The sequence below is a fragment of the Nostoc sp. genome, from assembly GCF_036919815.1.
GTDB lineage: Bacteria > Cyanobacteriota > Cyanobacteriia > Cyanobacteriales > Nostocaceae > Nostoc.
The window spans coordinates 1-115,343 of sequence record NZ_JBALCE010000030.1 but is presented as its reverse complement, the minus strand read 5'-3'; the positions used below and the strand labels follow the sequence as shown (position 1 = coordinate 115,343).

97 protein-coding genes, 8 tRNA genes and 5 pseudogenes (1 of these 110 running past the window's edge) are annotated in these 115,343 nt (G+C 42.5%); 51 read left to right on the top strand and 59 right to left on the bottom strand.

All coding sequences use genetic code 11. The features are described 5' to 3' along the window. Window positions 1-345, bottom strand: the 5' portion of a protein-coding gene (locus V7K15_RS08645; protein WP_334904808.1) for an MBL fold metallo-hydrolase. Its footprint begins 435 nt before the window's first position; the window shows 345 of its 780 coding nt (coding positions 1-345); it begins with the start codon at window positions 343-345; its stop codon lies off the left edge, out of view. A 416-nt stretch (window positions 346-761) separates the two neighbouring features. Then, window positions 762-2,381, bottom strand: coding sequence for a Na+/H+ antiporter (locus V7K15_RS08640; protein ID WP_334904806.1), 1,620 nt, complete (start codon window positions 2,379-2,381; stop codon window positions 762-764). A 211-nt stretch (window positions 2,382-2,592) separates the two neighbouring features. Between V7K15_RS08640 and V7K15_RS08635 the strand changes: the two genes are divergently transcribed. Continuing rightward, complete coding sequence (locus tag V7K15_RS08635) at window positions 2,593-2,817, top strand: hypothetical protein (RefSeq protein ID WP_334904804.1); 225 nt, start codon at window positions 2,593-2,595, stop codon at window positions 2,815-2,817. A gap of 37 nt (window positions 2,818-2,854) precedes the next feature. Here V7K15_RS08635 and V7K15_RS08630 read toward each other — a convergent pair whose 3' ends face one another. The 3 genes from V7K15_RS08630 to V7K15_RS08620 form a co-directional block, all read right to left on the bottom strand. Continuing rightward, a complete protein-coding gene (locus tag V7K15_RS08630) occupies window positions 2,855-3,181 on the bottom strand; it encodes a type II toxin-antitoxin system HicB family antitoxin (RefSeq protein WP_334904802.1) in 327 nt (108 codons plus the stop codon). Further along, window positions 3,174-3,446, bottom strand: a complete 273-nt coding sequence (locus V7K15_RS08625; RefSeq protein WP_334904800.1) for a toxin HicA — start codon at window positions 3,444-3,446, stop codon at window positions 3,174-3,176. Before V7K15_RS08625 ends, V7K15_RS08630 begins: the two co-directional genes overlap by 8 nt. Before the next feature lie 767 nt (window positions 3,447-4,213). Then, window positions 4,214-5,149 carry a serine hydrolase gene (locus tag V7K15_RS08620; RefSeq protein WP_334904798.1) on the bottom strand — a complete coding sequence of 312 codons (936 nt, stop codon included), beginning with the start codon at window positions 5,147-5,149 and terminating at the stop codon, window positions 4,214-4,216. Window positions 5,150-5,158: 9 nt separating this feature from the next. Between V7K15_RS08620 and V7K15_RS08615 the strand changes: the two genes are divergently transcribed. Beyond that, a complete protein-coding gene (locus V7K15_RS08615; RefSeq protein WP_334904796.1) occupies window positions 5,159-5,863 on the top strand; it encodes a C40 family peptidase in 705 nt (234 codons plus the stop codon). A 14-nt stretch (window positions 5,864-5,877) separates the two neighbouring features. Further along, window positions 5,878-6,891 carry a glycosyltransferase family 2 protein gene (locus V7K15_RS08610; RefSeq protein ID WP_334904794.1) on the top strand — a complete coding sequence of 338 codons (1,014 nt, stop codon included), beginning with the start codon at window positions 5,878-5,880 and terminating at the stop codon, window positions 6,889-6,891. A gap of 295 nt (window positions 6,892-7,186) precedes the next feature. Here V7K15_RS08610 and V7K15_RS08605 read toward each other — a convergent pair. Further along, window positions 7,187-7,260, bottom strand: a tRNA-Arg gene (locus V7K15_RS08605). Between the two features lie 37 nt (window positions 7,261-7,297). Here V7K15_RS08605 and moaC point away from each other — a divergent pair. Together moaC and V7K15_RS08595 are read left to right on the top strand one after the other, a co-directional pair. Then, window positions 7,298-7,804 (top strand): cyclic pyranopterin monophosphate synthase MoaC, encoded by a 507-nt coding sequence (moaC, locus tag V7K15_RS08600; protein WP_334904876.1) that lies wholly within the window; start codon window positions 7,298-7,300, stop codon window positions 7,802-7,804. Window positions 7,805-7,943: 139 nt separating this feature from the next. After that, window positions 7,944-9,281, top strand: a complete 1,338-nt coding sequence (locus V7K15_RS08595; protein ID WP_334904792.1) for an ABC transporter ATP-binding protein — start codon at window positions 7,944-7,946, stop codon at window positions 9,279-9,281. 33 nt (window positions 9,282-9,314) lie between these two features. Here V7K15_RS08595 and V7K15_RS08590 read toward each other — a convergent pair. After that, window positions 9,315-9,544 (bottom strand): annotated as a pseudogene (locus V7K15_RS08590) (DUF433 domain-containing protein). A 197-nt stretch (window positions 9,545-9,741) separates the two neighbouring features. On the opposite strand from V7K15_RS08590, the gene V7K15_RS08585 reads away from it, so the two are divergent. From V7K15_RS08585 to V7K15_RS08575, 3 genes and pseudogenes are all read left to right on the top strand, one after another. Further along, a complete protein-coding gene (locus tag V7K15_RS08585; protein ID WP_334904790.1) occupies window positions 9,742-10,083 on the top strand; it encodes a hypothetical protein in 342 nt (113 codons plus the stop codon). 407 nt (window positions 10,084-10,490) lie between these two features. Next, a pseudogene (locus V7K15_RS08580) lies at window positions 10,491-10,688 on the top strand (hypothetical protein); the annotation flags it as partial. Then, on the top strand, window positions 10,674-10,895 hold the full coding sequence (locus V7K15_RS08575) for a Txe/YoeB family addiction module toxin (RefSeq protein ID WP_334904874.1): 222 nt from the start codon (window positions 10,674-10,676) through the stop codon (window positions 10,893-10,895). The pseudogene V7K15_RS08580 and the gene V7K15_RS08575, both read left to right, overlap by 15 nt. Before the next feature lie 205 nt (window positions 10,896-11,100). Here V7K15_RS08575 and V7K15_RS08570 read toward each other — a convergent pair whose 3' ends face one another. Beyond that, the gene (locus V7K15_RS08570) at window positions 11,101-13,629 is read right to left on the bottom strand and encodes a mannose-1-phosphate guanyltransferase (protein WP_334904788.1); all 2,529 of its coding nucleotides are present in this window, start codon (window positions 13,627-13,629) and stop codon (window positions 11,101-11,103) included. Between the two features lie 555 nt (window positions 13,630-14,184). On the opposite strand from V7K15_RS08570, the gene V7K15_RS08565 reads away from it, so the two are divergent. After that, on the top strand, window positions 14,185-14,805 hold the full coding sequence (locus V7K15_RS08565) for a Uma2 family endonuclease (RefSeq protein WP_334904786.1): 621 nt from the start codon (window positions 14,185-14,187) through the stop codon (window positions 14,803-14,805). Between the two features lie 14 nt (window positions 14,806-14,819). Here V7K15_RS08565 and V7K15_RS08560 read toward each other — a convergent pair whose 3' ends face one another. Next, window positions 14,820-16,508, bottom strand: coding sequence for a glycosyltransferase family 39 protein (locus V7K15_RS08560; RefSeq protein WP_334904872.1), 1,689 nt, complete (start codon window positions 16,506-16,508; stop codon window positions 14,820-14,822). Between the two features lie 133 nt (window positions 16,509-16,641). Continuing rightward, a complete protein-coding gene (locus V7K15_RS08555; protein ID WP_334904784.1) occupies window positions 16,642-17,880 on the bottom strand; it encodes a glycosyltransferase in 1,239 nt (412 codons plus the stop codon). Window positions 17,881-18,383: 503 nt separating this feature from the next. Here V7K15_RS08555 and V7K15_RS08550 point away from each other — a divergent pair. Together V7K15_RS08550 and V7K15_RS08545 are read left to right on the top strand one after the other, a co-directional pair. Next, entirely contained in the window at window positions 18,384-18,860 is a 477-nt protein-coding gene (locus tag V7K15_RS08550; protein WP_334904870.1) for a hypothetical protein, read from the top strand. A gap of 514 nt (window positions 18,861-19,374) precedes the next feature. Then, the gene (locus tag V7K15_RS08545; protein ID WP_334904782.1) at window positions 19,375-20,007 is read left to right on the top strand and encodes a DUF1361 domain-containing protein; all 633 of its coding nucleotides are present in this window, start codon (window positions 19,375-19,377) and stop codon (window positions 20,005-20,007) included. Between the two features lie 169 nt (window positions 20,008-20,176). On the opposite strand, the gene V7K15_RS08540 is transcribed toward V7K15_RS08545, so the two are convergent. Next, window positions 20,177-22,531: a putative PEP-binding protein gene (locus V7K15_RS08540; RefSeq protein ID WP_334904780.1), complete on the bottom strand. Its 2,355-nt coding sequence runs from the start codon at window positions 22,529-22,531 to the stop codon at window positions 20,177-20,179. Between the two features lie 280 nt (window positions 22,532-22,811). Here V7K15_RS08540 and V7K15_RS08535 point away from each other — a divergent pair, with 280 nt between their 5' ends. Further along, the gene (locus V7K15_RS08535; RefSeq protein WP_334904778.1) at window positions 22,812-23,270 is read left to right on the top strand and encodes an MgtC/SapB family protein; all 459 of its coding nucleotides are present in this window, start codon (window positions 22,812-22,814) and stop codon (window positions 23,268-23,270) included. A 57-nt stretch (window positions 23,271-23,327) separates the two neighbouring features. On the opposite strand, the gene V7K15_RS08530 is transcribed toward V7K15_RS08535, so the two are convergent. The 4 genes from V7K15_RS08530 to V7K15_RS08515 all read right to left on the bottom strand — a co-directional run bounded on the left by V7K15_RS08530 (window position 23,328) and on the right by V7K15_RS08515 (window position 28,950). Next, window positions 23,328-24,263, bottom strand: a complete 936-nt coding sequence (locus V7K15_RS08530; protein WP_334904777.1) for an RNA-guided endonuclease TnpB family protein — start codon at window positions 24,261-24,263, stop codon at window positions 23,328-23,330. Next, the gene (locus V7K15_RS08525; protein ID WP_334904775.1) at window positions 24,220-24,603 is read right to left on the bottom strand and encodes an RNA-guided endonuclease InsQ/TnpB family protein; all 384 of its coding nucleotides are present in this window, start codon (window positions 24,601-24,603) and stop codon (window positions 24,220-24,222) included. Before V7K15_RS08525 ends, V7K15_RS08530 begins: the two co-directional genes overlap by 44 nt. A 241-nt stretch (window positions 24,604-24,844) precedes the next feature. After that, window positions 24,845-25,990 (bottom strand): DNA replication/repair protein RecF, encoded by a 1,146-nt coding sequence (recF, locus tag V7K15_RS08520; RefSeq protein ID WP_334904773.1) that lies wholly within the window; start codon window positions 25,988-25,990, stop codon window positions 24,845-24,847. Window positions 25,991-26,091: 101 nt separating this feature from the next. Continuing rightward, on the bottom strand, window positions 26,092-28,950 hold the full coding sequence (locus V7K15_RS08515; protein WP_334904771.1) for a cation-translocating P-type ATPase: 2,859 nt from the start codon (window positions 28,948-28,950) through the stop codon (window positions 26,092-26,094). A 256-nt stretch (window positions 28,951-29,206) separates the two neighbouring features. On the opposite strand from V7K15_RS08515, the gene V7K15_RS08510 reads away from it, so the two are divergent. After that, window positions 29,207-30,877, top strand: coding sequence for a transglutaminase family protein (locus tag V7K15_RS08510; RefSeq protein ID WP_334904769.1), 1,671 nt, complete (start codon window positions 29,207-29,209; stop codon window positions 30,875-30,877). A 540-nt stretch (window positions 30,878-31,417) separates the two neighbouring features. Here V7K15_RS08510 and V7K15_RS08505 read toward each other — a convergent pair. The 3 genes from V7K15_RS08505 to V7K15_RS08495 form a co-directional block, all read right to left on the bottom strand. After that, on the bottom strand, window positions 31,418-32,047 hold the full coding sequence (locus tag V7K15_RS08505; protein ID WP_334904767.1) for a DUF4126 domain-containing protein: 630 nt from the start codon (window positions 32,045-32,047) through the stop codon (window positions 31,418-31,420). A 313-nt stretch (window positions 32,048-32,360) separates the two neighbouring features. Continuing rightward, the gene (locus tag V7K15_RS08500) at window positions 32,361-32,783 is read right to left on the bottom strand and encodes a DUF488 domain-containing protein (protein WP_334904765.1); all 423 of its coding nucleotides are present in this window, start codon (window positions 32,781-32,783) and stop codon (window positions 32,361-32,363) included. 32 nt (window positions 32,784-32,815) lie between these two features. After that, window positions 32,816-33,595: a hypothetical protein gene (locus V7K15_RS08495; protein ID WP_334904763.1), complete on the bottom strand. Its 780-nt coding sequence runs from the start codon at window positions 33,593-33,595 to the stop codon at window positions 32,816-32,818. Between the two features lie 169 nt (window positions 33,596-33,764). Here V7K15_RS08495 and metH point away from each other — a divergent pair, with 169 nt between their 5' ends. The 18 genes from metH (at window position 33,765) to V7K15_RS08405 (ending at window position 60,351) form a co-directional block, all read left to right on the top strand. Continuing rightward, window positions 33,765-37,295, top strand: coding sequence for a methionine synthase (metH, locus tag V7K15_RS08490; RefSeq protein WP_334904761.1), 3,531 nt, complete (start codon window positions 33,765-33,767; stop codon window positions 37,293-37,295). 318 nt (window positions 37,296-37,613) lie between these two features. Next, entirely contained in the window at window positions 37,614-37,868 is a 255-nt protein-coding gene (locus V7K15_RS08485; protein WP_334904759.1) for an endonuclease domain-containing protein, read from the top strand. 898 nt (window positions 37,869-38,766) lie between these two features. Further along, the gene (gene hpsA / locus V7K15_RS08480; RefSeq protein ID WP_334904757.1) at window positions 38,767-43,371 is read left to right on the top strand and encodes a hormogonium polysaccharide biosynthesis protein HpsA; all 4,605 of its coding nucleotides are present in this window, start codon (window positions 38,767-38,769) and stop codon (window positions 43,369-43,371) included. A 30-nt stretch (window positions 43,372-43,401) separates the two neighbouring features. Continuing rightward, a complete protein-coding gene (gene hpsB / locus V7K15_RS08475; RefSeq protein ID WP_334904755.1) occupies window positions 43,402-44,145 on the top strand; it encodes a hormogonium polysaccharide secretion pseudopilin HpsB in 744 nt (247 codons plus the stop codon). 627 nt (window positions 44,146-44,772) lie between these two features. Continuing rightward, window positions 44,773-45,771, top strand: coding sequence for a hormogonium polysaccharide secretion pseudopilin HpsC (gene hpsC / locus V7K15_RS08470; protein WP_334904753.1), 999 nt, complete (start codon window positions 44,773-44,775; stop codon window positions 45,769-45,771). Window positions 45,772-45,807: 36 nt separating this feature from the next. Next, window positions 45,808-46,485, top strand: a complete 678-nt coding sequence (locus tag V7K15_RS08465) for a pilus assembly FimT family protein (protein WP_334904751.1) — start codon at window positions 45,808-45,810, stop codon at window positions 46,483-46,485. A 195-nt stretch (window positions 46,486-46,680) separates the two neighbouring features. Beyond that, window positions 46,681-47,649 (top strand): hormogonium polysaccharide biosynthesis glycosyltransferase HpsE, encoded by a 969-nt coding sequence (gene hpsE / locus V7K15_RS08460; RefSeq protein ID WP_334904749.1) that lies wholly within the window; start codon window positions 46,681-46,683, stop codon window positions 47,647-47,649. 16 nt (window positions 47,650-47,665) lie between these two features. Further along, window positions 47,666-48,664, top strand: a complete 999-nt coding sequence (gene hpsE, locus V7K15_RS08455) for a hormogonium polysaccharide biosynthesis glycosyltransferase HpsE (protein ID WP_334904747.1) — start codon at window positions 47,666-47,668, stop codon at window positions 48,662-48,664. Next, entirely contained in the window at window positions 48,657-49,736 is a 1,080-nt protein-coding gene (locus V7K15_RS08450; protein WP_334904745.1) for a glycosyltransferase, read from the top strand. Before hpsE (V7K15_RS08455) ends, V7K15_RS08450 begins: the two co-directional genes overlap by 8 nt. Continuing rightward, window positions 49,702-50,268 carry a GspH/FimT family pseudopilin gene (locus tag V7K15_RS08445; protein WP_334904743.1) on the top strand — a complete coding sequence of 189 codons (567 nt, stop codon included), beginning with the start codon at window positions 49,702-49,704 and terminating at the stop codon, window positions 50,266-50,268. Before V7K15_RS08450 ends, V7K15_RS08445 begins: the two co-directional genes overlap by 35 nt. A 32-nt stretch (window positions 50,269-50,300) precedes the next feature. After that, window positions 50,301-50,948, top strand: a complete 648-nt coding sequence (locus V7K15_RS08440; protein ID WP_334904868.1) for a TIGR04282 family arsenosugar biosynthesis glycosyltransferase — start codon at window positions 50,301-50,303, stop codon at window positions 50,946-50,948. Between the two features lie 534 nt (window positions 50,949-51,482). Next, window positions 51,483-52,325 (top strand): hormogonium polysaccharide biosynthesis protein HpsJ, encoded by an 843-nt coding sequence (gene hpsJ-B, locus V7K15_RS08435; RefSeq protein ID WP_334904741.1) that lies wholly within the window; start codon window positions 51,483-51,485, stop codon window positions 52,323-52,325. A 119-nt stretch (window positions 52,326-52,444) separates the two neighbouring features. Next, window positions 52,445-53,353 carry a glycosyltransferase family 2 protein gene (locus tag V7K15_RS08430; RefSeq protein ID WP_334904739.1) on the top strand — a complete coding sequence of 303 codons (909 nt, stop codon included), beginning with the start codon at window positions 52,445-52,447 and terminating at the stop codon, window positions 53,351-53,353. 249 nt (window positions 53,354-53,602) lie between these two features. Then, window positions 53,603-54,367, top strand: coding sequence for a DUF502 domain-containing protein (locus V7K15_RS08425; RefSeq protein ID WP_334904866.1), 765 nt, complete (start codon window positions 53,603-53,605; stop codon window positions 54,365-54,367). 405 nt (window positions 54,368-54,772) lie between these two features. After that, window positions 54,773-55,255, top strand: coding sequence for a cupin domain-containing protein (locus tag V7K15_RS08420; RefSeq protein WP_334904737.1), 483 nt, complete (start codon window positions 54,773-54,775; stop codon window positions 55,253-55,255). 555 nt (window positions 55,256-55,810) lie between these two features. After that, window positions 55,811-56,452 (top strand): transcription antitermination factor NusB, encoded by a 642-nt coding sequence (nusB, locus tag V7K15_RS08415; RefSeq protein ID WP_334904735.1) that lies wholly within the window; start codon window positions 55,811-55,813, stop codon window positions 56,450-56,452. A gap of 155 nt (window positions 56,453-56,607) precedes the next feature. Then, window positions 56,608-58,260: a signal recognition particle-docking protein FtsY gene (gene ftsY, locus V7K15_RS08410; RefSeq protein WP_334904733.1), complete on the top strand. Its 1,653-nt coding sequence runs from the start codon at window positions 56,608-56,610 to the stop codon at window positions 58,258-58,260. 699 nt (window positions 58,261-58,959) lie between these two features. Then, the gene (locus V7K15_RS08405) at window positions 58,960-60,351 is read left to right on the top strand and encodes a PP2C family protein-serine/threonine phosphatase (protein ID WP_334904731.1); all 1,392 of its coding nucleotides are present in this window, start codon (window positions 58,960-58,962) and stop codon (window positions 60,349-60,351) included. 190 nt (window positions 60,352-60,541) lie between these two features. Here V7K15_RS08405 and V7K15_RS08400 read toward each other — a convergent pair whose 3' ends face one another. From V7K15_RS08400 to V7K15_RS08390, 3 genes are all read right to left on the bottom strand, one after another. Next, entirely contained in the window at window positions 60,542-61,828 is a 1,287-nt protein-coding gene (locus V7K15_RS08400) for a homoserine dehydrogenase (protein WP_334904864.1), read from the bottom strand. Window positions 61,829-62,009: 181 nt separating this feature from the next. Then, window positions 62,010-63,344 (bottom strand): ferredoxin--NADP reductase, encoded by a 1,335-nt coding sequence (gene petH / locus V7K15_RS08395; RefSeq protein WP_334904729.1) that lies wholly within the window; start codon window positions 63,342-63,344, stop codon window positions 62,010-62,012. A gap of 308 nt (window positions 63,345-63,652) precedes the next feature. Continuing rightward, window positions 63,653-64,012 (bottom strand): hypothetical protein, encoded by a 360-nt coding sequence (locus tag V7K15_RS08390; protein ID WP_334904727.1) that lies wholly within the window; start codon window positions 64,010-64,012, stop codon window positions 63,653-63,655. A gap of 209 nt (window positions 64,013-64,221) precedes the next feature. On the opposite strand from V7K15_RS08390, the gene V7K15_RS08385 reads away from it, so the two are divergent. Both V7K15_RS08385 and metK read left to right on the top strand, forming a co-directional pair. After that, on the top strand, window positions 64,222-65,226 hold the full coding sequence (locus V7K15_RS08385) for a phosphoribulokinase (RefSeq protein WP_292790158.1): 1,005 nt from the start codon (window positions 64,222-64,224) through the stop codon (window positions 65,224-65,226). Between the two features lie 244 nt (window positions 65,227-65,470). Next, window positions 65,471-66,745 carry a methionine adenosyltransferase gene (metK, locus tag V7K15_RS08380; RefSeq protein ID WP_334904725.1) on the top strand — a complete coding sequence of 425 codons (1,275 nt, stop codon included), beginning with the start codon at window positions 65,471-65,473 and terminating at the stop codon, window positions 66,743-66,745. Window positions 66,746-66,924: 179 nt separating this feature from the next. On the opposite strand, the gene V7K15_RS08375 is transcribed toward metK, so the two are convergent. The 8 genes from V7K15_RS08375 to V7K15_RS08340 form a co-directional block, all read right to left on the bottom strand. Next, on the bottom strand, window positions 66,925-67,116 hold the full coding sequence (locus tag V7K15_RS08375; protein WP_334904724.1) for a hypothetical protein: 192 nt from the start codon (window positions 67,114-67,116) through the stop codon (window positions 66,925-66,927). A gap of 357 nt (window positions 67,117-67,473) precedes the next feature. Then, a complete protein-coding gene (locus V7K15_RS08370) occupies window positions 67,474-68,370 on the bottom strand; it encodes an SDR family oxidoreductase (RefSeq protein WP_334904722.1) in 897 nt (298 codons plus the stop codon). Between the two features lie 307 nt (window positions 68,371-68,677). Further along, the gene (locus V7K15_RS08365; RefSeq protein WP_334904720.1) at window positions 68,678-70,039 is read right to left on the bottom strand and encodes an NAD(P)/FAD-dependent oxidoreductase; all 1,362 of its coding nucleotides are present in this window, start codon (window positions 70,037-70,039) and stop codon (window positions 68,678-68,680) included. A 168-nt stretch (window positions 70,040-70,207) separates the two neighbouring features. After that, window positions 70,208-71,227 (bottom strand): tRNA-dihydrouridine synthase family protein, encoded by a 1,020-nt coding sequence (locus tag V7K15_RS08360; protein ID WP_334904719.1) that lies wholly within the window; start codon window positions 71,225-71,227, stop codon window positions 70,208-70,210. Between the two features lie 598 nt (window positions 71,228-71,825). Beyond that, complete coding sequence (locus V7K15_RS08355; protein ID WP_334904717.1) at window positions 71,826-73,010, bottom strand: anion transporter; 1,185 nt, start codon at window positions 73,008-73,010, stop codon at window positions 71,826-71,828. Between the two features lie 17 nt (window positions 73,011-73,027). Continuing rightward, on the bottom strand, window positions 73,028-73,552 hold the full coding sequence (locus V7K15_RS08350; protein ID WP_334904715.1) for an MFS transporter: 525 nt from the start codon (window positions 73,550-73,552) through the stop codon (window positions 73,028-73,030). An 86-nt stretch (window positions 73,553-73,638) separates the two neighbouring features. After that, window positions 73,639-73,764, bottom strand: coding sequence for a hypothetical protein (locus V7K15_RS08345; protein ID WP_334904712.1), 126 nt, complete (start codon window positions 73,762-73,764; stop codon window positions 73,639-73,641). Next, a complete protein-coding gene (locus V7K15_RS08340; protein WP_334904710.1) occupies window positions 73,755-73,889 on the bottom strand; it encodes a hypothetical protein in 135 nt (44 codons plus the stop codon). Before V7K15_RS08340 ends, V7K15_RS08345 begins: the two co-directional genes overlap by 10 nt. A 368-nt stretch (window positions 73,890-74,257) precedes the next feature. Between V7K15_RS08340 and V7K15_RS08335 the strand changes: the two genes are divergently transcribed. Next, complete coding sequence (locus V7K15_RS08335) at window positions 74,258-75,427, top strand: homocysteine biosynthesis protein (RefSeq protein ID WP_334904708.1); 1,170 nt, start codon at window positions 74,258-74,260, stop codon at window positions 75,425-75,427. Window positions 75,428-75,539: 112 nt separating this feature from the next. Here the strand turns inward: V7K15_RS08335 and V7K15_RS08330 are convergent, their stop codons facing one another. Next, a complete protein-coding gene (locus V7K15_RS08330; protein ID WP_334904706.1) occupies window positions 75,540-76,568 on the bottom strand; it encodes a hypothetical protein in 1,029 nt (342 codons plus the stop codon). A gap of 378 nt (window positions 76,569-76,946) precedes the next feature. Between V7K15_RS08330 and V7K15_RS08325 the strand changes: the two genes are divergently transcribed. After that, window positions 76,947-77,840 carry a tetratricopeptide repeat protein gene (locus V7K15_RS08325; protein WP_334904704.1) on the top strand — a complete coding sequence of 298 codons (894 nt, stop codon included), beginning with the start codon at window positions 76,947-76,949 and terminating at the stop codon, window positions 77,838-77,840. Between the two features lie 105 nt (window positions 77,841-77,945). Here the strand turns inward: V7K15_RS08325 and V7K15_RS08320 are convergent, their stop codons facing one another. The 4 genes from V7K15_RS08320 to V7K15_RS08305 form a co-directional block, all read right to left on the bottom strand. After that, window positions 77,946-78,566: a TMEM165/GDT1 family protein gene (locus tag V7K15_RS08320; RefSeq protein WP_334904702.1), complete on the bottom strand. Its 621-nt coding sequence runs from the start codon at window positions 78,564-78,566 to the stop codon at window positions 77,946-77,948. A 290-nt stretch (window positions 78,567-78,856) separates the two neighbouring features. Continuing rightward, on the bottom strand, window positions 78,857-79,309 hold the full coding sequence (locus V7K15_RS08315; protein ID WP_334904700.1) for a DUF29 domain-containing protein: 453 nt from the start codon (window positions 79,307-79,309) through the stop codon (window positions 78,857-78,859). A gap of 92 nt (window positions 79,310-79,401) precedes the next feature. Further along, window positions 79,402-80,046 (bottom strand): hypothetical protein, encoded by a 645-nt coding sequence (locus V7K15_RS08310; RefSeq protein WP_334904698.1) that lies wholly within the window; start codon window positions 80,044-80,046, stop codon window positions 79,402-79,404. Window positions 80,047-80,108: 62 nt separating this feature from the next. Next, on the bottom strand, window positions 80,109-81,068 hold the full coding sequence (locus V7K15_RS08305; protein WP_334904696.1) for a protochlorophyllide reductase: 960 nt from the start codon (window positions 81,066-81,068) through the stop codon (window positions 80,109-80,111). A gap of 198 nt (window positions 81,069-81,266) precedes the next feature. Between V7K15_RS08305 and V7K15_RS08300 the strand changes: the two genes are divergently transcribed. The 4 genes from V7K15_RS08300 (at window position 81,267) to V7K15_RS08285 (ending at window position 84,128) form a co-directional block, all read left to right on the top strand. Then, window positions 81,267-81,566, top strand: coding sequence for a type II toxin-antitoxin system HigB family toxin (locus V7K15_RS08300; protein ID WP_334904694.1), 300 nt, complete (start codon window positions 81,267-81,269; stop codon window positions 81,564-81,566). Beyond that, window positions 81,550-81,948: a helix-turn-helix domain-containing protein gene (locus tag V7K15_RS08295; protein WP_334904692.1), complete on the top strand. Its 399-nt coding sequence runs from the start codon at window positions 81,550-81,552 to the stop codon at window positions 81,946-81,948. Before V7K15_RS08300 ends, V7K15_RS08295 begins: the two co-directional genes overlap by 17 nt. A 294-nt stretch (window positions 81,949-82,242) precedes the next feature. Further along, window positions 82,243-83,430, top strand: a complete 1,188-nt coding sequence (locus V7K15_RS08290) for an ATP-binding protein (protein WP_334904690.1) — start codon at window positions 82,243-82,245, stop codon at window positions 83,428-83,430. After that, a complete protein-coding gene (locus tag V7K15_RS08285; RefSeq protein WP_334904688.1) occupies window positions 83,427-84,128 on the top strand; it encodes a DUF4276 family protein in 702 nt (233 codons plus the stop codon). The genes V7K15_RS08290 and V7K15_RS08285 overlap by 4 nt, the downstream gene beginning before the upstream one ends. Before the next feature lie 100 nt (window positions 84,129-84,228). Here V7K15_RS08285 and V7K15_RS08280 read toward each other — a convergent pair whose 3' ends face one another. Together V7K15_RS08280 and V7K15_RS08275 are read right to left on the bottom strand one after the other, a co-directional pair. Further along, entirely contained in the window at window positions 84,229-85,956 is a 1,728-nt protein-coding gene (locus V7K15_RS08280; protein WP_334904686.1) for a succinate dehydrogenase/fumarate reductase flavoprotein subunit, read from the bottom strand. Between the two features lie 247 nt (window positions 85,957-86,203). Further along, window positions 86,204-86,521 carry a hypothetical protein gene (locus tag V7K15_RS08275; RefSeq protein ID WP_292822970.1) on the bottom strand — a complete coding sequence of 106 codons (318 nt, stop codon included), beginning with the start codon at window positions 86,519-86,521 and terminating at the stop codon, window positions 86,204-86,206. A 749-nt stretch (window positions 86,522-87,270) separates the two neighbouring features. Here V7K15_RS08275 and V7K15_RS08270 point away from each other — a divergent pair. Further along, on the top strand, window positions 87,271-88,125 hold the full coding sequence (locus V7K15_RS08270) for a hypothetical protein (RefSeq protein ID WP_334904684.1): 855 nt from the start codon (window positions 87,271-87,273) through the stop codon (window positions 88,123-88,125). Window positions 88,126-88,392: 267 nt separating this feature from the next. Here V7K15_RS08270 and V7K15_RS08265 read toward each other — a convergent pair whose 3' ends face one another. The 4 genes from V7K15_RS08265 to pds all read right to left on the bottom strand — a co-directional run bounded on the left by V7K15_RS08265 (window position 88,393) and on the right by pds (window position 92,474). Further along, the gene (locus V7K15_RS08265; RefSeq protein ID WP_334904682.1) at window positions 88,393-89,715 is read right to left on the bottom strand and encodes an ABC transporter substrate-binding protein; all 1,323 of its coding nucleotides are present in this window, start codon (window positions 89,713-89,715) and stop codon (window positions 88,393-88,395) included. 192 nt (window positions 89,716-89,907) lie between these two features. Beyond that, window positions 89,908-89,999 (bottom strand) — tRNA-Ser (locus tag V7K15_RS08260). Between the two features lie 119 nt (window positions 90,000-90,118). Then, window positions 90,119-91,051: a 15-cis-phytoene synthase CrtB gene (gene crtB / locus V7K15_RS08255; RefSeq protein WP_334904680.1), complete on the bottom strand. Its 933-nt coding sequence runs from the start codon at window positions 91,049-91,051 to the stop codon at window positions 90,119-90,121. Further along, window positions 91,035-92,474: a 15-cis-phytoene desaturase gene (pds, locus tag V7K15_RS08250; protein ID WP_334904678.1), complete on the bottom strand. Its 1,440-nt coding sequence runs from the start codon at window positions 92,472-92,474 to the stop codon at window positions 91,035-91,037. The genes crtB and pds overlap by 17 nt, the downstream gene beginning before the upstream one ends. 384 nt (window positions 92,475-92,858) lie before the next feature. Between pds and nagZ the strand changes: the two genes are divergently transcribed. Next, the gene (gene nagZ, locus V7K15_RS08245) at window positions 92,859-93,947 is read left to right on the top strand and encodes a beta-N-acetylhexosaminidase (protein ID WP_334904676.1); all 1,089 of its coding nucleotides are present in this window, start codon (window positions 92,859-92,861) and stop codon (window positions 93,945-93,947) included. A gap of 335 nt (window positions 93,948-94,282) precedes the next feature. Here nagZ and V7K15_RS08240 read toward each other — a convergent pair. The 5 genes from V7K15_RS08240 to V7K15_RS08220 form a co-directional block, all read right to left on the bottom strand. Further along, window positions 94,283-94,356, bottom strand: a tRNA-His gene (locus tag V7K15_RS08240). 6 nt (window positions 94,357-94,362) lie between these two features. Beyond that, a tRNA-Ala gene (locus V7K15_RS08235) sits at window positions 94,363-94,436 on the bottom strand. 161 nt (window positions 94,437-94,597) lie between these two features. Continuing rightward, window positions 94,598-94,670 (bottom strand) — tRNA-Gln (locus V7K15_RS08230). A gap of 5 nt (window positions 94,671-94,675) precedes the next feature. After that, window positions 94,676-94,750, bottom strand: a tRNA-Asn gene (locus tag V7K15_RS08225). A gap of 6 nt (window positions 94,751-94,756) precedes the next feature. Continuing rightward, window positions 94,757-94,853: transfer RNA gene (locus tag V7K15_RS08220), tRNA-OTHER, on the bottom strand. A 349-nt stretch (window positions 94,854-95,202) separates the two neighbouring features. Here V7K15_RS08220 and V7K15_RS08215 point away from each other — a divergent pair. Then, complete coding sequence (locus V7K15_RS08215) at window positions 95,203-96,054, top strand: polysaccharide deacetylase family protein (RefSeq protein WP_334904674.1); 852 nt, start codon at window positions 95,203-95,205, stop codon at window positions 96,052-96,054. Window positions 96,055-96,080: 26 nt separating this feature from the next. Here the strand turns inward: V7K15_RS08215 and V7K15_RS08210 are convergent, their stop codons facing one another. The 3 genes and pseudogenes from V7K15_RS08210 to V7K15_RS08200 all read right to left on the bottom strand — a co-directional run bounded on the left by V7K15_RS08210 (window position 96,081) and on the right by V7K15_RS08200 (window position 97,378). Beyond that, the gene (locus V7K15_RS08210) at window positions 96,081-96,473 is read right to left on the bottom strand and encodes an alr0857 family protein (RefSeq protein ID WP_334904672.1); all 393 of its coding nucleotides are present in this window, start codon (window positions 96,471-96,473) and stop codon (window positions 96,081-96,083) included. Between the two features lie 16 nt (window positions 96,474-96,489). Then, window positions 96,490-96,997 (bottom strand): annotated as a pseudogene (locus V7K15_RS08205) (HNH endonuclease). A 132-nt stretch (window positions 96,998-97,129) separates the two neighbouring features. Further along, the gene (locus V7K15_RS08200) at window positions 97,130-97,378 is read right to left on the bottom strand and encodes a hypothetical protein (RefSeq protein ID WP_334904670.1); all 249 of its coding nucleotides are present in this window, start codon (window positions 97,376-97,378) and stop codon (window positions 97,130-97,132) included. Window positions 97,379-97,449: 71 nt separating this feature from the next. Between V7K15_RS08200 and V7K15_RS08195 the strand changes: the two genes are divergently transcribed. The 3 genes from V7K15_RS08195 (at window position 97,450) to V7K15_RS08185 (ending at window position 100,944) form a co-directional block, all read left to right on the top strand. Then, window positions 97,450-97,785, top strand: coding sequence for a hypothetical protein (locus V7K15_RS08195; protein WP_069070862.1), 336 nt, complete (start codon window positions 97,450-97,452; stop codon window positions 97,783-97,785). A 532-nt stretch (window positions 97,786-98,317) separates the two neighbouring features. After that, on the top strand, window positions 98,318-100,333 hold the full coding sequence (locus tag V7K15_RS08190) for a GAF domain-containing protein (protein WP_442949656.1): 2,016 nt from the start codon (window positions 98,318-98,320) through the stop codon (window positions 100,331-100,333). 8 nt (window positions 100,334-100,341) lie between these two features. Then, window positions 100,342-100,944, top strand: a complete 603-nt coding sequence (locus tag V7K15_RS08185) for an SRPBCC family protein (protein ID WP_334904668.1) — start codon at window positions 100,342-100,344, stop codon at window positions 100,942-100,944. A gap of 94 nt (window positions 100,945-101,038) precedes the next feature. Here the strand turns inward: V7K15_RS08185 and V7K15_RS08180 are convergent. Next, window positions 101,039-101,111: transfer RNA gene (locus V7K15_RS08180), tRNA-Glu, on the bottom strand. A 323-nt stretch (window positions 101,112-101,434) separates the two neighbouring features. On the opposite strand from V7K15_RS08180, the gene V7K15_RS08175 reads away from it, so the two are divergent. Next, complete coding sequence (locus V7K15_RS08175; protein WP_334904666.1) at window positions 101,435-103,321, top strand: cation:proton antiporter; 1,887 nt, start codon at window positions 101,435-101,437, stop codon at window positions 103,319-103,321. Window positions 103,322-103,574: 253 nt separating this feature from the next. On the opposite strand, the gene V7K15_RS08170 is transcribed toward V7K15_RS08175, so the two are convergent. Then, window positions 103,575-104,186, bottom strand: a complete 612-nt coding sequence (locus V7K15_RS08170) for a cytochrome b N-terminal domain-containing protein (RefSeq protein ID WP_334904664.1) — start codon at window positions 104,184-104,186, stop codon at window positions 103,575-103,577. Window positions 104,187-104,286: 100 nt separating this feature from the next. Beyond that, on the bottom strand, window positions 104,287-104,982 hold the full coding sequence (locus V7K15_RS08165) for an esterase/lipase family protein (RefSeq protein WP_334904662.1): 696 nt from the start codon (window positions 104,980-104,982) through the stop codon (window positions 104,287-104,289). 594 nt (window positions 104,983-105,576) lie between these two features. Between V7K15_RS08165 and V7K15_RS08160 the strand changes: the two genes are divergently transcribed. Then, entirely contained in the window at window positions 105,577-107,013 is a 1,437-nt protein-coding gene (locus tag V7K15_RS08160; protein WP_334904660.1) for a hypothetical protein, read from the top strand. 45 nt (window positions 107,014-107,058) lie between these two features. Then, window positions 107,059-107,202, top strand: a complete 144-nt coding sequence (locus V7K15_RS08155) for a hypothetical protein (protein WP_334904658.1) — start codon at window positions 107,059-107,061, stop codon at window positions 107,200-107,202. A 172-nt stretch (window positions 107,203-107,374) separates the two neighbouring features. On the opposite strand, the gene petJ is transcribed toward V7K15_RS08155, so the two are convergent. From petJ to V7K15_RS08120, 7 genes and pseudogenes are all read right to left on the bottom strand, one after another. Then, window positions 107,375-107,725 carry a cytochrome c6 PetJ gene (petJ, locus tag V7K15_RS08150; RefSeq protein WP_334904656.1) on the bottom strand — a complete coding sequence of 117 codons (351 nt, stop codon included), beginning with the start codon at window positions 107,723-107,725 and terminating at the stop codon, window positions 107,375-107,377. 239 nt (window positions 107,726-107,964) lie between these two features. Beyond that, window positions 107,965-108,384, bottom strand: coding sequence for a plastocyanin (petE, locus tag V7K15_RS08145; RefSeq protein ID WP_292801122.1), 420 nt, complete (start codon window positions 108,382-108,384; stop codon window positions 107,965-107,967). A gap of 416 nt (window positions 108,385-108,800) precedes the next feature. Then, window positions 108,801-109,292, bottom strand: coding sequence for a photosystem II cytochrome c-550 (psbV, locus tag V7K15_RS08140; RefSeq protein ID WP_334904654.1), 492 nt, complete (start codon window positions 109,290-109,292; stop codon window positions 108,801-108,803). Between the two features lie 132 nt (window positions 109,293-109,424). Continuing rightward, window positions 109,425-109,640, bottom strand: a complete 216-nt coding sequence (locus V7K15_RS08135) for a hypothetical protein (RefSeq protein ID WP_334904653.1) — start codon at window positions 109,638-109,640, stop codon at window positions 109,425-109,427. A gap of 177 nt (window positions 109,641-109,817) precedes the next feature. Beyond that, window positions 109,818-109,913: pseudogene (locus V7K15_RS08130) on the bottom strand (carbohydrate ABC transporter permease); the annotation flags it as partial. Window positions 109,914-110,026: 113 nt separating this feature from the next. Next, on the bottom strand, window positions 110,027-110,935 hold the full coding sequence (locus tag V7K15_RS08125; RefSeq protein ID WP_334904651.1) for a carbohydrate ABC transporter permease: 909 nt from the start codon (window positions 110,933-110,935) through the stop codon (window positions 110,027-110,029). Between the two features lie 879 nt (window positions 110,936-111,814). After that, window positions 111,815-112,684, bottom strand: coding sequence for a proline iminopeptidase-family hydrolase (locus V7K15_RS08120; RefSeq protein WP_334904650.1), 870 nt, complete (start codon window positions 112,682-112,684; stop codon window positions 111,815-111,817). Between the two features lie 56 nt (window positions 112,685-112,740). Here V7K15_RS08120 and V7K15_RS08115 point away from each other — a divergent pair, with 56 nt between their 5' ends. The 3 genes from V7K15_RS08115 to V7K15_RS08105 all read left to right on the top strand — a co-directional run bounded on the left by V7K15_RS08115 (window position 112,741) and on the right by V7K15_RS08105 (window position 114,899). After that, window positions 112,741-114,117, top strand: coding sequence for a hypothetical protein (locus V7K15_RS08115; protein ID WP_334904648.1), 1,377 nt, complete (start codon window positions 112,741-112,743; stop codon window positions 114,115-114,117). A gap of 87 nt (window positions 114,118-114,204) precedes the next feature. Then, window positions 114,205-114,534, top strand: coding sequence for a hypothetical protein (locus V7K15_RS08110; protein WP_334904647.1), 330 nt, complete (start codon window positions 114,205-114,207; stop codon window positions 114,532-114,534). An 11-nt stretch (window positions 114,535-114,545) separates the two neighbouring features. Further along, entirely contained in the window at window positions 114,546-114,899 is a 354-nt protein-coding gene (locus V7K15_RS08105; RefSeq protein ID WP_334904646.1) for a hypothetical protein, read from the top strand. Between the two features lie 60 nt (window positions 114,900-114,959). Here V7K15_RS08105 and V7K15_RS08100 read toward each other — a convergent pair. Further along, window positions 114,960-115,256, bottom strand: a pseudogene (locus V7K15_RS08100) (ABC transporter substrate-binding protein); the annotation flags it as partial. Window positions 115,257-115,343 lie beyond the last annotated feature (87 nt).

Sequence of the window (115,343 nt, the reverse complement as noted above, 5' to 3'; positions counted from 1 at the left end):
GATTTCAACTTGATTATTTAAAGTGAAAGTTTCACCATGAGCCAGAGTAGTTACTTGGGTGTAACCTAACTGCTGTACTACTTTGGCTGCATTGGGAGAAGCTACAACCTTGATGCTGTGATCAAGTAATTTAAGTGTTGGTGGGTGAGCGTGGTCTTCTAAACCTTGAGACAGCAGGATCAAATCAATATTATCTGGTATTGGACGATTTTGCGATCGCGAACCTTTAAAGAACCAATCCAAATTGCTGAAAATTAACGAACCAATCAGCCAAGGGTCAATTAATATTCGTTTTCCGCCGATTTCCAGTAACCAACTATTGCTGTCTAACCAAGTTAAGAACATAAACTTATGTGAAGATAACGCCTATCTTCATTATCAAGCGTATACAGCTAGAGTAGCCACAGCTTTGCAACAGGTTGTATTAAATATGCCTCGCATCTTATACCATTAATGAGTAGTCGATCCTCATTACTCCCGGTTCGCTCTACAACACCAGGGAAATCCAAAACTTTCTCGGACACTGCGATATCAAACACACTGAAAAATATACCAAGCTGGATGCTCGACGCTTCCTGAATTTTGATTGGGGTGATTTGTGATATTTAAATAGATTATTCTTTTGGTTTTTTCTCCGAATTTAGCTGGCATCATTTTATGAAAAGTTCTTAGAAAAATACCTGAATAAAGCGTTGTCTCGCCATCACGTTACTCGCGCCCGTGATGGCGACTTTTCCTCTGGTGTTGTTGCTTATCTCTCCTTACTCGGTGCCGGATTCCTGTGAACCTATCTCCCGGATTTTGAATTCTTCCACGTCGATCAATAAAAAATACTTCCTGATCAACTCTTCATCAAACTCGGCACGGCGATTCATTTTGTTCAGTAACTCTCGTCGTTGCTCTAGCACTTCCAGGTAAATGGATTGATATGCCTTTAATGAGTTTTGCCAAGCGAGATTTGATTCAGAGAGTTCGCGCTCAAAAAACTTCAGATCAATTTCGAGCTTCGAGAACAGATTATCCAAGTGTTCGTTTCGCGCACGCTCTCCACCATATTTTTCTTCCAGAAATCTCAGCGAAGCCAGTGCTAATTTATTTTGAATGATGATCTCCTGCTGCTGTTGAGGGATGAGCGTGAACCTATCTTTGAGGTTCACTTTGCGGATCAGCCAGGGAAGCGTTAATCCTTGAAAAACCAGGGTGATTAGAATGACGATAAACGTGATAAAAAGAATAAGGTCGCGGTAGGGAAACGGCTGTCCTGCTTGAGTGAGGAACGGGATGGAAAGTGCGGATGCCAGCGATACCACACCGCGCATTCCTGCCCAGCCGAAAATCAGCGGCCCTCTCCATCCTGGATTCGGGTCTGACACCGGGATAAAACGGCTCATGACTCTCATCAAAACAGAAGTTCCTAAGGTGCAAAGTAGCCTGGTGACAATCAGCACGAAAGCGATGATCAATCCATACCAAACGGCACTGCCTAAACTAATGTTACCAAGGTGCCGAGTGATAAACGGTAATTCGAGTCCGATGAGCAAAAAAATCAACCCGTTCAAGATAAAAACCAGATTATTCCATACATTTAAACCCTCAACCCGGCTCCGATAAGTCAGCAAACTATTGCGCTTGCTGGATAAGAGCAGTCCACCACTGACGACCGCTAGCACGCCCGAAACATGGAAGTGTTCGGCAACATAATACATACAGTAGGGCGTGACCAGTGTTAAAACGATTTCGATGCTGGAGGTTGTGGGTAATAAACGATGAATGCCGTAGAAAATCAATCCGACAACGAGTCCGATCAGAATTCCGATTAAAATAACGAGAACGAAGTTGACGGCAGCCTGATGAAATTGGAACTGTCCGGTGAGGACTGCCGCCAATGCAAAGCGAAACACGATCAGCGACGAGGCATCGTTAAGCAGACTTTCGCCTTCGACAATGCTGACTAGCGATTTCGGCGCGTTGACCCCTCGCATGATCGTCGTCGCGGAAACGGCATCAGGCGGAGAGATAATGCCACCCAAAAGAAAGCCCAGTGCTAAAGTAAAACCGGGAATGATCGCGCTTGAGACAACTGCGATCACGCACGACGTTAAGATGACGATGCGAAAAGCAAACCCGATGATTAGCCCTCGCCATTTGCGGAATTCTTTCCACGATACTTGCCACGCAGCTTCATAAAGCAGGGGCGGAAGGAACATAAGGAAAACTAGCTCTGGGTTAATGGTGATATTTGAAAACTGAGCAATGAAACTCAGCGCGAGTCCGCCCAATACGAGTACGATCGGGTAAGCCAATCGCAGCTTATCGGCGATCATGACCAGTCCGAGAATGATCAAGATCAGGCAAATATATTGAATGAAAATGCCTTGCATCGAGTGAATGTTGAAGTGTTAGACTACAGCTATTTTCAGGTTTTTTTGGGTATTTGGTGTATTTCCCTTTCCCTACAAGGGTTTGACGCTTGTTTTGACCTCAAAAATGTTTAAGTCCCGTTAGACAAATTTCGGCTCCTATATTTAGCCTCAGAAGTGGTAATAATCGCTATTAATAATATTGAGTTAAACTAAGCCGCTCTGGTGACTCATGCTGTCGTCCATTGCTGAAAAGTCGGTATTTGGTAGTTTAACGACATCTACCTTAAACCAGAATACAAAAGGACTTGAGCCGTTTTCAACAAGTAATCTGTTTATAGCGATCGCTACACTCAAGAGCGATCGCACTCAAGCACCAATGCAAAACCCCGTAGCTATAAGAAGTGCTACGGGGTTACAAAGACAATTATGGGTAGTTTCGATTGATTGGATATGACGGGCTGTAGGGCGTTGGGATAGATAAAGCGAAAACTTTAACACGCAAGTTTAAGGCTGACATAGCGATTTAAGCTAATTTTTTGCTCTGCTGCTTCTATAGCTAGTCTACGATGATGTTCTGGAGGTATACGAACTACAAATTTACCACTGTAATTTTTTTCTGAAATCGGTTCTGGAATAGTTTCATCATTCGCTTCCATATCAGCTACTACATCTTTTACCAAGTCTGTAATACCTTCGAGTGCTGTATTACGATTTTTATCGATAAAAGATAGACTAGGAAATTCAACGCACAATCCTACAAATTCTTCATCTTCCCTTGACCAAGTAACTTTATAGGTGTAGTGGTCGTAGTTAATCATCTTTCGTTTCCTCAAATTCTTCAATCGCTTCTAATTTTTCAATTGCCTCTATAACCTGCTTAACTTGATAATCCTTAGCTTTTCCATTCTTTTCTTGAATGTTTATACGTGGATCTCCAGACCAGGGCATTTTATAGACACAATGGCTCGTTCCTTGTTGTCTGGGTTCTCCAAAGTAGTGATTGCAAACCTTCATTAAATCGGTAAAGTTTACATTCTGAGGATTTTTCTTTAATTTAGCAACGAGTTTTTCTATTTGTGACATACGTTTTATACCAAGTTGTAGTCAATGAGTAGAACGTGTCTACGAAATGACAGATTAAAAGCAACTTGGTTTTAGCGTTAAATTAATAATAGTATCAATATTGATACTATGTCAAGCATGATGACTATTTTAGTGTCAATGGTTGGAAAATCTTTATTAGATACAGGTTTCAGCCTATTCATTGCAAAATACTCTCTGATGAAAAAGAGAGATTTTGCTTTCTTGTACTTCATTACTCCCAGCTGATTTTTTTGGAGTTCGATAAATTGCCGAAAAACAGAAAATCTGGGTGTGGTAATGGTTTTAGCGATTTCCCTAAATTTACCTTGAACTACCACCCGGCTCTAAAAACTCTATTTTTATGCGATGCCCTTGGCAGCCCCCTTGGGGCATCGCGCCAAGTCAGAACGAGTGTACATTTGTATTACAGGCTGGAACCCATATTAAATCCTTCAGCTTTTTTCTAATTCAATTTAAAATGCGCGAACCGGGAGTCATTAATGAGTGATTGAACTCCGTAAAAGTTACTTGTTTAGGAACGTGGATTAAATAAAATACAAAACTTCATCCTATCTCTAGCTTCCCTCTCCAATATATCGGAGAGGGATTGAGGGTGAGGTAAGCCAGGGACATAAATTGTATATTATTTAATTCCTATTCCTTAACGAACCGCATTCTCTGCGAGAGGCTTCCGCCAACGCGTAGGGTCTCGTTAGAGAAGAACGCAAAGGAAGAAATAGGTATTCTGGCGATCGCATCGCAGTAGATCATAGACTAGCGATCGCTTCGGCAACTAGTTTAGAAACAAAGGGTAAAATAGCCTGACTCTTAGCCTGCGCTTTACCTTCAGTAAATACCACTAAAAGGTAAGGGCGCTGATTTGGTATCTCAATATACGCAGCATCATGGCGAACTTGACTTGTCCAACCTGCTTTTGACCAAATTTGAGCATTTTCAGTCAGTCCACCGCCTAAAAAACCTGTAATCTGATTTTCCTCGCCGTCAGAGGACAAATCGTTGAGAGGACGTTTGAGCAAAGCCATCATTGCTTGCGATCGCCCACTTGAAACCGCCACCCCACCTACAATACTATGCAGTAACTTGGCGATCGCATTTGTTGTCACCATATTACGATTTTCCAGTAACTCTCCCACAAACGCCCGTTCTCGTCCATAGGGGCCATCACCCCAAGTTTTTTGACAGACGTTAATCGTCTCCATTTCTTCCCAACCCAAAGTTTGGTAATAACGGTTAACAATATTACGCTGATATTTCCAGGTTTCAAAAGGACCGGTTGGTAATTCTGGCCCGGAAGTGGTGCCACTGAGAATATCCACAACCAAGTTAGTAGCATCATTACTAGAATCTACAATCATATCCCGCAAGGCTCGCTCCAACTCCTTGGAAGTCTGCTGGAGCATACCTTTTTCTAACCATTCGTTTACCGCCACCAGATAAAATAGCTTGACTACACTGGCGGGATAAATTCGCTCAACACCGCGATAAGTAAAACCACGGACTGGATGATCCCAAAAAGCGTTGGGAGTCAGCGCACCACCAGTATTTACTAGCACTGGGGGATCGTAAACAACCCAAGTCAGGGCAATTTGATTACGGGCTAAAGTCGGAAATGCTGCCCAAGTTGCATCTAAAATGCCATTACCAAGATTTTCGAGTTGTTCGTCTTTATTAAAAAAAACCATTCTCTAATAATGTCCTTTAATCTAAAATCCCAAGTCTCAAATCCCAAATCAGAGGAGTATCAGTGTTTAGCTGACGTAAATTTATATGATTCTCCTGAATGTACACGTTTAGCAACTCAATCCGCATCTGGGCGACATTTATGGGTAACATCAAATCATCAAAATTCAGTGGTTGAGGTGTATTTATGTGAAGATGATTATTCTGGATGGCTATCCCTTTCCGATTTTGATTCATTACAATCTGCTACTGTACCTTATCAGGCTGCAACATTTTCTGAATCTGAGATTAAAAAACTCCTACCAGAGGTCATCGCCTTTACCCAAAAAGCGATGCAACAATCAAATTATTACCTTTGGGGTGGTACGGTTGGGCCAAATTATGACTGTTCGGGGTTGATGCAGGCGGCGTTTGCTTCGGTAGGTATTTGGCTACCTAGAGATGCCTATCAACAGGAAGGATTCACCCAACCAATTACTATTGCAGAATTAGCAGCCGGGGATCTGGTATTTTTTGGAACTAGCCAAAAAGCAACCCATGTCGGACTTTATTTGGCAGATGGTTATTATATCCATAGTTCTGGGAAAGAGCAGGGACGGGATGGTATGGGGATTGATATTCTCTCGGAACAGGGAGATGCGGTTAGTCAGTCGTACTATCAGCAGCTGCGAGGTGCTGGCAGAGTTTTTAAGAATTACGAACCACAGAGACGCTGAGGACGCAGAGGAATATGAGGAGTGGCTTGGTTTATGAAGGGTTGACTGAGGAAAATGGGGCGATTTCAGCAATTGTCCCAGATGTTTCGGTGGTGGTGCCGATACATAACGAGGTGGAAAGTTTGCCGCTTTTACTAGAAGCGATCGCATCTACTTTATCCTCTAGTCAGATAAATTATGAAATCATTTGTGTGGATGATGGTTCTACAGATGGTTCCGGGGAATTTCTCAAGCAAGAAGCGCAAATCCGCACTGATTTAAAGGCGGTGATTTTGCGTCGCAACTACGGACAAACTGCGGCGATGGCTGCTGGGTTTCATTATGCAGTCGGTAAAGCGATCGTTACTTTAGATGCTGATCTCCAGAATGATCCGGCTGATATCCCCATGTTATTAGCAAAGCTGGATGATGGTTACGATTTGGTAAGTGGTTGGCGGCAAAAACGCCAAGATGGTGCCGTAAATCGGTTACTCCCTTCCAAAATTGCCAATTGGCTAATTCGCCGCACTACTAGCGTGAATATTCATGACTATGGCTGTTCGCTGAAAGCCTATCGTGCCGAACTGCTGGCAGATATGAACCTCTACGGGGAATTACACCGATTTTTACCTGCTTTGGCATACATCGAAGGAGCTAGAATTACCGAAATGCCCGTGCGTCATCACGCCCGTCGCTTTGGTAGCAGTAAATATGGGATTTGGCGGACATTCCGGGTATTGATGGATTTGTTAACCATTTTGTTTATGAAAAAATTCCTTACCCGCCCGATGCACGTTTTTGGGCTGTTGGGCTTGATTTCAATGGTTTCAGGGACTGCGATCGGAATTTACCTGACTTTCGTTAAATTAGCTTTAGGTGAGATGATTGGCAATCGCCCTTTGCTGATTTTAGCAGTTCTCCTGCTAGTAACTGGAGTGCAGTTGTTTTGCTTTGGACTTTTGGCAGAATTGCTCATGCGTACATACCATGAATCCCAAGGACGGCCTATCTATCGCGTGCGAGAGGTGGTAGCAAAAAATGTTGACTAAGGTAACAATAGTCATTGGGCATTGGGCATTGGGCATTGAGAATTAATGAAAAAGAGAGGGAAAGCCCTAACAGTTGCTCCCTTTCCCCCTATGCGGTAAAGGAACTTCCAAATAAAAAAATACTCGACTACTTCTTGTGGGGTGGGCAGGAAAGCCCGCCTTAAATATGGGACGGGTGGGGACACCTATCCGACTAGAAAATTGAGGATGTTTTTTTATTGGGAAGTCCCCTAAAAGCTAGGAGTGAAGAATCAAAGTTCCTCACTCCTAAGTTTCAACTCTTAACTTTCAAAAGCGGGCGAGGAGGGATTCGAACCCCCGACACCGTGGTCCGTAGCCACGTGCTCTAGTCCACTGAGCTACACACCCTTGTCAATAACTTATATTAACACGTTCTAACTAAATGATGCAAGATAATTTTCCATCTAATTTTGCCAACTTAACCCATCTAGATCACCAAGGACAGGCACAGATGGTAGATGTGTCTGACAAAGCACCCACTATCCGCCAAGCAGTAGCCGAGGCCAATGTGCGGATGCTGCCAGCCACCTTCGCTGCCATTCAAGCCGGAAATGTGCCAAAAGGAGATGTGTTAGCAACTGCAAGATTGGCTGGGATTATGGCAGCCAAGCAAACAGCCACTTTAATTCCTCTGTGTCATCCCTTGCCTTTGCAAAAAATCGCAGTTGAGATTACACCCGATCCGCAACTACCGGGTTATCAAATTCAAGCCACAGTCAAAACCAAAGCTGAAACTGGTGTAGAGATGGAAGCCTTAACTGCCGTTTCTGTGGCTGCACTGACTTTATACGATATGGCAAAAGCCTTAGAAAAGTCGATTCAAATTGAATCGATTCGTTTAATCAGTAAGAGTGGCGGGAAATCAGGAGATTATTCCGCGCCAGAGCAATAATAATTCAAAATTCAATTCAAAATTCAATTTCAGTTAGCCTGAACGTGTATTATGATGGGCGCTAAACTGTCATTTGTCATTTGTCTTTTTTTCAACCTAATGACCAATGCCCCATACCCAATGACAATAATTAACAGTTGTGTCCCAAGTTGTTTTAGAAAACGTTTATAAAAGTTTTTCCTCGCGTCAAGGGGAAAGTGTGATCTCACAAACTCAATCTACCCTCACGCTTGGGGAGAAAACTGATACAGCGCCAGAGCGTGCGGGAAGTGTCAACGTCTTGCGGCGGATTAACCTGACGATCGCAGATGGGGAATTTATGGTGCTGGTTGGTCCTTCTGGTTGTGGTAAAAGCACCCTGTTAAGGTTAATCGCCGGGTTAGAAGTGATGACTGGCGGTAATATCTGGGTAGGCGATCGCTTGATCAATGACCTACCACCCAAGGAACGCGACATCGCAATGGTGTTTCAAAATTACGCCCTCTATCCTCACATGACGGTGTATGACAACATCGCCTTTGGCTTACGCCGTAGGGGAAGCATGGGAGCAGAGGAGGATACTTCGACTGCGCTCAGTAACCAGGGGAGCAGAGGAGAAAATACTTCTTATCTTCGGACGTGGGCAGAAAATATTTTTGTGGGGGCGACAAGAAAGTTACCTAAGGGACTGCACTACATTTCTGACAAAGAACGAGCCGTAGATGAACAGGTGCGTAGTGTTGCTCAACTGTTGCAAATTGAAACATTGCTGAATCGCTTACCCAAACAGCTTTCTGGGGGACAAAGACAACGGGTTGCACTGGGAAGGGCGATCGCGCGAGATCCCCAAGTGTTTTTAATGGATGAACCGCTTTCTAACTTAGATGCCAAACTGCGGGCGGAAACCCGCGCCCAAATTGTCAAATTGCAGCGCCAATTGGGAACAACGACAATTTACGTTACCCATGACCAAACAGAAGCGATGACAATGGGCGATCGCATTGCAATTATGTCTGAGGGTAAAATTCAGCAAGTTGCTTCTCCCCTAGAACTTTACAACCGCCCTGCCAACCTTTTTGTAGCAGAGTTCATTGGTTCACCACCGATGAATTTTATTCCTGTAGAATTTCATGCGCCGCAGTTAATTACCTATTCGCAGTTTCGTTTCACCCTTCCACAAATCTGGGGAAATGCCCTACAAAAATATGATCGAAAAACTCTCATTTTAGGCATTCGGCCAGAACATTTAAACTTGAGTATGCCTGCCACCAAAAATCTCCCAGTGCAAGTAGATTTGGTAGAAAATCTCGGCAACGATTCCTTTCTCAGTGTTAAGATTGCCGAACCGGGATCTAAACCTGCCACTACAGCCAATTACCTACAAGTGCGAATACCACCAGACCGATTTGTCCAACCTGGTGAGCAACTATGGTTATCCCTAAATCCAGAGAAAATTCACTTTTTTGACCCGGAAACTGAGTTAGCGATATTTCCTTAAAATTATCCGCGTCTAATTGGTAAATCAAAATTTTCATGCACTTTTGAGAGGGACTTCAATCTCTTCAGCCCGCCATGCAGCGTAGGCAAGTGCCTCATAGATGTCGGCTTCTTCGAGGTAGGGATATGCTTTGATAATGTCGCTATTACTGTGTCCAGATGCCATTAAGCCGACGATAGTACCAACGTGACACGCATTCCTCGAATACAGGGTTTGCCGCCCATCACTTCAGGATTACGAGTAATTGTAGTGAGATTTTGCATAATTTTTGTAGAATGCCAGTAAGGTTATGGGATTGAGAAACCAAAAATGGCTGTGTCAATCTTTTTTATTATTGAACTTTTACCACCTTCCAGGCTAACTGATTGCTAATCTTCACTTAAGGATAATTGTAGCGACTGTTTTAAAAGTCAAGTGTAGGCGTAGCCCGTCGTAGACATCGCTTTGTTTGTGGAGATTTATGAAAGCGATGCCTACGACGGGCTACGCCGAAGCACCTGTGTACTATGATTGCAGTGCGACAAAGTTTGGAGTACTTCAACACGATTTTGGAGTACCTCAACACGATTTTCAAGTACTTCAACATGATTTTCAAGTACTTCAACACGATTTTGGAGTACTTCAACACGATTTTGGAGTACTTCAACACGATTTTCAAGTACTTCAACACGATTTTGGAGTACCTCAACACAATTTTGGAGTACCTCAACACGACTTTGAAGTACTTCAACAGGACTTTGAAGTACTTCAACATGACTTCGAGGTATCTGTTGCTTATATAGCAGTCCTAAATCATTCGTGAGAATTTAAAATCGTTTTAACCCCCCTGTAGTCCCCCCTTAGCAAGGCTACCGTGTGCACACAAGTTGGATTACCCCCCTTAATCCCCCCTTTCCAAGGGGGGAAAAAAAAATCTAGTTCCCTCCTCTTTCCAAGGGGAGGGTTAGGGTGGGGTAAAATCCTGGTTAATAGTTAAAATATAGGATTTTATCTGATGAAAGCAAAGCAAAAAATTTATTAATTTTGTATCAAAAAGTGTGGTTATCAAAAGCGATTCAGCCAGATAATACTATTTTGCAAAATGATTTGCAGCTATCAGGAATAATCGTAAAAAGAAAAGAGAAATTAATGGTTTATAATCTCATCTATCAAAAAATTTTCGATAGGAATTGGATTGATAAAACCTTAAATAGTGTTCGTCGCTTATTTATTAAAAATGATTATCAATTTGATGCCTATCAATATCAATTTGCTGGTAGCCTTCCTGCTAATGCACCTACCTACGTCACACGCAAAGCTGATGCAGATTTGTATCGGGCTGTGAAAGCTGGAGAGTTTTGTTTTGTCTTCAACTCTCGACACATGGGTAAATCCAGTTTGCGTGTTCGCACAATGCAAAGGTTACAAAGCTTTCGCCGACCCTTGTTGCAAGCATTACAGGCAGAAGTTTTAGGCTCAAAATCAATACAAGCGATCGCGCAGGCGGACTTGCCTGAATCTCTACGGGAAAACTTAGCTGGATTTTGGTCGCGGCGAATTGATCATACAAATCGTTTGGTTTATGCGGTGGAAGATGCCTATCTAACTATTATTTCTTGTCGATACCACTATTAAAATAATTCGTAATTGCTAATTCGTAATTCGTAATTAAAGAATTCAATTACGAATTACGTTAGCGTAGCGGTAGCGAGTCCGCGTACTCTGTAAGAGTTGCAAGCTACGCTTTTAGCGTTTGTCTTTGCTACGCAACGCTACCGCGAACGACACGCTGCGCGTAGCTTGTCCTCCGCGAGGAGTACGTAGAGAGCGTCATTACGAATTACACTTCGGCGGGTTGATATTCTTCTTGTCTTTCCACAAATGTTTGCACACGGCTGCGGTAGTTTCTGATAGTCTCATCTACCCAATCGCGATCGTTGCTATTTGCATACAAATGCACCAGTGGTTCGCTAGCATCTGGTAAAACTAACAGCCAACTGTCATCGTAGGGTTGACAAACTTTTACTCCATCGATGAGTTCTAGATTTTGGGCTGGGTGAGTTTCTACCAAGTAACGCATCAAAGCACCCTTGGCTGTCCACGGGCAGCGTACTGTATAACTTTTGTGAATTACACGGGGCAATTCTGACCGAGCAGTAGCAAGCGATCGCTCCTGTATAGTCAACATCTCAATTATCTTAGCAATGCAGAACATCGAATCAAATCCCGGATGCAGTTGCGGGAAAATAAAACCAGTCTCTCCACTACCTCCCAATACCACATTTTGATTTGTCTGACAAGCCTCCATTAAAGCTGTAGGGTTGGCTTTGGTGCGAATCACTTTGCCATCGTGGCGACGGGCGACTTGTTCAATAGCACTGGAAGCATGAACTGGTACTACTACTGTTCCTCTGGGGTTAGCCGTGAGAATCATGTCTACCATCAGTGCTGTTAACATTTCCCCACGAATTGGGAAGCCTGATTCATCAACTAAAATCAGCTGTTCCCCATTAGCCGATACTTGCACACCAAAGTTAGCTTTCAATGCCTCCACTACATGACCTAACTGAGTCAGCAGTCCTTCGCGGTCAGTAATTGACATCGCTGTTTTATTCACACTGGCATTCAACACCACTGCATCCGCGCCAAATTTATCCAACATTTGGGGTAAAACTGCCCCCGATACCGCATAAACATAGTCAATTACCACTTTTGCCCGACTGTTACGGAGTGTATGAACATGCAATAGTTTCTCAAAAGCAGTACAGTAACGGTCAATGACTTGGCTGGGATAAGAGACATCGCCAATTTCATGAATTAGCGCCCGCCGCATATCCTCCTTAAAATAAGCCCCTTCAATTTTCTTCTCCAGGGCTTTGGAGATATTAATCCCCTTAGCATCCATGAATTCAATCAGAATGTAGTCGGGGCGATCGGGGTGTACCCGCACATGGATACCACCAGCTACCGACATTGTGGGTATAACTGTGCGGGCGATGGGGATAGCTGTAGCATCAAGGTTTTGAATATCAACACCTACTGACATCAAACCAGCAATCAGCGATCGCGTCACCATCCGAGAGACATTACGCTGATCACGGGAAACCGTTACTTTAGAAGCAGGTTTTAAGGTAGAACCGTAAGCGGCTCCCAATTTCACGGCGAATTCTGGGGTGATGTCGATATTAGCTAATCCTTGCACACCACGTTGCCCAAATAAATTCCGTTGGGCGGTGTTTCCCCAAATCAAGTTAATGTTTAAAATTGCCCCTGACTCAATCTTTTTACTCGGCCAAACGCGCACACCTGGGCTAATTTGGGCTTCTTCTCCCACGGTGGAAAGCGAACCCACAACAGCAGCTTCTAATACTTGAGCGCGGCGGTCTACACGAGTGCCACGGGAAATTACACAGGCAGAAAGAGCTGCTTCGTCGCCAATGATTGCCCCATTCCAGACTATCGGCCGTTTGAGATTGGCATCAGCACCAATAGTCACATTATCCCCAATTACGGTTCCTGCCTCAATTTGTACTCTTGCCCCGATGCGGCAATTGTCACCAATCACTGCTGGGGCTTCAATCACAGCCGTCTGATCGATGTAAGTATTTTGGCCTACCCATAAGTCATGGGAAACTTCTTTATAGGCACAATCTAGTTGCACTTTCCGATCTAAAGCATCATACTGAGCCTCGCGGTAGGCATCTAAATGACCAACATCACACCAGTAACCTTGAGCAATGTAACCATACATTGGCTCATCTTTTGCTAGTAATAAGGGGAATAAATCTTTGGAAAAGTCGCATTCAGTGTTTGCTGGCAGATATTCCAAAACTTCTGGTTCGAGAATGTAAGTGCCAGTGTTGACGGTATCGGAAAAAATTTCACTACTAGAGGGTTTTTCTAAAAATCGATTAATCCGTCCTTCTTGATCGGTAATCACCACTCCAAATTCAATCGGGTTGGGAACCCTGGTTAAAATCAAAGTAGCTTTTGACTTTTTTTGTTTGTGAAATGCGATCGCAGCCGTGAGGTCGAAATCTGTTATGCTATCACCGCTAATCACTAAAAAGGTTTCATCAAGGAGTTCGGCAATGTTTTTCACACAGCCTGCTGTACCCAAAGGCTGATCTTCTTCAACGGCATAGGTCATTTGGACGCCAAAATCGCTGCCATCTTGAAAGTAGTCTCGCAAGACATCAGGTAAATAATGCAATGTCGCAATAACTTCTGTAATTTGATGTCGTTTGAGGAGATTGATAATATGTTCGGCAATTGGTCGATTTAGAATCGGCACCATCGGTTTAGGCAAATCGCAAGTTAACGGGCGAAGCCGCGTTCCCGAACCGCCTGCCATCAGTACTGCACGCATAAATCCTCCTTAGTTATTTACAGCCTTCGCTGCTTCAAGATCCATGAGATATATTTATTTTGTTCTTCTTTCTCTAGTCTCCTATGGATATCGATATTTGAGGAACTTCCACAAGATTCATCTGCGGTTGACACTCCCCAGCTTTCACGCACGGGGATTCTGTAATCTACATTAGACATCTCCAGAAATTAAATATGCATTACACAGAACCCTTGTTTTGACGTAGCAGTGCTACGTCAAAACAATTCTTTTTCTTTTCCTATGTCTATTAGTTATTTGCTCTATCAGAGTTTCCCCAAGTAGAGATTCCAACTTCGGAGAGCGTTAGTTTAGGATTGCCCATCGGTGAGAGATTAAGATAAAGCGTCTTTTGTCAATCAGTTAAAATACTCAAAATATCAGATATTCCCATCAAAAAAGTTGTAAAATACGCCAGCAAAAAATCAGTTATTATTCATCTTTGAAAGGGTTGTAATGGTTTCTCTCAAAAAAAATTCAAAACTGGGAGTTTTTCTACCATGTATTTATTTTAGCTAAAATTCGAGAGTTTAAATCATGACTCAAGCCTTACGCAAACTAGTTACATTCGATGAGTTTGTTGCCGACTATCCCGAAAACTCACAGAAACGCTATGAATTACATGACGGAGTAATAGTCGAGATGCCACCACCCACTGGCGACCATGAAGAGATCGTTGGATTTTTAGTTGGAGAAATAGTTGCAGAATATAAACGTTTAAAACTGCCTTATTTTATCCCCAAAACGGCATTCATTAAACCTACCCAGAGCGAATCAGCTTATTCGCCAGATGTGCTGATATTAAATCAGCCCAATTTAGTGAATGAACCTCTGTGGAAAAAAGAATCTACTGTTAGCCAAGGAGCATCGATTTCGTTAGTCGTTGAGGTGGTGAGTACCAACTGGAGGGATGATTATTTAAAAAAAGCAGCTGATTATGAGGCAGTAGGTATCGTAGAATACTGGATTGTAGATTATGCAGCTTTGGGAGGCAGACGGTTTATCGGCAATCCTAAACAACCAACTATCTCAATCTACTCTTTAGTTGAGGGTGAGTACCAAGTTAGTCAGTTTAGAAATAGCAGTCGCATTCAATCATCCATTTTCCCAGAGTTGAATTTGACTGCTCAACAGATTTTTGAGTCGAGTAGTGTGTAGTGTTTATCAGAAAATTAACTCTGCTGACAATGATAAAGTTTATATTCGTAGCCATTCACCCTTGACAAAGATTTAGTATCAGAGATAACGCATGTTTTGACGGTTTCTGCTACGGGGGCGTGAAAGTTTACCAGCCACAAATCAAAAGGTCGTGGTAATTTATTTAAAGTATTTTCTAGAGCAATGGTGGAAGTATTCGGATCTTTATCTTGATGGGCAAGGAGAAACAGAGGTTTTTGGGGTGAATTGGTAAGTTTAAACTCCCTAGCTACCCCCATCATTTCTCCAGTGTGTACATAAGTTTTGTGGGTAGTGGCAATCAGTACTGGCATTGGGGATATTTGTTGGATTAGTTGCACAAACAGGTCGGGGCGATAATATTTTTGATAGCCGAGATTGCAGAATACTGTAACTGCACTGAAAAATCCCATTAGCCAAATTAACATCACGGCTTTTTTACCGTTTATTCCCCATCTGCCTATGCTTTTTATCCCATTTTCTCTTGCTTTCCATTCCTTGGGAGGATGCCAACAAACTGCAAGACTTGCCCCTAGTAAAACAACGATCGCGGGAAAGTAAACAAAGTTATAACGAGCGCCCCTAGTCAGATCGATTCCGAGAAAGTACGTAAATATAAAGAATAAAGCGATCGCGCTGCTAACGACTGCCATAAACACCTGAATCATAATCCGGCTTTCTGCGTGCTGTAGTTGAATCTTGATCCCACGCAGCAAAATTGGTACTGCCCAAATAAAGAAAATCAGCATCACCAGTCCAGAAGGAATCACAACCAATACCTGTGAAGATTCAACTGGCAGGAGGGAAATCATTGCAATCAATGTTCCTAAAGCTTGAAAAATTGGGCTAAACCAATCTAGTCCGACGCGCGAACCTTGAATCCACTCGGTCAAATTACTGCGATTTCTATTCTCTAAAAAGATTGGTAGCCAAATTAAACCCGCCACAAAAGTACCGATGATAACGGCATAGATGCGCCGCCACTGAGGAGAGAAGAGGAGAGAAAATTTCCTGCTAGTCTGCAATTGAAGCCAAGCCAGAAAAATCAAAACTACAACTTCTGTACAGAGGGTGAGGCTGAAAAAGTAATGAGTAGCAAGTCCCAAAGCATTAATTGCCACCCAGGAAACTCCTACCCATATAGGTAAAGGTGTGCGGTTTTGGATATGACGTGTGGCAATTACTAAACAGGTGAGGGAAGCAGTTACCCATAAGGCTGCCAAGCTGTAATGGCGTGCTTCTTGTGCTAAAAAAATCGCGTAGGGTGATACTGCCATCATGGCAGCAGCCAAATGTCCCACTAATGGCGAACGAAATGCTACCTTACCTAATACGTAAACACACGGAATGGAGGCAGCACCGATTAAAGCTGGTAGCGATCGCGCCGCAAACAGCGATACTAATCCTCCTTCGCTCTTAAATAATTTCATCCACTGGTAAGCCAGCACAAAATATAGTGGTGGATGGGTATCTTGTGTAACTAAGTTATGAATCACATCACCAACACTAGCTGCTGCGTTTAGTTGCAATGGTGACAGCAGAATATCAGGTGCGATCGCTTCATCTAGAGGTACTGATAAAAAAGTATTCCCCAAGCTAAATACCAAGGTGGAAAACTCATCAGTCCAAGGAGGCTTTGCAGTCAAGTTGGCTAGGCGCAAGCTGATGCCGATGATCAACCAGATCAAGTTTAGCAAGGGGTGAACCCAAAAAGGAGGGAGGCGAGCCTGCCAATTATGCCAATATTTGTGTTGTGAGCCAGAGTTTGCATCTGCCAAAGGTAGGAAATGGGTAGTATAGACAGCTAGCAAGTTGTGATTATTTCACGTCAGTGACGCGCCAGCTGAGTTTCAAATTAATCCAGAAATTCCAGATGGTAGCAACTGCGATCGCTATCAACTTGGCTAAATACTGATTTATCCCCAAGACATTATACAGAAAGTTAATTATTAGAGTTTGTAATATAACTCCTGCCAAACAGATCGCACTGAACTTTAAGAATCGCTTGAAACGTTGATGTGGATCACGTTGTCGCTGAGATATATCACTAAAAGTCCATAAATCATTCCATAGAAAATTATTTATAATTGCCACTCCGGCCGAAAGAATCGTACTGCGAGTTAAACCTAAATGAATCGTAGTACGCAGCAAGTAAAACACCGTTAAATCCACAAACACACCACTAAAGCCAACCAACCCAAAACGCAGAAATCGACCAATAGGGAAATTGACTTTTCTACTAATTCGTCCTACTCGCCCTGTGGAAAGCCGCAACCGTACTAAGTGGTGAATGTAATCTATATATTGCTTCCATGTGACTTTACTCTCACCCTCTTTGCGTTCGCAGAACACATACCCAACTTCGCCAAGTTGGTCTACTTTTCCCCGCCCGATTACCTCTAGAAGAATTTTGTATCCGACTGGATTGAGTGTTGCATTGGCGATCGCACTCCGACGCACCATAAAATAACCACTCATGGGATCGGAAACTCTGCCCAGTACCCCCGGTAAAATCACTAAGCCTAACAACTGAGCGCCACGAGACAAGAAACGCCTGACAACACTCCAGCTACTAACCCCACCTCCGTCTACATGACGGCTGGCTACTGCCAAATCTGCTCCCTGCTCAACACTACGCAACAATTGCATCAGCACTTCTGGCGGATGCTGCAAATCTCCATCAATCACCCCCAACACACTCCCCCTCGCTGCTTGCCACCCACGAATTACGGCTGAAGATAGCCCCCGTTCTTGTTGGCGTCGCATTACTCGCAACTGGGGGTATTCTAGCGTCAAGGATTGTGCTATTTCCCAAGTTCGGTCTGGGCTATCATCGTCTACCACAATCAGTTCATAGTTTCCTGGAATAGATTCATCCAGTAACCGACTCAATATGCTGACCACATTTTGGATGTTGTCACGCTCTTTATAAGTAGGAATTACTAGAGAAAGATGAATAGATTCACCACTTGTACCCACAGGGTTAGGTGGCAACTCTGATATCTTTAGTGGCCCAGTTGGTACTGTTAACAGCGAGTTGGATGAGTTGATCTTCATAATTTCACATTACAGAACGAGGATGTGTAAAGGCTGGAAGAAATAGAGCCAAACAAATGCTTGCCTTATTAACTGAACCTGGTTACTCAAAGCTTTATGAATACTTTTGTTACAGTTAGCTGTTCAGAAAAATTCAGTAATTCCCGCACCTCGATTCAAAATATTTCCTAAATTTTATCTAAACTTTAAATTTAACCACTTCTTTTTATGGTATGTACTGAGACTTACATAGTTTTTTTCTAAAAACAACTAATACTGTACCATTAACTCAGCAAATATACACAAATATACAGTTTATTATCAAGATTATCTGACTTGGAACTATTAGTTGAGCTAATGTGTCAATCCCAAATCATTTCTCAGAAAATAGAGAAATAAATACAAAGTAGTGATTGCGACTAAGTGCCTTGCGTTCAGTGCTGGCTCCGCAACCCATTGCTCCTGCTGAATTCTGCTGTAATATTGGATACTATATTCTTGGTTTTATTGCTGTTGGGGTGTTAATGTCTGTTTTACATAAATATACTGTTCTTGCTCCTGTGAGCCTGAGCATTGCTTTGCTCATTACTAGTTGCAGCGATAATAAAGTTTCCCAGTGCCAGCGACTGATTAGAGTTGTGAATTCTGGAACTTCTTTGATTGATAAAAATAAAGGAACGCAAGTCATCACTAGCATACAGCTGTCTAAAGATTTGGAATTTGTGACTAAATCGATTCGGGAACTGAAATTAACAGACCCCAAGCTGAAAGAATTTCAAAGCAGTTTTGTGAAAATTTTTCAGAATCTCAGTGAAGCGATCGCTAAGGCAGCTAAGGCGCTTGGTGCAACTAAGACAGCAGAAGCCTCGGCATCTGGTAGAGAAAAAATCCAAAAGGCAAGAACCGAAATTGACTCAGCACTGACAACAGCTACAACTATTGGCAAGCAGTCGGATACATTAATGAATCAAATGAATAAATATTGTAGCCAGCCAAAATAATCCAATTTGGGCATGGGGCATTGGGCAAAACAGTTGCGAGTTCCAAGTTAAGAGTCTCTGACGAAAGAAGTGAGATTCCCCTGTCACCACGGGCTAAATGCCCCGCTACCGCTAACAGCACTCAGCCTCTGGCAGAGCAGAATTAAATCAATATAATAGCTAGGATAGGGGCAACATTCCCATAAAAAAAGTCCACAGAAAGTTATTCAGCGGCATTTTTGTCGCTCAGACTTTCTTTCCGTGGTAGATTTTACCATGATGATTTTCTGGCTATACTAGTGATTTAAGCCGATTGATTGATAAATTTGATCCCCCAGTATGAAAGACATAAAAACTCTAAATTTCCGACATATATCAGTGTGCATTTCGTTTTAAGTGACACCAAAGCCTTGTCTGGTCTGAGAGTAAATAAATTTCCTTGGGGGTACAAAAATTTTTTCAGTCAATCACTGAGGTTAACACTAATATTACAGAGTGAATCTAGATCAATCAAACGTCTTCTGAGTTAGCACCTATGAAAGAAGAATTGATAGCCAGAGTTGTGCAAGTCTTGCGAATTAATCTGAGTTGGATGACTTGGAATTTATTTCTGGCTTTTATACCTTTAGCTTTGAGTGTGTGGTTATTTCGCTTTCGGCGTGGTCGCTCTTGGCTTTGGTGGCTAGGATTCTTAGTTTTCTATGCTTTCTTACCCAATGCACCATATTTGTTGACTGATGTAATTCACCTCATAGAGGATATCCGCACGATTCAATCGGTTTGGATGATTACTTTAGTACTCATTCCTGTGTATTTCTTAGTAATTTTCGGTGGATTTGAAGCTTATGTAATCTCGTTAATTAATTGGGGTTACTACTTACATCGCATCGGCAAGAGCCAATGGATTTGGCGCTTTGAGTTGATTACACATTTTCTCTGTGCTGTTGGTGTCTATTGGGGGCGATTTTTGCGTTTCAACAGTTGGGATTTTATTACTCAACCCGATGCCGTACTGACTAAAGGGGTAGAAGAAATTCTTGGCAAACAGCCCCTGGTGATTATTACTATCAGCTTTGTGGTACTTGCAGGTTTGTATTGGATTATGAAACGAATAACTTTAGGTTTAGTCAGCCAACCATTTGATCAACCTAAAGATTTTGGCTTTTAATTAGTAATTTCCCGGATGAATATTCTTTGTCAAAAAAAGATGTAACTAAACTCTCCTTGATGTAAAATAAATTCCAAAGCAAACGGTTGGACTTCAACGCCACCAGATGAGAATAGCGTCCTATCAGAGCATTAAAAATTTATAATTCATCATAATTACGAATTACGAATTACGAATTACGAAGAAATTTTCGTCGTGCTGCTGCTAAAATTAAGCGTTGTTCAGCACGAGCGATCGCTTGATAGGTTCGCTCGACTGCTTCCGGTTCAACAGAAATGGAAGTTATGCCCCATTCCACTAACTTATCAATAATTTCTGGATAGAGGGCTGGTGCTTGACCGCAGATGGAACAAGGTATGCCAGCAGTTTTCGCCATTTGGATGAGTTGAGCGATCGCACTCATAACTGCCGGATGACGTTCATTAAATACTTTTGCCAACTGTCCTTGTTCTCGATCCACTCCTAGCAGTAATTGGGTTAGGTCGTTTGTCCCAATAGAAATTCCATCTGCTCCTGCTCTAACATATTCTGGCAATAAAAATAGTACGCTTGGCACTTCTGCCATCATCCACAATTGAAACTGTGACACCTCAGTTAAAAGAGCTTGCTCAACTTTGCGACGACAAAAGACAAATTCTTCCACAGTCCGCACAAAGGGCAACATTAGGTTGACATTGCTGTAACCAGCTTGCTGTACACTCGCTAAAGCTTTCAGTTCCAACTCAAATACTGCGGGATTTCGTAAATAGCTAAAAGTGCCACGTTCACCCAACATCGACTGTGGTGAAGATTGCAAACTGTCACTCAATAATCTTAAATCTTGCGGCCAATCTAAAGAACGATAAAAAACTGGTCTTGGTGCAAAAGCACGGGCAAACTGCATAATCTGCTCAGACCATAACTCTAACAATTCAGCCTGACGCCCGGCTAAAATCCAACTATTGGGATGTTGCCCGGATAATATATTTAGTATCATCAATTCTGATCGCAACAATCCTACCCCATCCACAGGTAAGCTTTGCACTTGTTCTATTAAACTCGACTGACTCAAGTTAACCAGCAGTTGGGTAGCAATCATCGGCAAATGAGAAGTAAGAGGAGGAGGGGGCGCTTTCGGGTTGGGGCGATGGGGGGAAAGAAGATTTTTTTCTCCCCATCTCTCCATTTCCTCCTTTGAGTCTCCTTTGATGCGATAAACCTCTCCTCTGTCGCCATCAAGCAACAGTCGTTCCCCAGTTTGGATTAAGCTGGTCGCTGATGTTGCGTTCACTACTGCGGCAATACCTAATTCTCTGGCAAGAATGGCAGCGTGGCTGGTTAATCCGCCTTGTTCGGTGATAATACCAGCAACTTGTTGCAGTAATGGCAACCAATCAGGTGCGATCGCACTTACTACTAAAATTACTCCCTTGGGTAATTCTTCGGGTTTATGCTGGGGATTATTAATTACTAGGGCAGTCGCCACAACGCGTCCCCCTGCTGCCCCTAGTCCCCTAATGAACTGTCCGTGGGGAATTACAGATTGGGGAGAACTAACTTGTGTTATGTAGAGCTTGGCAGATGTAGTTTGCCTAGCGATAGTCCATTTAATCGTAAAAGTTTTACCTAGTTCACTCACCAATTGAGTTCCTAGAGAAATTATTTGTTGTAAGTATTCTTCTTGTAAGGCGTACTGTTTTTGTTGGGCTGACTCAATTAAGTAAGTACTCAAACAACTGTGATCTGGTGTTAACACTGACTTGGGCATCGCTTGCGAAAAAGCTCCAGATGCGGGATCATCAACACCATAAGCCAGCATTTTATTGCCCAGTTGTTGCTCAAGCACAACCCCAGTTTCTTGTTGAATGTAGTAGACATCTGGCTGGACTTCGCCTTGAGAGATCGCAATTCCTAATCCCCAAGTAGCTTCAATTTCCCACCCAGAGGAGTTGGCTTTCAGCAAACCACTGGCGATCGCATTTTCAACAGGTTGCACCAAAACTGCGAGATTAATTTGTTGGAGGTCAATTCCGGCTCGCTGCCAATATAGGAGACTTCTAGCCCGAAATATCTGGCTCCAGGTACGCTTTAACGCCAGTGCGATCGCTTCAGGTTCGCACTGGCAAAATACCGACTCCAACAAGCCAGATATATTCTTCATACCTGGGGTAGCAGTTGATACTGCCAAGGTAGGTCGAAGAATCAAACAGCCAGTTTGCCATTTTCTAGCTGCTTGGAAAATTGTACTCACCCATTGCTGTGGCACAGTCGCAGTCAGAATTTCTTGGCGCAAGCGACCAGCTACCTGCTGAAGTTGACGCCAATTAGCTACATCTAGGTGTAACGAAGAATGGGGTAAGTCAGCCACTAATGACTCTGAACTATTGAGATTTTCGAGAAATTGTCGTAAAATTTCTGCCGAAACGACAAAACCAGGCACCACCGGATAGCCACGCTGCATGATTCTGCTCAAGTAAAATGCTTTGTCACCTACTTTGGGACGGTCTTGTAGTTTAATTTGGTCTAGCCAGTAGAGTTTGTCCACTCAATTTATTAGCGGTATCATATTTAATTATTGAGTGTATGAGTTAAATCTCGCAATCTCAGGTAAAATTTTATACGCCAATTATTTTTAATAGACAAAAAACTATTTAATAAAGTTAAAATTCATGCCGTTTGCCCAGATTATGATCATTAATTAACCTAGTACACTATGACAGAAGTTTGCCTAACTTTAACAAACCCCAAGTCTTGTTAATTGAAATCGTAACTGGATTTCCGCCGTGCTGTGCTAGTATATAAAGCTCTCTATACCAGACTAAGCATTGCCAAACACTTACTACCTTGCAACTAATGATTGGCTAAATATCACCCTCAGGCTAGGCTTTGCATTGCTTATTGGAGCAATTATCGGCTTAGAACGCCAACTTAGGCGCAAACCAGCGGGTTTAAGAACTCATATGCTCGTGAGTTTAGGTTCAGCAATGTTTACTCTGATAATTATCCAAACAGGTGGCTCACAGTCCAGTCCTGATACACTCAGCCGCGTGATTCAGGGAATTGCAGCCGGTGTGGGATTTCTTGGTGCTGGAGAAATTGTCAGCCAATCTTCCCAGCAAACACAGCAAGTTGAAATTCACGGACTAACATCAGCAGCAGCTATTTGGGTTTCGGCTGCTTTGGGAATTGCTGCCGGCTGTGGTTTGTGGCAGTTGGGATTAATTGGTGTTCTGCTGACTTTTTTGGTTCTCAACGTTTTTAGAAGGTTAGAAAAACATGATTAATCACGCAATGCAAGGATTTTAGATTGAAAAGACTATTGAACCTCGCATGACTTGAAGTCACGCGATTCCTGCTTCAACGATCTCTGCCTGAATTACTTCAGGACTTACAAGTTCTTCACAGGCGTATATAGCATCCGGCGCACCGACGGCTGCTTTTAAAATTTTCAGCCCTTCACTCAAAACATTTAACGCCGCATTTTTATCCCTCAAATTGTAATTACTGCAACCAGGACAAGACCATTCACGTAGCTTTAAATCCTTAACCAATGGGTTGATAAAGCCACAGTGATTACAAGTCTGAGATGATGGATAAAACGTACCAACTTTCTGCAAAATTCGATCATGCCACAGAGCTTTGTATTCAAGCATAGCGCCAAACTTTGACCAACTAGCGTCTGAAATACTCAAAGCTAGTTTATGGTTTTTGACCATATTGGCAACTCGTAAATCTTCTATACAGATAATACTGTTTTCTTTAATTAGACGAGATGACAGCTTGTGCAGAAAGTCATCTCTCAAATTGGTAATCCGTTCAGAAGTACGAGCCAGCTTGATTTTCGCTTTGACTCGATTGCTACTGCCTTTTTGACTGCGGGATAGTTTTTTATGGCATGAGCGTAACTTCCTTTTTTGGGTTCGGTAATACTTTGGATTATCTACAATTTCACCCTCCGGGTTCGGCAGTCCCTCTTTGTTGAAACAACAAGACCGGGCTGCCTCACCATCGCTAGTAACCAGATAAGATTTGATTCCCAAATCCAAGGCAATATTCTGTGTTACCTGGGGATATTTATCTATCTCAGTTTCACACAGGATACTAGCAATATATTTACCAGAAGAAGTCCGAGTAACAGTAACGTTTACAAGCTTCCCGGTAATGTCTTGTGACTTATGAAACTTTACCCACCCACACTTTGGAAGTTTTAAGCGATTCTCTATTACCTGGATGTTACCGAAGGCACAGATTTGTCTTGTAAGACTGTTTGCAGCCATGCTTCTTTTTGAACTTAGGGAAGCCGACACCTAACTTAATCTTAGACTTCTTCAAGTCAGAAAAAAAGTTTTTGTAGGCTGTCTCTAAATTTTTAAGTGAATTTTGCAGAGCAAATTTATCTACTTCCTTTAGCCACTCAATCTCCGTTTTAAGTAGAGTTAGCTGTTGGCTACAAGCATTGTAGTTTAAGGTTTTCTGTTCAGTTGTATATAATTCTTGTCTTAGTGCCAAAAAGCGGTTATAGACATATCTCGCACAACCGATCGTCTTATTGATTAAGACTTGCTGATTGTGTGTGAGGATGAGAGTAACTTTAAATGCTTTTTGGATGGAGGACAATTTATTCAATTTGCTGAATACATCTCAATTTTAACATAAAGTTATACTTAATATAGAAAGCCTAACTCGTGACTTCCAGTCATGAGTTAGGCTTGCAGAAATCAAGTCACTAGCTCTGTTATTTAATTTTAAATTTGGGATTTTGAATCTTCTCTTCTTAGGCTCCGCCAATAATTCCATTATCCAAAATTTAAAAGCGTTCGACTGACTTGTACTGAGCGCAGCAGATTTTCAAGCGCAATTATGATAAATGTCGAATTATTTCTCCTGCTTTCACAAACAAAATTTGGGAGGATTTCAACCACTGGGAATCAAAAGAACCTAAGTGAGTCGTAGTAATCAGAGTTTGGAAACGGTCTTGAATAGCATCAAGCAATTGATTTTGGCGGGATAAATCGAGTTCGGCAAGAACATCATCAAGTAATAGCAATGGTGGCTCTTTGACGACTTCTTCAATTAATTGTAATTCGGCTAATTTTAAGGCTAGAACCAGCGTTCGTTGTTGACCTTGAGAACCGTATTGACGAGCGGGTGTCTGGTTAATAGTTAATTCTATTTCGTCTCGATGGGGACCGACCAGGGTAGTACCTTGGTGCATTTGGGCGATCGCTCGTTGCTGAATTTTGGCTAAAAAAGCTTGCTCGACTTGTTCTGGATGGTTATCCTCTAAAGGAATATTCGGCACATATTTGATTTGGAGAATTTCTGTACTACCACTGATACTGGCGTGCCAAGCGGTAGCAATGGGAGCTAGTCGTTGGATGGCGCGATCGCGTCGTCTAATTACCCTGGTTCCTGTGGTGGCTAACTGTGCATCCCACACCGCTAGTTCTGAGTGCTGAGTGCTGAGTGCTGAGTGCTGAGTAATGAGTGATGAGTCTTGAGTTGTTTTTAAAAAGGCATTGCGCTGGCGTAACACATGGTTATACTGGTGCAAAATATGAGCATAAACTGGTTCGAGTTGAATTAAGAGTGTATCTAACCAGTTGCGGCGACCTTCTGGGCTGCCGCGTACTAATTCTAAATCCAAGCTGGAAAATTGGACTGCATTCAGAACGCCGAGAAAATCCATTTGACGGCGGATAGATTCACCATTGAGAGCAACAGTACGGCGACCATTGCGGCGGAGGGTTAAAGTCAGGTCACTAACGCCTGTTTGTCGCTCAAGGGTAGCATTAATTTGGGCTATGCCTTCCCCTTCTTGAACCAAATCGCGATCGCGGGTGATTCGGTGCGATCGCAATGTTGCCAGCAACTCCACCGCCTCCAACAAATTCGACTTTCCCTGAGCGTTATTACCTACCAAAATTGTTTTGGCAGCACTAAACTCAACCTTTTGGTCTTGATAATTGCGAAATTGTCGGAGGTTTAGAGTTTTTAGGTACATAGGGAAAAGTTAGGAGTTAGGGGTGAGGAGTGAGGAATTTTAAGTTTTGAATGCAAAATTTTCTTAAACTCATAACTCATAACTCATAACTCCTCACTTTTTCACACAGCCTTCTTGCCCATAATCCGCAAAAATATCTTCTCCGCTTCAATCCAGACAAACATTAAGGCACTGAAGCCAATGCAAACCCCCAATTCTTGCATATTCAGGTAGTGAGTCCCAAAGAACTCTCGCAGGGGTGGGACGTAAACTAGCATTAGCTGCAAAATCGTGGTGACGACAACAGCCGCTAGTACAAAGATATTCGAGAAGGGATTCATCTCGATGGTTAGTCGGTTGTTGGAACGAATAGCGATCGCATGACCCATTTGGGCGATACACAAGGTAGTAAATACCATTGTTTTCCAAGCGTCGCGATCGCCCTGATAATCTGGGGCATGGGTATGTTGATAAGCCCACCACATCAAGGCAATGGTGATAATCGCAAATATTATCCCAATCCGAATCATATAAGAACCCAATCCCCTAGCGAAAATACTTTCGCGGGGACTAAAAGGCGGACGTTGCATCACATCCGGTTCTGGAGGTTCCACAGCTAATGCCAAGGCTGGTAAACCGTCTGTTACCAAGTTCATCCACAAAATTTGTAAGGGAGTCAGGGGAACGCCTCCCAAACCAATTAGGGGTGCAGCAGCAATTGTGAGAACTTCACCAATGTTACTGCCGAGAATGTATTTAATAAAGCGGCGGATATTGGTGTAAACAACTCTGCCTTCCCTGGTGGCGCTGACAATGGTAGCGAAGTTGTCATCAAGTAACACCATATCGCTAGCTTCTTTACTGACATCAGTGCCAGTAATGCCCATTGCAATCCCGATATCGGCTTGTTTGAGGGCTGGGGCATCGTTGACACCATCGCCTGTCATCGCTACAAATCTACCCCGGCGTTGCAGTGCTTGGACAATTCGCAGTTTGTGTTCTGGGGAAACCCTGGCATAGATGCTTACTAAGTCAACGTTTTCCTCTAATTCTTGGTCACTCATCCGTTGCAATTCTTGACCTGTGAGGACGCGATCGCCTTCTTGGGCAATTCCCAAATCAGTAGCGATCGCTCGTGCTGTTAATTGGTGGTCGCCAGTAATCATCACTGGGCGAATACCTGCATCCCGACATTCTTGGACTGCTGCCCTTACTTCTGGGCGTGGTGCATCTAGCATTCCTACCAATCCCAGCCACACCAAATCTTGCTCCGATGTCTCATCTGAACGTTCCGGTGGAATCTGTACCAGGGGTTTGTAGGCAAAACCTAGCACCCGTAAACCTTTACTCGCCATTTGGTCATTTTCTGCCAAAATTTTCTGGCGTTGTTCTTCAGTCAAGGGGGTTGAGTGATTGCCCAAATGAATCTGAGTCGAACGTGCCAAGATTAACTCTGGAGAACCTTTGGTAAACATTAAGTAAGGTTCAGATTGTAATAAACTAGCGATCGCTGGGTCAACGCCTCTGGAAGCCGCTTCACCTGTGGCAACTTTCTGTACCTGAAAAATCACGCTCATCCGCTTACGTTCCGAGGAAAAAGGGAACTCCGCAACGCGAGGTAACTTACTGTTCCACTGGTCTTTTTCGATTCCAGCTTTTGCCCCCAGTGTTAACAATGCTCCCTCTGTGGGATCTCCCAAAATCGCCCATTCTCCTTGTTCTTTTTGCAACACCGAATCATTACAAACGGCACAGGCGACTGACAACGCTAAGATTTCTGGAGACTCCTCTAGGGAAATTTTTTGACCATTTAACTGAAAGTCCCCTGTGGGAGCATAACCTTCGCCAGTGACGCGAAAAGTTTTGTTATTCGTGTAAACCGATTGCACCACCATTTTATTTTGAGTCAGGGTGCCGGTTTTATCAGAACAGATGGTTGTCACAGAACCCAATGTTTCCACGGCTGGCAGTTTGCGAATCAAGGCATTTTGGCGCACCATTCGCTGAGTTCCCAAGGCCAGAGTGACGGTAATTACGGCTGGTAAACCTTCTGGCACCACAGCAACCGCCATACTCAAGGAAACTTCCAAAAGTTCTTGGATGTTTTTAAAACCTCCGTCCTTGATCACACCGCCGACGACGACGATCGCCACGAGAATTAAAGAACCCGTAACTAGGACGTTACCCAGTTGAGTCATCCGTTGCTGTAACGGTGTCGGTTCGCTTTCCACCGACTGCAACATAGTGGCAATTTTGCCTAGTTCTGTTGTCATGCCGGTGTTAGTTACCAGAACCTTTGCCCGTCCTTGAACTACTTCAGTTCCTTGAAACACGACATTTAAGCGATCGCCTAAATCTGTTTCTGCCGGCAATTGTAGTGATGCCTGTTTATTCACCGCTTCCGCTTCACCCGTCAATGCCGACTCACGCACTTGTAAATTAGACTCTTCAATCAAACGCCCATCTGCGGCTATCTGCATCCCAGGTTCCAGCAGCATGACATCCCCTGGAACTAGTTCCTTGGCTGCTATCTCCACCTGTCTGGCGTCGCGGATCACCCGCACTAAGGGAGAGGTCATTTTTTTCAGGGCTGCCAGGGCTTTTTCGGCACGGCTTTCTTGGACGTAGCCAAGTATGCCATTGAGGATGACAATTGCTAAAATAGCGATCGAATCTTTGAATGGCACTTCACCAGGCTTGGAATGGCCAGACTGCAAACGCATCAGGTCTAAAAACCCAGAAATCAGAGCTACGCCAATCAGCATCAACAACATAATGTTCTTGAACTGATCCAGCAGAATTTCCCAAGCACTACGGCCGGCAGTTTCTTGTAATTCGTTGGGGCCGTATTGTTGCAACCTCTGTTGAATTTCTTGGGGTGTTAAGCCACTGTTTGCATTACTATCGAGCAAGTCTAAGGCTTTATTAACTTCTAAACTATGCCAAACGCCGGCACCTTCAGGCAGAGAATTAGCAGACATCGTGTAGGTCACAGGAAATGGTTACAAAATTCGATCATAATTTAGTGATGGCTGGAAAACCATGTCCTAAAGTTACATTCAGGCGATCGCCCAGTTGTATGAGTGTATAGGTAATTCTTAATATTTGTAAATTTATACTTTTTTGAGATAGTCTTATTTCTCACGAAAGAGTTTTTCCGAACACATCCTACCGATAATTGTCAATAATAGAGCTTTGAAGCTTTGTTACAGAGCATTACACTTCCCACAAGGTTCTATGAGTTTTGCACTCCCCACTTTGACCGCAAGCCAGATGTTTGGGCAAAAAACAATTCGACCGCTTACTGCTGCTACCCTGTGTGGCATTGCTTTCATTAAAGACAAACTGATTGCCATTGACAGTATTAAAGGGCATCTACTGGAGATTGATCCCACCTCTGACAATAGCAAAATTCTCAATCCCCATCAAGTTAAAGAATTTACTGATGCCACTGGTCTAGCGGCTTGGGAAGATACCCTGTGGGTCAGCCGAGAAAATAGTGTTTACTTGTGCAAGCTCAATGATTTGAGTCTGGAACATTTTGTAACATTGCCTTATCCGGCTGACGGCGTTGCTGTTTGGGAAACAACAGTTTATGTCAGTTCCCAAAGGCTGGGCTACATTCTGATTTTTGACCGCGAAACGCGAAAAGAGATTACCAGATTTTATGCCCCAGGCGTTGGTATAGAGAATTTGGCAGTAAGTGAAGAAATGCTGTGGATTTGCGATCGCACTGAACAATCAGTTTATGCCATGGATCGGGCGACAGGAGAACTTCAATTTAGTGTTCTGACACCCTTTGAATGTCCCACAGGCATAGCGATACATAAAAATGCCGAAACAGGCAAAGAAAGTATTTACGTCGCTTACGCCTCAGAGGAGGCTTATATTCGGGATAACCCCAATGCTGATCCCAGTCATGAGCTAACATTCCGCGATCGCACTTTTATCCACCCTCTATATTATCATTACCAGCCAGATCAGCGCTACGCCCTCTCTAATGGCTATCTCATTGAAATGTCCTATGCTGAGGAAATTGCACCCTTAGACGAGGTTAATTTACCTGAGGTAGAATGGCGCATCGCTCTACCATCGGAAACTGAGCGTCAAAAGGTGAAACACGTTGAAGCGATTGGTATACCCTTTATCGAAGAAGTAATCGCGGGACAACGTGTAGCAGTCTTTAAATTTGATTCTCTTGCCCCAGGCGAACGGCATATATTTGGCTGGAAAGCACTTTTGGAAGTTCGAGGTATTAAGTATCGCATCACACCCAGAGATGTAGAAAATATACCTGAACTTTCCCCAGAATTACAAACACGCTACTTAGTGGATGACGACGATTTAGCAATGGATACTCCCATTGTTCGCCGTGCTGCCAGAGAAGCGATTGGTTCTGAAACCAATGTGCTGCGGAAAATGCACAGCATCCGCAACTACGTCTACGATCAGTTATCTTACGGTATCAAACCTCACATTAACACGCCAGATATAGTTTTAGAACGGGGCGTTGGTTCCTGTGGCGAATATGTCGGCGTCTTACTTGCCCTATCCCGTTTAAATGGCATCCCCTGTCGCACCGTCGGTAGGTACAAATGTCCTGCCCATAGTGACTTACAAGGTGTGCCGCTACAACCCGACTTTAATCATGTTTGGCTGGAGTTCTACGTCCCGAATTTTGGCTGGTTGCCAATGGAATCAAATCCTGACGATGTGGGTGAAGGTGGACCTTATCCGACGCGCTTTTTTATGGGCTTGTGTTGGTATCACATTGAAATTGGCAAAGGTATCACTTTTGAAACAGTGACAAGTCAAGGTGCGCGGCTAACTAAAGAAGATATCCCAATTGGCGATTTGGCGATTAATCATATTAGGTTTACAATTCTTAAAGAATTACCGCCCTTTTGAATTTCTTTCATTTATTTAGCCAAATTATAGCGTTTCCTAGTCTACTGAGGTACATCATAGCCCCCTCATCGCTTGCGGGGAGGGGGTTGGGGGTGGGGTTCTTGTACCTCAGTCAACTGAGAACCGCTATATGCTTTTCAATTAGCTCCTGCTTTTCAGGCTTATTGAGCGAGTCTTCTAGAGCCTCAGCGATCGTATCACTGAGGTTTTTATCTTTAAGAGTTACTACGACTACGATCTATAATAGCGATGTCTACGATGGTTACTGAGCTTGCCGTTGGCGCAGCCTCTCGTAGAGAAGTACGGGCATAGCTGCGGCACCACCAACGTCTTAATAGCGATCGTCTTATGGCATACATTGAATATAGTTAGCAGTCGGTAATTCCATGAATATTCCTTAAGAACTTGTAAGTGTGATTGAACAACTGAATCATGAGCAGTTATCAGCACTACTAGATTTAGCTCTTTCTTTCAAGAATAGGGAAAAATCTGTTAATCCTGCTGTTGAATCTCAAAGTTATGAAACAAATGCATGAGTACTTATCCCAATTCTCTTGATGGAGAGACGGTTTCGTTAGTTTGAGAAGACGGTTTATTGAAGAAGAAATTCCAGATTCTTTGAATAGCTATTATTAGAAAACCAATCACAATCACTCCTGCTACCACTGGTAAAGCTAGCGCCAGCACAGACAGTCCGATTGCGATGACCAACTCAATGGTTGACACAACTGGATTGGTTAATCCACCTGAAACCCCTGTAGAACTTATCCGCAATGTATTCGTTAATCCCTGAGTTAATCCTGCGGTTCCACCACCAGCAATTAAAGCTAACGTCCATTGCGTCAATGGATTCATCTCTGGAGCAACAGATGCTGTTACGATTGTCCCGGTGATAAATGCCGCAGGTGTGGCAACAATATCCAGGAGATGATCTAACCAAGGAATGTAATAACCGATAATTTCCAGCAAACAAGCGGCTGCAAATACAATTACAGCTTGAGGTGTTTCCAGCCAATCAAAGTTAGTCGGCAAATCTAAATGTCCAAAAACTGAAGCCACACTCAATGCTAGCAGTGGTACAAATACTCTGAAGCCAGCCGCCGCACTCAAACTAATCCCTAGTAATAATTCAATAAATGTATTTAGGTTGAACAAAGAAATTAAATCCATAGTGGGACTCAAGTTATACTTCTGGTGTTTTTTCCATCTTTGAGCTGAACGGAGTGACAACTCTAAGCTGTGATTCTAAGATAAGAAACTTGATGAAAATATTTCATCTGACTATGTGTAGATTCAGTGAAACCTCACCTCTGTCAATGGGCAATGCCATACCCCTACGATAAATCTATAATATTGTCCATCTGATAATAGCGATGTCTACGACGCGCGTAGCTGCGGCACCACCAACGCTACAGGTGAGCGTCTGTTGTGAAATGAGGTTTATTAAACACTCTTCCCTAAGTATCGAGAAAATTTTAGATTACTACTCTAAATGCTTAACAGGTATTAATACCAAGTTTCCCAAGCAATCAGCAACTTCTTTCCGATGACAGCGATTCGGATTCATTTCAGCACACAACAGTAAAACATTACTTGTTTGAGCAACTTGTGCAATTTCATCTAGAGCTTTATCTGCTTCTTCTTGATTTACTGGAATCCAATTTTCTTTACCAGATGTATTACCTAGAGCGGTTTTAGAAATATACTCAATATTATTTAATTCACAGAATATTTTAATTTTGTCGCCGTACCATTTACGACTCCAAGCACGAGGAACCATTCTCACATCAACAACACATTCGACATCAAACTTTTGCAGGTATTCCAAGAAGGCATCGTAGTCTTTGCGATTGCCATATCCGAAGGTAAATATGCATCTTGTTTTAGCAATATCTTTAATCTTCATTTTTAATTTCTGGAACAATCAACATTTAAATATTATATTTTTATTATTGGTGGGTAAAATATCCCAATAATCATAAAGCTATTTTTGTGGTTTTTTAGGTTTACCATGATAAAGTATAAATCTTTTTTGCTTAAAAACTCGTCTTCTAGTTTTTGGCGTACTTTTTCTAAAGCCTCCTTTTCTTTATTGTGCATACTTGTTTCATTTGATCTATCTCTACAATTTCTATAAAGTTGTTGGATTTCCCAATCGCTTATTGTACAACGATGCTTATCTCCATCTTGAGAAATAAACTCGTAACCAAAATTGTAAGGGATTTTATCTAACTGCACTGAAGGCTCAAACAAGTCTAATTGATCCAAGATTGCTTGCTGTTTTGGGTTCCATTCTCGTTCTGTCTCGTTACAGAAGTATTTTTTTATAGTTTGTGGTTTAATAATACCGAGAGACTTACCTTGTTCTTTAATGTCCCGAATAGATTTGAATTCTAGTGGCAGAACCAAGGCTTTTCGCTCTTCCCAATTCTTGCGAGTATCAATTTTTCGTATTACTTCTATCGAAGAATCATCTATACGAAAACTTTCTTCTCTATAATCTTTGTCATTTCTTTCTATTTTAGCACTTATAATTGACCATCTTGGATAACGGTTATCAAAATCTAATTGACGAAAACGAATGGGATAAATACGAATCCACTGAACTGGTTTCTCATCATCATCTAATAAAACTCCTGCTGTACAGACTGTTTCTTGATATCTAATGCTAATTGAAGGGTATGTTTTACTTGCAATTAAAATTTTCTTTCTTTCCATAGAACAACCTCTATATGAAGTAGCTAATTAAGTGATATTATAGATACATTAGTACTTTCAGTATGGTATCAAAGTTTTTCCATTACATACTGCCGAAACTTCCAAAATTTTGGAAAATAATAAAGTAAGTCGAATATTATACGACTGACCCAAATTCTTCTAGGAAAATATGACTCATCCTTTCCTTGAACGCCTGCGTAGTCCAGATAGCCCAGTCCTCGTTTTCGACGGGGCGATGGGAACCAACTTACAAACCCAAAACCTGACTGCTGAAGACTTCGGCGGTCCACAGTATGAAGGTTGTAACGAATACTTAGTCCACACGAAACCGGAAGCTGTCGCTAAGGTTCACCGCGACTTTCTCGCGGCTGGTGCTGATGTCATTGAAACCGATACCTTTGGCAGTACGTCCCTGGTGCTGGCAGAATATGATTTGGCAGACCAAGCATATTACCTCAGCAAGACAGCCGCAGAATTGGCGAAGCGTGTGGCGGCGGAATTTTCCACGCCAGAAAAACCCCGGTTTGTGGCAGGTTCCATCGGCCCGACAACAAAACTCCCAACCTTGGGACATATTGACTTTGACACCATGAAAGCTACTTTTGCCGAACAAGCAGAAGCCCTGTGGGATGGTGGTGTCGATTTATTTCTGGTGGAAACTTGCCAAGATGTGCTGCAAATTAAAGCGGCGCTGAATGGCATTGAAGAAGTGTTTCTTAAGAAGGGCGATCGCCGGCCGTTGATGGTATCTGTGACAATGGAAAGCATGGGCACAATGTTGGTTGGTTCAGAAATCAGTGCTGTGCTGACAATTTTGGCACCTTACCCAATTGATATTCTCGGTTTGAATTGCGCCACAGGCCCAGACTTGATGAAACCACATATCAAGTATTTGGCAGAACATTCACCTTTCATCGTTTCCTGTATTCCCAACGCGGGTTTACCTGAGAACGTCGGCGGTCAAGCGCACTACCGCCTAACACCGTTGGAATTACGGATGTCGCTGATGCATTTTGTTGAAGATTTGGGTGTCCAAGTGATTGGGGGTTGCTGTGGGACGCGTCCAGAACACATTCAACAATTGGCAGAACTTGCTAAAGACCTGAAGCCAAAAGTTAGACACCCAAGTTTAGAACCCGCAGCCGCATCAATTTACACTACTCAACCCTACGACCAAGATAATTCCTTCTTGATTGTCGGTGAACGTCTCAACGCCAGTGGTTCCAAGAAGTGCCGCGATTTGCTAAATGCGGAAGATTGGGATGGACTCGTTTCAATGGCGAGGGCGCAGGTAAAAGAAGGCGCACACATCCTCGATATCAACGTGGATTATGTGGGACGTGACGGTGTGCGGGATATGCACGAACTAGTTTCGCGCATTGTTAATAATGTGACATTGCCTTTAATGCTTGACTCCACCGAATGGGAAAAGATGGAGGCGGGTTTAAAAGTTGCCGGTGGTAAGTGCTTGCTGAATTCCACCAACTACGAAGATGGGGAACCCCGCTTTTTGAAAGTGTTGGAGTTAGCGAAAAAGTACGGTGCTGGTGTCATCATTGGTACTATCGATGAAGATGGGATGGCGCGGACAGCAGACAAAAAGTTTGCGATCGCACAACGCGCATACCGTCAAGCTGTAGAATATGGCATACCTCCCACAGAAATATTCTTTGATACCCTAGCTTTACCAATTTCCACCGGGATTGAAGAAGACCGAGAAAACGGTAAGGCGACAATTGAATCTATCCGGCGAATTCGTCAAGGATTGCCTGGAAGTCATGTAATTTTGGGTGTTTCCAATATTTCCTTTGGTTTGAATCCAGCGTCGCGTATGGTGTTGAACTCAGTGTTTCTGCACGAGGCGACGACGGCGGGAATGGATGCAGCCATTGTCAGCGCCAACAAGATTTTACCACTCTCGAAGATTGAGGAACGCCATCAAGAAATCTGTCGCCAGTTGATTTATGACGAGCGGAAATTTGAGGGTAACGTCTGCGTTTATGATCCCTTGGGAGAGCTTACCACAGTATTTGCCGGGGTGACAACAAAACGCGATCGCTCCTTAGATGAAAGTCTCCCCATCCCAGAACGTCTCAAACGCCATATCATCGACGGCGAACGCATTGGCTTAGAAGAACATTTGAAAAAAGCCTTAGAAGAACATCCCCCTTTAGAAATTATCAACACCTTCCTGCTAGATGGCATGAAAGTTGTCGGGGAATTATTCGGTTCTGGACAAATGCAGCTGCCCTTCGTCTTACAATCTGCGGAAACCATGAAAGCGGCGGTTGCATATTTAGAACCGTTCATGGAAAAATCTGAATCTGGCAACAATGGTAAGGGAAGCTTTATCATTGCCACAGTCAAAGGCGATGTCCACGACATTGGTAAAAACTTGGTGGATATTATCTTATCCAACAACGGCTACAAGGTGATTAACCTGGGAATTAAGCAGCCGGTGGAAAATATTATCAAAGCTTACGAACAGCACAAAGCTGATTGTATTGCCATGAGTGGTTTGCTGGTAAAATCCACCGCCTTCATGAAAGAGAATTTGGAGATATTTAACGAAAAGGGAATTAGTGTTCCTGTGATATTAGGCGGTGCGGCGCTAACTCCTAAATTTGTGTATGAAGATTGCCAAAAAACCTACAAAGGTAAAGTTGTTTATGGTAAAGATGCCTTTTCTGACTTGCACTTCATGGATAAATTAATGCCAGCAAAGGCCGCTGGGAACTGGGAAGATTTGCAGGGATTTTTGGATGAAGTCGAAATTGCTGAAGTTTCGACTAATGGTAACAAAGAATCAGTAACAACAACTGCCCAAAAAACAGCATCTGCTGAACCAAAAGAAGTAGATACAAGACGTTCTGATGCAGTAGCGATAGATATTGAACGCCCAACACCGCCTTTCTGGGGAACAAAGTTATTGCAGCCTAGTGATATTCCCATCGAGGAAATATTCTGGCACTTGGATTTACAAGCTTTAATTGCTGGACAGTGGCAATTTCGCAAGCCAAAGGAACAATCTAAGGAAGAATATCAGGCTTTCTTAGCTGAGAAAGTTTACCCAGTTTTAGAAACTTGGAAACAACGGATTATTGAGGAGAATTTGTTACATCCCCAAGTGATTTATGGGTATTTCCCTTGTCAGTCTGAGGGAAATTCTCTACATATATATGACTCAGAGAACCAATCACAACAGATTGCAACTTTCGAGTTTCCCAGACAAAAGTCTTTAAGGCGGCTGTGCATAGCAGATTACTTTGCATCGAAGGAGTCGGGAATTATTGATGTCTTCCCGATGCAGGCGGTGACAGTAGGAGAGATTGCAACAGAGTTCGCCCAAAAGCTATTTACTGGGAATCAATACACCGATTATCTGTATTTCCACGGTATGGCGGTGCAGGTAGCGGAGGCGATCGCTGAGTGGACACACGCCAGAATTCGCCGAGAGTTAGGTTTTACTGCTGAGGAACCCGACAATATTCGGGATATATTGGCACAACGCTATCGTGGCTCACGGTATAGCTTTGGGTATCCAGCTTGCCCGAATATCCAAGACCAGTATAAGCAGCTGGAGTTATTGCAGACTGACAGAATTAACTTGTATATGGATGAAAGTGAACAACTTTATCCAGAACAATCTACCACTGCGATTATTGCTTACCACCCACTAGCAAAATACTTCAGCGCCTAATCCATATATCCCCTCTCCTTGTAAAGGGGCTACGGTGTACACACAAGTCTGAAATAGCTGAAAAACACAGGTTTTACCCCACCCTAACCCTCCCCTTGCAAAGGGGAGGGAACAAAATTTTTTATTTCCCCCCTTTACAAGGGGGGATTAAGGGGGGTAATAAGACTTGTGTATACACGGTAGCCTTAATAAGGAGAGGGGTGAGGTTATTATCTTGTGAACAATTCAATCAAGGCTGAATAAACATTTACAGTTATCGCTTTACCTCACCCTAACCCTCTCCTTTATAAGGAGAGGGGACTGGAATTGGAAATAAAAATGACTAAACTTTATAACAAAAATAGTGAAATAGAAAAAAGGCGACTATTACGCCAAAATATCACAAAAGCCGAGAAACTTCTTTGGGATAAAATAAGAGATAGACAGCTAGAAAATCGCATATTTCGCAGACAATCTAGTGTCGATAAGTTTGTTATGGATTTTTATATTTCTGAATTCAAGTTAGCTATAAAAATTGATGGCGAAAGCCATTTTCAAGAAGGTGCTGCTGAATCCGATAAGGCAAGACAATAATTTATTTAATCAGCAGGAATTAAGTTTATTAGATTTACGAATAATGATGTGTATGCTAATTTATCTGGGGTGCTGGAAAGTATTGCTCAGAATATAAGAAATTTAAGGGGATAGTAGTTGAACCTCACCCCCAGCCCCTCTCCTTATTAAGGAGAGGGGAGCAGGATTAAACCTGAATGATAAAATTAATCTTCCTCATCACCAAAATCAGGCGCGAGCATCTCAGTTTTGCAAAGATACCAGATTCTTGCTCCCTCTCCTTACCAAGGAGAGGGTTGGGGTGAGGTTTTATAAGGAGATTCTTGCTCCCTCTCCTTACCAAGGAGAGGGTTGGGGCGAGGTTTTACAAGGAGATTCTTGCTCCCTCTCCTTACCAAGGAGAGGGTTGGGGTGAGGTTTTACAAGGCTTGATACCAAGTGCGCGTAGCTGCTCAAACGTTCAGCCCATCGCCTTTCTTGTGGGTAAAGTCTCGTGTAGCAGCGACTTCCAGTCGCCCAGCCTAACCTCTGATTATTTTGCATCCAACTGATATCTTTTCTTTAACAGGTGGGTATTATAAGTCTATATCTGGTAACAACATCTTCATAAAGATACATTAAAACAAAATACAATTCCGCAATTCTACTGTCATATCATGCTTTTATTATTTCTGGAATTGGATTAAATAATTCTCAAAAAATCAGTATTTACCGGATAAGATAAACAATTCATAAATGATATAACTTTAATAAATTCTCTTTTGTTTTAGCTACTTGATTTGAAAGTTAGTAAAACTAGATGCAGTAGTTACATAAATATAGTTTCATCCTTTGCCTAAAAAGTTAGTTTCTAGGCACAATCACTAATTTTCATAAAAAATCAAAAATCCGCTAAAAACCACTTGACAGGGAAGCAGCTATGTATCGGAAACGTCAGCTATTCAAGGTAATTCAAAAAAACTTTAGACAAATTAGCAAGCAGTTTTTATCTGCAATTAACAAACAAATTATTTGGCTCTTACGAGCTATTTATGGCAATCGAAGAAGACGTGGATCGGAGAATGCTGGGTTTTTGTTGCCAACAGTGGCGATGGTATCTTTAGTTGTTGTTCTGTTAACAACTGCGATTTTATTTCGGTCTTTTGAACGCTCAAAAAATGCTAGTAATGTCCGCGTGAATCAGGCTGTACTTAACGCCGCAGCACCAGCCCTTGACAGAGCTAGAGCAAAATTAGACAAGCTATTTACTGACAGCCGACTACCACGAGCCGTACCTTCAGATAAAGTTTTAGAGGATACCTTAAGTAGTACTGCTAATTTGCCTGAATTTACTTTTGGAGACGAAACTCCACTAAAGCTAAATTATGCTTATTCAACATCAACAACACCAACAAAACCAGCAACAGAAGATCAGCCAGCACCTCTAACAACTGCATGGATGTTTCCCATTGATACAAATAACAATGGGAAATTTGACTCCTATACTCTTTATGGAATTTATTTCCGAACTCCGCCTATAACTCCTAATGGCAGATACAGCCGCCCTAGAAATCCTCTAGAGGCAAGAACTCCGCCCATGACTTCTGGTAGTGTAAGCAGCAGTTGTAAAAATAGTGTAGCAACAAGTGCTGCTTTGGTGGGGAGTACGGGCTGGGTTAATATTGCTGGTCAGCTCCAAAAAAGCTTTTTTGTCTACACTGCTAATGTACCCATCACTAACCCACCAGCGACTGGGAATTACGAAGCTTTCACAGGGAATAAAGGTTTTTCAGGTTTAGAGTATCAACAAGACCGTGTACAACTACCGCTAGTTAACAATGCGGTGGTTTATAACGATGATATAGAACTTACCCCTGGTCCCGCATTTAACCTAAATGGACGGGTCTTGACTAATAGTAACTTCCTGACTGGTAGCAATAATGTGAGACTTTATCAGGTTAGTAGTGTAAATTCCTGTTTCTATAGTGAGGACAATGCCAAAATTTTTGTAGGTGGCAATTTAGGAGCTGGCGATTTCATTGGTAATGCAAGTAGCGGTACTTTAGTAGATTTATTCCAAGGACAAGCAGTTTCTCCTAGTCAAAATGGTAATACTAGCGCTAACACATCAGTCACTGACGGAACGAGTAATATTGCCTATAATAGCCTAGCTTATGCACAGCGTATCAATCTTTTGGTGCTAGCACAGACGAGTAACGCTGCATCTACTGACCCACAGCAAGTCCAAGATGCCATTATACAGCAACTAAAACTATTAAATCTAACTACAGCTACTGCCAGTGCAGCGCAACAATCCACTGTCCGTAATAACCAGTTAGTACTTTACTTTCAAGACCGTACCCGCCGTGTACCCTATGGTGAAGTTGCTTTTGGTGGAAATGCAATAATAAATCCTGCGACTAGTACAAATTATACCAATACTACTGTTTTACAAGGAAGTGGTAAGTCACTGCGTCCACAAGATACTTGGGTTTATCCGTTTCTTGCTAGTGATGGTAAAACTAAAACTAATTATTCCAATTTAACACTTAATACTAATAGTACTAAGCTGCTACCTGGTGCTACACAACCAGTTACGCAACAAACACTAGGTAAAGAACAATACGTTGGCGATCGCATTTTGCTTGGCAATAACCTACCTGCATTGTGGTGGAATGGAACGGCATTTGTTGGTCAAGATGTTACCACAGATACCCAAGATATTAAAAATGTTAACTGGGATAGTGGCAGTGGAACTCGCACTCGCAGCAGTCGTGTACAGCAACTAGCTGATTTAGGAACTGTTGACCGAGATGGAGATTGGGAAGTGGCAGCTGCTACTGTACCAACTACTGTCGCCGCTCCTGTGGGTGGCTTACGGGTAGTCACTGGTGCAGGGATTTATTTGCCTCAAACTTATACTGTTAGTAGCACCCAAGTTGCTTTGAACCTTGCGGCGGCAGCTACAAATAGAATTTGGTCAGATATGATGCCCGTGCCTAATACTATTGCTAGTGGCATTAATCCAGATACTTACAAGCTTAATATAGTATTACCCAATCTTCTCTATACGCCGTATTTACGGATGCGGGCTACAGCAGTTTATCACTACCAAGCCACTGGCTACAGTGCAACAAACCCTAAACCTATTGCTTGTATAAGTAGCTTCTACGACCCTACAAATAGCACTACAGCTAAGAACCTTGCAGCTCTTCCATATAATAATAATAACGGCAATGTGGGTGGTAACTCCCATAATGGTATTGTCTACGCACCTCCAACAAAGGCTGTTTCTGACTATTCACCTTTAATAAATTACCAAGCTAATTTAATGTATCCCAATGGGCGGTTGGTAAATCCAATACTGAACACCGCTATGGGACTAGTCGCTGCCTCTGGGACACTCACAATCTCACAGCAGTCTGCTATTGATGCTTCTATTTGTGCTATCCAAATATTAGATGGTACTATCGGCGCTCCAAGTAATAGCGTCATCCCTCACGGCGCAATTTCCGAAAACGCTTTTTTAGATGCGAGACAGATTAAGGCAATTCATAAAGATGTGCAAATAGATACAACTGTTACCACTGTCCCTGTTGGTAACATCATCCCTGGTAGAGAAACATTCACCAACGCTGATGGTGTAAATGGAGATGGAACTGGGACAGTCGCAAACCCGTCTACAGACTATGAACTCGCCAAAGAAACCCGCCAACCTCTGGAAATTCGCGCCACTGTATTAGACTATGATGCACTGGGGAACAAATTATATGGCACAGCAACACCACAAGAATACTTAATTCCCAATAGCGGTATTATTTACGCTACTCGTGATGATGCATTGCCTGATTTGAGTTATCCTGCTGGAATTTTAGCAGCAGATACAGCGACACAAAAACAAACAAAAAAAGATACTCAAAAATCACAAAGCCCAGTAGATTATAAACTTGACCCAACTCGCCGTCCCAACGCCATTATGTTGAAGAACGGCGACATCACAAACAACCCTAACGGAAGTCTCTGGCGTGTTCAGGCTTACAGAGATGCAGAAAAAGGCTTGGTTTTAGCTTCTAACTTGCCTGTATATATTTTAGGCAACTTTAATAAACATAGCCAAGAAGAGTTTATAACACCTCTAGCTAGTAATTTGGGCAATTTTTACTCTCGCTCAGACCTTAATCCAAACTTTGCTTGTCGTACTGGTGATCCTAGACTACCAAATTGTACCACTGGTGACGACTGGCGACCTGCCAGCGTATTGGCAGATGCGATCACACTTCTTTCTACTACCTATCAGACGGGCTACCGCAGCGATGGAGACTATGACCTGAATAATAACTTGGGTGATACTAATTCTACTACCACATTTCAGAGCAATGGGTTTGCTAACAACAACGCTAATGTCGTCAATGCTGCTTGGTATGGTAGTGACGGCTTGCCCCTTAGCAGTAAAAGCAGTTCTTACCTCAACAACTTTGTTACACCCATCCAGCGAAGGAAAACTGCCCCAGAGTATTTAATGGAAGTATGTCCGAAACTACCTGTTTCAGCTTGCGATCAGGGTAATGACTGGTACGTAACAGTACTCCCTGACGTTCTTCTAAAAGCCTCAAATGTTATTGGACAGACTTTTTCTCTTGCTACCCATAAAGCAGGTACAACAGCACAAGCACAATTACCGACTGGTACTAATTCTCAATATCTAGGCTATCCTCGTCGTGTTGCCTTTCTCCGTAATGCATCTGGACAACTCACACTTGATTCCAATAATAAACCAATCATTATAGGTATCGACAATGCCGGGAAAATAACTTCATTTCCATTCAGTACTTTTAGTTCTAGCCACCCACGTAACACAGCTAATTCTCTATGGTTCTATTCAAACAACAGTGATAATAATCCCCCAACAGTACTTTCACCAGCAATAGTTACTACTCCAACAACCCAACCAGCTTTATCGCCAGTGTTACAAATTAGAGTTGCTTTCAGCACTACTAATGAAAATGCATCTGACGTACTAGGTTCTGGCGCTGTACAGAATTCTTATTGGCTTCAATGGGCAACATCTACCACCTTTAACTTAGCCGCAGCAGGGGCAGACACCCCAGCTCGTCCTACAGAAGACAATGGTGGTTTACACAACTTTGTCCGCCTCTTGGAAAATTGGAACCCAAGTGACTCAATCCCAGCTTATATAGCTACAATTAACGGCTCTTTTATTCAAAGAACTCGTAGTGCCTACGCTACTGCACCATTTTTAGCATACTTAAATGGCTCATCTCTGACACCATATCCGACAAATAATAGTGGTGGTAAACTACCTTATTACCAGCCTCCCACCCGGCAGTGGGGTTATGATGTCGGCTTGCTCTCACAATCACCAGACGCATTTTCGCAAAAGTTAGCGATAACGCCAAATAACAAACCCAATGAGTACTTCCGAGAAGTTGGTCGAGATGATACATGGGTACAAACATTGTTGTGTGCCAAAAAAGCAGACAGTACTTATGCCGTCGATGCCGATCAACGTCCTGGCTGTAGTTAATCTTTAATTCTTAGAAACTGGTGAGTAACTATGATTAAGCACAAACAACAGCAAGTAAGTCAACCATCTGATGAGTCTGGTTTCACAATCATTGAGTCACTGGTAGCAATAATCGTGGTTGCTATTTTACTGGCAGCGATCGCGCCTACAATCGTGATTGCAACAGCAACTCGCGTTCAATCAAAAAGGGTAGAACTAGCTACACAAGCTGTCAGAACTTTCATTGATGGTGTGAAAACCGGAGCAGTGCCAATTCCTGAACCCACTAATTTCACTACTACGACTAATGCCACTATTGTATTGCCTCAATCAACCAATGCAACCAGGAGTTTAGCTGACAATTTACTTACTACCACAAATATGCCACTTCCTACAGCATCAACATCGTTATATTGCGTGACAAAAGACGCAAACAACAACCTAACTATTAGTGCCCCAAACTGTACAAGCACCGTATTTTACATTCAGGCTGTAAAAATTATAGGAACAGGAAGTACCCCAATTGATACCACAACAGGTTTACCAATCGACGGTTACGGTTTGGGAATTCGAGTTTATCGGTCAGATATTAACTTTACTAAAACTGTCAATGCTAGCGACAGTTTTAGTAATAAAAAACAAAACCCTTTCACTGGGGGTTTAGGCAATACCCAATCCCCACTAGTGGAAATGACCACTGTAATTGCTTCTAAAAGCACTTCCTTCAATGCTTTGTGTCAGCGTCTTGCTATTCCTTCCACCAATCCTGTTACTAGTAACACCACTTGTAATTAATCCTGTGCAGTCAGGTTGAAAGCTGATTTTTCAGGTTATGTGGAAAAACCAACGCGAAACCTAACCCCCTAGCCCCCTTCCGTACAAGGGAAGCAGGGTGGTTTCATACAAGCAGAGAAAAAATAAAACTGAGTTTCAAAGCCTCTCGACCCTTGCCTAACGGCAGGCTGACGCCAACGGGGAGAGGTTTCGAGAGGGGTAAAAATCCATCTCATGTGTAGTAGCGAATTGTATTCGCCTGGGCGACTAGAAGTCGCGGCTACACATGACAATAACCTGTCTCCGCAGGTTAACAAACCCTTGAATTTGTATTAGTCCACCTCCAATACGGTTCAGTTAACGTATTTATTCCTCGAAGATCCCCCCAACCCCCCTTAAAAAGCTACGGTGTACACACAAGTCATCCAATTACCCAAAACAAAAGAAAAACCTCACCCTGTCCTGACTTTAATCCCTCTCCTTACTAAGGAGAGGGACAGGTTTTGCACAAGCAAAACCAGGGTGAGCTTTCTTTGGGCTATTCGATAAACCGTAAATTGCGTCAACAGAGATTTGTGTGTACACGGTAGCTTAAAAAGGGGGCTTCTAAACCTCTTTTACCCCCTTTTTAAGGGGCAGACCGTAGTTATGAAGAATGTACTAAAATTTCTTCTCAGCATTCAGCTGAAACGCTCTAAGTTTGTTCAGCAAGTTAATGGTTTTACCCTGATAGAACTTTTGGTAGCCTTAGTGCTGGCATTCCTTGTGCTTACACCACTGCTATTTTTCATGGTTAATATTCTCACTACAGATCAGAAGGAGCAAGCAAAGGCAAATTCTGAACAAGAAATCCAGACAGCAGTTGATTACATTGCCAATGATTTACAACAAGCTGTCTATATATATGATAAAACTGCACTGACTACCAATTCAAACACCCTCCCAGGAAGCTCAGGAATTAAAGACCAAATACCGCCTTCTAAAATCGCTACTGGATGTAATTCTTCTACTTGTCAACCAATTCTGGTATTTTGGAAACGCAAGTTTCTCTCAGGTGCGATTACACTTTCCAGCAGCACTACAGCAAACAAAATAGATGACACTTTTGTTTACTCACTAGTTGTCTACTATTTAATCAAAGATAGTATTACTACTTGGTCAAATGCGGCTCGTATTGCCAGATTTGAAATTACCGATGGAGTTGTGGCTGCTAATGGTACTACTGGGAATTGTACTGGCTATCCCAATGATACATATATTGACACCACCCACTGCCCCGATCCAGGTTTTCAGCGTTTTAACCTGAATCTAGCAAGTGCCGCAGGTCTAACTCAGAAAATGAATTCATGGAAAGCTACAGCCTCAACAGCTTACACTCAACAAGCTTCTGTACTAATTGATTATATCGATCAAACCTCTATTGGTTCAACAGTTCTTAATTGCCCCACTGGAACACTTAGCTCAGGTAATTATATGGGCTTTTATACTTGCGTTGATGTTGCCAACACGACAGCACAGGTGTTTTTACGAGGCAATGCACTAGCTCGGTTGCAAACTAGCAATTTTGATTACTCTTCAAATAACCAAACTTACTTTCCGACAGCAAGCGTCCGTGTACAGGGACGTGGATATTTATTTAGTAAATAAACTTGATAATACACAGCACAACAATGATGGGGCATTATGGGCAATCTAACTTTAAAGTTATTCCATACTACGATGTGTAATAAAGACACCAAGGAGCGATTTCATCCTCAACAGGATGCTGGCTTTACTTTAATAGAAATGCTCGTAGTAATCCTAATGATCGGAATTTTAGCAGCGATCGCAGCTCCTAGTTGGCTTGCCTTTGTAAATCGACAGCAGATAAATAAGGCTAGCGACGCCGTTTTAGCCGCACTGCAAGAAGCACAGAGCGAAGCTAAAAACACAAAACTTAGCTACAGTGTCAGTTTTCGGAAAAATGGCACAACCAAAAATGTAGAGGTTGCTATTTATCCTACTAATGCTGTAACCCTCTCATGGAAAACCTTAGGGTCGGATGTGGGAGCCAATTCTAATCAATTACTACTGGGTGCAAATCTCAATGGCGAAAACACTGTCAGTACTACTGATTCTGCTGTATACTACCCTCCCCCAAGTACGCCAACAAAAATTACCTTTGACTATATGGGAGCTCTGACTTTACCAACTCCATACTTTGGAACAGTGCCAGCAGGTACAGAGCCACCCGGCTTAAAAATAGTGGTAGCTTTACCAAGCTCTGCAAATTCTACATCGGCTAGTAGCGTAAAGCGATGCGTCATTGTGAAAACTCTCTTAGGCTCAATGCTTACAGCAAAAGACGCTCAATGCAATTAAGTAGTTTAGGTAGCAATATTTATTCAAAAATACGCAATGCTACTGTATATAAAACTGGACATTAATAGCAAAATTGAAACATCATGTGCAGTTTTAATGTTTGATAGATTTATTTAAGAGCCACTGATAAATTAGCCATTGGCTGAACATATAAAAAGCGTCCTAATCAAAATATCAAAATGTAACTTTTGTCAAATGGCTGAAAACCTTGATTTTACTGTAGCTATCCCAACTTATAACGGTGAAAGTCGTTTACCTGAACTACTAGAACGACTACAAAACCAACTTCACACAGAAAAATTCTCTTGGGAAATTATAGTTGTAGACAACAACAGCACTGATAACACAGCTAAAGTTGTTCAAAAAACTCAACAAAATTGGCAGTGTCCTTACCCTTTAAAGTATTGCTTTGAAGCGCGACAGGGAGCAGCTTATGCCCGAAAAATGGCAGTGCAACAAGCTAAGGGTAGATTCATAGGTTTTCTAGATGATGACAACTACCCACTATCAAATTGGGTATCCGCAGCTTATGCTTTTGGCGAAAAATATCCTAAGGCGGGAGCTTATGGCAGTCAAATTCACCCTGACTGGGAAGTAGAACCACCAGAAAATTTTGCTCGAATTGCTCCATTTTTGGCAATTACAGAGCGAGGTAATTTACCGCTATTATATGAAGCAGCCAAAAAATTACTACCCCCCTCTGCCGGACTTGTTGTGCGTAGACAAGCGTGGTTAGAAAGTGTCCCAGATAAGTTTATTTTAACTGGTAGAGTTCAAGGCAATATGCTTACCAGTGAAGACTTAGAAATGTTGTCTCACATCCAAAAATTAGGATGGGAAATTTGGTATAACCCAGAAATGGAAATTTCTCACAGAATACCAAAGTTTCGCTTACAAAAAGATTATTTAATTCCGTTTTTTCGAGGTATTGGACTTAGCCGTTATGTAACTAGAATGGTTAATATCCAACCTTGGTATAGACCAATCGCTTTTTTGGCTTATATGATAAATGACCTGCGTAAAATTGCTTTACACTTACTAAAATACCGGACTAAATTGAAAACTGATTTAGTTGCAGCTTGTGAAATGCAACTATTTCTAAGCAGCTTAATTAGTCCTTTCTACTTATGGAAAAATGGATATTTAAATAAAAACTATAATTAAAAAATTTATAATTTATATGAATACATCTACAATTAAAAAAATAGATTTTACTGTAGCTATTCCTACATATAATGGTGCAGAACGTTTACCTAAAGTTTTAGAATTGTTGCTAAACCAGAAGGAAATAGAAAACTTAAGTTGGGAAATTATTATTATTGACAATAATAGCTCTGATAATACAAATGAGGTAATTCAGTATTACCAAAAAACTTGTACTCAGAAGTTTTTATTGAGGTATTTTCTGGAAAAAAAACAGGGAATAACCTTTGCAAGAATGCGAGCTATAAGTGAAGCCAGAGGTGAGTTTATTGCATTTGTAGATGATGATAATCTCCCAGCACCTGATTGGGTTTTCCAGTCTTATACTTTTGGCAAAAACCACCCTCAAGCTGGTGCTTGGAGCGGTCAAATTCATGGTGATTTTGAAGTAAGCCCCCCAGAAGACTTTACAAGAATTCAAGCCTTTCTAGCTATTAGAGAACACGGTTCACAAGAATATCAATTTGATGCAGATAATTTAAGACTTCCTCCAGGTGCAGCACTGGTTGTTCGTAAGCAAGCTTGGTGTGACAGTGTTCCTAAAGAATTGGTTTTTAACGGTAGACTGAGCAAATTAATGGTTGGTGGGGATGATACAGAAGCTCTCTTATATATACACAAAGCAGGCTGGGAAATTTGGTATAATCCCGCCATGCATATCGCTCATCAAATTCCCCATTGGCGGCTAGAGAGAGATTACTTACTAGTGCTTGCCCGTGGTTGTGGTCTCTGTATTTTTCAGCTACGCTTGATCAATGCTAAAAATTGGCAAAAACCAATAATATTGGTGAAAACTATCTTGGGTAATTTACACAGGATATTACAACATATTATTAAGTATAGAGGAAAATTCAAAAGTAATCTTATTGCAATTTTTGAAATTAGTTTTTACTTCGCTAGTATGATGAGTCCTTTTTATTCTTTAAGATGGAAGTTAGACAGAATTTTAAAAAATCCAATTGTAGAAAATGATTAAATCAACCTTCGATGGAACACAAATTTCTGTAATTATACCAGCTTATAATAGCGAAAAAACTATTAAAGAAACAATTCAATCTGTTTTGAACCAAACTTTTACTGACTTTGAATTAATTATAATTAATGATGGTTCACAAGACTCGACTTTAGAAGTTGTTACACAAATCCAAGATCCAAGAATAAAAGTATTTTCCTATTCAAATGCTGGCGGAAACGTCAGCCGTAACCGTGGGTTACACCGTGCAGGTGGAGAATTTGTTAGTTTTTTAGATGCAGATGATCTTTGGACACCTGATAAACTTCAGTCTCAGTTAAAAGCTCTGCAAGAAAATGTTACTGCGAAAGTTGCTTATAGTTGGACTGATTATATTGACACAAATAGTCAATTTCTATTTTCAGGCAAGCGCATTAATGAAAATAGAAATCTTTATGACAATTTGTTACTAGATAACTTTCTAGAGAATGGTTCCAATCCCTTAATTTGTAAAAAAGCTTTAATTACATTAGGTGGCTTTGACGAATTTCTAAATGCGGCTCAAGATTGGGATATGTGGCTGCGATTAGCTTCTAAGTTTGATTTTATCTGTGTACCATCTGTACAAATTTTATATCGCATAAGCCCTAATTCTCTTTCTTGCAATCTTGTCAGGCAGGAAAAATCCTGCTTGCAAGTGCTTGAGAGAGCGTACAAGGAAAGACCTTCTCTACTAGACCCTCCTTCGCGTTCGACACTTAAGAATAGTTGGAATATCAGCCTAGCAAATTTATACAAATACCTGACCTGCAAAGCCCTACAAAAGCCGTTTAATCGACAAAAAGGTTTAACTGCTGCGAGATTTCTGTGGAAGTATTTTCTGAACGACTCTTCAAGACTTGAGAATATAAATTTAATCTTAAAAATGTTATTGAAAATTGTCATAATTTTTATCTTCCCCTCCTTGCTTTACAGTATTACTACCCAAGGCAAAGTAAGAAGCCAACAACCTGAAACATTGCTCAACACATGGGTAGCTGAAAAACGACCAGAAAACAAAAATGGATACCCAGGTGCATTTACAATCTCTACTTAAAGCAAAAAATCTCTTGAATAAGCACTCTAACAGTGGTTTTACCTTACCAGAGATGTTAGTAGTTATTGTACTAATTGGTATATTAGCTACGCTGGGAATACCCAACTGGCTGGCTTTTGTGAACACTCAACGCCTCAACACTGCCCAAAACGAAGTTCACCTGGCGATGCGCCAAGCCCAAAGGCAATCCATCAAGGATAAATTGACTTGGCAAGCTAGTTTTCGTGAACAAAACGGTATTGTTCAATGGGCGGTTCATCCTGTTACACTCAACCCATCTGATGCTAACTGGAATAATCTACATTCTAATGTGCGTTTTGATTCGGAGACAAACTTCCAACCGTCACTCACTACTATACAAGAAGTTAGATTTGACTACAGAGGTAATGCTAAAGATTTAGGAAGGATCACGTTATCCAGCAAGTCTGGTGGTAAAACTAAACGTTGTGTAATAGTTTCTACGATTTTGGGGGCTATGCGAACGGGAAAAGATCATGGTACAGCCAACGAAAATGACAAGTATTGCTATTAAGATATTTTTAGTTTATTCAAATAAGGTATTGTCTGCTGAACTTACCAGCAAGCCTAAAACAACACTTGATTATTTTCACCCGCTATCCAGAACCAGGGAAGACAAAAACTCGATTGATACCTGTTTTGGGAACTGTTGGTGCTGCCAATCTTCAACGCCAGATGACTGAATATACCATATTTCAGGTTCAAGAATTGCAAAAAGCCATTGCCATATCTGTGGAAGTGCGGTTTGCAGGTGGCGATTCGCAACTTATGCAAGATTGGCTGGGGTTCGATTTGGTTTACCAGTCTCAAGGTGAAGGCGATCTAGGTTCGCGGATGGCGCGAACGCTTGGAAATGCCTTTCAATCTGGTGCAGAACAAGTAATTATCATCGGTACAGATTGTCCAGGAGTCAATGCCCAGATTCTAGTGACAGCTTTTGAGAACTTACACGCCTTTGATCTGGTACTTGGTCCTGCGATCGATGGTGGATATTACTTAATTGGTTTGCGCCAACCCATCCCGGAGTTGTTCGTTAACATCGAGTGGGGAACTGCTCAAGTATTCCAGAAGACCGTGGATATTGCCCAGAAACTCAATTTATCTCATGTGAACTTGTCGCTTTTAGCTGATGTTGACCGACCGGAGGATCTGCCGATTTGGGAGCAAGCCCTTGCAGGCGAGATGGAAAAATGAGGCAGATAAGGGACTTCCAAAAAATAAATCATCCCAAATTATTTTTACATTTGTAGGGGTGTATTGCTATACGCCCCGACTATGGGATATTTTTTTAATTGGAAGTCCCTAAGAGAAATATAACGATTTTTGTATGGATGCAAGACACACTAGGGGCGCACATCTGTAATTGGTGTCAACTTAAGCTAAAAACCCTTTTCAAACCTTGTTTCTAGCCTCTGCCTGGAAATGGTGGTTCATTGGGCTGCTGCCGCGAGTAAGGGAGGCGGAGCCTCAATCAGGGGCGTTCCCAGTCGGAGACTAGGAACGAGTTAATGTGTTTTATTAAGTTTATATCTTGAAATACTAGAAATTTCCTGAAGACACTGTACATAACAAATGTTACTGTGGCCTAGTTGAAAACCAACAGGCAGATAGCCTTTACCAGTATTGAATCTGCTTTGTGTTTCTACACAACAGTCACGGTCATGGGCACAATATTCAAGTAGCTTTAAATATGAACATCACTCTTATTCACCGCCAGTTTGAAAAACTATGGTTAACCGTTTTACTTCCGTGAGTACTGCCCTCACACTTAAGGTAGTTGGAATAATCTGCATTTTGTCCTTTTTTGTGGACTTTTTGATTTTATTGTTACCCTTTCAACCTACTGATCGGGTATGGCAAATCAACTTGGCAACAGCGCTAGTTGATCGGGGAATTGTTCCTTTAGTAGGTTTGGGGCTTCTGTTTGCTGCCTATTGGATTGATGGTGCTGATGCCGCAAGCGATCGCCCCCAAGGTATCGATTTAAGATTTCCCGCCCTGATCCTCTCAACTATTTTCGGGTTGATGTTCTTGCTGATTTTTCCCCTCCACCTCAATAACGTCAATCAAGCTAAAACTCAAACACTCAACCGCATCACCCTAGAAGCAGATCAGGCAGAAAATCAACTAAACACTCGGTTCTCACAATTGCAAGCACAACTGACTACTGACCAAGGAAAAGCTCAACTAGAGCAGCTGCGAAACCAAACCAAAGCTCAGTTTAGTGAAATTCTCAAAGATGATCAAAAATATAAGCAAGCACTTGAAAGCTCTCAAATTCCCGCAAATATCAAAGAGTTACTCAAGAAGGCTAAAACAGATCCCCAAGCACTTGACAAAGCTATTGAACAACAAACAGATATTCAGACGCTGAAAAATCAACAACTGAGCCAACTTCGCCAGCGCAGAGACGAAGCAGAGCAACAAGCTAAAGATACTGCGTGGAAGTCTGGACTGAGAATTGGCATTAGCAGTTTGCTGTTGTCGATTGGTTACATTATCATTGGCTGGACAGGCTTAAGAGATAGGGGTGCTATGCAAGGCGGTAAACCTAGAGCTACCGCACGCTAATCCACTATTGGCATGGCAGTAGGACGTATCCAAAAATTGTTCACGGCTCACACTGCCATGTGCCCAATAACCATAAAAAGGCAATTATCACTGAGTAAAATCACTATAAAACTTGGCTAATGTTCTCAATTTACATACTGACATATAATGAAGAGCTAGATATTGCTGCTTGTATCGAATCGGCGATGCTATCTGATGACATCATTGTTGTGGATTCATGCAGTAGCGATCGCACTGTGGAAATCGCCAGTCGCTATCCCATCCGCGTCATCCAACACGCTTTTGAAAGCCACGGACGACAACGCACCTGGATGTTAGAGTCTATCCCCCCGCAGCACGAATGGGTTTACATTCTCGAAGCTGACGAGCGCATGACACCAGAACTGTTCGCGGAATCCGAAAAGGCAACTCAGAATCCAGACTACATCGGTTACTACGTCGCTGAACGTGTCATGTTCATGAATCGTTGGATTCGCTACAGCACACAGTATCCCCGTTACCAAATGCGCCTCTTCCGCCACGGTAAAGTCTGGTTTACAGACTATGGTCATACTGAGCGGGAAGTTTGTGAGGGTGCAACTAGCTTTTTACAAGAAACATACCCACACTACACTTGTAGCAAAGGCTTGAGTCGCTGGATTGAAAAGCACAACCGTTATTCTACAGATGAAGCTCAAGAAACATTGTATCAATTAGAGCAGGGAAATGTTAACTGGGGAGATTTATTCTTTGGCAAATCGGAAATCGAAAAACGCCGCGCCCTGAAAGATTTGTCTTTGCGTTTACCCGCCAGACCGTTGCTACGGTTTATATATATGTATTTTATCTTAGGCGGCTGTCTAGATGGACGCGCTGGACTTGCTTGGTGTACATTGCAGGCATTCTACGAATATCTGATTTTGCTGAAAGTTTGGGAAATGAAGTATCTACCAAAACCTAATTTAGACGCAACAGCAATTTTGGCACAGGAGAGTATACAACAGTTGCAGTGCGCGGATTCTGAAACTACACAGGCTGATGTGGCGTAAAGGGGACTGGAGATTAGAAGGATTACGCACTACAGTTTGAAACAGTTCAAAGGGCTTTAAAAACGAAAAGGTACTCCAAGTCAGTGTGGGTAGTTCACTGTCTATGTGTATGCTTATAGGAAAATAGCTGATTTCCAGCAACAAGTAGGTGTTTTTGGGGCAGCAGCCAACTTGCTAGCCTTTTGGACAGTGACTTGCAGCAAAAACTGCCTAAAGTTAAAGTCTTCGGAATTTGACGAATCTGCTGGTATGCATTGCAATAACAAAAGTTCCTCTAGCTTAAAACAGGAGAATCGGGGCTTGGTAATCGATCGCCTAAAACAGGACTTAAAAAACGACCTGATTGCTGGTTTGTTGGTAGTAATTCCCCTAGCAACCACTATCTGGCTGACAATTACCATTGCTACTTGGGTTATCAACTTCCTCACCCAAATTCCCAAACAGTTGAATCCCTTTGATGGGTTAAACCCAATTTTAGTAAATATACTGAATTTATTAGTAGGATTGGCTGTACCACTATTAAGTATTCTCTTGATGGGCTTGATGGCTCGGAATATTGCTGGGCGATGGTTGTTAGATTTTGGTGAGCGATTATTACAGGCGATTCCTTTAGCTGGACAGGTATACAAAACCCTCAAACAGCTTTTGGAAACAATCCTAAAAGATTCAAATGGCAAGTTTCGCCGTGTAATTTTGGTAGAGTATCCCCGCCGAGGAATTTGGGCGATCGGCTTTGTCACTGGTGCAATCAGCAATGATATCCAAGCCCAGATGTCTCGCCCCGTGCTAAGTGTTTTTATCCCCACCACCCCGAATCCGACTACCGGATGGTATGCAGTCGTTCCTGAAGATGAGGTGGTGAACCTCTCCATGTCGATTGAAGATGCCTTTAAAATAGTTGTATCAGGTGGCATTGTCGCCCCCAATCCGTCCTTGGTTTTTCCCAAACAGCCCACGCTGGAAGCGAAACACGACGAAATCAAGCAGCAGGTTATTCCCGTTGAAGAAATTTAAAATCAATCTGGCAAAGTCACAAGCAAATATATAATATTAGTAAAGGCAAAAGTCAATTGATTTCAGCCAATATACTACACGCTAGTTTCATCATTTCATTTTTTTAAACCTTTCAGAACAATATAAGCATTAATTATGAAATAAGTAATATAAAATGCATTGTCTTACGCAAGTTTGATTAGCTCCGGCGTAGCCCTTTGGGAAAAACTTTTTGGTTTACTGATTATTAACGCGATCGCTTCCAGGTAACTAGTGGCATCATCTGAAATGGTCAATTTAACCTTGTTTTGTGAGTTTTGTGATCTCCCTGGCTTTAGCTGAAATGTCCAGATGGTAAGACTTATAAAAAAGTTTTTGGTTTACGGGTAATATTTATTAAACTAGCCTAAACAAAAAACTTTTAAGATGAGAAAACTGTCTTTAATTCTCCCGTTAGCTATCCTAGCTTTTGGCAGTGTAGTTGTTAACAGCCAAGAAAGGTCTTCATCCAATACTTACACTCAATCTGTTACCCGTGAAGTTTTAGCGAGTGGTTATCCTACTCAAGATCAAAAGCAGATTCTTGAGCTTGTACGCTATACCATTGCACCAAGAGCAAAACTACCTACTCATACTCATCCGGGAATGCAGATTGGACGAGTAGAGGCGGGAACTTTAACTTTTACTGTTGTAGAAGGAGAAGCTAAAGTAACGAAAGCTAACGGCGCAGAATTGATTCTTAAAAAAGGGAAAACTATACAGCTTACAGTGGGAGATTCTTTAGTTGAAACCCCTGGAATTATTCATTATGGGGAAAACCAGACAAACAAAGCAATTATTATTCTGTCTGCTTCTCTATTTGATGCTAATCAACCAAAAGCTATTTTAACCAATCCTAAAAACAGATGAATTTGATGATAAATTTTGACTTTTGTCAGAGGTTTACTCATTAGTATTTGAAATAGCATCGTGCTACTGAGTCTTTCAACATTGAGATTTGAGTACTCAGTTTTGACATTTTCATTCCAATATCTCTATAAACACTAGAAAACTAAGTCAGTTGACATCTCCGAAATTGAATCTCTAACTCTTGTACAGCTTGGGCTGATACCTAATTTCTGAAAATGTCTGTATATTATTTATTGGGTTAAGCACAAAATATTTATGCACTTATGATGGTTGTCGTAGAGCTTGAGAGGATACAAGATTCCCTGAACTGCCTACAGGTAAAACAATGTGACCATTTATGGTAAAACAAAAAGAGCCTTTATTCGTAATAATTTTTATTTCAGGTTAGCAAATTACGTACTAAAAAGTATTTAAAGTTATCAGTAATTCAATGATCGTTCTTCTCTTAAAAACTTTTTGGTTTACTGATATTGTTGTTTTGCTGTGCCAAAATTGATATAATAATAAGTTTGTCTCTCTAGTTAATCAGTTCTCGCACAATCACCCCTTAGTTTTATGCAACCTCGTAAACCCCAGCAGATTGCTCGTGAATTGGCGCTTTTAAGCATTAGCCAATTGCCAGTCAACCCCAAGAAATTAGATAAATTGGAAGACGATCAATTAGTATCGAAGTTGTTGCTAGGAGCAGTACGCACTCTGACCTCAGAGGTGCAAGATACCCTCAATAATGCCGCAGGTGAACTGCAACGCAGTAACGATCGCCTCTTAAGTAGCCAAACTCGGGCTTCAGACCTCGATAGTGCCAGAACAATGCTTCAAGAAGCGATCGCCTGCACCCAGACAGCAATCAATCAGTTGGGTACAGCAGTTGATTTCCCAGTATTGATTCAGCTAGCTAATCAGGATAAGGGAGTCCGTAATTACGCTAAAGAGCTTGTGATTACCGTCAATGAAAACCGACACATTATAGATGAACTCCTTTCTACTGCCTTAGTAGATTGGCAAATAACTCGCCTCGCCCAAATTGACCGCGATATCCTGCAAATTGCTGTGGCAGAAATGAAGTTCTTAGGAGTTCCAGACAGTATCGCCATCAACGAAGCTGTGGAGCTAGCCAAACGCTACAGTGGAGACGATGGTCATCGGTTTATTAACGGTGTTTTGCGCCGAGTCAGTGACCAGAAAAAAAGTGCCTAGCTTTTTATACCTATTTCTCCAGGTGAGGAGGATGTAGCTTTAGCTGACCGCAGGGTGGGAGACAAGGAAAATAACCAATGCCCCATGCCCCATGCCCAATGCCCCAAGTTAAATTAAACTTATAACTCATAATTCATATAACCAATACTGCTGCAATGGTTTTTAATTGGTTCCGTCGTAAATATAACGATTCCTCTGATCAGAAACAGGAAGAAACTCCTCCTGTACAAGAACCCCAACTAGAGCCAGCCGAAACGTCAACACCAACTGCTGAAACTGCACCAGAGACAACGGCAGACTTGTTGGCGTTTGCTAAAGCTGCCTACAAAAATATTCAGCAAAAACAACAAGTTGAGGTGGTAGAAACCCCACTTGATTCAGCAGATACCCCAGCAGCATCAGCACAACCTGAAACCGCAGAAACGGCAATTGCCCAAATCACCGAACCAGAAGCAACTGAGGAACCTGTTAGTACAACCGTAAAAACAGCACAACCAGAAGTTATCCAAGGGGCTACTGAGTCAGAAATTACAGAAAATTCCTCAGTAGCAGCAATTGCTGATCAGCCAGATGTCAAAAGCCCAGAAGTAACGGCAAGTGAAGTTGAACCAACACCCACCGAACCACTAGCTACGCCAGAGGCAACAGCACCAGTTACATTATCCTTCTTAGAACGGGCGGCAGCAGAACGGCAAGCCAAACTGGAACAATTAATGGCCACCGCGATTGAAGTCCCAGAATCGGAGGTAGTACAGCCAGTAGCTGCAACCTCAGAGACAGAAGAGGGAATTCCCGGACTGGTATTTGATGATGGGTTTGTCTGGTCGGCGAAAGTCCTAGCAGCTCAAGGTAGAAGTCCAGAAGACGTTTCTATTGAAGAAATTACCTGGCTGAAAAAGCTCCGGCAAGGGTTAGACAAAACTCGCCGTAGTATTCTCAACCAACTGAAGGCGATCGTTGGTCAAGGACCGCTTAACCAAGCTGCTGTGACGGAAATTGAGGCATTGCTCTTACAAGCTGATGTGGGTGTAGAGGCGACAGACTTTATTATCAATGCCCTACAGAAAAAACTTCGAGAAGAAGTCACCGCACCTGAAGAAGCGATCGCTTACCTGAAAAAAATTCTCCGCGATATGCTGGATGCGCCGAGCAAAACATCCCACAAAACTAGCTTTACCCCAGAAAAAGAAACCTTAAATATTTGGTTAATTACTGGGGTGAATGGTGCCGGTAAAACTACCACCATCGGCAAAATTGCCCACTTGGGACAAAAATCTGGCTATAAATGCTTGATTGGGGCAGCAGACACCTTCCGCGCCGCCGCCGTGGAACAGGTGAAGGTTTGGGGTAGTAGAAGTGGTGTAGAAGTAATTGCCAATCCGGGAAAGAATACAGATCCGGCAGCAGTTGTGTTTGATGCGATCGCCGCCGCTCAAGCACGTCAAAGCGAATTACTTCTGATAGATACAGCTGGGCGACTGCAAAACAAGAAAAATTTAATGGATGAACTCGGCAAAATCCGGCGAATTATCGACAAAAAAGCCCCAAATGCCAAAGTAGAATCTCTGTTGGTTCTAGATGCCACTTTAGGTCAAAATGGACTGCGGCAAGCTGAAGTTTTCTCCCAAGCTGCCCAACTGAGTGGCGTTGTCTTAACCAAACTAGATGGTACTGCCAAAGGCGGCGTTGCCCTTGCCGTTGTGCAGCAGCTAGGTTTACCCATTCGCTTTATTGGTGCTGGCGAGGGAATTGAAGACCTACGCCCCTTTTCGAGCTATGAGTTTGTCGAAGCTCTTTTGAGTGGCTAGTTGAAAAATTGGGAGTTAAAAAATTTTCTTGACAAACTGATAAATTTAGGTGTAACTGATCTGGTATTATCACTTGAACTAATTAGAAACAAAATACTGGAAACAGATCAATTCCTAAAATCATGAATTTGTCATAATCAATCGGTGGCTTTTGCTAAAATTTCGAGCTAATGCCCTTTTTGACACCCTGAATAGGCTTTTTAAATGTAGCAGCACGGGCATTTAGTTGCGACATCCAAAAGTCCGTAAGCTCGCATCTTGCAGCAATTTAAATTTTACCAAACCAAGCCCGATTTGAGCGCTTCTAGAGGTTTTCACTCAAAAAACTTCTAGTCTCCTAGTTGCCTCTGCCCAAACAGTCACTCTGAAAGCCTGAGAAATTATTCTTTGAATAGAGTATTTTGATCACTTTAGAGATATGCTTTGGGAATTAAGTTATGAAAAAATGAAAAGCTTTCTGAACTATCACCGAAACTAGTAATTTTTACGGGTTGGGTTTTGACTAAAAATACATGATTTGAAATTAGTAATATTGCATCAGAAATAGAATAAGCAAATAAAATACCGATAAAATTTGCCTGTTACGTCTTTATACTCTTGCTAAAATGAGAACTCTTGCCTAAATATGGTTTAGCAATGCCAAAGCCAAAAGGTTTATAAATAATCTAAAATCTGCCAATATAAAGTGCAATAATAACTGTGCCTGTGTCTCAACTGCCCTCTCAACCCACTGAAAACAATAGTAGTGCCGCGACGGATGTCACACCAGTCGTAGCACTAAAAGAACTCGTGGCAAGGTTGCACCGGGAACAGAACAAAATTCAAGATTTGCTAAGTTCTTTAGGATTTGCCCTGAGAAGTTTCAATAATTTGAATCAGTTTTTGGAACTGATCCCCCTGATGGCAACAAGAGTTACAGATGCAGACGGTAGCGCCCTGTTTCTCTACAAACCTAATGGTCAAGTCAGGTTAGAACAGTTACATTGGCAAGATAGTCGCCAGCGAAAAAATATCCGCAAAGCGCTAGAAATAGCCAGCAGTCAAATCACGCTTATGCCCAATACTGCCCCTTTAGCGAATGCCACAGGGACTTTAGATGACCAGATGCATCGCTATTTGGGGCCAGATGTGCAAATCTTTGGTACGGCGATTCTGGTGAAGCATACAGAACGGGGATGGCTTTATGTCTTGAGCCGCGATCCAGAATATAGTTGGACAGAAACTAGGCAAAAGTTAGTTAGGTTAGTAGCAGACCAAACAGCAGTAGCGATCGAAAACGATGAACTAGCTGTAGAATTAAGAAAAAAAGAACGCCTAGATCAAGAACTAGAAATTGGCGCAGAAATTCAACGGCGACTTTTGCCACGTCAATGCCCGACAATCCCTGGTGCAGTTGTAGCGGCACGCTGTAAACCTGCCAATCGCGTTGGCGGAGACTACTACGACTTTTTTGCTACCAACGACAATAAGATTCAGCCCAAGACCAAAGGCGGCACGGAAACTAGTCGTTGGGGTTTGGTTATTGGAGATGTCATGGGCAAAGGTGTCCCGGCTGCACTGATTATGACGATGATGCGGGGAATGCTACGGGGAGAAGTGCTACATGGTAATTCCCCAGCAAGAATTTTGCAAAACTTAAATAGAGTTATGTATGCGGATTTGGAAAATTCCCACCGCTTTGTAACGGTATTTTACTCAGAATATAATCCCCATAAGCGAATTTTGTCTTATAGCAATGCGGCACACAATCCTCCCTTGTGGTGGCACGCAGCGACGAAAACTGTCAGCCGTTTAGATACTTTGGGAATGTTAATCGGTTTGGATGCTAACAGCCAATATGAAGATGCCCAGGTACAATTAGAGCCTGGGGATACAATTATTTACTATACAGATGGTTTGACCGATGCTGCTGCCGCAGGTGGCGATCGCTTCGATGAAGACAATTTTGTGACTGGCTTCAATACGGCTTGTAAGTACTGCAATGGACCACAAGAAATTGTGGATTACCTATTTGACCAAGTTCAGCAATTCATCGGTGCTGATAAGCAAAACACTGATGATATGACATTAGTTGTTCTGCAAATTTTATAGTTATTAACCATTTTTGCTTGGTCAAGTCATGAGTCAATGCTTAAGTTTATGGTTACTCTGACTTTTCATATCATGTGCAAAAGCTAACACGAAACATAACCCCCCAGCTAAGGTGTTGACTTTCTGCGAAAATAGTCCAAAAACATTAGGCTTCTGGTTCAATGCCGAGCGATCGCACTTTGGACTAATCTCAAAGTACACGCAGTATGCTAGGAATGCTTTCGATCGCTGATAAATTCCGAATTTCTGCCAAAGCTTGCCGAAAATTGCCTTCTGGCACATCATGGGTAACAACCACAATCTCTGCTAGTTCCCCTTGAAAGCCAGTTTGGACAATTGACTCTAAGCTAACGCCATAATTCCCAAAGCAAGTACCCAATTTACCAATAACTCCGGGTTGGTCATTTGTGAGGAAACGGGCGTAAAATCGAGTTATCAGTTCTGCCATTGGTGCAATTTGGCAATATTCCTGATGTCCACAAGCTAATAATGGATTTGCAACTGCTGTATTGGTTTTAAGAACAGCAACTAAATTCAAAATATCCGATGTGACAGCACTGGCGGTTGCACCGGCACCAGCACCGGGTCCGAAAAACATTACTTGCCCGATTGGTTCTCCTTCGACAAGAATGGCATTGTAAACGCCATTGATGCTAGCCAAAGGGTGAGCTTGAGGCACTAAAGTAGGATGAACTCTGATGGACAGAGGGGATGAGGGAGTATTACGTTTAGCGATCGCTAACAATTTAATCACAAATCCCAATTTTTCGGCGTAGGCAATATCTGTTTTGCTGACTTGCCGAATCCCCTCAGTATAAACATCTTGCAAGTTGATGCGTCCGCCAAAGCCTAATGATGCCAGGATGGCAATTTTATCGGCTGCGTCTAAGCCCTCGACATCGGCTGTGGGGTCAGCCTCAGCATAACCCAAACGCTGGGCATCAGCTAAAACATCGCTGAAGTTGCTGCCTTCTGTTTGCATCCGCGTCAGGATGTAGTTAGTTGTACCGTTAACGATGCCAGTTATAGTGTGAATACGGTTAACACTTAAAGACTGCTTTAGGGGTTGAATCACCGGAATCCCACCACCCACAGAGGCTTCTATCATCACGTATACGCCAGCTTGATTGGCAGTTGTGAAAATTTCCGCCCCAAAACGGGCGATCGCTGCTTTATTCGCTGTGACTACGTGTTTACCATTACTTAAAGCTTTCAGGATCAGCGATCGCGCCGGCTCTAGTCCGCCCATAACTTCGACAACTATATCCACCGCCGGATCGTTGACAATCGCTTCCAAATCTGTAGTTAAGACTTCCGTAGACAATTCTACTGCACGGGGTTTATCGAGCGATCGGACTCCCACCCGATAGATTTCTATCTCTTGCAACAACGGATGACGCCCAGCCCGATCTTGCAACAACTGCACCGTACCCGTTCCCACAGTGCCTAACCCCAGTATTCCTAGTTTCACACCCACAAATTTTGCACCCAATTTCACCAACAACAATTGTAGGTAGAGCATTTGCCCTACCTACTGATTATCCTGCTTCCTTTGTCATTTGTCCTTCGTCTAAAACTAATACTTCTCTACGAGAGGCTTCTCTTTCAGAGACGCTACGCGAACGCTCAGTACAACTGACTAATGACCAATGACTAACTTAGTATGTTTCTACGTGCCAACGACCGGCTTTCTTGAGTTGCTTCTGGTAATCACTCCAGGTTACGCCTTCCTTAGCAGCAGCAGTTGTTAAGGCTGCATCAATACCTTCTTCCATACCGCGTAAACCGCAGATGTAGGTGTGAGTTTTTTCATTTTTAATCAACTGCCACAATTCATCTGCATGTTCTGCTACGCGGTCTTGGATGTACATTCTACCGCCTTGGGGATTTTTCTGTTCGCGGCTGATGGCACCAGTCAGGCGGAAGTTATCAGGATATTTTTGTTGAATTTCTTCCAGTTCTTCCTTATATAAGAGGTTTGGAGTTGTGGGAACGCCAAATATTAGCCAAGAGAATCCTTTAAATTCGTATTCTGGGTTAGCTGCTTTTTCCGCATCTTTAAACTGACGCCACAGATAAGCCCGCATCGGGGCAATGCCTGTTCCGGTTGCCAACATGATCACATTAGCATCAGGATCATTGGGTAACAACATTTCCTTACCCACAGGCCCTGTAATTTTTACATCTGCCCCTGGTTCTAAAAAACACAGATGTGTAGAGCAAACACCGTAAACTGTTTCGCCAGTTTCCGGGTGCTTGTACTCCAACTGGCGGATGCACAGTGATACTGTCTTATCATCCACATCATCGCCATGACGAGTTGAGGCGATGGAATATAGTCTGAGTTTTTCTGGCTTGCCGTTCTTGTCTAATCCTGGTGGAATAATCCCAATACTTTGACCTTCTATATACTTCAAATCACCGGCAGAAATGTCAAACTTGAGGTGTTGAACAATACCAATACCACCTTCTTTGACTAGCGGTTCATTAGATATTACCTTGCCAATAAATGGAGCATTGGGACGGTAAGTGTTCACAGGAACGTCACCGTGGTCTTTTTTGGCTTTCGCTTGAGTCATGGTGTTGCCTTTCTTGAGCTGTTCTTCAGCTAGTGGTTTAGCGAAGTCTTGGACTTCACTATTAGTATTCACAGGTGTGGCTTTACCATTTCCTTCACTGTTAGCAGTTTCCCCAGATGTAGCTAACTCGCTGACTTCGCTTGTAGCATTCCCAAATGAGGCTTCACCATTAACTGGTTCTAGAGCAGTTATAGGCTGGATGCTAACAATTGTGCCGCCTAGACGAGTGATACGTCGCATTTCTTGATTCATGCGGTTGTAAGGCACTCTGATGAACACACTGCCACTTTTACGGATTGGGTAGTTAGTTTGATCGGTTTCTTCGCTCTGACGCAAACCTACCACTTCATAGACGAAGAGGCGGCTACCTAATTCTGTGTTGGCAGCACCCTCAACAGCACCTTGATTGTACATTCGTTCTAGCACTCCGATAATTTACTTAACCGTTTTTCAAAAAAAAACTATTCCCCTACCTTGCCAGCTTTAGTTTACCGGATTTTCGTTTCATAAAACTGGCCTTGAAGGAAAAACGGCATCATTAAATTAATGCCTTGCTAAGTACACTCACCAAAGATATGCAGGCATAGCAAAAAACACACCTGTTCATCTTTTAAGGTAAAGGATAAGTCTTGTGGAGAATGTTAATAATGAGTCAATTTAATCTTTTTTTCGTTAACTAGCAAGTGGAGTAAAAAATCTCTGATGTCACAGACGATTCCCGATCAATTGGCAATCTCATACTCACTGCAAGCGCCGAGTGTGAGTAGTTCACAGCCAATAATTTGACTAATGCAAGTTGTTGGCTCATTCGTTAGATAGATTTTGGCTTTGAATATCTTAAACATTGTCGAGCCGGAATTACAATTTAGCAAGGTCAAAGAATTCGCTGCCAGAATAAATTCTACCTTATAGACTTGATTATATAGAGTCACAACTAGGATAATGACAGCGCTGCAACACTTATGGGCGATACTGATCCCCATTTTTAAATTAACAACTAAATCAACAAAATCATTGATAAACCACGCTAATTCTTCTTGAGGGCAAATCTTGTATGGGATACCCCCTTCTGTTAAAATCAAATATACCACTAGGATTAAATACTTACCGGCACCAACATTCAGGCTAGTCCGACGGGTAGCAGCTTATTACTTTGTTGTCTACCCGTTTGGTGTCTTATAGCAGTGCTGGGTAGCAAGAACGCAGGATAAACCAAAGGGGTAAACTCCTGGCTTCAAAATCTGCTGTGTGAAAAATTATTGAGACAACTTTAGTATTGTAGAGGAGATTTATGACAAATAAGCCGGAACGAGTGGTACTGATTGGAGTAGCCGGAGACTCTGGGTGCGGTAAATCTACGTTTTTGCGTCGTTTGATAGATTTGTTTGGTGAAGATTTGATGACAGTCATCTGCTTGGATGACTATCACTCGCTCGATCGCAAACAGCGCAAAGAAACTGGGATAACGGCACTAGACCCCAGGGCGAACAATTTTGACCTGATGTATGAGCAAATTAAAGCGCTCAAAAGTGGTAAAGGGATTGATAAGCCGATTTACAACCACGAAACAGGCTTGCTTGATCCGCCAGAACGGGTGGAGCCGAATCGGATTATAGTTGTGGAAGGGCTGCATCCTTTATATGATGAGCGGGTGCGATCGCTAATCGACTTCAGTGTTTATTTTGACATTAGCGATGAAGTCAAAATTGCCTGGAAAATTCAGCGAGATATGGCTGAACGCGGTCATCGCTACGAAGATGTCTTAGCGCAAATCAATTCCCGCAAACCTGACTTTGAAAAGTTTATCGAACCACAAAGAGAATTTGCCGATGTGGTTCTCCAGGTGTTACCCACAAACTTGATCAAAAACGACACGGAGCGCCGAGTCTTAAGAGTACGTATGCTCCAACGGGAAGATAAGGAAGGCTTTGAGCCAACCTACCTGTTTGATGAAGGCTCAACAATTAATTGGACTCCCTGTGGACGTAAGCTGACCTGTTCTTACCCTGGTATGCAACTGTACTATGGTTCAGATGTTTACTACGGTCGTTACGTCTCAGTATTAGAGGTGGATGGTCAATTTGACAACTTGGAAGAAGTCATTTATATCGAAACCCATCTCAGCAATACATCCACTAAATATCAGGGTGAATTGACTCACTTGCTACTCCAGCACCGCGAGTATCCAGGTTCCAATAATGGTACTGGTTTCTTCCAAGTGCTTACAGGTTTGAAAATGCGTGCTGCCTATGAGCGGTTGACAGCTACAGAAGCAAAGTTAGCGGTTCAGGTTTAAAAGCTTGTGGGGGCGCTTCTGGGTGTCCCCTTTTTTTGTGTTATTAAATACATTATTTCCACAAAATAATTAGCATACATTTATCTTCTTTACAGATACTTACCTTATAACTAGTGGTTTTTATCAATATCAAGAAGATACTAACTACTGAAGTATAAATATTGTTATGATTTCAGAAATTAGTAGTTGAACTAAATACCGACATTTAGTCAGCGAAAAAAATTCAAGTCAGGAGGAATTACCTTTGTCTCGTCGATATCTATTTACCTCCGAGTCAGTCACCGAAGGTCATCCAGATAAAATCTGCGATCAGATTTCTGATACCATTCTGGATGCCCTACTGACACAAGACCCCAGCAGCCGTGTTGCTGCTGAAGTAGTAGTTAATACTGGCTTGGTGCTAATCACTGGCGAAATAACCACCAAAGCCAATGTGAATTTCGTCAATCTCGCCCGCAAGAAAATTGCCGAAATTGGCTATACCAATGCCGATAATGGTTTTTCTGCTAACAGCACCAGCGTTCTGCTGGCTATAGACGAACAATCACCCGATATTGCCCAAGGCGTTAACACCGCCCACGAAAGCCGCCAGCAAGATAGTGATGAACTATTCGACAAAATTGGCGCCGGCGATCAAGGTATAATGTTTGGCTTTGCTAGCAACGAAACATCAGAACTGATGCCCTTACCCATCAGTCTGGCTCATCGCATTGCCCGGCGATTGGCAGCAGTTCGCAAAACGGGTGAACTACCATACCTGCGTCCTGATGGCAAAACCCAAGTAACTGTAGTCTACGAAGACGGACGCCCAGTAGGCATTGATACTATCCTGATTTCCACCCAGCATACAGCTACTATTGGGGAAATCACAGATGAGGCGGCAGTACAAGCCAAAATTAAACAAGACCTCTGGGCAGCAGTGGTCGAACCTGTTTTTGGCGACATTGACATTAAGCCTAATGAGGAAACACGTTTTTTAGTCAACCCCACTGGCAAATTTGTCGTTGGTGGCCCTCAGGGAGACTCTGGTTTGACCGGACGGAAAATAATCGTTGACACCTACGGTGGTTATTCACGACATGGTGGCGGCGCTTTTTCCGGCAAAGACCCCACGAAGGTAGACCGCTCTGCTGCTTATGCGGCTCGTTATGTGGCGAAAAATATTGTCGCTGCCGGGTTAGCAGAAAAAGTTGAAATCCAGCTATCCTATGCTATTGGCGTAGCGCGACCAACAAGCATTCTAGTGGATACCTTTGGCACCGGCAAAGTGGATGAAGAAACCTTACTGGAATTAATCAACCAGCACTTTGAACTGCGTCCGGCGGGGATTATCCATACCTTCAACTTACGCAATTTACCAAGTGAACGAGGCGGACGTTTTTATCAGGACGTCGCGGCTTACGGTCACTTTGGGCGGACTGATTTAGACTTGCCTTGGGAACAGACCGATAAAGCCGAGTTGTTAAAGCAAGCGGTAAAGGAGTCACTTTCGGGAGTAGTTGCTCAGGCAGTAACTTAGATTTATACGCTACTGCAAAAACTTAGTTTATCTACGTGAGGGTATTGGTAACTTGATAAGTTAGCTGTGCCCTCATTTTTTGCTAGCCACCTGAATATCGAAAAGTAAAACTACCCTATGCTGTCTTAATAACAGCGATCGCTACGGCTTTGCAACACAACCAAAATTTTAATTATTAATTAGATATCAATATTTATCTGTTCTATCTGTCTAGCAGCTTTATCCCAAAGCTTTGCAGAAATCTCATCTTTCCAATGACTTCTGAGATTTTCTGCTTTTTTATGACTGATTCGTTCTAACATTTCTAGAACTGCGGATAATGTTAATTGATCAACAATTGTCTCCAAAGAATCCATATATTCTTTTGTCATAACTCACCTCTTCAATAACTTTTAAAATTTTGTACTAATTTTACATATTCACATTGCTAATCTATATTATTACATTTAACAACTATATTCAGTGAAAAATTTGAGAAAGTTGTGAGGAATGCCAATAAACGAGAATTTTTTATCCAGGAGAAGTTTTTGTATTTAAAACTGCTGCTTTGTAATTGCAGTCATGGATAGCTTACTCTAACTGTGCTATTTTCGTGAGAGTTTATGAATTACCCCCAAATTCTTTGCTCTTTTCGCAAACAGCACAGTGTCAGCAAAGCTTGTCTCTATAGTCCGCGACATACTGCATTAGATGAGCAACCGATTGACAACTCACAACACAAACGGAGATTACGCAATACCGACACCACCCGTTATGCCATAAACTTCTCCTGTGATGTAGCTTGCCTCCTGTGAAGCAAGGAGAACGTATATTGGAGCGATCTCTACCGGCTGTCCGGGTCGTCCTATCGGAACCGTAGAGCCAAATTTCTCAATCTTTTCTTGAGTCTGACCGCCACTGGGCTGTAGCGGTGTCCAGAAGGGGCCTGGCGCTACAGCATTGACGCGCACACCCTTCTCAATCATTTGTTTGGAAAGTGCTTTGGTGAAAGCAACAATGCCTGCTTTGGTGAGCGCATAGTCAATGATGTTCTCTGAAGGTTCATACGCCTGAATAGAAGTTGTATTAATGATGGCTGCACCCGGTTTCAGGTGTGGCACTGCCGACTGCGTAATCCAAAAGAGCGCGTATAGGTTGGTTTTAAGCACCTTATCGAACTGCTCGGTGCTAATATCGCCAAGGGAAGGCTGAGTCTCTTGTGCGCCGGCATTGTTGACAAGAATATCTAAACCGCCCAGAGATTCTACTGCATCCGCCACCAGTTTTCGGCAAAAATTCTCATCCGTAATGTCACCTGCAAGAGCCACGGCTTTGCGTCCCGCTTGTTCGATCAGTTCTATAACCTCTCGTGCATCCGCCTCTTCACTGGGAAGATAGGAGATTGCCACATCAGCCCCTTCACGCGCAAACGCGATCGCTACGGCACGTCCGATACCGGAATCTCCTCCGGTGATCAACGCCTTTCGGTTTGTAAGTTTTCCACATCCTGTATAGCTCTCCTCGCCGTGATCCGGCTGAGGAATCATCTGTTGAGCAAGTCCCGGTGCAGGCTGCGGCTGACGGGGGAAGGGCGGCCCTGGATATTGCTGACGTGGATCTTGCATTTTCAATCGATCGTTTGCCATCTCTTGCTCCCCTATGGTGATGTATTTAATTGTAAAATCACTTTTCCATCGCATCTACCCACTTAGTGCAATATTATTGTTGTAATTAGTAACAGATTTAAGACTCTAGCGCATCTCTTCGACTCTACCTTTCGGGAGACCCACAACAAAGCCAACTCATGGATAGCAAGACCTTTGGGAGGTTATTGGCAGCAGGTAAACAATATTTACCTTGCTTGTGGTCGTTAATTTGATGCTGAACTCCCGCTAATAACCTATCAGTTTGGTGAACTTTGGATTCTTTTCAAATCTGAATGTTTTTTTAGGTTTAACTTTTGCATTCAGCCGTTGTCGGAGTAGAAGGTTGTTGCACGCTATTGTTAACAGTTTTTGCTTCTACAAAAGCTTCTCGACCTGTAATCAATCTAGAACGACGATTACGAGTGATATAATTCCACGCCCACTGAATTGCTACTACTATTTTAGTGTCAAACTCGATTAAGAAGTAGATGTGAATTACTAGCCAAAAGAGCCAAGCAATGAAACCTTTGAGTTTGATTAAGCCTAAATCTACAACAGCTAAATTTTGCCCAATCATCGCCAAAGTACCCACGTCATTGTAACGAAATTGTGGCAAAGTATTACCTTGAAGCCTGCGTTTAATGAGTTTAGCTACATACTCTCCTTGTTGTTTGGCTACAGGTGCAACACCAGGTAAGGGTTTACCATTTTGATGGGAAAAGTTGCCTAAATCTCCCACTACAAAAATGTTTTTATAACCCTTGATAGACAAGTCCGGTTCTACAATCACACGTCCGGAGCGATCGCACTCTACACCTGTACTTTCTGCTAGGGCTTTACCCATAGGCGAACCTTGAACACCTGCTGCCCACAATATAGTTTTTGAGGTAATTTCAGTCAATTCATCGCCTTGCTTGAAAGTAACGATCTGATTTTCAATATTTGTTACTCTGGTGTTAGTGTAGACAGCTACACCTAACTTTTGCAAAGATTCTGCTGCTACTTTCGATAACTCTGGCGCAATGTGTGGGAGGATGCGATCGCCCCCTTGCAATAGTAAAATTCTCGCTTCTGAGGTGTTAATGCTGCGGAAATCTTCTTTGAGAGTTTGGTATGTCAATTCCGCGATCGCACCTGCTAATTCTACACCGGTCGGACCACCCCCCACAATCACAAAAGTCAACAAAGCACGGCGAATTTCTGGATCAGTTGCTTTTTCTGCCGCTTCAAATGCCGAAAATATCTGGCGACGCATTTCTATGGCATCTTCAACAGTTTTCAAGCCAGGAGCAAATTCTTTCCAGTTATCCTTACCAAAATAGGAATGGTTAGCACCTGTGGCGACAATCAATGTATCATAAGGTACTATTTCATCACCCAAAATAACTTGTTGCGCTTTTGGATCAATATCATTTACTTCTCCCAACAACACTTTTGTATTCTTGCTTTTGCTGAATAGAGATCGCAATGGTGCGGAAATATCAGCAGGTGACAGCGTACCTGTGGCAACTTGATATAAAAGCGGCTGAAATAGGTGAAAGTTACGTTTATCAATCAGAGTAACATTTACATTTGCTGTCTTCAGAGCTTTTGCTGTATACAGTCCACCAAAGCCACCACCAACGATAACAACCTGATGTGGTGCATTCTTTTCAAGTGAGACTACCATAATAAATATTTCCTTGTGTTAAGAACTTGTAACTATTCTTAACAAAAAGGTAACAGCATTATGATATAGGTTGCCGTTTATTTAGAACAATTGAAAAAATAATGAAAGTAGCCAAAGTTAGTAATGAGTCTTAAATTTCTGCGGCAGAATCAAATTTGTTGTCTACAGTTATATGCTGAAGGAGGGTGCTAGGGCTAAAGTTTTCTTTTGATCAGCGAGGAGAACGCGATCGCAGAGGTTAAACAGTTCTACCTCAGTCTGTGTCTGTCGCATCAGCCGCAGGAAATCACCTTCAGCATCAACATTTAGGGCAATATAGTTGAGGAACATTTTGAGGTAGCCTACGCGCGATCGCTCTGGCATAGTTGCTGCTGTGGGGGTTTGCCATAAACGATCAATATAGTTGCGTACCTGTACTAAAGGAACGGGCGTGATCGTCTCGAAGCGCAAAGCTTGCCGAATTTGATTAAAAAGCCAAGGATTCCCGATCGCCCAGCGTCCCACCATCACACCCGCCGCACCCGTTTGAGAAAGCACTTCAACAGCAGTTGTCGCCGAGTCGATATTGCCATTGGCAAGCACTGGACAATCGACTCGTCTTACCGCTTTAGCAATCAAATCATATTTTACTGCCCCGTGGTACATATCTTTCACCGTGCGACCATGCAAACTCAGTAAATCAATGCTGTGGCGATTGATTATATCTAGAATTTCGTAAAAGTTATCTGTATTTTCAAACCCTACGCGCATCTTCACGGTCAAAGGTCGATCGTTGACAGCAGAACGCAGTTCTCCCAAAATCCGATCCACTTTTTCTGGTGAGAGTAGCAATCCACCCCCAACATTTTTGCGATATATTCTAGGTGCTGGACAGCCCATGTTCAAGTCAACTCCAGCGATATTATAGTTGCAGAGTTCCTTTGCTGTTCTTACTAAGTCTGGAATGCTTTCGCCAATCATTTGAGCAAAAACGGGGCGACCCGTGTCGTTTTCGGTGATTGCTGTCAGAATGCTACGATTGAGCCGTGAGGTATCATTGACGCGGAAATACTCGGTGAAGAAGTAGTCAGGACTGCCGTAGTGAGCAATGACCTTCATAAACCAGAGGTTTGTCACATCCTGCATGGGCGCAAGAGCGGTGAGAGGTAGGTATGGATGAAGCGATTGGGGAAGCGATACCTGGGACATAGAGATCAGGAGCAATCGACAAAGCATCACTCTATCAAAAAATGGTTACTTGTTAGGAACTGCGAACATAAAAGCCCAAAGCTGTAATCAAGGTAATTTTGGAAGCAATCAATTCTTTCCTTGATAAAATTCATACCTTAATAGTCATTGTCAGCCACACAAATCCCTTTGCATTTAATACCATTCGTAGCGGTACGCTGACAGTGAGAACATAGAACTTTTTCGTTTTCTGTTTCTTGATTTATCTTTATATTGGTGCTTGCCGTTAAAAAGTCTTTTTCGGTCTGGATTTTTACAGTCATAAAAATGAAGGAATTTTTTGCGGTATACATTTTATCAACTCGCGGCAGTTTCTCCTGCAAGAACTGAAAGTTTCACATGAATCCTAATTTCCCCATTGCTTTCCACAAATTGCGTCGTTGCTGATGCTGAACTTTCCATTCCGACAACAACCTCTGATAGTTTTGTGGTGCAAGTAAAGTCATTCACTACGCTGACAATCGACCAGCACCCACCCTTGCCTCTCAGTTCTGAGTTGTCTTTGACTAAGATTTGGCAGATTTCGCTAATTTGGATTGATAGCCTACAGCGTGTATGACTAAATCCAATAATAAGCGAGGATGAGAGTCAACACAGTTAGGGGTAGACCAAAACGTAAATGTTCCCAGAACGACAAGTGATAACCAAGTTTTGCAACAGCCTCAGCAACAATTAAATTAGCAACTGAACCTAACAAAGTTAGATTACCTGCCAAGGTAGAACTTGCTGCTAATAATAACCAGGTTTTTGTGTCTGGATGGGGAAGTAAATGTTGTAATAGCAATACTGCTGGAACATTGGAAACTAAATTTGAAAGCAGAGCAGTAACTCCTAATATGCTCAAGGGAGTATGAACTAAACCGCCAAATAAATTCAATATTCCTAATTTTTGCACTCCAGCAGTCACAATAAATAGTCCAGAAAACATCACCAGTAAATCCCAATCTACTTTATTTAAAACTCGTTGCGGTTTGATTCGCCTAGTAATAAATAGTAAACCAGCAGCTACGAATGTTGCTTGGGCTGGGGGTATTCCAATTAAAAATGCAATTAATAGTCCTGCGGTTATCAATAGGCTTTTAGTAAGTAACGGTTTAAATATGCGGTAACGCACGGGGGTTCCACTTGGACAAGACTTAGTAGAACGGACATCAGGATAAAGCCACCACAGTAACCCAATTTGAATCAACAAACTTATTAATGCGATGGGAGTCAATGCTTTAGCAAAATCGAGATAGCTGATACCAGAGAAGGAACCAATTAGGATATTTTGCGGATTGCCACTTAAGGTAGCTACTGAACCCAGATTAGTTGCTCCCGCCAAGGCAAGTAAGTAAGGAATAGGATTGAGGTTCAAAGTTTGGGTTAAGCCGAGAACCAAAGGAGTCAAAATTAGAGCGATAGTATCATTCAGAAAAAAAGCGGAGAGAATTCCACTGCCAAAAGTTAAAATAATCAGCAAACCTAAAGGGCTGCGGGTAAAGTGTGTAACTGTATCAAGGGTTAGTTGGAAAAAACCAGCGTAAGCTAAGTTTGTGCTGATTACCATCATGCTAAATAGGAAAATCAGCGTTTTATAGTCTATAGCTTGCCATGCTTCTTTGAGGTCTAATACCCCGAATGCCATCAGCAAAGATGCACCAACTAAAGCAATACTGGCTCGGTTCATCCGCAAACCAGGTAGATACCCTAAACCCAAACCTATATAAGTCAGCCCAATGATAATGTATCTGAAAACAATCATGATTTCGCTAGATTCTTTTAACGTGATACCTTTCTATTAACTCCTGTTTTTATTTCAGGTACACAGAACCAAAAAACTCCCAAAGCCACAACTGCGTAGGCATAGCCCGCCACAGGTCTTACCCTGAGCTTGCCGTTGGCGTAGCCTCTCGTAGAGAAGGGCATCGCTGCTAAAATCAAAAAACCAACATTGTAACCAGCACTTTTAACCACAAAGCCAGCTAAGACATTGCTCAAACCCGCACCAATACCAATAGCAGTGTTTAGTATCCCTTGGGTAACATTAAATCTTCCTGTGCCTTTAGTCAAATCAGCTACCATCAACACGGAAAGTACACCAAAAATCCCGGCTCCAATACCATCCAGAATTGGCACAGAAACGAGAAAATAGGGATTGTCTGAAAGCGTATACAGCACTCCTCGAATCGGTAAGACGGCAAAGCCAAGCACAAATATGGGTTTTCGGGCTGCATTTGCGAAACGCCCAGCCAAGTTGGACACCGGAATCATCACTAACTGAGCCACAATGATACAAGCAGACATCTAAACTGTGTCACTTGTCCCTTTACCCTGCGCCAATTCTTGACCAACTAGCGGTAACATAGCAGCATTGGCAAAGTGAAAGAGAACTACTGCAACAGTAAAAAAAGGATTTTGCGATCGCTTAATAATTGCAATATGCCTTCATAACGATGTTGATGTTTTTCTTTATCCTCCGCCTCGCCCTCTTCACCATCTCCACGCCCTAGTTCCAATTTTCTGAAGCTTTGAAGTAAATGCTCAGATATGGCCCAACACCATCGCGCACATCTGCGAGAAACACATTCAAGTAATCAAGCGATCGCAAACTCTTCTTACTCGGTTTTTGCTGTTTTTGCATAAGTCTTTAGTGATATTTTGTGAACTATGGAACAATACGCCTAAGTATATTTAGCTATGGAGAGGTCACAATACTCTCATGCAAAAATCGTGCTAAATCTACTAGCCGCCCTTTTAACAACTTCTGGAGGTTTAAGTCAAAAGCAACTAATAAACCGCAAGTATTGTGGCGGGGTCTAAATCCCCGTTGCAAAACTTAATTACGAATTATTTTAATTGTTTTTTTTAGAATTTTAACCCGATCCGGGGTGTTAAGCTGTCGCGCAGAGATTGCCGACAACTATTTCGAGAGGAAATTACGCAAGAGTCTGTGATTTATCAAGATATCCTTCAGAGAGGAAGACAGCAGGAAGCGCAAGCACTGACAAGATGCGAACAATTGCAGAAATTAACGAGAAAATCAGCCGCCAACGTGCGGTAGTGTTGACAACTGAAGAATTAAAAGCACGAGTTGTAGAAATCGGTGTTACTAAAGCTGCTAAAGAAGTTGATGTAATTACTACTGGCACCTTTGAGCCGATGGAATCAAGTGGTGCAATTATCAATCTGGGACACACCGACCCTCCGATAAAAATTCGCCGATGCTGGTTAGATGGCGTGCCAGCATACTCTGGTTTTGGGGCAGTCGATTTATATTTAGGTGCCAGTTCTGCTGTGGAGACGATGGACGGGGAAGAAGTCCGAGAACGTGGCGGTGGTCATGTAATCGAAGATTTGATCGCTGGTAAACCTATACACGTAAAAGCGCAAGGACAAGTAACAGATTGTTACCCCAGAGCAGCTTTTGAAACTACAATTACCAGTGAAACGATTAATCAGTTTTATTTATTTAACCCGCGCAATCTTTATCAAAATTTTATTGTTGGTGTAAATGGTGGCGATCGCCCCCTCTTCACCTATCTCGGACCATTACAACCGCGTCTAGGGAATGCCGTTTACTCTAACCCCGGTGCGATTTCTCCCTTACTCAACGACCCCGATTTGCAACTCGTTGGTATAGGTACTCGAATTTTTTTAGGCGGTGGTGTTGGCTATGTCGCTTGGGAAGGCACTCAGCACTTCCCTTTACAAAAGCGTTTAGCTAATCGTACACCGATTGGGCCTTGTGCCACTTTAGCTTTAATTGGTGATGCCAAGCAAATGGATGCTCATTGGGTACGAGGGTGTTACTTCAAAAGTTATGGTCCCTCATTGATGTTAGGCGTTGGTGTACCACTCCCTGTATTAAATGAACAAGTAGTTGAACACTGTGCCGTGCAAGATCAAGACTTAGTAGCCCCAATAGTGGATTTTTCCATTCCCCGGCGCGTCCGTCCCACCTTTGGTTTAGTGAGTTATGCCCAACTCAAATCTGGGCGGATCACCATTGAGGGCAAAGCAGTACGCGTTGCCCCCTTAGCGAGTTTGTTTTTTTCTAGGCAAGTTGCCCTAGAGTTGAAAAAGTGGATCGAAGCAGGTACATTTACCCTCACGGAAGCAGTTTCCCCAATTCCAATGGATCGAGCTTTTCTGCCCCAAGATCGTCGGACGGATTTTTGATACTGGGGAATGGGGAATGGGGAATGGGGAGTAGGGGGAGATGAGGGAGTAAGGGAGAAGAATTAATAACCAATGCCCCATACCCAATGCCCCATGCCCAATGCCCAATCCCCTACTCAAGAGTCGGTTTCGGTCGCTTGATGGGCTTAGGAGCGGGCGTTTTTGGTATAGGTTTTGACACCACAGAGGGGTCGCCACCTGCGCCTGTTTTCTTGATCGGACGGGGGGTTTCGCCAGTGCGTCTGGGGGGGAATGGTTTTCTTCCACCAGCACCACCAGCACCACCAGCACGAGGGGCACCTTTGAATGGTGGTTTGCGTTTTTTGGGTAAGTCAGCGATCGCCTCAGCTTTTTCTACTACCAAAACGTCAGCTTCCCGCTTGGCTTGGAAGTCCCAGAACTTTCCTACTGCTTTGGTGGTCAGCACACCCCTCAATTTCAACTTAAAATACTTGGGTTTGTCAGTTGATTTCCGTGGAGCCTGCCTAATTTTGACTACCAAGCTCTTAGTATCAAAAGACTGGTATACTACTTCACCACGAACAGAAAAACCACCATCTGCAACTTCTGATGAGGGTATCAGGGCAGTTGTACTTAATTCAGAATTTTCCGATAAGCCATCATCGGGTGTCTGTAACTCTTGCAACTCCAAATCTGAGTCGTCCTCATCTGTTGAGTTTTTAGCCAGATTTTCTGGCTCCCAAACTCCAACGATTTGGATGTGCAAGGTATCATTTTCTTGTCTAGTCCGTGGATATACTACCCACAAGTGTTCTTTTTCTAAGTCTAGGTGATTCTTGACTAAACTCATAATCCGGCCTAGGAGGACGGCATTGAGTTCTACACCATCTGCGGTTAGCAGTGTACCTTGAGTAAATTGTTCGCTGCTAGCATGATAGCGACCCCGGACTAACCCGATCGCTCGATATTGCATCGGCTCACTGGGAGGCGGAATCGGTTGCTGTCGATTGGCCAAGTTCCCATTTGAGTCAGTCTCGCTGGGGTTGACAGGCGAATTTTCAACTTCTTTAGAGGACTGGGCTGCTATATGAACATTAGCGGCTGTCTCTACGTTAGTTTGGCCTTGGTTAGAGGCAGAAGAATTGGAGGATTCAGGCAACGGCATCAGGTCGGAATTCATAAAAACTCCTTGCGGCGGAGACACATCCCATTGTGGGATTTTACAAAGGCAGCTGGAAAGAGCATTTGTGCGACTGATGAAAGTATATTGGCTTTTAACAAAGTCACACCAGGGTACTCTATACAATCCTAAAAGCGCTAAATTTAGCGTATAAACACTAAATGTGTAATTTAGCGGCTTGACACTAGTTTGGGAAGCATATCATAGCTACAGTTCTGACGGCTCCTCCTAAAGTCATCACTTACTTTAGCAGTGTGGATAGTTAATTGTTATAAAATTCACAGGCAGTTGGCGGTATTCCGCAAAGTTTTGGAAATTTTTAACTTTACGATTTGTGTAAATGATAATGTCATTAGAATTCAGGAGAAAGACAAAACTGTGACTCAAACACGCAATCGCTGGATAGTTCAAGTTGTCTTGGTGCTGGCAATTCTTGCTTTTGTGGGTGTTTCGGTGATTCCCATAATTGGAGCATTTAATAATACGCCATCCTCAAACCAGAATATCGCTAGCACCAGAGGCAGTTTGCCCGGAGCTGACCAAAAATCAAAATTGGAAGACGAAGTACGGGGTTATGAGCTAGTTTTGCAAAGGGAACCAGAAAATCAGACTGCGCTTAAGGGTCTATTACAGGCGCGGCTACAATTACTCAGTCAAAAAGAAAAAAGTGAGATTAAACCAGTTGATATTCAAGTCGTCATTGAACCCCTAGAAAAGCTAGCGAAGCTGAATCCCCAACAATCAGAATATTCAGTGCTACTGGCTCAAGCCAAACAGCAAATTGGCGATCGCGAAGGAGCTGCTCAAGCTTATCGCTCTATTTTGTCTACTAAACCGGGCGATTTAAAGGCTTTGCAAGGAATGGTGTCTCTGTTGATAAATCAGCAACGCCCCGAAGCAGCCATTGGTTTGTTGCAAGAAACTCTCTCTAACGCAGCCCAAATAAATAAAATTCAGCCTGGAAGTGTAGATACAGTCGCTGTGCAAGTGCTGTTAGGTTCTGTTCACGCTTCCCAGAAACGCTACGCTCAAGCTAGCTCTGTATATGACCAAGCAATTAAGAAAGATCCCAAGGATTTTCGCCCCGTTGTGGCAAAAGCGATGCTCCTGAAACAACAGGGCAAAAACGCAGATGCAAAACCTTTATTTGATAGTGCCGCAGCTTTAGCACCTGCTCAATACAAAGACGAAATTAACAAAGCAGCAACGTTTTCCCCGATTCCTAATCCTGCTGCATCTCCCGCGCCTTCAGTGGAAAGTACTCCTAAGTAATGGGCATGGGGCAATTCAATTTTGGATTTTGGATTTGAGATTTTGGATTAAATTTCAATCTAAAATCTCAAATCTAAAATCTAAAATCTAAAATTCTTACTCCCCTCATGCTCCCTCAAGGGCAGCAACAACACCAAAGACCAAAAACAGGCATCCGCCAATCAGGGTGAGTTGACGCTCAGAAATGCGTCCGGCAATCATTTTGCCGCCGATAACTGCGATCGCAGCACAAATGGCATGTCCTAAAATTGCACCTATTGTCACTCCAATTGGATTATTACCTGCTGCTAGGGCAATCGTCGCAATTTGCGTGCGATCGCCCCACTCTGCCATAAATGTCAACACAAAAGCTTCTATTATAATTGCCAAGGAAGTCTTTTGCTTTGGTAGCTGCAAGTCTGCCTTTTTCACCGCAGCTTCGGCTTCTTCTACAACTTCTGTATCACAAGCAGCAGCCGACATCTTACTAGCGTCATACAGCAGCTTGATACCAAAGGCAATAAATAAAGCTATTTCGGCGTAATGAATATAAGCTTTTGGCAACAAAGATACCACTTGTCCAAATAGCACCGAAAGGATGGTCATTGCGGCTAAAGCGGCTGTCACACCTGTAAATACCAGCCGCCGGGGGTGGTGCATTGCCAAAATCACAGCAATAAAAAATGTTTTATCGCCTAGTTCTGAAACTGTAATTAATAATAAAGCTGCGGTAAAAGCTGTTAGCACTCTCTCAAGCTCCTGAAGAATCGTTTACCGATGTGAAGCTTGATGAGAACCAAAAGACCTCACCAAGTTTCACACTTTTCGGTGTGAACTTAGTGAAGGTCTCGCTTTCAAATATTGATTATTTGCCACCTGAACCAGGCTCATCGCCAGTATGTTGATTCAGATGTACTGGCTTTTTATCTTTTTGGCCAGCAGCTACTCCCCTTCTATGCATTTATAATTATACATTTTTTATAGGTAGAAGTCAAGGGAGTAGGGAATGCATCGGCATATACAGTCCGATTCAGTACTTACTCAGGTAAAAACTCCTCATCTGTGACTTCTGGTAGCTGGTATGGACACACCACAGGAAAGGATTCCACTGACAAACCAGTTTCAGCTTTTGCTTGCTTAAGCGCTTGTGCATAACACTCACCAAAAATGCTCTCAAGATAGGATTTGAGACTAGGCGAATCATCTAGAGCTTCTTTGACACGTCTACGATGTTCAATAATGCTTCCTTCCCAACTACCGTTTCTTTTTTCCGGTTGGAATTGCCATTTGAGCAAATGCACCAGAATTACAATCAGATTACTCTTGAGACTCCGACGCTCACTCCTTCCCATGTCGGCAATTTCTTCGATGAGGTTTTCCCAGTCCACGTTCGCGTAATCCTGACTTTGCAATTTTTCTACAGTCATTTCTATCCACTGCAAGTAATCAGCCTCATATAGCGTTTGGGAATGCGCCTTTAGAAAAAACATGGCAGTTTCCATAAGAAATGTTTAGATAATATCTCGCATATCTTTATAATTAACAGCGGTGCGTTAACACAATGTAACGCACCCTAGGGACTCTAAGAATTGGGAGGTATTAATTTTGTCAGAGGTGTAGTCTCGCGTTCCACTATGTAAAGGTTGTGATGTTTTGTTGACTCATCAGTATCGAGTGGAACGGTGAACACTAGATGAGCATAGCTTGTCTCTCCGTCTGCTTCTTTGAAAGGAGCAGCATGACAAATAACTGGGAACCTATCTTTCGTATGGACAATTAAAGGTTCCGCTAATTTAGCAATAATTCGAGTACCTCCAAAAATATAGCTCCGCTCTTGAGCAACTTTTAACTCAGGCAAAGTCCACCAATTGAAAACTATATCACCGTCACTTCTATCAGCAAGTTGCCATTTTTCACGATAGCTTTTTGGGGTTAAAGTTAACAAACCTTTACCTTCTTCAAGCCTCCTTCTTCTTGCTAAGTTAACTAAAGATGATTCAAATGCGGTGCCAATAACAACTCTAAAATTTGAAAATTCGTCATTCAAATCATTGTAGGTTAGGAGTGTATACATATCTCCAATCCCTTTGGCTGCATCTGTAATTACGTTGGCTACCAAGATTTGTTTGCCGTTAATAAGTTCTTCAAAGTCAAAAGAATCATCAATACGAGGTGGTTTAGGTGGTTTGGCAAAACCTTCTCCACCACTGCGTTTTACCTTTGCCATCACTCATCTTACTTTTAAAGATCATTTATCAAGTAAAAATCAAATTATTGCATCCTGCATCATCACGCAATTCCAACCAACTTTGCGCTTAGTTCCCACATCCGCTCGGCTTTTTCATCATCACGGGCTTGAGGAGAGACTTTTTGAACAAAAGACTTGCCATCTTTCTTCTGGCGATTTCCCCAACTCCAATAGACACCAGATTGATTGTACTCAGGATCGGCAACTACGGCAGCAACTCGTTCTCCTGCCAACTCCTGAGACACATATCCCCCAGTGATGTACTTCTGAAATAATGGGAAGATTTTCTGAAACAGAGGATAGTGGTTTCGGAATAGCGGTGTTTCTGCAACACATCCCGGATAGAGAGAATTGAAGACGATACCGGTTGACTCGTGATAGCGCTGATGCAGTTCCCGCATAGTCAGCACGTTACAAACCTTGCTATCTTTGTAAGCTTTGACTGGTTCAAATTTCTTGCCATCAATCATCGAGATCGGCTCTTTAAACCCTTCTGCGAAGCCCTGCAAATCACCCAAGTCGGGACGCGGCGGAATCTTCCCACCCAGCTCGTCTGGATTGTGCGTGACGGTTCCTAAAATTACCAGCCTTGGCTCTAAAGATGACTTCTTCAGATCCTCCAACATGAGGTTGCACAATAGGAAATGTCCCAGGTGATTTGTGGCAACGCTTAACTCGTAACCTTCTGGACTGCGTAACGGCTCCTTTATTAAAGGCATATAAATTGCGGCGTTACACACCAAAGCGTCTAGAGACTTTCCACTAGCTCGGAAGTTCTTTACAAATTGTCGAACGCTTTCCAAGGAGCCAAGGTCGATATGCATACTGGTATAACTGTTGTAGGGTATTTCCACTGCTTGGGCAGCTTTTTGCGCCTTCGCTAAATCCCGACAGGCCAGCACTACATACCATCCCTTTTCAGCAAGCGCTTTCGCAGCATACAAACCCACCCCCGACGATGTACCCGTAATTACAACCGTTGGCTTCTGATGTTGTTCCATTCTCTTCAGCTTTTATTGACTATCTCTAGGATCTCACACCAGTGAGCCACTATTGTCACCAGCTTTTTCAATGCTGTATTAGGCTGAAGTAACTCCTACTCCAAGTAATAACTACTCTTGACTGCCTGCTCTCATTTTGAGAGAATTTAAACATAATTGATTTTTATTGAGAATATATGACAAAAAAGCTAGAAACAAATGCATCTAATTGCAATTCGCAACCTTCACACTGATACCGCTCAATATCCCGATGTCAAGAAGCAGATCGACGACTGGTATGCAACTGTGAAGAAGGCGGAATGGCAGAATTTGGAGGACGTTCGTAAGATTTACCGGGATGCTGAAGCGGTTGGCAACTTCACTGTTTTCAATGTCAAGGGTAATAATTATCGCCTAATTGTCGGTATTGATGATGAAGACCAGTTAGTTTACTACAAATACTTTCTTACACATACTGAATACGATAAAGGCAAATGGAAAAATGACTTTTACTTTTGACGAAACTGCTTATAGCAATCTGCTAGCTGAAGTTGCTCCCAAAGTAATTGAGACAGAAGAGGAGTACGAACGTCTGCTGGTAGTGGCAGAGCGTCTAACCTTTGCGAAGAATCGTACTCAGGAGGAGCGAGTTTTACAGAAGTTGCTGGTGAAGCTGATTGAAGTATATGAGGGACAGAACTATCCGATGGATCTATCTTTGCCTCATGAGATACTTCAACACATCATGGAAGCAAGTGGAACCCGTCAAGCTGAATTGGTAGGCGTTATTGGATCGAGTGGTGTAGTGTCTGAGGTTGTCAATGGTAAGCGTTCGATTAGTAAGGCACAAGCCAAAATACTTGGTGATTACTTCAAGGTTTCACCTAGCCTATTTATCTAAAGCCTCAATTTAAAATATAGGCGATCGCTTCTCACTCAGATCGATTTCCCATCTTGATCAATTATGACTACAATCTTATCCTTCAAATCAGCTTGAATATAAAGCGTTTTCAACTTTTGCTCGTAGGGGAAAACCTAAATAAATTGATACAGATTAGAAAGTAACAGGCAAAGGAATATTGCTTTCGTTATGAATAGCATTAGAATTTAGTATGAGCCTTGCTAATGGACTGTACTAAGTACACGTCACGATAATTCACCATAATCACTAAAAATTGTAAAAAATTAAAAACACATGAAATTAGATTTAGTGGAATATTGTCAGGATAAAGGTTTGCCAAGTGAGTGGCGTTTAGATGGTTGCCAGTTAGGTGATGTAAATTTGATTGTTGGTAAAAATGCCTCTGGTAAATCGAAAATACTGAGAGCTATAAACCTGATATCGGGTTTACTATCTGGTGACGCCAGTCTAAGACCTGATCGTATGTCGAGAAAGTGGAAATTAACTTTCGACTCTGATAACGCAGATAACAAGAAAATCTATATATTGACAGTTGATCAAGGTCAAGTAGTTAAAGAGAATTTCAGTATTGGTTTTAAGAATTACCTTGATAGAAATGAATCAGGTATAGGTGTGATTTGGGCTGAAAAGCTACAAACATCTATAGACTTTCAAACTCCTACTGATGAAGTTGCTGCTTTCCAGCGTAGAGATTCTATCCAACATCCTGTTTTTGATGAAATTTACAATTGGGCAAGTTCATTAAATTACTATCAATTTGGAACAGATTTAGGTAGAAACAATGTTGCGGTCGATAGCTGGATTAAAAAAATCAGAAAAAGTAGAAATAAGAGAGATAGAGAGAATGTAATTGAAGTATTCAAATTAGGTAAATCTAAATCAGGTCAATCTTTTATTGAAGCTATCAAGTCAGATATGTCATCTATAGGCTACAACATATCTGATATTGATATTCAAACGCCATCACTTCTATTTTCTGAGGAAGAGGATGAAGTATCCGACAAGATAGACCTAAAATGGCTTTATGTTCAAGAAAGTGATCTAAAAGATAAAACTGAGCAAAACTTAATATCTCAAGGTATGTTTAGAGCATTATCTCTAATTATTCAAATAAACTACTCTCTTTTAGCTAAAAAGCCTAGTTGTATATTGATAGATGATATTGGAGAAGGACTCGACTTTGAAAGATCATCAGCGATGATTAAGTTACTTATCAGCAAAGCGCAGACTGGATTAGTTCAGCTAGTTATGACCACTAATGATCGCTTTATTATGAATGGTGTTCCTTTAGAGTATTGGTCAGTAATTGAGAGGAAACCAGGATTAGCTAAACTTCACAACATAGATAATTCAAAGCAAATATTTGAAGACTTTAAATTCACTGGTCTAAACAATTTCGACTTTTTTGCCACTCAATTCTATGTTGAAGGGTTTGGTAAGAAGGAGCAGATAGATCAGTGAAAAAGCTAGCTATTTTTGTGGAAGGGCAAACAGAACAGATTTTTGTAGAAAAATTACTTAAAGAAATTGCAGGTAGAAATAGAATTGCAATAGAAGTAATAGCTGTAAATGGTAATCAATTAGAAAGATATACCACGGTAATAAAGAACCCTGTTGTCACTTATGAAACAAAATTTTATGTCTTGATTTATAACTCATGTAGTGATAACAGCGTTGTTTCAGATATGAGAGATAGATATAGTACTCTAACTGCCTCTGGTTATGAGAGAGTAATAGGATTAAGAGATGTTTATCCAATACCCATATCTCAAAAATCGAAGCTTATAACTGGTTTGCGTTATTCCTTACCACAAGGAGCAATTCCTATAGACATAGTTCTTGCTGTCATGGAAATAGAAACATGGTTTTTAGCAGAATATAATCATTTTATCAAAATAGATGCAAGTCTAACCCCAGAGAGAATTCAAGAATATTTTGGATTTAATCCTAAGACTGATGATATGGAAGCAAGACCTAAACCTTCCGATGATATGAAACAGATTTATAATCTTGTATGTAAAGGTTATAACAAAAGCGAGAAACAGCTGAATCGACTTGCATCTAATCTCGATTATGAATTTATATACATACAACTTACTAATAGTGTTCCTAGTTTGAAAGAATTTGTTGGATATCTTGACCTATTCCTAATTCCTTAGTCAAGTGTGTTATTATCTAAAACTATGTCTAATTTAGAAAATCAAATAAAGTATGAAAAATAAGGTATTTCAGCCTTTATCTTTCATACTTTATCCTTTATTAATACTTCCTCTCTTTTGGCTCAAACATAGTAATCGCCACCGGTCGATATTGAATATCAATACCGACTGGTGAATAGTAAGCCATTGTGTGTTTGAGGAAGTTGCTATCATCTCGCAGCGAATAATCTTCGCGGAAATGAGCGCCACGACTTTCTTGACGATTCAAGGCTGATGCCAAAATAGTCTGTCCTACTACCATCAAACTTCGCAATTCCAAAGCTTCCACGAGTTCGGTATTCCAGCAACTACCTTTGTCATCTAAATAAATTTGCGGATATTGCTGTTGTATTTGTTCTAATTTGTGTAACCCTTCGGTCATTAATGCCTCAGTGCGGAAAACGCCACAGTACTCCGTCATACAATCCTGGAAGGCTTGACGGATTTGGTTAATGCGATACTGCCCTGGTTGTTCTAGCAAAGCTTGGATTTGTTGCTGGGCTTCTGTTACATAGCGTTGCTCATCTACAGAGGGCAACTTACGTTTTTGGACAAATTTTGCGATCGCAGCCCCAGTCCGCTTACCATAAACTACACACTCCAGTAGAGAATTACTTCCCAAGCGATTGGCACCATGTACGGAAACACAAGATGTTTCACCCGCAGCAAAGAAAGCATCAACTAAACCATCACCACTACTGCGGACTTGCCCATCAGTGTTAACTGGGATACCACCCATACAATAGTGAATTGTCGGACGGACTGGCATCGGTTGAGTTACTGCGTCAACACCTACCAAACGGTGTGCTTCTTCCCAACAAAAGGGAACGCGACTCATAATTTTTTCTTTGCCCAGATGCCGCAGATCCAGATAGACAAAGGAACCACCAGCACTACCATCGAGATGAATACCCCGACTGGCGCGAATTTCGTAAGCGATCGCTCGTGAGGTAATATCACGAGGAGCCAGTTCCATGCGACTGGGTGCATAGTTCACCATAAAGCGATCGCCTTCACTATTAATCAGATACGCCCCTTCTCCCCGTACCGCTTCCGAAATCAGCACTCCTACCGGATATAAGCCAGTCGGATGAAACTGGACAAATTCCATATCTTCTAGGGGCAAACCTGCGATCGCAGTCATTGCCAAACCATCACCAGAGGAAGCGTAATCATTAGAGGTGGTATTATAAACGCGACCATAGCCCCCTGTGGCAAACATCACTGCCTTGGCTCGCACCACCTCTATATGTCCATCCAAAAGATGGAACATTACCACACCCTTGGCCTCATTTTCTTCTAAAATGAGACGCATCACGTACCATTCTTCATAAACTTGCACCCCATAACGCCGCAAATTGTTCACCAATTCGTGCAAAATTGCGTGACCGGTCTTATCAGCCGCGTAGCAAGTACGGTTGTGCGAATGTCCGCCAAAAGCGCGTTGGGCAATGCGCCCATCAGGTAAACGAGAGAACAAAACGCCCATGTGTTCTAAGTCAATTACCACATCTGGCGCTTCTTGGGCGAGAATTGCCACAGCATCTTGGTCTGCCAAGTAATCAGATCCCTTGACAGTATCAAAAGCATGTGCTTCCCAACTATCTTCAGAATCAACATTTTTTAGGGATGCAGCCATACCACCTTGAGCCGCAACCGAGTGGGAACGAATTGGGTGCGTTTTAGCAACCACAGCAATATTTAAACTAGGGTCAATACGGGCAATTTCTACAGCAGCGCGACATCCCGCCAATCCACCCCCGACAATAATTACATCGTGTTCCAGCATTAATTAGCCCCCAACTCAAACCACTGCTGTTCTATTGTAGAGACGTGATTGTGATTAATGAGGCAGTGTGTTGCGATCGTTGCCCTAGCATCTCTACAAAAAAATTCCCTACCTATAGACAGGGATATGATTACAAATTTTGAAATTAGGAGTGAAAAGTTAAAAATTAAGACTTAGGTCTACACTTATAACTCCTAACTCCTGTACAGACGCGATTAATCGCGTCTCTGCTCCTACTCCTAACTCTTTAGCTAGTTGCTTGTACTGGTTGTTGCTGAGACACGTTACCTGGCATGGGTTCCATTTTGGTTCCAGGCCCTATAGGCATAACTTCAATATGATTTAATAAGGTAGTGACAAAGGCAAACAACAAGAAAGGTAGCGATAGCAGAACGACGAGACCCGCAGTTGCTAAAGCGTACACGGGTCGCTTGGCACCCATTAGCGCCAAGGCTGAAGCCAAACTTAGGGTAATTGTAATCAACCAAACAATTATTTGACCATAGATATCACCGAAAGTCAGGGTACAGACAAACCGATACTTTTGAATATCATTTTCGTTCATCACATTTGCCTCAAGTCTCTCCTAATAGGTTCTACGTTAGAACCATGTTTGTCTTGTAGACAATTTCTAAATATTTTTGCAAGCTTCGTAATATCACTTCACAATCAACTTTTAGGGTTACAAAGGGCAATTCCTAGTACAGCATCGCCTTAAATAGACCAACCATAGCCTACGGGAAGCTTGTTCTCCTGTAGTCGTCGCTGCCTGTAGCAAGCTTTCAGAGCAGGGGTATGGGTACTTTGAGGTAAAGCCCAAAATAGTTTTGACTCCTCGACGATTACAGTTAGGGATTTACAACAAATAAATTATCCAATCTTGTGGGGTGGGCAAAATGCCCACCCGTAGCCAAAGGCGCTCATCTTGCCCACCCCACAATCAGTACCTGAGTATTTTTTTGCAAGTCCCTGACAGCAGGAACGTCAATGTGCTGAACAGTTGGTATAAAGACTAAGAACGCTCGGTGTTGATGTAGACTAAGTTTTATTGATAAAAGTTTTCGCAATCCTGATGACCTCCTCAACAAATAGACTTTTTGCTTAAAGCTCAGAGAATTTTTCTCATCTGTCAAATTTCGGATATTCAGGATATGGTATTTAATTTTTTACTGGTAAATATTAAGTAGATAAATCCAGCAAAATCAGGATGCAAAAACCGATTTTTTGGTGTTAAATTTTGAGTATTGCCCGAATTTGTTGAATTAACTCAACAAACCCTTTATTTTTCGTGGCAATATTGTTTTAGGAGTGAATGTGAATACTATTTTTCTTCGTAAAGGTGTTTTTTGGTTGCCAACTATAGCTGCTCTTGCAGTCCTGAGTAGCGGCTTATCTGCAAGTGCCCAGACAGTGGACAAGGTGAGCAGTCAGCCATTAACCGACCCTTCCGCAACTGTAGCGTCTCCCAACGAGTTTACTACAGAAGTAGACACTGCAAGCCAGAATCTCTCTACAGAAACAACTCAAACATTTACAGTCACAAATTTAACTAAAGTACAGCAGTTGCCTAACGCTGCGATACAGAAAAACTCCAGTGTAACGCCTACACCTGTTCCAGGTACAGTTGCAACCTCATCTGCAATGCTTACTTCTGAGTTTGTACAACCGACTTCTCAAACTACTTCTCAAACTACTTCTCAACCATCTGCTCCCAGAGTGGCGCAATCGGATATTGATTTAGGTAGAACTACCCGTGGTGGCAGCAGCTATATTGGAGTCGCTGCTAACATTGGTTTGAATGGTGGGGACTCATCTTTGGGCGACGGTAACTTCGCGGTAGTCAGCAAAATCGGACTGACAAATTCTATATCAGTGCGACCCTCAGCCGTATTTGGGGACAACACCACAATTCTACTTCCGATCACCTACGATTTTTCCTTCAAGTCAGCAGATGCCTTTAGCGAACCGTTAGCGATCGCACCTTACGTCGGAGTAGGTGGAGCTTACAAAACTGGTGATGATTCGCAATTTGCCTTTTTGGTATCTGGTGGCATTGATGTGCCTCTAACTCCTCAATTTACTGCAACGGCTGCTGTGAATGCCGGGTTTTTTGATAAAACTGATGTGGGCTTGTTGTTTGGAGTTGGTTACAACTTCACTGGGTTTTAAGAGTTAGGAGTTAGGAATTAAACCTCGTCCATTTTGTAGGACTTACGCAAAACTACACACGGTAGGGGCAATTCATGTAGCTTTAGCTTCCCGTAGGGTATTGCCCCTACCTGAAAATCAGGGTTTCGGCTATTGTTTGCGTAAGTCCTGTTTTGAAACCTGGAGTAATGGGAGCATCTTGCTAAGATGCTCCCATTACTTTTAAAACTATGTCAAAATAAATGTGGTTTAGCAATGTTTCACTCATAACTCCTAACTCCTAACTTTCTACTTAGGGGTAACTTTGTCAATTACCTTAATTTTGCCATCGTCTCCGACTGTCCAAACATCGTATACACCGATGACATCGCCGTTAGCATCAACATCTACGTTGCCACTGGCTCCTTGGTAGTTAATCTTCTTACCATCTTTAAGTAACTTCAGTCCCTCGCAGACATCGGTAACTTCTGTGCCAGGCCCATCAGCAACTTCACGGATTTTGCTGGCTATACCAACGCCTGTATTTTCCTTAGCAGCTTGGGCTGCCAACGTCAATAAAGCAGCCGCATCCCAAGCTTGAGGAGCGTATTCCCCTGGCGCACCACCTTTTTTATCCTTCCACAGCTTGTTAAAAGCTTCAAGTGCTTTACCATTGGAACCAGGTACTGTACCGATCGCTCCAGTTAAAATATATTTACCATCACTTTCTTTGCCAACTTGTTCGGGGAAAGTAGGTGATTTCACCCCATCAGTAAGCAGAATTTGCACACCCTTGGCCACACCTTGTTGATAGGCGGCTTTCAGGAACAAACTACCAGTTTCAGCGTACAGTACAGCCAGGACTGCATCTGGCTTCCCAGCAAAAGCAGCAGCTGCTTCTGTATCAAATGTCTGGGCTTTCGCGTCGTAGCGAACAGGCTTATCTTTATTAACTATAGTTCCACCCAATTTTTCAAAAGTTTGCACAAATGCTTTTTCAAAGCCCACGCCATAGTCGTTATTAATCACAACTGTAGAAACTCGCTTGAAACCTTTTTTTCTGGCAAGTTGAGCTAAAGCTAGTGCTTGGTAGGTATCGGGGGGAGCAGTACGCGCCCAAAAGCCTTTAAAGTCGCCTTTTTGCGCCTTTTCGGTAAATATGGGACTGGTACTACCAGGGGAAACCAGCATGACTTTATTCGGGGTGGCAATGGAGACTGCTGCACTAGAAACGCTACTGGCAAAGGAGCCAACTACACCTGCGACTTTATCTAAAGTTGCTAGTTTGGTCATACCGGCAGCACCAGATCTGGGGTCAGTTTCGTCGTCTACTTGCACCAAGGTTACAGGTTCGCCATTCACCCCACCGCAAGCGTTGACCGTATCGACCAGTAAAGGTACAGAACCTAGCATTTGCTGTCCCACAGAAGCCAAGTCGCCTGTTGACGGTAGCAGGGAACCAATTTTTAGCCCTTTAGCACTGCTTGTGGTAGTTGAGTTTGCCGCTGGGGTAGCGGTAGTTCCATTGTTAGCTGCGCTATTGGGGGTACTTGTATCACCACAAGCCCCTACTAGGAACCCAGTTGCTAGGGTCGCTATACTAAAGGTTAAGACCGCGCTAATATTTCGCATAGTTTACTTTCACTCCTCAGATATTTAGGAGCCTAAAAGTAAGATTCAAACTAGATTTGTAATTTAGCTGGATCTTATCAAGGCTCCAAAGGATAAATCATATCATCCATCTTTGGTAGTAAAAGTGTTTGCCTCGGCATTAGTACTTATTTTTTTACACAGAAGATACTCTGTGTAACAAAGGCTGGAAAACGGAGAGGGAGGGATTCGAACCCTCGGTACGGAGTTACCTGCCGTACAACAGATTAGCAATCTGCCGCTTTCGACCACTCAGCCACCTCTCCTGACTCACGAATAATAATGTTAGCAGTTTTGTTGGCAGGAGTCAATAGTCATTTGTCATTTTTCATTGGTCATTGGTTATTTATAAAAGACTAACGACTAAGGACAAATGACTAATTTTTTAAAGGACTTGCGATCGCATCCAAGCTACGGGCAAAGTGCGTAACTTTTTCCACTGTGGAACGTAAGCCCTCTGGCTGAATACATCGTAATTGTTGCGTTCAATCACCTCCAAAATCTGACCATATAGCATTGATGCTGCCCACACAGGCCAACGGGCATCGGATGCTAAATAAGTAATTCCCTGGTCGGATGTGCTATAGAATTGGCGGGCCCGGTCAATTTGAAAGCGCATCAGCGCCCGCCAACGCTCATCTACCACACCTTTGAAGAAATCTTGCTCGGTGTAGTTGAATTTTGCCAAGTCCTCAAGGGGAATGTAAATCCGTCCGCGTTTGGCATCTTCTCCCACATCCCGCAGGATGTTGGTGAGTTGATTGGCAATTCCCAGAGCGATCGCTTCTTCTGTGGGAACATAAGGTTGTTTGTTCTGATGCCACGGAGCTGTGTATATGGTGCTATCCACACCCATAACTGCTGTTGACATTAAGCCAACAGTGCCGGCGACGCGGTAACAGTAGAGGTATAACTCCTCAAAGGTTTCATAACGACTGCGATATAAGTCCATGCGCTGACCGGCAATCATATCCCGAAAGGGCTGAATGTCCATCGGAAAGCGCTGGAGGGTATCAACTAAAGCGACATCGTAATTTTCTAATGGGCGTCCCGCAAAAATCGATTCCAGCTGCTGTTCCCATAGGTCTAGGGTTTCTGGCGTGGTAATAGCAGATGCGGGTCCATCCACCAATTCATCTGTACGGCGACACCAAGCGTAAATTGACCAAATAGATTGACGTTTTACCGGACTCATCAGCAAAGTACCCAAATAAAAAGTCTTGGCATACTTTGCTGTGAGATGCCGACAAAGGTTGTAGGACTCGTCTACAGAGACCAGCGTTTTCATGCGCGGGGGGGAATCAGGCAGTTGCAGCATTCGTTGCGGGCGGTCGGGTGAGCGTTTGCAGGTTTGAGGAATTTGCTACCGGGAGAGCCTCAGAAATTGCCTGCGCTGTCAGCTTACCAGAAAGTACGGCACCTTCCATACTGCCTAAGTAGCGTTGCATGGTATAACTTCCGGCGAGATAGAAGTTGGCAATGGGCGTAACTTGTGCGGGACGGTACTGTTGACGACCAGGGGTCGCTTTGTAAACTGAACGCGGCGTTTTCACCACATGAGATTTCAGCAATGTTGCTGGATTGTCTCCCCCAAAATGGTCGGGGAAAAGTTTTTCCAACTCAGCAATCGTTGCAGCCACAATCTCCTCATCGGATTTGGCAATCCAATCTTTTGCCGGAGCTAGAACTAATTCCAGCATCGAGCGATTGGGGTTGGCGTATTCACGGCAGGTATTGCTCATATCAGCATAAACGCTCAGGAGGGGCGATCGCGAAAATAGCAAGTGATCAATTTCTGTCAGTTTCCGGTCAAACCACAGATGCAGGTTAATCACTGGTACGCCTTCCAAGCCTTCTAGCTTCTTGAAAAACTCCATTTGCTTCCAAGGCTTAGGCAAAATCACCTTCAAAGGGTCAACCGATATGGCAGATACATACACATCAGCCGTGAAAACTTCATCTTCTGCCCCATTTAACCCCCGAATCAAGTACGCTTTCACCGTGCCATCGGCGTTGAGCAAAATCTCTTTTAAGGGAGCATTCAACCGCACTTCCCCGCCGCGTTCTGTGATGTAATCTACAATCGGGCTGCATAGCCGTTCTGTGGGAGAACCATCCAAAAATGCAATCTTGGAACCATATCGTTCTTGCAGAAAGCGATTCAGTGCAGTTAACAGAATCGTTGCCGAAACTTCATCAGGATTGATAAAGGTGAGCGCTTTACAGGCGGCGATAAAAACGTCACTAGTTACCCGCTCATCAACACCTTGCCTTTTCAACCATTCTAAGAAGCTGTACTTGTCCATGTCTTCAACATACTTTTGACCCCGAACCACTGCGGGAAGTAAGCCAATTGCAAATCGAATCTTCTGCTCCCAAGTCAACATATCTTTGTTGCGAAGAATCGACGCAATCACGTTGAAAGGAGATGGAATATCTGGAACATCAAAACGTGATAGTGTCCCAGGCTTGTCTGGTTGATTAAAAATCAGCGTATGCTGTTTCCACTGGAGTCTGTCCTCAATGCCCAACTCTTTGAGCAATTGCAGCATATTGGGATATGCCCCAAAAAAGGCGTGTAACCCGGTTTCGTACCAGTCGCCGTCAGAGTCTTTCCACGCCGCAACTAGACCACCCAGTACGTCCCGGCTTTCCAAGACAATGGGAGTGTGACCTGCGTCTGTGAGATATTTCGCGCAGGAAAGTCCTGCTAGACCAGCACCCGCGATCGCTACTCGCATTTAACCTTAATGCCCTTCAATATTTCTTAATGGTTTTGTCGTTCTCATTATACGTTGCAATCTGTTACATTTGGCAGTTATTGTGCGATCGCTTCCCCAAAAAACTTTTGCCAAAGGAAATTTTACCGCCGCGCACCTACCCAATCAAATTGCCAATACCATTATTGGCAATGGATTTGCGGTGAGTATTTCATCTAGATTTATATGCAGCAGATTTAGGGAAACAAAAGTAATTCCTTTGACTGAAAATAGCTAATATAAAACCAAGAATAAAAAACCTAGCTTTGAAAACTTTCTGCTCCCCATAAGGGTGTAGGATAAAAATCTCTGTCCTCTAGCTTGAACAACCCAGTTGTTTACCACACAACTTATAGGTAAAAGATTATGGGTGTATCGCAGGAGTTAAAACGCTTTGGACATCACCTGATTTTAGGTATTTCCGGCACTACATTAAGCGATGACGATAAACTTGCACTCAATGAATTGAGACCGATTGGGGTGATCTTTTTTGCTAAAAACTTTTTGGATGGCACCCCATATCAGGTTTGGCTGGAAAGCTTCAAGGATTTGAACAGCCAAATACGAGAATATACTGAACGTGATTTAATGTTCATAACTCTGGATCATGAAGGAGGTCGTGTAATTCGTACACCACTGCCAATTACCCGCTTTCCTCATGCCTTGTTGCTGCGATCGCACGCCCACGAAGTAGGAAAAGCCACAGCAGTAGAACTTAAATCACTGGGAATCAATTTATCTTGGGCACCTGTAGCAGATATTTTTTCCCATCCCCACAACCCTGTGATTGGACCTCGCGCCTTTGGTAACACTCCCGAAACTGCTGCCAAAGGTGCCCGTGACTACTATCTTGGACTTCGAGATTCAGGAATTTTGGGATGCGCCAAGCACTTTCCCGGACATGGAGACACCAGCAAGGACTCTCACATTGAGCTACCAATACTTAATTTAACCCTAGAAGACCTGCGACTTCGAGAACTTATACCTTTCAAAGCCCTAATCGAAGTACAGATTCCTTTGATTATGACTGTCCATATTTTATTTCCCAAGATAGATCCTAATGTGCCAGCAACGCTTTCCCAGACTATGCTCAAAACCATACTTAGAGAGGAACTTGGCTTTGAAGGAGTAGTTGTATCTGACGACTTGGATATGAAAGCGATCTCAGATATGTTTATTAAAGCTGGTACTGTGGCGCGGTCACTTAATGCAGGCTGCGACTTGTTTATTGTCTCACGCAATATCAACTCATCATCTATAGAAAGAACTTATCAGATTGCTGAAGATTTTATCGATTCCCTCAATAAGGGTAGCTTAGACGAATCACTAGTGGAGGCAGCCAGAGAAAGAATTGAGAAACTACTGGCAGTAACACCGCAATATCCCATACATACTTTGGATAAAGATATATTATTGCAACATGCTCAACTAGCGATCGCTAGTTCCTATTCATAATGGGTGGTATAGGGGTCGAACCTATTTCTGCAAGTTAAGAGCTATCTGCACAGTCGTTATGCCAACTACCCTAGTTAATTTAAATAAAGAAATGAGCGGCTGCGATCGTATGACATCCCAAAGCTTGTAACACCAATGCTAGATATAAATCCACCTGGGAGGTACTGCCCCTCCTATTTCTGTGTTATCAGCACAGCGCCTCGCTTTTCGGCTTCAGGTGGAAAAGAGGAAGATGGAGAAATCGTAGCTTGCTTCCCGTAGGGTACCCCCACAGTTGCCCATACCCGGGTTTTCAAGACCAGTTGCTGTCCATTCAGCAGCATCTTTCATTCAGGGGTGTCTGACGGGACTTGAACCCGCTATGACTGGTTCCACAAACCAGCGCCTCGACCACTTTGGCTTCAGACACCATCAGTGGAATCAATGGGAATTGAACCCATAACCTCCTGCTTGCAAGGCAGGCGCTCTAGCCATTTGAGCTATGACCCCATCAAACAAGTAAAAAGAACAAAGTAAAAAGAAAGAGAAATAATTAAATTCTTTCTTTTGACATTTGACATTTGACTTGTTTAAGCGGGAGTGGTAGGACTTGAACCTGGAATCTTCGCCTTCAAAGGGCGCTATGTTGCCAATTACACCACAGGGCTTTATTGCCAGGGCAGGGTTTGAACCTGCAACCTCATCGTTCAGAGCGATGCGACTTACCAATTCGTCCACCCGGCAATGAATGGCTGCCTCAGTAGGACTCGAACCCACAACCGCGCGGTTAACAGCCGATTGCTCTACCATTGAGCTATGAGGCAACGAAGCGCCCCAGGTCGGAATCGAACCGACGACCTCCTGTTCTTGTCTTTCAGACACGCTACGCGAACAGACAGGCGCTAACTACCAACTGAGCTACCGGGGGATAAGGAGGATGTATTCAGTGGTTTTGATGAGTGCAAACTTAGAACTTTTTTCGTTTATTGCCTCTACTGCGATGGTTTGCAAGTAAAAGCAGCTTTGTTGACTGGGGACTCTGGTTTATTCCAACGCCTGTCCTTTAGTTGTATGTAGAAGATCATTTTGACGCTTGCGAAGCTTTGTCTATCGCCTCACTACATTTATGCTACAAAATACTACAAGATGTGTCAAGGGGTTTCAGAAAGTTTTTTTGAAATTGTCTAGAAAAGCTGCTGCACTTGGATTTGAACTTGCTAATCGCTCTGAAAAGTCAAACTACAGTTATGATTGGGTGAGTATTTAAAAGCCTGACGTGACAGACAACTACCTCAAGCGACAAAAGATAATTAGTGTTGTTGCGATCGCCTCTACGATTACAGCTTGTAGTATTGCCCCAGGCACTTCCCCACAATTGGGGTTGAACAAGCCTTTAAGCAAAATCCATACTGCACAAGGTCAAGATCATCCAGCAAATGGCCAAATTAATGCTCAACTACCGCCATTAGCGAAAGTAGAAAACCTTACCTTTACAGTCCCAGCTAAATTTCAGGGAAAAACAGTTTATCAGGTGCATCTCAGGAACAACGAGAAGGTTATTGCTCTAGGTATTGATGATGGTCCCTGGCCAAAGACAACCCTAGAAATGCTGGATATCCTGAAGCAAAATGATGTTAAGGTGACATTCTTTTGGGTAGGACAAGCTTTGCAAGCAAATCCTGACTTAGCCAAGCGTGAGGTAGCCGAGGGACACGCCATTGGGAACCATACTTGGCATCATTGGTATCGGCGAATGGATGAAGCCACAGCCAAGAGTGAAATTGCTCGCACAGCTGACCTGATATACAAGACTACAGGAGTCAAAACTGCTCTGTTTCGTCCTCCTGGAGGCGTTTTAAACAATGGACTAGCCGCTTACGCCAAAAGCCAGAAGGACGCTGTAATTATGTGGTCAGTAACTTCTGCTGATACTGATCCTCACGCCAAACCGCAAGCATTTGTAAATAATGTCCTGAAAGGCGCAAAACCAGGTTCTATTGTTTTGATGCATGATGGCGGCGGCGATCGCCACAGAACTATAGAAGCATTGCCACAAATCATTAGCGGACTCAAAGAGCAAGGCTACCGATTTGTGACAATTCCCGAACTTCTAAAAATGGGACAATAGGTGAGAAATTCTACTCACCTTACTGTTTATTCGCTCATTACAGAAGCACTGCTCTCTTGAGCTTCCTGCCAAAGTTTGTGCAAAAAGAACTCAGCGCGATCGCTGATAGTGGTGACAAACACACCTACAGCATCCTTATAACTCTCAGATAGCCAAGAACCCCGCAGGGTGACTTCCATATATTCAGCATCGCAGGCACAGAGGGCAATGATTCCTCTGTCATCTCTTTTTACCTCAGCCCTGAGTACTTCTACTCCTGGCAAATCAATAGGAAGCAAAAAGGCAGCGGTATTGGGTTGAATGCACAAACCTTGCCCAACTCGCAGGGATAAAATCACTCGCTGTGCTACCCATTCTTCAAGCGACAGAGTGACACATTCCAAATCAAAGCTACTTTCAGTGTAAGTTAATTTCAGCATTCCTTATGCTCTCCTGTTATTCCAGGCTTCCTTGCATATCTATCCAAAACTGTTCAGCAAAAGAAATCGCGGGGTGAATTGGTGCTTTTGGCTTGGTACGCAGTTGCATACCAGCTTCAAACAGGGTGCAATCACCTTTACCGGAGTTACATTTTTCACAAGCTGCGACTACGTTATCCCAAGTATGAGAACCGCCTTTAGAACGCGGCATCACATGATAAGAGCGTTAGATGTTTGCCGCTACCGCAATATTGGCAACTGTGATGATCTCGTCGCAACACTTCCCGGCGATTCACTGGCGGAACTTTCCACATCCGCTCATTGGAAGTGATTGTCAAGCGAATGTGTTTTGGTACATCAATTACCAAAGTGGGTGAGTGAACTCGCCATCCGCCTTCTGTGGTAAAACCCAGAGGTTGGGCTTTGTTGCTTACTAACAGCACAATCGCCCGCTTGATATTCACCTGACACAGTGGCAAGTAATTTTGCGAAAACACCACCACAGATTGCTCTAACACTTGCATTGCGATCGCGCCGCGCCTGGTTCGCGCAGCGTCTCGCAGAGAAGATATCGTCACAGCTTCACTCCTTATAAAAAAACCCCCGCTTCGTTTCGGTGAAGCGGGGGTTAGAATTGACCGGAAAATTTTCTGGTCTCATGTTGGTACAGTATTTCTTTGCCTGTACCCCCCGCTTTTTTGATCTAGTTGTGGTTTTGCAATCAACGCATTAATGCTGAGATGTCTAAAATCATAATTACCCTCTGTGATTTGCCGATGATTTCGGCTACCATCGCCCATAAATAAATACTCCACTCCCATAGCAGCCGATTCCCAACCGGCTCGGCAATTGGTAGCGCACAAAGATGTAGAGATGGGGTAAATGGATTTCACAGAAAATTTCACCTATTGAACATTCCTTTAAACATACTACACTTGTATTACTGTCCTGTCTATACTTTTAAGGAGAAAAAGTGATGCATACGATCGCTCGCACCCCAACGACCGATATGGAAGTTACCAGCATCCGCTTAGAGCGGGAACTCAAAGATAAGCTCAAAGAAATAGCTGGGAATCAGGGATATCAAGCTCTGATCCGAGATATCCTTTGGAATTATGTCCAGCAAAAATCAGGTGAGTGGAAGCCTCGATTTTCCCGAGCCGACATTCGAGCTAGCATAGCTGCCACAGCTCAACAAGAAGAACGCTGTGTACTCACAGGTCAACTAATTCAACCCCAACAACCGATGTTGTTAGGACTGACCAGGAATGGCGATATGGTTCCTCTGAGTGTCGAGAGCTTGGCTGGATAGTCTTATATTCAGGCAATGCAGCTCAGTTATTAGTAATAATAATTGGGCTGCATTCAAAATTTAAGTTTAATTAATATTTTACTGAGAGTTACGGAGATTAAAGAGTAACTTGTTAAACTTACTCATTTCAAAAAAAACGTAACAAAACTTTATGAAATAAATTAAATGAATTAAGTAATTTTACATGAAATTCAGGGCAGTTTTCCTGTAAATCGAGAGGAATTACGGTTTATGTATACTTACAGATAGGATAAAGTTAAGAAATTATTTCAATATAGAGCAGTCAAAAATAAGCTAACTGAAGCAGTTATAGGATATCTTAAGGATTCTATTACTTATGTAGCACTGTAGCAATTTGCTTGATACAGTCGGACTTGTCCATCTGAGATAGAAACCGGCTATAACAGGTGAGAGAAAGTAGTTATACAAGATTTATTAATTATCAAGGTGTAACAACACAGCTAACAGTGAAGAATATGCCAAGAGGTTGGGTCCAAAAACAATGGTGTTATTATCCGAGGGCGTGCCAAGAATGAAAAAGCCTTTATCGTCGCCGCCACATTACGTCGATGAGACAGTTCCACTACAAGCTTACCAAGGGAAGCTGATGCAGCACCACAAAGAATCTGCCAGCCAGTTGGTACAAAAGATTAACCAAATTATTGTCAATGGCTCGGCGACGGCATTGATGCTGCAAGATATTGCCCAATTGCTAGGAGTTGTCTTTCAAGTAGATTGTTGCTGCTTGGTTTCAGTAACCGATAAGACATCCGAGGATGCGACTACTACTAATTGGTGTGCTGATGAGTATTTAGGGTTGCCACCAGAAGAGATGTTTTCAATGGAACAGTTGCTTATGCAGTCGCCAGTGCTGCAATGTGCTGCCCAACCATTGATTATTGAAGACATTTCCCTGATTCACAACAGTCTGGTAATTGGTTGTCAATATTTGCCACTACCGATAAAAGCAGTTTTGGCAATTCCCACCCGATTTGGTGGCAATAACAATGGGGTGATTAGTCTGATTAAATTCCAACCTTATGATTGGAGCGAATCAGAAAAACAATTGCTCAGAGAAGTGGAGTTGGCTTGCGCGATCGCTTTTTCGGCAGTGGCACAAGCCCAGCTAATTGCTTATCAAGAGCAATATCTGCAAAAAAGCAATCAGTATCAAAACTTGATCAAGAAATTAACTATACTAAGTCGTAGCCACTTGGAGCTTAATCAAATGCTCCAGTTAGTTATCGACTCGACTGCCGAATGTCTACAGGCAGATCGCGGTTTGCTTATACAACTAAAATATACAGATCCACCATCTAGGACTCAAGCTAAAAAACAAATTCCGAAAGCGAAAGCTACGGTGATCGGTGAATGGGCTAGGGAAACGCCAAGTTCCAGCGCTAGTAAACTAGACACCTTAGATAAGTCTTTCTTGGTTTCAGACTGTGGTTTATGCCAGCGTGCCTTCATGGATTCTGGAAAAGCGGTAATCTTCCATAACTATACAGAGCAAAACGATACCTCGACAGCTAGTCCATTATTTGCAATAGAGGAATTGCCAGCAGTGCTGTTAGTGCCATTACAAAGTCAAGGTAAAATTTTAGGATTTTTGGTGCTACAGCAAGCTGTGATTCGCAGTTGGCAACCAGCAGAATTAAATCTTGTGGAAATGGTTTGTGCCCAAGTGAGTAACGCTATAATTCAGTCACAGACATTGCGCCAAGTGCAAACTTTGGTAGAGCAGCGGACGGCGGAACTCACCAGTAGTCTGAAACTCCAGCAAAAATTGCATGAAAGAACACGCCAGTATGTTGAGCAACTGCGGAAACTTAACGAACTCAAAGATGAATTTTTGAGCAACATGAGCGATCGCTTGCGTTATCCCCTGACAAATATGCTGATGTCAATTCGGAACTTACGTTTGCCAGGAATAGCACCAGAGCGTCAGGTTAAATACTTGGAGATCCTAGAGCAGGAATGTTCAAAGGAAATCAACTTGATTAATGACTTGTTGACACTCCAAAAGCTAGAGTCGCCCCACGAAGCCCCACAATTAAAATTTATAGATTTAAATACTAGAATCCAGGATATAGCAGCATCTTTTGAGAAAAAACTCGCAGAGAAGGGATTAAAGATTTCTGTAGATTTACCAGAGGATTCGCTAAAACTGCAAACTGAACTGGAGAGTTTTGACCGCATTCTCCAAGAGTTGTTAACTAATGCTTGTAAATACTCAGAGCATGATACCATCGTCCACTTACAAGCCTTTCACCGAGTTGATCAGCAAATTGATCAAGTTATCATGAAGGTAACGAATACAGGACGTGCTATTTCCGAAGAAGAAGCCACCTACATCTTTGACAAGTTCCGTCGCGGCAAAGGGCGCTGGACTCCAGGAACTGGCTTGGGACTTGCTCTAGTCAAGTCTTTAGTGCAGCATTTGAATGGAGCGATCGCTGTTGAAAGTCTCCCAATCTCGGATTCTGAACAGAGCGAAATTTGCTTTACCCTGAGTCTGCCGCAATTTTCTGACGAAAGCAAACCATAATTCTGAAAGTGACTAAAAAACAGAACATCACAGAGAACCCTGATTTCCCTTCTCACACTGATAACACGAAGCTAGAGGAAGATTTACCTACTCATGCATTTCCTTTGTCAGCTAAGGTAGAAGTTGAAATTGAGAAAATAGCAGAGCGGCAGCGGCAAATTAGTGCTAAAGTCCAAATTCCTCACCCAGTGGAACAAATCTGGAAGGTTCTGACAGATTATGAAGCTTTACCTAACTTCATCCCTAATCTTTCCCAGAGTCGTCTAATCGAGCATCCTAATGGTGGTATTCGACTGGAGCAAGTAGGCTCCCAGCGCTTACTGAATTTTAACTTTTGTGCGCGGGTAGTTCTGGATCTGGAAGAATTCTTCCCTAAAGAAATCAATTTCCGTATGGTTGAGGGAGATTTTAAAGACTTTTCTGGTAGCTGGTGCTTAGAGCCTTATTCCCTCGGTGAGTATATAGGAACAAATCTCTGCTATACAATTCAAGTTTGGCCTAAACGCACTATGCCAGTGACAATCATTGAAAATTGCCTGAGCAAAGATTTGCGGTTAAATCTTCTGGCTATTTATCAACGTGTAGAAGAGTTAGCCAGCAAACAAGCTTGAGTGTAGTTCAACTATTATTCAGAGGTAATCCTAAATGATAGTTTTGCTTCCTAGATTTCGAGTAAAAAAGCTTTTGCTTTTTATTCTTTTTAAGTACCCCCAGGGGAATTCGAATCCCCGTTACCTCCGTGAAAGGGAGGTGTCCTAGGCCTCTAGACGATGGGGGCATCGGACTCAGACCTTTTATAATGTAACGAATTTCCTGGCTGTTGTCAACAGGTTTTGCCAAAAAAAGTTTGTGGCAGCTAAACTAGGTGGAAGCAAAAGCTTGAAGAGGATAGAAAGATATGGAGACACAAAGAAAAGTCCGTAGATGCTTATCTGGGAAGGCGCATGCGATCGCGTCCGGTGCTGAGAACTTCCAGACCCGCTCAGATAGAAAAAGCGCTGAATTCAGCAAGGGACAAAGGGTATGATGTTGTACCCTGTAGAGTTAATATCTACGGTTTTTTACAAAAGATTTTGAAATAAATCGCTCAAAATCTACAACATGGAAGCATCTTTTGAAATCACCCTACAGATGGCGATCGCTGTCCTTGCAGGCATTAGCGCTCAGGTGCTGGCTGCATACTTTCGCATACCCAGCATTGTCTTGTTATTGCTATTGGGCATCCTCTTTGGCTCTGATGGTTTAGGACTGTTACATCCGCATTTGCTAGGCACTGGACTAGAAGTTATTGTCGCCCTAGCAACGGCAATAATTTTGTTTGAAGGCGGACTTAACTTGGATCTGCGAGAGTTAGGTAGAGTTTCAGTCAGCCTGCAATTGCTTGTGACTCTAGGAACGCTGATCACATTGCTTGGTGGGAGTATGGCAGCCCACTGGCTGGGTGAATTTCCCTGGAAGATAGCTTTTCTCTATGCTTCCATAGTTGTGGTTACAGGTCCAACGGTCGTTGGCCCTTTGCTCAAACAAATCAATGTAGATCGGCAAGTGGCAACACTTTTGGAAGGAGAAGGGGTTTTAATTGACCCTGTAGGAGCTATCCTCGCCTTCGTTGTCCTCGATACCATTTTGAGCGGCGATACTGACCCGATAAATGCGATCGTTGGTTTGCTTATACGGCTGGCTGTTGGTGCGGCAATTGGTGGTGCTGGCGGTTATCTGATGAGTTTGATTTTCAAACGCGCCGATTTTCTGTCATTCGAGCTAAAAAACTTAGTGGTGTTGGCGATACTTTGGAGCCTGTTTGCCTTATCGCAAATGATCCGCAGTGAATCTGGAGTAATGACAACAGTAGTTGCAGGAGCAGTCTTTGCTAACTCCTCAGTCCCAGAAGAACGTTTATTACGGAGCTTTAAGGGTCAGCTAACAATTCTCAGTGTCTCGGTGCTATTTATCTTATTAGCTGCTGACCTATCCATTGCGAGTGTGTTTGCTTTGGGTTGGGGTGGTTTATTCACCGTTTTGGTACTAATGTTTGTGGTTCGCCCAATTAATATCCTGTTGTGTACCTGGAACAGTCACTTAAACTGGCGACAGAAATTATTTTTAAGCTGGGTTGCTCCTAGAGGAATTGTTGCCGCCTCCGTAGCTTCTTTTTTTGCGATTTCACTGACACAGCGCGGCATTAACGGTGGTGATTCCATCAAAGCTTTAGTATTCCTGACAATTATCATGACTGTTGTCTGCCAAGGGCTAACTGCCGGCTGGATTGCTAAATGGCTGCAAATCACCTCCAAAGAGGCAACTGGGGCAGTGATTGTGGGTTGTAATCCCTTGAGTCTTTTGATTGCCCGATTCTTTCAAGAAAGAGAAGAAAACGTGGTGATGATTGATACTGACCCCCAATGTCTTGTGCAAGCTGAGGCGCAAAATCTGCGGGTTATTGCCAGCAGTGCGCTGGATGCTGCTGTTTTGGAAGAGGCAGGACTTGCTTCTATGGGCACTTTTTTGGCGATGACAAGTAATGGCGAGGTAAATTTTGTTTTGGCTCAACGAGCAGCTGAGGAATTTAATCCGCCGCGTGTCTTAGCTGTTTTCCCCCGTGATCCGCAAGCGACTACCTCCGTTAGTAATAAAGTTAATCAAGCTTTTATCCCAGACTTAGCGATTAAAACTTGGAATGAATATCTGAATGATGGGCGAGTCAAGTTGGGAACAACCACACTAAATGAGTCGGAATTTTCCACTCAATGCGATCGCATCCAAGAAATGATTCGGACTGGGTTGTTGATACCGCTATTGGTAGAACGAGAAGAACGCTTACAGGTAATGCCAGCTAATCAAGATTGGGAAGTTGGCGATCGCATTATTTATCTGTTGTATGATCCCAGACCTAGCCTGTTAAAACGTTTATCTGGTGCCACCCAATCCACTCCCCTCTCTCTAGAAAAGTTGCCAGAGGTTGAAGACCTATCCCTGAGCAAATTTTAGATTTTGGGTCGCACCTTTGGTGCGTTTACAGCGCAACTTGGATTTTGGATTGAAGGAAAAATCTATAGGACTTAGGCAAAATATCTCTCAAACTCTGATTTCTCTGTGTCGCGCCAGTTGCTATAAACTCCTCCACCCCCGCTACGCACTGGCTTCTCTGCGCCTCTGTGGTAGCCTGCGGCAAGCCGAAGCGTCTACGTTATTCCGTAACTTGTGCGTAAGTCCTAATCTAAAATCTAAAATTGAATGACTCCTAACTCCCAACCCCTAACTCCGCTTGATACATTTGCCATTCCTGCCACACTAAAGCTGATAAATTTACGATCGCCAGAATTAGTGTCACCACCGAAATCAGATAACTGTGTATTGTGTAAAGGTGTTCGACGGTAATTGTGTTAATCGCTCCACCGCCAGTCAGGATCTCGCGCAGTTGCCCACCAATAAAAGGAATAGCTTCGATGGTTCCTAACTCAATGCTAAAACGCCAGTATCCTTCCTGAGTCCAATCTAAAATCATCGCACTCCAATCCAGCCCGATCGCACTTAGAGTCAACAAAATCCCACTAATCCAAGCAGCCAGCCAACTCTTGCGAAATTGCCGACCTAAAAACATCACCACAATTTGAATTAAGGCGATCGCAATTATCGCATTACCAGCAATATCATACGCTCTGCGAAACAACCAGCCGTATGGCAGTTGTGTATTAATCATCTTTAAGGAGTTATAAGCTCCGCCTGCTGTCGGTTCATAATAAAAAGCAAGCAAAACTCCGGTAGATACATAAATTAAGCACAGAGTCAAAATCACGACTGATAATATCGTCGCTATTCGTCGCAAAATCCTATCGAACTGGGTGCTTTGCATGGCTCACCCCTCCTGTTCTTAACTAAGTATTTATTCTTATTACAATTTTAGCTAAGAAATATTAATAAATGTTGCATTTCTCAGAAAAAGAGCAAGTTTTTTAAATCAAATATTGCACCCAAGCTTTTAAAGGTTCTGCTGAACCATACCAAATCCCCGGACTTCTGGGAGAATGCCTCACACCTTCAATCACCAGATTTTCTGCTCCCTCCAAATGAGCAGCTTCAATGGGCGTGATTCCATCTCCCCAAGTGTTACCCTTACCACAGGTTAGTTGGTAACTACTGTAAGCTAACCAGCTACCGCGCCGCCTTTCTCCAAAGATAGTTTTGCCAGCCACACAAACGTAACGAACGTTTTTGTAAAAAGCTCCTGGGTAGTTATTCGTGACAAAATCTAGATTGGAGCGCGTCCAGCGTTCTTGGCTAATGTGGGGTGTACCCAAGGTGATGAGAGTCGCAATCAGGGGATGCGCTTTCCAGATCAATGGTTTGACATCACCGCCTGCTAAATAGGGCTTTTCTCCCATGTAGATGCGGGATATCCAACCTCCGGCTGAGTGACCAATCAAGTTAATTTGAGTAGCATTATGTTGCTGCAATGTATCCTTGATTGTGCGATCGAGTTGTTGCAAAATCCGGGTTACTGGTCTTCCTCCAATACTGGGTAGCCAGTCACGCCGTCGTAATGGTACTGTAACTGTGGGGAAATCTAACTGTTGTAGGGATTGTTCTAGTTGGCGGTAAGCGATCGCCGTTTCTAGATATCCAGGTAAAATAACTGTCGGTAAGGGCATTTTGAATTTGGGATGCAATAACTGAGGGTTTGAACTTTTTTGACAAAGAAGTAGTCAGATTCAGAAGCTAGAATTGCGATCGCCTGATTGACTCCTTTTATCAAAACCTAAATAGCTTTGGTAGGGTTTAGGGCTAGAATGTCAACAAAATTGTACAATTTGCAACAGTTTTCGGGGCTGCTAATGTGATAGTATTTTCACATAGGGACTAGTCTGGGACAAGCAAGTGTACTATCTGCCACAAAAGCCTAGTTAACTGGAAAACAGTAGAAAAACAAGGCAAGTTCAGCAGATTTTGTGATGTACTTAAACTTGTGTGTTTACTTAAAGTTTATAAATATCCCAGATATTAAATGTAATTGTGTGCGTCATCAAATAAAAAATCAAAAGTAATAATTTTTAGCAAGCTTAAATTGGAAGATATGATAGAGCGTCATTGATCAATCAAAAACTTGAATAAATGGCAATTTTGGCGTTTTGATTGCCAGCATAGGAAGTTATTATTTCCTTAGAGGGAAGCATCTTTTGCAAGATATTGCAATCAAGAGAAAATCGCTAGTAAACTGCAACTGAGCCGAGTGAACGATAACAGTTATGTCTTACGTCTCCCTACTGAAAAATATACCAGAAATCTTAAGCCAGCCAATTGGGATCGCAGCTATAGCCTCTCTTGGCATCCACGGTGCGATCGCGATGATTGTGCCATTGATGCCGATGGATTCTAGCAAACCCAAAGAAACATCATCATCCAAAACAGTCGGACTTGTGGAATTGAGTCAAGCCGATCAAAACCGTTTGCCGCAAACCACACCCCAAGTTGCTTTACAAAAATTACCTCCACTAGTGGCACTTTCTCCTCCAAACTTTAGCGCCCCAACTGGATTGTCCCAATTGGCACCACCGCCATCGAGTCAGCTAGTACTGCCCCCGCTACCCCCATCATCGAATAGCTATCGGGTCTCTTCCTTACCTCCAAGGCAGTCTTTGCGGATGATTCCTAGTGAAAATTTGCGATTTGACCCCTCGAAAGTTGACAGTTCTAAATTCAATAGCAGCGCCAAATTCTCTCCATCAGTTCCTCTGAATAACAACGCTAAATTCTCTCCATCAGTTCCTGGTTTTAATAATAGTGACACCAAATACGAGCCATCTAAGCCACTAGCTTTAAATAGGTTGCCAGAATTGCAGTCGCAGAAAATACCTGATGATATTCTGCAAAATGCCCAACCTTCAAACTTATCTGACATTAGCCCGATTGCAACAGCACAGGGAAATAGAAGTTTACAGATGACGCAACCGGGTAATGATCGGTCTAGAATGGGTCAAAATCGGCTGATAAATTCTCTAAAACAAGCTCCCATGTCTGGGGATAGCTTAACCCTAGCTAGGGGAACGACGCTCAGGACACCCAGTTTATCGGGAAAAGGAAGTGATCTGGCCATCGCGCAGCTAGACTCCTACGCAAACCTGAGAAAGGAAGTCCAGCAACAATATCCTAACGCTCAACAAAAACCAGTCATCCGCCAAACATTACCCACGAATAAGCCGAATCTTCAAGGTGCTGTTTTGGGTGTATTAGTGGTAGATCGTGATGGTAAAGTCTTAGATATTAAGTTTCAAGACAAGTTAGTTTCCCCGGAACTGGTTGTTAAAGCAAGGGAATACTTCAACAAGCAATCCCCCAAGGGAGATAAACAGATTAGTTCCTATCCATTTAACCTCGTTTTCCAAAACAACATTAGTAACATTACTGGAATTACTCAAGAGCAAAAGCCCACGTTATTATCTGTACCAAGAATCAATAGCAATCAGCTTACGCCTTCACCAGTAGCTACTTTTAAAGCATTACCTGATCTGCGAATCAGAAATAACCAGATTACGCCTTCATCGGCAGCTACTACTTCCGATCTGTTATTGCTGCCGAGAGTCAATAATAGTCAGCCTACGCCCTCTGCTGAATCGAAGCAAAAATTAGTAGAACGATTGCGCCAAGTGAAGCAAGACAGACAAAACTCTAATTCAGAAAAATAATCGCCAATGGTGATTTTGGATTGAGAAACAAGTTAAAAACGATGAATGATAAAAATTGTAAATTTATCATTCATCTTTGAAGTATCCTTTTTAGCAGTTGACGAACTGGCGATCGCTAGTTCGTCAGATATACAGCGCTTACGGCTATTAGTGAATACAGTTTTTCTACCTGCCCCTCTGCTATCATAGCTTTCAGCTTTGAGGATGTACCTCATAGCTGCCGGAAGTGCTGTATAACTAACTTTGAAGTTCGTTAAGTAAGTTATACCTAATAAATACATTTAGGTATTTCCAATAAATAAATTCTCCAATGTTGTGGCTTGGGCATCTGGCCTAAGCCACAACAAGTATGAGATTATAGCTACTTTAACCAGCCTTGTTCTGCATTCTGAAAAACGTAAGCAGCTACCTCCAGAATCTCCTCAGGACTTAACTTGCTTTTAAAAGCAGGCATGGCATTTTTACCATTTTGGACTTGGTGGATAATCGCCTGGATTGAGTCGCGATCATAATTTTCTAGGTACTTTGATAATGCTTCCTTTTTTAAGTTTTTCTGGCTAATCAGGATGTTACCGCCACCTATATGGCAAGAAGCGCAGTTAGCCTGGAAAATTTTAGCACCGGTGGATGTTTCGGCAGCTAGTGCTGGACTAATGAATGTGAATTTGAATAGGGCGATCGCTAACAGTAGAATAAATAAAAGTATTCTCAAGAAAATTTCCTCGCAACAAGGCTCCAGCCAGAGTATAAACGCGATTCGCCCCGGATTAAGTCAAATTTGATCAAAAGTGGCGGTAACAAGTTCACCCCTCCATCGCCACAGGTTAGTTAGCGTCTTAGGCGGGGATAGGACTCGTTACCGCTATTTATCCATTGTGTGCGTCACTCAAGTGGCGTGTTGCTATGAACTAATTTGACTGAGAAATCATCTTGTGTCAAATAACGGTGTTTCTAGCCTTCGACAGTGATTGTACCAATCATGCCAGCACCACGGTGAGGTTCACAGTAGAAAGTGTAGTCACCAGCAGCAGCGTCTGCGGGGAAAGTGGTTGTTTCCTTTTGACCAGGACTCATAAGCAACTTCTTATGAGACAGAGATTTCGCTAAATCGGCGCTCTTAGTGGGGTTTTTAGCAGCATCAAACACAACATTATGGGGGGGAACTTTGTTGTTCACCCATTCAACTGTGTCGCCTGCTTTAATGGTCAACTTTTTCGGTTCAAATGCTAGCATTCCTTTATCGCTACCCAATTTCACCTGGTAAGTTTCAGCCGCAGCGCTGGGAGTAAAAACAGCGAAGCTGCTAACAACTAAAAGGATTGTCAACACAGCTAAACTAAAACGTCGCCAGCTTGCCGAAATCAATTTCATGGCTCTCTCCTAACAAACAATTTTTTCTTCCTTTCTCATTTTAAATAAAATCAACGCCAAATATGACAATCTGTCATAGATACATTTTTTTTTCAGAATGGGGAGTAATTTATTGCAAAAAGCTGTGCAATCAGTAATAAATAATCGACTGATATAGCACAAAAAGCGTGTGATTTAAGGTAAAGATTAAAATCAGGATTTTTATTTTTTCTTTGGGAATATCCTGGTTTTTCCTAAATTTTTTGTCTCCCAACCAGGAACATTTTGTGGTGCTGTGAGAACGAAAGCAGCTAAGCTTTGGTGAAAATTGGGGAATGGGGAATGGGGAGTGGGGAGTAGGGAATTGGGACTGAATTCTTCCCTATGCCCTATACCCTATGCCCTATACCCTATTCCCAATGACTCAGTTTCGGGATTTAGTAATAGATTTTTCCGCCTCCCCACTTAGTACCAACGATTTTGGGTTGTAAGAGAATATGACCGGCGATCTCCTCCAAGTTGTCATCCGTCAGATTTCGCATTGTTGTGAAAATATCTGCGCTTTTGATACTGGGGTGAATTTCGGAAATCTCTTCTTCCCCGTCGTAAGTAGTGGGATTTTTCAGGTAATCCACCAAGCCATCAACGTTGTTACGGTTGGGTTTTGCCAGTGCTAGATCCTCTGGAGCGAGTCCCACGTTCTGGTTTGTCTTGGTAACTCCCCCTGCATGACATTGGGCGCAAGCGAAATTAAATAAGCGTTTGCCTTCTTTGACTTGTTTAAGGCTGAGTACAGTAGTATCACCTTGAGTATTTAATGGCACTGTTCGGGTAGCTTCGTCCAGTTCCACTGCTGTCGCGCTACCGACAAGCAACTGAAACGAGAGTAAAACAGTAACCACAACAACGCCAATTAGTCTTTTAAACATGTTTCCCCTTAAAGATTTTGACGCTCAACACAGCTAAGAACGCGATTCTCAATCTCCAAGCTGCTAATTACTAATGACTCATGTTCTGTGTCATTAGATATCAGTGATTAGCCAAAGCTCCGAGATAACCCTTCAAGTGACCTCGTTATAACCCTCCAAGTCGCTAGTACCTTTTGGGCGTGTTTCAGACGATATTTGGGAAATAATTGCCTTTGCATCTTCTAACGCCAAACGGGTCTTTTGGTGTTTGTAGGCGATTCCCAGTTGGTTGCACAGAGAAAACACTTTTTCTACAGGAATGCTGTAGTCGGCTGCTATCTCTGCGATTGATAGGTCTGCAAAACCCATAATGCTTGTTAACTGATAGATAGAGATTGAGTCGCTGTAATACCAATATCACGTTAGGAGTGCAATTTGTTGCCCAAAATACTGTTTAGGGAATGGAGAGTGGGCTTGCCGTGAGCGTAGCCGAATGGGAATGGGGAATGGAGGGAGAAATAACTAATGCCCAATGCCCTATGACTATTAACCTTTCCCGCCGGTAAAGGTGACGCTTTGAATAAAGTAACGATTAAAAAAGGCGTAAATGCCTAAAGCTGGCAATGTGAAGACCATAGAAGCCGGCTTAAATGATGCTGAAAGTGCCCAGAGAAATGGGATTAGGGTGACGATCGCATAAAGTGTCAGCAAGACGTATAACAAGACTTTGAGCCAGGATAAGCCAGCGATTTTAGTCAAATTTGTTCGCCTCCAAAAAGTCGCCGTTGAATCAAAGTGATGGCAATAATCACTGCTGCTAACAAAAATGCGATCGCAGCTGCATATCCCATTTGTAAATTCCGAAACACCGCTTGGTAAATTAGCAGCACTACAGTTAAGGTAGCGTTATTTGGCCCGCCAGTACCGCCAGAAAAGATGTAAGACTGGTCAAAAAGTTGAAAAGTCCCAATCACCCCCACTGCTACCACAAAGAAGGTTACAGGCTTCAGCAAGGGAACAGTAATGTGGATAAATTGCTGCCACCCATTTGCACCATCGAGTTGGGCTGCCTCATAAAGTGTTTGGGGTATATCTTGCAACGCCGCCAGATAAATCACCATGAAAAACGGTGCGGTTGACCAAATGTTCATGATCATAATGCCTTTGAGGGCAACTGCTGGATCACCCAACCAGTTATAAGTAGGTAGCCGCACAAAAGCCAGAAAATCGTTTAGTAGCCCATCGGTGTTATAAATCCACATGAAGATCAGCGTCAGCACTGCTGAAGAAGTGACTGTGGGCAAAAAGTAGAGGATACGCCACCAGTTTTTACCGCCAATCCCCGAATTCAGAGTTACCGCCAGAATTAAAGCTAGGACAGTTTGAGTTGGCACAACAATGGCTACATATTCTGCTGTGTTTCTCAAAGCAATCCAAACCCTTTGATCTTCAGCTAATCGCGTGAAGTTCCGAAAACCGATGAACTCGTACTCAATACCGCCAAGGAGTTGCACTTTTTGCAAAGAAAGAAAAATGGCGTAGAGAATGGGTAAGACTACAAAAGTTCCTAAGACTAGGATGGTGGGCATCATGAACATATACCCAGCCAAGTCTTCTGTGATATTCCACCTGGGGTTACTCCGCCGCCTGTTGATTTCAAACACTATTGAACCTCCATCTAATCCCGCACTAACTCGGCTGTAGCGATCGGTAGCGCATGATTATTTATCGTACTTCGTGTTCAGAACTTAGAACTCTATGCTCAGAACTTAGAACTCTATGCTCAGAACTTAGCTCGACTTTATCCAAAATTAATAACTTGGATCTCTTGTATCGGCTAAACCCTAGCTTTTTGGCAAAAACTTTTTCCATATCACTGATTTTAGGTGAAAACTAAAAAGTAAAACTACGGTCATACAAAGCTTTCAGCGTCAGCTAAAGCGTTGCCAAAAAATGGATAAAGTCGAGCTTAGAGGATGTTTGAAAAGTCATGATTGATGTATCAAATATTTTTTACCCCACCCTAACCCTCCCCTTATAAAGGGGAGGGAACCGAATTTTTCTTGTTTCCCCCCTTTACAAGGGGGGATTAAGGGGGGTAACAATTCGATTAAAATCACAACATATCACTTTTCAAACAACCTCTTAGAACTCTATGCTCAGAACTTAGAACTCTATGCTCAGAACTTAGAACTCTATGCTCAGAACTTAGGGATTTCCACCAAAGAAATTATCCAATCTTGTGGGGTGGGCGTCTCGCCCGCCCATAGCCAAAGGCGGGCAAGACTTCCCTGCGGGACGCTACGCGAACGGCGTGAGCGCTCAGTCGAACGCTGCCCACGCCACAAGAAGTAGTTGAGTATTTTTTTATTTGTCAGTCCCTTAAAACTTCGTGCTAAAAACTCGGAATTGCCAAAATTTCAGAATAATTAAAAAGTTAAGTTAAACGAATGTGAGAATGAAAGTAAATGCGCTTTTGAGTTTTTGACTGCAAATATTTAGCTTTCATAGTCTTGAGCGTTTTCTCTTGCCATGCTATCTATTTACAGGGCTGTTTCGACACGATTCAAAAATTCGCCCAAGACTTGCAAGAATCGTTCCGTCTCTTCCAAATGAGGCATATGTGAACTGTTTTCAAATATTACCGACTCGGAGCCGGAAATACCTTGATGAACTGTTTCAACACAAGCTGGCGTAACCTCATCGTAGCGACCTGAAAGCAGCAGTGTAGGCACGATAATTTCACCTAGACGATCTTCAATATTCCAGTCGATGATTTTGCCAGCACCTCGAAACTCTGTACCGACTTTGCTGTAAGCACTAGTCAAGCAGCTAGGCCAAGGGTCTATTCGGCAAAGAAAAGAATGATTGAATACTTCCATTGCCTGTTTGTATTCGGGGTCTTGAGTGCTACCATCAGCTTCATGCTTACGAATGATCTGTTGTACTTCGATTGGTAGCTCATTCATGAGACTATAAGCTTCAGTTACAAATTGTTGTATGCTGCAAGGCGTGCTAGCTAGAACGAGACTAAGTAATCCAGTGGGTTGAGAAAGACCATGTTCGAGTGCTAAACAACCGCCCCATGATTGCCCAAATAGATGAATTTGGTCTAAATCTAAGGCGCTGCGGACGGCGAAGAGTTCTTCTTTGAACAAATCAATGGAATATAAGCTGGGATCTGTAGGGCGATCGCTATTACCACAGCCTAATTGATCATAAAAAATAACTCGCCTTCCCGTTGCTGCCATCGCTTCCAATGGTTCTAAGTAATCGTGGGGTACTCCTGGTCCTCCGTGAAGACACAACAGGGGTAGCTTTTTAGAATCTTCTTGGTCTGGTTTAACGATGCGATACCATACCTGATGACCACGGAATGAAATAAAGTCTTCAATGGCAGAAGTATTAGACATGGCGCAAAAATTATTTGACATTATAATAGTCAACTATACGTAGACAAAAATAGCAAATGGGGATCATCCACCCAAGAATAATTGATTACCACGGCATTTCAGCAACCCAAGCACAGCTAGATTTTGCCATAGCATTTCTAGATGAAGATATTCCCCTTTACGTTGACCCTTTTCTTTTATGGAAGTCTCCCTCACAACAAGACCAATCACTTCATACCTCTGTAATTAATTCCTTTAATAACCTAAACTCTCTTGTTCATAAAGGCAAAATAGATCAGGCTCGTGACATCCTCATTCTTGCATCTGAATGCCAAGAGATTGGACTTGGATTGTCAAAAAACCGAAAAGGTATAAAAATTAGCCGTAATAAAGCAGATGAAATTCTCTCTTTATTTCAGAAAATTACTGAGTATGGAAAATACGGATTTGTTCATTTTGAAGAAATCCAGTTTTATGTAGATGGAATTGCGAAAGATCGGATAAGCGATATTTGTTGTAACTTTATTAAATCATTTCTGATAGACTTTACAATAGAACAATGCGAACAGCTAGGAATACCAATTGATAAAGCTGTTGTTTCTGGACTTTATGATTACCGTAAAAACTCATTTATCCTAGATCAGGAAATTACATTGCCTGTGAATCCTCAAACCAAAGAGCCTTTAATTTTTGTTCCTAAGAGATGGCTAAAATTTTCTCCGTGGATAAACTTTGAAGACTACTTTAAGGATTACTGTCCTCGTGATGAAATTTTTAATCCTGATGAACCAGAAGAACGCGTTAAGGTTCTAAAGTTCAATAGAGAGAATTATGGCATTGTTCAAGAATATATCAAGATAAAAGAGCGAACTCAGGACGATTGTAAAAACGATCCGCTCTTTAAACAGATTCCCATCTTGTCCGCTAAACGCAAATTAGGTGAAATACAAAACCTACCAACAGGAAAAACGAATGAAGCAGACATTAAATACGAAAATTACACCTGTCAACTTCTTGCGTCACTTTTCTATCCAGACCTTGACTTTGCAGCAAAGCAGAGTCGTACAGAATCTGGAAGACTGATTCGAGACCTCATATTCTACAATAATAGGTCAATTGATTTTCTTCAAGAGATTCATCAAGACTATGGCAATAGGCAGCTTGTTTTTGAGTTAAAGAACGTCAAGGCAATCGAGCGTGAACACATTAGCCAACTTAATAGATATCTTGATTCTGGTCTTGGTAAGTTTGGTGTTCTCTTCACAAGAAACCCTCTCTCAAAAGCAATGTTCGGCAATACTATTGATTTATGGTCTGGACAAAGGCGATGTATCATTACACTTACAGATGAGGATATCTCTTTAATGGTTAATATTTTTGAGAGTAAGCAGCGCTCACCAATTGATGTTCTCAAAAAGAAGTATGTGGAATTTCGTCGAGCTTGTCCCTCATGAAAGTAAGAATATATGAAGCGTGAAGATGTTGACGAATTTGAAAAACTATCGGGACAAGTTCAGAGTATTTATGAGTAACTTTCTGTATTGTCTAAGAAATCTCCTAATGATGCCGTAAATAAATTTAAACTCAACTTTATTAATAAATTGCTTAATAACTCAAATGAATTCCTTAGTGAAAAGTATCGACCTTTTGAAGACTTTTCAGAGTTTGATACAGATGATATACCACAAAACAGTGATGTAGTTTTAATTCTCTCACAATATTTACAATGTTTTGAAAAGCTGCGTGCAGATAATGTAAAGTTTCAGAGTGGAAAATGGCATTGGGTAGTAGATGCTGAAAGAGATGAAACTGGAGATGAATTAGGCAAAGTTTATATTAGAACAACTTGCCCAAAACGATTAAGAGAGTAAATGAAATATTTATGAATGCAAAACCTCAAAAGCAGACAAGTAGTGAAAATGTTGAACTGTACGAAATCATAATTCCTCTATTACATGCTATGCGATCAGAGTTCAAAGAACTGAGCAAGAAGAAGCCAGAGGCTGTGCTCAATAAGAGTAAAATGAAAATTGTTAACCGACTTCTACAAAGCTGTCGTAAAATACTTGCATCAGAGGCATCGTTTGACTATCTTGATCTAATTGATGAGGATGATGTTCCTCAGAATAGTGATGTAGTACTGATGCTATCTCAATACGTTGCTGCCATGAATCAGTTTCACTCGACTTATTATGGTTCTGATGGTGAAAAGTATCGTTGGTTTATTGATAAATAAATTGCGCTCTCAAAGTTGATCGCTAGTATTTAAGTATAGTTGGCAGTGGATACTCTTCAGTTACTGCATCGCCCTAATTTGCTGATTAGCTTCATACTGTGCTTTCAGCATCGCTTGCTTTAATGGTTGTTGTCCCAATAAGGCACTAACAAACTGGTTATCAAAGTTATTCACGATCGCACTTGAATATTTACCTACCTGCCACGGTGTAGCGTAATTAACTCCCGCCACTAATGGCGATCGCATGGGGTCTTGGTCATAGCCCAAATTCTTGGCCACTGATTTACGTGTTGGCAAAGCAAATCCTGTTCCTGTCCACTTCTGCATCCCTTCTTTACCCGTGAGATAGGAAATTACAGCAGTTTGCGATCAAATTCACCACAAGAAGAGCTATCTAATAGGCTCAAAAAACAGACCACAATGATTAAACCAATTTAGAGCATT

What these genes read in the sequence shown, in the direction of transcription:
- V7K15_RS08195 (WP_069070862.1), top strand. Translation starts at nt 97,450, where the DNA reads ATGCATACGATCGCTCGCACCCCAACGACCGATATGGAAGTTACCAGC.
- V7K15_RS08175 (WP_334904666.1), top strand. Translation starts at nt 101,435, where the DNA reads ATGGAAGCATCTTTTGAAATCACCCTACAGATGGCGATCGCTGTCCTT.
- V7K15_RS08555 (WP_334904784.1), bottom strand. Translation starts at nt 17,880, where the DNA reads ATGAAGATCAACTCATCCAACTCGCTGTTAACAGTACCAACTGGGCCA.
- V7K15_RS08275 (WP_292822970.1), bottom strand. Translation starts at nt 86,521, where the DNA reads ATGAACGAAAATGATATTCAAAAGTATCGGTTTGTCTGTACCCTGACT.
- V7K15_RS08350 (WP_334904715.1), bottom strand. Translation starts at nt 73,552, where the DNA reads ATGTCTGCTTGTATCATTGTGGCTCAGTTAGTGATGATTCCGGTGTCC.
- V7K15_RS08640 (WP_334904806.1), bottom strand. Translation starts at nt 2,381, where the DNA reads ATGCAAGGCATTTTCATTCAATATATTTGCCTGATCTTGATCATTCTC.
- hpsA (WP_334904757.1), top strand. Translation starts at nt 38,767, where the DNA reads ATGTATCGGAAACGTCAGCTATTCAAGGTAATTCAAAAAAACTTTAGA.
- V7K15_RS08290 (WP_334904690.1), top strand. Translation starts at nt 82,243, where the DNA reads ATGAAATTAGATTTAGTGGAATATTGTCAGGATAAAGGTTTGCCAAGT.
- V7K15_RS08485 (WP_334904759.1), top strand. Translation starts at nt 37,614, where the DNA reads ATGACTAAACTTTATAACAAAAATAGTGAAATAGAAAAAAGGCGACTA.
- V7K15_RS08585 (WP_334904790.1), top strand. Translation starts at nt 9,742, where the DNA reads ATGAAAGCGATGCCTACGACGGGCTACGCCGAAGCACCTGTGTACTAT.
- V7K15_RS08615 (WP_334904796.1), top strand. Translation starts at nt 5,159, where the DNA reads ATGTCCTTTAATCTAAAATCCCAAGTCTCAAATCCCAAATCAGAGGAG.
- petE (WP_292801122.1), bottom strand. Translation starts at nt 108,384, where the DNA reads ATGAAATTGATTTCGGCAAGCTGGCGACGTTTTAGTTTAGCTGTGTTG.
- V7K15_RS08160 (WP_334904660.1), top strand. Translation starts at nt 105,577, where the DNA reads ATGTCTTACGTCTCCCTACTGAAAAATATACCAGAAATCTTAAGCCAG.
- hpsC (WP_334904753.1), top strand. Translation starts at nt 44,773, where the DNA reads ATGAAGAATGTACTAAAATTTCTTCTCAGCATTCAGCTGAAACGCTCT.
- hpsE (WP_334904749.1), top strand. Translation starts at nt 46,681, where the DNA reads ATGGCTGAAAACCTTGATTTTACTGTAGCTATCCCAACTTATAACGGT.
- metH (WP_334904761.1), top strand. Translation starts at nt 33,765, where the DNA reads ATGACTCATCCTTTCCTTGAACGCCTGCGTAGTCCAGATAGCCCAGTC.
- hpsB (WP_334904755.1), top strand. Translation starts at nt 43,402, where the DNA reads ATGATTAAGCACAAACAACAGCAAGTAAGTCAACCATCTGATGAGTCT.
- V7K15_RS08105 (WP_334904646.1), top strand. Translation starts at nt 114,546, where the DNA reads ATGAATGCAAAACCTCAAAAGCAGACAAGTAGTGAAAATGTTGAACTG.
- V7K15_RS08445 (WP_334904743.1), top strand. Translation starts at nt 49,702, where the DNA reads ATGGATACCCAGGTGCATTTACAATCTCTACTTAAAGCAAAAAATCTC.
- V7K15_RS08505 (WP_334904767.1), bottom strand. Translation starts at nt 32,047, where the DNA reads ATGGATTTAATTTCTTTGTTCAACCTAAATACATTTATTGAATTATTA.
- V7K15_RS08335 (WP_334904708.1), top strand. Translation starts at nt 74,258, where the DNA reads ATGCGAACAATTGCAGAAATTAACGAGAAAATCAGCCGCCAACGTGCG.
- crtB (WP_334904680.1), bottom strand. Translation starts at nt 91,051, where the DNA reads ATGCTGCAACTGCCTGATTCCCCCCCGCGCATGAAAACGCTGGTCTCT.
- V7K15_RS08625 (WP_334904800.1), bottom strand. Translation starts at nt 3,446, where the DNA reads ATGTCACAAATAGAAAAACTCGTTGCTAAATTAAAGAAAAATCCTCAG.
- V7K15_RS08515 (WP_334904771.1), bottom strand. Translation starts at nt 28,950, where the DNA reads ATGTCTGCTAATTCTCTGCCTGAAGGTGCCGGCGTTTGGCATAGTTTA.
- petH (WP_334904729.1), bottom strand. Translation starts at nt 63,344, where the DNA reads ATGTACAATCAAGGTGCTGTTGAGGGTGCTGCCAACACAGAATTAGGT.
- V7K15_RS08510 (WP_334904769.1), top strand. Translation starts at nt 29,207, where the DNA reads ATGAGTTTTGCACTCCCCACTTTGACCGCAAGCCAGATGTTTGGGCAA.
- pds (WP_334904678.1), bottom strand. Translation starts at nt 92,474, where the DNA reads ATGCGAGTAGCGATCGCGGGTGCTGGTCTAGCAGGACTTTCCTGCGCG.
- V7K15_RS08300 (WP_334904694.1), top strand. Translation starts at nt 81,267, where the DNA reads ATGCATCTAATTGCAATTCGCAACCTTCACACTGATACCGCTCAATAT.
- V7K15_RS08425 (WP_334904866.1), top strand. Translation starts at nt 53,603, where the DNA reads ATGCATTGCAATAACAAAAGTTCCTCTAGCTTAAAACAGGAGAATCGG.
- V7K15_RS08365 (WP_334904720.1), bottom strand. Translation starts at nt 70,039, where the DNA reads ATGGTAGTCTCACTTGAAAAGAATGCACCACATCAGGTTGTTATCGTT.
- V7K15_RS08310 (WP_334904698.1), bottom strand. Translation starts at nt 80,046, where the DNA reads ATGGCAAAGGTAAAACGCAGTGGTGGAGAAGGTTTTGCCAAACCACCT.
- V7K15_RS08630 (WP_334904802.1), bottom strand. Translation starts at nt 3,181, where the DNA reads ATGATTAACTACGACCACTACACCTATAAAGTTACTTGGTCAAGGGAA.
- V7K15_RS08550 (WP_334904870.1), top strand. Translation starts at nt 18,384, where the DNA reads ATGTCTGTTTTACATAAATATACTGTTCTTGCTCCTGTGAGCCTGAGC.
- V7K15_RS08370 (WP_334904722.1), bottom strand. Translation starts at nt 68,370, where the DNA reads ATGGCAAACGATCGATTGAAAATGCAAGATCCACGTCAGCAATATCCA.
- V7K15_RS08620 (WP_334904798.1), bottom strand. Translation starts at nt 5,149, where the DNA reads ATGGTTTTTTTTAATAAAGACGAACAACTCGAAAATCTTGGTAATGGC.
- V7K15_RS08165 (WP_334904662.1), bottom strand. Translation starts at nt 104,982, where the DNA reads ATGCCCTTACCGACAGTTATTTTACCTGGATATCTAGAAACGGCGATC.
- V7K15_RS08465 (WP_334904751.1), top strand. Translation starts at nt 45,808, where the DNA reads ATGGGCAATCTAACTTTAAAGTTATTCCATACTACGATGTGTAATAAA.
- V7K15_RS08570 (WP_334904788.1), bottom strand. Translation starts at nt 13,629, where the DNA reads ATGCGTGCAGTACTGATGGCAGGCGGTTCGGGAACGCGGCTTCGCCCG.
- hpsJ-B (WP_334904741.1), top strand. Translation starts at nt 51,483, where the DNA reads ATGGTTAACCGTTTTACTTCCGTGAGTACTGCCCTCACACTTAAGGTA.
- V7K15_RS08635 (WP_334904804.1), top strand. Translation starts at nt 2,593, where the DNA reads ATGCTGTCGTCCATTGCTGAAAAGTCGGTATTTGGTAGTTTAACGACA.
- V7K15_RS08450 (WP_334904745.1), top strand. Translation starts at nt 48,657, where the DNA reads ATGATTAAATCAACCTTCGATGGAACACAAATTTCTGTAATTATACCA.
- V7K15_RS08155 (WP_334904658.1), top strand. Translation starts at nt 107,059, where the DNA reads ATGATAAAAATTGTAAATTTATCATTCATCTTTGAAGTATCCTTTTTA.
- V7K15_RS08545 (WP_334904782.1), top strand. Translation starts at nt 19,375, where the DNA reads ATGAAAGAAGAATTGATAGCCAGAGTTGTGCAAGTCTTGCGAATTAAT.
- V7K15_RS08315 (WP_334904700.1), bottom strand. Translation starts at nt 79,309, where the DNA reads ATGTTTTTTCTAAAGGCGCATTCCCAAACGCTATATGAGGCTGATTAC.
- V7K15_RS08305 (WP_334904696.1), bottom strand. Translation starts at nt 81,068, where the DNA reads ATGGAACAACATCAGAAGCCAACGGTTGTAATTACGGGTACATCGTCG.
- V7K15_RS08210 (WP_334904672.1), bottom strand. Translation starts at nt 96,473, where the DNA reads ATGCTGAAATTAACTTACACTGAAAGTAGCTTTGATTTGGAATGTGTC.
- nusB (WP_334904735.1), top strand. Translation starts at nt 55,811, where the DNA reads ATGCAACCTCGTAAACCCCAGCAGATTGCTCGTGAATTGGCGCTTTTA.
- V7K15_RS08575 (WP_334904874.1), top strand. Translation starts at nt 10,674, where the DNA reads ATGCAAAGGTTACAAAGCTTTCGCCGACCCTTGTTGCAAGCATTACAG.
- V7K15_RS08385 (WP_292790158.1), top strand. Translation starts at nt 64,222, where the DNA reads ATGACAAATAAGCCGGAACGAGTGGTACTGATTGGAGTAGCCGGAGAC.
- V7K15_RS08495 (WP_334904763.1), bottom strand. Translation starts at nt 33,595, where the DNA reads ATGGAAAGAAAGAAAATTTTAATTGCAAGTAAAACATACCCTTCAATT.
- V7K15_RS08295 (WP_334904692.1), top strand. Translation starts at nt 81,550, where the DNA reads ATGACTTTTACTTTTGACGAAACTGCTTATAGCAATCTGCTAGCTGAA.
- recF (WP_334904773.1), bottom strand. Translation starts at nt 25,990, where the DNA reads ATGTACCTAAAAACTCTAAACCTCCGACAATTTCGCAATTATCAAGAC.
- V7K15_RS08375 (WP_334904724.1), bottom strand. Translation starts at nt 67,116, where the DNA reads ATGACAAAAGAATATATGGATTCTTTGGAGACAATTGTTGATCAATTA.
- V7K15_RS08190 (WP_442949656.1), top strand. Translation starts at nt 98,318, where the DNA reads ATGAAAAAGCCTTTATCGTCGCCGCCACATTACGTCGATGAGACAGTT.
- V7K15_RS08120 (WP_334904650.1), bottom strand. Translation starts at nt 112,684, where the DNA reads ATGTCTAATACTTCTGCCATTGAAGACTTTATTTCATTCCGTGGTCAT.
- V7K15_RS08530 (WP_334904777.1), bottom strand. Translation starts at nt 24,263, where the DNA reads ATGGCTGCAAACAGTCTTACAAGACAAATCTGTGCCTTCGGTAACATC.
- ftsY (WP_334904733.1), top strand. Translation starts at nt 56,608, where the DNA reads ATGGTTTTTAATTGGTTCCGTCGTAAATATAACGATTCCTCTGATCAG.
- V7K15_RS08135 (WP_334904653.1), bottom strand. Translation starts at nt 109,640, where the DNA reads ATGGGTTTTGCAGACCTATCAATCGCAGAGATAGCAGCCGACTACAGC.
- V7K15_RS08420 (WP_334904737.1), top strand. Translation starts at nt 54,773, where the DNA reads ATGAGAAAACTGTCTTTAATTCTCCCGTTAGCTATCCTAGCTTTTGGC.
- V7K15_RS08340 (WP_334904710.1), bottom strand. Translation starts at nt 73,889, where the DNA reads ATGCAAAAACAGCAAAAACCGAGTAAGAAGAGTTTGCGATCGCTTGAT.
- V7K15_RS08170 (WP_334904664.1), bottom strand. Translation starts at nt 104,186, where the DNA reads ATGCAAAGCACCCAGTTCGATAGGATTTTGCGACGAATAGCGACGATA.
- V7K15_RS08265 (WP_334904682.1), bottom strand. Translation starts at nt 89,715, where the DNA reads ATGCGAAATATTAGCGCGGTCTTAACCTTTAGTATAGCGACCCTAGCA.
- moaC (WP_334904876.1), top strand. Translation starts at nt 7,298, where the DNA reads ATGCAAGATAATTTTCCATCTAATTTTGCCAACTTAACCCATCTAGAT.
- V7K15_RS08610 (WP_334904794.1), top strand. Translation starts at nt 5,878, where the DNA reads ATGAGGAGTGGCTTGGTTTATGAAGGGTTGACTGAGGAAAATGGGGCG.
- V7K15_RS08280 (WP_334904686.1), bottom strand. Translation starts at nt 85,956, where the DNA reads ATGCTGGAACACGATGTAATTATTGTCGGGGGTGGATTGGCGGGATGT.
- V7K15_RS08355 (WP_334904717.1), bottom strand. Translation starts at nt 73,010, where the DNA reads ATGATTGTTTTCAGATACATTATCATTGGGCTGACTTATATAGGTTTG.
- V7K15_RS08500 (WP_334904765.1), bottom strand. Translation starts at nt 32,783, where the DNA reads ATGAAGATTAAAGATATTGCTAAAACAAGATGCATATTTACCTTCGGA.
- V7K15_RS08330 (WP_334904706.1), bottom strand. Translation starts at nt 76,568, where the DNA reads ATGAATTCCGACCTGATGCCGTTGCCTGAATCCTCCAATTCTTCTGCC.
- hpsE (WP_334904747.1), top strand. Translation starts at nt 47,666, where the DNA reads ATGAATACATCTACAATTAAAAAAATAGATTTTACTGTAGCTATTCCT.
- V7K15_RS08565 (WP_334904786.1), top strand. Translation starts at nt 14,185, where the DNA reads ATGACTCAAGCCTTACGCAAACTAGTTACATTCGATGAGTTTGTTGCC.
- nagZ (WP_334904676.1), top strand. Translation starts at nt 92,859, where the DNA reads ATGGGTGTATCGCAGGAGTTAAAACGCTTTGGACATCACCTGATTTTA.
- V7K15_RS08430 (WP_334904739.1), top strand. Translation starts at nt 52,445, where the DNA reads ATGTTCTCAATTTACATACTGACATATAATGAAGAGCTAGATATTGCT.
- V7K15_RS08360 (WP_334904719.1), bottom strand. Translation starts at nt 71,227, where the DNA reads ATGTCCCAGGTATCGCTTCCCCAATCGCTTCATCCATACCTACCTCTC.
- V7K15_RS08115 (WP_334904648.1), top strand. Translation starts at nt 112,741, where the DNA reads ATGGGGATCATCCACCCAAGAATAATTGATTACCACGGCATTTCAGCA.
- psbV (WP_334904654.1), bottom strand. Translation starts at nt 109,292, where the DNA reads ATGTTTAAAAGACTAATTGGCGTTGTTGTGGTTACTGTTTTACTCTCG.